The 115343-nt window shown below is 33.4% G+C and carries 105 protein-coding genes, 2 tRNA genes and 1 riboswitch (2 of these 108 cut by a window edge); of the genes, 37 read left to right on the top strand and 70 right to left on the bottom strand.

The features are described 5' to 3' along the window. Window positions 1–188, top strand: the 3' portion of a protein-coding gene (locus B0A67_RS12855) for a S41 family peptidase (protein ID WP_072959050.1). It extends 1285 nt beyond the left edge of the window; only the last 188 of its 1473 coding nucleotides appear in the window; its start codon lies beyond the left edge, outside the window; it ends in the stop codon at window positions 186–188. 75 nt (window positions 189–263) lie between these two features. Here the strand turns inward: B0A67_RS12855 and B0A67_RS12860 are convergent, their stop codons facing one another. From B0A67_RS12860 to B0A67_RS12890, 7 genes are all read right to left on the bottom strand, one after another. Further along, on the bottom strand, window positions 264–1331 hold the full coding sequence (locus B0A67_RS12860; RefSeq protein WP_072959053.1) for a YncE family protein: 1068 nt from the start codon (window positions 1329–1331) through the stop codon (window positions 264–266). Window positions 1332–1336: 5 nt separating this feature from the next. Further along, window positions 1337–3199: a TonB-dependent receptor plug domain-containing protein gene (locus B0A67_RS12865; RefSeq protein ID WP_072959362.1), complete on the bottom strand. Its 1863-nt coding sequence runs from the start codon at window positions 3197–3199 to the stop codon at window positions 1337–1339. A gap of 27 nt (window positions 3200–3226) precedes the next feature. Then, window positions 3227–3440, bottom strand: a riboswitch (cobalamin riboswitch). Between the two features lie 67 nt (window positions 3441–3507). Then, on the bottom strand, window positions 3508–4041 hold the full coding sequence (cobC, locus tag B0A67_RS12870; protein ID WP_072959056.1) for an alpha-ribazole phosphatase: 534 nt from the start codon (window positions 4039–4041) through the stop codon (window positions 3508–3510). Next, window positions 4026–4823 (bottom strand): adenosylcobinamide-GDP ribazoletransferase, encoded by a 798-nt coding sequence (locus B0A67_RS12875; RefSeq protein WP_072959059.1) that lies wholly within the window; start codon window positions 4821–4823, stop codon window positions 4026–4028. The genes cobC and B0A67_RS12875 overlap by 16 nt, the downstream gene beginning before the upstream one ends. A gap of 65 nt (window positions 4824–4888) precedes the next feature. Continuing rightward, window positions 4889–6568, bottom strand: a complete 1680-nt coding sequence (gene cobT / locus B0A67_RS12880) for a nicotinate-nucleotide--dimethylbenzimidazole phosphoribosyltransferase (RefSeq protein ID WP_072959062.1) — start codon at window positions 6566–6568, stop codon at window positions 4889–4891. Between the two features lie 161 nt (window positions 6569–6729). Continuing rightward, window positions 6730–7245 carry a bifunctional adenosylcobinamide kinase/adenosylcobinamide-phosphate guanylyltransferase gene (gene cobU / locus B0A67_RS12885; protein WP_072959065.1) on the bottom strand — a complete coding sequence of 172 codons (516 nt, stop codon included), beginning with the start codon at window positions 7243–7245 and terminating at the stop codon, window positions 6730–6732. A gap of 209 nt (window positions 7246–7454) precedes the next feature. Then, complete coding sequence (locus B0A67_RS12890) at window positions 7455–7817, bottom strand: DUF5522 domain-containing protein (protein WP_072959068.1); 363 nt, start codon at window positions 7815–7817, stop codon at window positions 7455–7457. Between the two features lie 174 nt (window positions 7818–7991). Between B0A67_RS12890 and B0A67_RS12895 the strand changes: the two genes are divergently transcribed. From B0A67_RS12895 to B0A67_RS12905, 3 genes are all read left to right on the top strand, one after another. Further along, window positions 7992–9134 (top strand): ABC transporter substrate-binding protein, encoded by a 1143-nt coding sequence (locus B0A67_RS12895; protein WP_072959071.1) that lies wholly within the window; start codon window positions 7992–7994, stop codon window positions 9132–9134. A gap of 5 nt (window positions 9135–9139) precedes the next feature. Continuing rightward, entirely contained in the window at window positions 9140–10168 is a 1029-nt protein-coding gene (locus B0A67_RS12900; protein WP_394364340.1) for an iron ABC transporter permease, read from the top strand. A 130-nt stretch (window positions 10169–10298) separates the two neighbouring features. After that, window positions 10299–11075, top strand: coding sequence for an ABC transporter ATP-binding protein (locus B0A67_RS12905; protein ID WP_072959078.1), 777 nt, complete (start codon window positions 10299–10301; stop codon window positions 11073–11075). On the opposite strand, the gene B0A67_RS12910 is transcribed toward B0A67_RS12905, so the two are convergent. Genes B0A67_RS12910 through B0A67_RS12920 form a run of 3 tightly spaced genes read right to left on the bottom strand, consistent with a single transcriptional unit; the run spans window position 11072 to window position 12966 of the window. Continuing rightward, entirely contained in the window at window positions 11072–11878 is an 807-nt protein-coding gene (locus B0A67_RS12910) for a hypothetical protein (RefSeq protein WP_072959081.1), read from the bottom strand. The two genes, B0A67_RS12905 and B0A67_RS12910, sit on opposite strands and share 4 nt — an antisense overlap. Before the next feature lies 1 nt (window position 11879). Beyond that, a complete protein-coding gene (locus tag B0A67_RS12915; RefSeq protein ID WP_072959085.1) occupies window positions 11880–12335 on the bottom strand; it encodes a tRNA (cytidine(34)-2'-O)-methyltransferase in 456 nt (151 codons plus the stop codon). 52 nt (window positions 12336–12387) lie between these two features. Continuing rightward, window positions 12388–12966 (bottom strand): pseudouridine synthase, encoded by a 579-nt coding sequence (locus B0A67_RS12920; protein WP_072959088.1) that lies wholly within the window; start codon window positions 12964–12966, stop codon window positions 12388–12390. 141 nt (window positions 12967–13107) lie between these two features. On the opposite strand from B0A67_RS12920, the gene B0A67_RS12925 reads away from it, so the two are divergent. Further along, the gene (locus B0A67_RS12925; RefSeq protein WP_072959091.1) at window positions 13108–13479 is read left to right on the top strand and encodes a hypothetical protein; all 372 of its coding nucleotides are present in this window, start codon (window positions 13108–13110) and stop codon (window positions 13477–13479) included. 161 nt (window positions 13480–13640) lie between these two features. Continuing rightward, entirely contained in the window at window positions 13641–14393 is a 753-nt protein-coding gene (locus tag B0A67_RS12930; protein ID WP_072959092.1) for an SDR family NAD(P)-dependent oxidoreductase, read from the top strand. A 60-nt stretch (window positions 14394–14453) separates the two neighbouring features. Here B0A67_RS12930 and B0A67_RS12935 read toward each other — a convergent pair whose 3' ends face one another. The 5 genes from B0A67_RS12935 to B0A67_RS12955 are packed head-to-tail and all read right to left on the bottom strand — an operon-like array spanning window position 14454 to window position 18715. Beyond that, window positions 14454–14975 carry a MepB family protein gene (locus B0A67_RS12935; RefSeq protein WP_072959094.1) on the bottom strand — a complete coding sequence of 174 codons (522 nt, stop codon included), beginning with the start codon at window positions 14973–14975 and terminating at the stop codon, window positions 14454–14456. A gap of 53 nt (window positions 14976–15028) precedes the next feature. Then, window positions 15029–16828, bottom strand: coding sequence for a hypothetical protein (locus B0A67_RS12940; RefSeq protein ID WP_072959097.1), 1800 nt, complete (start codon window positions 16826–16828; stop codon window positions 15029–15031). Beyond that, the gene (locus tag B0A67_RS12945) at window positions 16825–17376 is read right to left on the bottom strand and encodes an RNA polymerase sigma factor (RefSeq protein WP_072959100.1); all 552 of its coding nucleotides are present in this window, start codon (window positions 17374–17376) and stop codon (window positions 16825–16827) included. Before B0A67_RS12945 ends, B0A67_RS12940 begins: the two co-directional genes overlap by 4 nt. A 52-nt stretch (window positions 17377–17428) precedes the next feature. After that, the gene (locus B0A67_RS12950; RefSeq protein WP_072959103.1) at window positions 17429–17830 is read right to left on the bottom strand and encodes a hypothetical protein; all 402 of its coding nucleotides are present in this window, start codon (window positions 17828–17830) and stop codon (window positions 17429–17431) included. 6 nt (window positions 17831–17836) lie between these two features. Then, window positions 17837–18715 (bottom strand): protease complex subunit PrcB family protein, encoded by an 879-nt coding sequence (locus B0A67_RS12955; RefSeq protein ID WP_072959106.1) that lies wholly within the window; start codon window positions 18713–18715, stop codon window positions 17837–17839. A gap of 207 nt (window positions 18716–18922) precedes the next feature. Here B0A67_RS12955 and rmuC point away from each other — a divergent pair, with 207 nt between their 5' ends. The 4 genes from rmuC to B0A67_RS12975 all read left to right on the top strand — a co-directional run bounded on the left by rmuC (window position 18923) and on the right by B0A67_RS12975 (window position 22151). Continuing rightward, window positions 18923–20296 (top strand): DNA recombination protein RmuC, encoded by a 1374-nt coding sequence (gene rmuC, locus B0A67_RS12960; protein WP_072959109.1) that lies wholly within the window; start codon window positions 18923–18925, stop codon window positions 20294–20296. Between the two features lie 44 nt (window positions 20297–20340). Continuing rightward, entirely contained in the window at window positions 20341–20889 is a 549-nt protein-coding gene (locus B0A67_RS12965) for an acyl-CoA thioesterase (protein ID WP_072959111.1), read from the top strand. A 34-nt stretch (window positions 20890–20923) separates the two neighbouring features. Beyond that, window positions 20924–21319 carry a VOC family protein gene (locus B0A67_RS12970; protein ID WP_072959365.1) on the top strand — a complete coding sequence of 132 codons (396 nt, stop codon included), beginning with the start codon at window positions 20924–20926 and terminating at the stop codon, window positions 21317–21319. A gap of 262 nt (window positions 21320–21581) precedes the next feature. Beyond that, entirely contained in the window at window positions 21582–22151 is a 570-nt protein-coding gene (locus B0A67_RS12975; protein ID WP_072959115.1) for a YceI family protein, read from the top strand. Window positions 22152–22153: 2 nt separating this feature from the next. Here B0A67_RS12975 and B0A67_RS12980 read toward each other — a convergent pair whose 3' ends face one another. After that, complete coding sequence (locus B0A67_RS12980) at window positions 22154–23065, bottom strand: TIGR01777 family oxidoreductase (RefSeq protein WP_072959118.1); 912 nt, start codon at window positions 23063–23065, stop codon at window positions 22154–22156. Window positions 23066–23163: 98 nt separating this feature from the next. Here B0A67_RS12980 and B0A67_RS12985 point away from each other — a divergent pair, with 98 nt between their 5' ends. From B0A67_RS12985 to B0A67_RS13000, 4 genes are read left to right on the top strand one after another with little or no spacing between them, the layout of a single operon-like run. Beyond that, window positions 23164–23826, top strand: a complete 663-nt coding sequence (locus B0A67_RS12985) for a TetR family transcriptional regulator C-terminal domain-containing protein (protein ID WP_072959121.1) — start codon at window positions 23164–23166, stop codon at window positions 23824–23826. Beyond that, window positions 23823–25127, top strand: a complete 1305-nt coding sequence (locus B0A67_RS12990; RefSeq protein WP_072959123.1) for an ABC1 kinase family protein — start codon at window positions 23823–23825, stop codon at window positions 25125–25127. The genes B0A67_RS12985 and B0A67_RS12990 overlap by 4 nt, the downstream gene beginning before the upstream one ends. A gap of 43 nt (window positions 25128–25170) precedes the next feature. Next, window positions 25171–25854 (top strand): SDR family NAD(P)-dependent oxidoreductase, encoded by a 684-nt coding sequence (locus tag B0A67_RS12995; RefSeq protein WP_072959125.1) that lies wholly within the window; start codon window positions 25171–25173, stop codon window positions 25852–25854. Between the two features lie 5 nt (window positions 25855–25859). Continuing rightward, a complete protein-coding gene (locus B0A67_RS13000) occupies window positions 25860–27278 on the top strand; it encodes an SDR family oxidoreductase (protein WP_072959128.1) in 1419 nt (472 codons plus the stop codon). A 477-nt stretch (window positions 27279–27755) separates the two neighbouring features. Here the strand turns inward: B0A67_RS13000 and B0A67_RS13005 are convergent, their stop codons facing one another. From B0A67_RS13005 to B0A67_RS13040, 8 genes are all read right to left on the bottom strand, one after another. Beyond that, entirely contained in the window at window positions 27756–29051 is a 1296-nt protein-coding gene (locus B0A67_RS13005; RefSeq protein WP_072959131.1) for a cryptochrome/photolyase family protein, read from the bottom strand. A 153-nt stretch (window positions 29052–29204) separates the two neighbouring features. After that, entirely contained in the window at window positions 29205–29666 is a 462-nt protein-coding gene (locus tag B0A67_RS13010; RefSeq protein ID WP_072959135.1) for an SRPBCC family protein, read from the bottom strand. A 149-nt stretch (window positions 29667–29815) separates the two neighbouring features. Next, the gene (locus tag B0A67_RS13015) at window positions 29816–30256 is read right to left on the bottom strand and encodes a sterol desaturase family protein (RefSeq protein WP_072959138.1); all 441 of its coding nucleotides are present in this window, start codon (window positions 30254–30256) and stop codon (window positions 29816–29818) included. A 73-nt stretch (window positions 30257–30329) separates the two neighbouring features. Beyond that, entirely contained in the window at window positions 30330–31169 is an 840-nt protein-coding gene (locus B0A67_RS13020; protein ID WP_072959141.1) for a phytoene/squalene synthase family protein, read from the bottom strand. A gap of 3 nt (window positions 31170–31172) precedes the next feature. Continuing rightward, window positions 31173–32639 carry a phytoene desaturase family protein gene (locus B0A67_RS13025; RefSeq protein ID WP_072959143.1) on the bottom strand — a complete coding sequence of 489 codons (1467 nt, stop codon included), beginning with the start codon at window positions 32637–32639 and terminating at the stop codon, window positions 31173–31175. A 38-nt stretch (window positions 32640–32677) separates the two neighbouring features. Then, on the bottom strand, window positions 32678–33577 hold the full coding sequence (locus B0A67_RS13030) for a MerR family transcriptional regulator (protein WP_072959146.1): 900 nt from the start codon (window positions 33575–33577) through the stop codon (window positions 32678–32680). A 74-nt stretch (window positions 33578–33651) separates the two neighbouring features. After that, on the bottom strand, window positions 33652–34611 hold the full coding sequence (locus B0A67_RS13035; protein WP_072959149.1) for an ion channel: 960 nt from the start codon (window positions 34609–34611) through the stop codon (window positions 33652–33654). A 132-nt stretch (window positions 34612–34743) separates the two neighbouring features. Continuing rightward, window positions 34744–35244 (bottom strand): tetratricopeptide repeat protein, encoded by a 501-nt coding sequence (locus B0A67_RS13040; protein WP_242670959.1) that lies wholly within the window; start codon window positions 35242–35244, stop codon window positions 34744–34746. A gap of 263 nt (window positions 35245–35507) precedes the next feature. Between B0A67_RS13040 and B0A67_RS13045 the strand changes: the two genes are divergently transcribed. Next, window positions 35508–36833, top strand: coding sequence for a serine hydrolase domain-containing protein (locus B0A67_RS13045; protein WP_072959155.1), 1326 nt, complete (start codon window positions 35508–35510; stop codon window positions 36831–36833). 129 nt (window positions 36834–36962) lie between these two features. On the opposite strand, the gene B0A67_RS13050 is transcribed toward B0A67_RS13045, so the two are convergent. From B0A67_RS13050 to B0A67_RS13060, 3 genes are all read right to left on the bottom strand, one after another. Next, on the bottom strand, window positions 36963–37913 hold the full coding sequence (locus B0A67_RS13050; protein ID WP_072959158.1) for a DUF4421 family protein: 951 nt from the start codon (window positions 37911–37913) through the stop codon (window positions 36963–36965). Between the two features lie 172 nt (window positions 37914–38085). Further along, window positions 38086–38158, bottom strand: a tRNA-Lys gene (locus B0A67_RS13055). A 38-nt stretch (window positions 38159–38196) separates the two neighbouring features. Then, window positions 38197–38269: transfer RNA gene (locus B0A67_RS13060), tRNA-Lys, on the bottom strand. Between the two features lie 718 nt (window positions 38270–38987). Between B0A67_RS13060 and B0A67_RS13065 the strand changes: the two genes are divergently transcribed. The 3 genes from B0A67_RS13065 (at window position 38988) to B0A67_RS13075 (ending at window position 41830) form a co-directional block, all read left to right on the top strand. Continuing rightward, a complete protein-coding gene (locus tag B0A67_RS13065; protein ID WP_072959161.1) occupies window positions 38988–39419 on the top strand; it encodes a hypothetical protein in 432 nt (143 codons plus the stop codon). 147 nt (window positions 39420–39566) lie between these two features. Continuing rightward, entirely contained in the window at window positions 39567–40328 is a 762-nt protein-coding gene (locus B0A67_RS13070; RefSeq protein WP_072959165.1) for a M12 family metallopeptidase, read from the top strand. A gap of 11 nt (window positions 40329–40339) precedes the next feature. Beyond that, window positions 40340–41830, top strand: coding sequence for a hypothetical protein (locus B0A67_RS13075; protein ID WP_072959168.1), 1491 nt, complete (start codon window positions 40340–40342; stop codon window positions 41828–41830). A gap of 235 nt (window positions 41831–42065) precedes the next feature. On the opposite strand, the gene B0A67_RS13080 is transcribed toward B0A67_RS13075, so the two are convergent. The 6 genes from B0A67_RS13080 to B0A67_RS13105 all read right to left on the bottom strand — a co-directional run bounded on the left by B0A67_RS13080 (window position 42066) and on the right by B0A67_RS13105 (window position 48039). Continuing rightward, complete coding sequence (locus B0A67_RS13080) at window positions 42066–42920, bottom strand: hypothetical protein (protein ID WP_072959170.1); 855 nt, start codon at window positions 42918–42920, stop codon at window positions 42066–42068. Window positions 42921–42961: 41 nt separating this feature from the next. Then, window positions 42962–43351, bottom strand: coding sequence for a hypothetical protein (locus B0A67_RS13085; protein ID WP_072959173.1), 390 nt, complete (start codon window positions 43349–43351; stop codon window positions 42962–42964). A 79-nt stretch (window positions 43352–43430) separates the two neighbouring features. Next, a complete protein-coding gene (locus B0A67_RS13090; RefSeq protein WP_072959175.1) occupies window positions 43431–44093 on the bottom strand; it encodes a hypothetical protein in 663 nt (220 codons plus the stop codon). A 217-nt stretch (window positions 44094–44310) separates the two neighbouring features. Continuing rightward, window positions 44311–47004 (bottom strand): sensor histidine kinase, encoded by a 2694-nt coding sequence (locus B0A67_RS13095; protein WP_089069539.1) that lies wholly within the window; start codon window positions 47002–47004, stop codon window positions 44311–44313. Then, window positions 47001–47306, bottom strand: a complete 306-nt coding sequence (locus B0A67_RS13100) for a two-component regulator propeller domain-containing protein (RefSeq protein WP_089069540.1) — start codon at window positions 47304–47306, stop codon at window positions 47001–47003. Before B0A67_RS13100 ends, B0A67_RS13095 begins: the two co-directional genes overlap by 4 nt. Continuing rightward, window positions 47290–48039, bottom strand: a complete 750-nt coding sequence (locus B0A67_RS13105) for a LytR/AlgR family response regulator transcription factor (RefSeq protein ID WP_072959177.1) — start codon at window positions 48037–48039, stop codon at window positions 47290–47292. Before B0A67_RS13105 ends, B0A67_RS13100 begins: the two co-directional genes overlap by 17 nt. Window positions 48040–48438: 399 nt before the next feature. Here B0A67_RS13105 and B0A67_RS13110 point away from each other — a divergent pair, with 399 nt between their 5' ends. From B0A67_RS13110 to B0A67_RS13140, 7 genes are all read left to right on the top strand, one after another. Then, the gene (locus tag B0A67_RS13110; protein WP_072959180.1) at window positions 48439–48669 is read left to right on the top strand and encodes a hypothetical protein; all 231 of its coding nucleotides are present in this window, start codon (window positions 48439–48441) and stop codon (window positions 48667–48669) included. Window positions 48670–48771: 102 nt separating this feature from the next. Next, on the top strand, window positions 48772–49581 hold the full coding sequence (locus B0A67_RS13115; protein WP_072959183.1) for a hypothetical protein: 810 nt from the start codon (window positions 48772–48774) through the stop codon (window positions 49579–49581). A 141-nt stretch (window positions 49582–49722) separates the two neighbouring features. Continuing rightward, window positions 49723–50292 carry a hypothetical protein gene (locus tag B0A67_RS13120; protein WP_123887389.1) on the top strand — a complete coding sequence of 190 codons (570 nt, stop codon included), beginning with the start codon at window positions 49723–49725 and terminating at the stop codon, window positions 50290–50292. A gap of 140 nt (window positions 50293–50432) precedes the next feature. After that, window positions 50433–51584, top strand: a complete 1152-nt coding sequence (locus B0A67_RS13125; protein WP_072959189.1) for a hypothetical protein — start codon at window positions 50433–50435, stop codon at window positions 51582–51584. A gap of 325 nt (window positions 51585–51909) precedes the next feature. Continuing rightward, window positions 51910–52437 (top strand): hypothetical protein, encoded by a 528-nt coding sequence (locus tag B0A67_RS13130; RefSeq protein WP_072959193.1) that lies wholly within the window; start codon window positions 51910–51912, stop codon window positions 52435–52437. 877 nt (window positions 52438–53314) lie between these two features. Beyond that, on the top strand, window positions 53315–53755 hold the full coding sequence (locus B0A67_RS13135) for a response regulator (protein WP_072959196.1): 441 nt from the start codon (window positions 53315–53317) through the stop codon (window positions 53753–53755). 137 nt (window positions 53756–53892) lie between these two features. Then, the gene (locus B0A67_RS13140; protein WP_207557336.1) at window positions 53893–54399 is read left to right on the top strand and encodes a sigma factor-like helix-turn-helix DNA-binding protein; all 507 of its coding nucleotides are present in this window, start codon (window positions 53893–53895) and stop codon (window positions 54397–54399) included. A 162-nt stretch (window positions 54400–54561) separates the two neighbouring features. Here B0A67_RS13140 and B0A67_RS13145 read toward each other — a convergent pair whose 3' ends face one another. Next, window positions 54562–55191: a hypothetical protein gene (locus B0A67_RS13145; protein ID WP_072959200.1), complete on the bottom strand. Its 630-nt coding sequence runs from the start codon at window positions 55189–55191 to the stop codon at window positions 54562–54564. A gap of 18 nt (window positions 55192–55209) precedes the next feature. Continuing rightward, window positions 55210–55455 carry a hypothetical protein gene (locus tag B0A67_RS13150; protein ID WP_072959203.1) on the bottom strand — a complete coding sequence of 82 codons (246 nt, stop codon included), beginning with the start codon at window positions 55453–55455 and terminating at the stop codon, window positions 55210–55212. A 279-nt stretch (window positions 55456–55734) separates the two neighbouring features. On the opposite strand from B0A67_RS13150, the gene B0A67_RS13155 reads away from it, so the two are divergent. Further along, window positions 55735–56001 (top strand): hypothetical protein, encoded by a 267-nt coding sequence (locus B0A67_RS13155; protein ID WP_072959207.1) that lies wholly within the window; start codon window positions 55735–55737, stop codon window positions 55999–56001. Between the two features lie 553 nt (window positions 56002–56554). Here B0A67_RS13155 and B0A67_RS13160 read toward each other — a convergent pair. The 20 genes from B0A67_RS13160 to B0A67_RS13255 form a co-directional block, all read right to left on the bottom strand. Next, on the bottom strand, window positions 56555–56899 hold the full coding sequence (locus B0A67_RS13160) for a DUF2019 domain-containing protein (protein ID WP_072959210.1): 345 nt from the start codon (window positions 56897–56899) through the stop codon (window positions 56555–56557). 156 nt (window positions 56900–57055) lie between these two features. Further along, window positions 57056–57979, bottom strand: coding sequence for a hypothetical protein (locus B0A67_RS13165; RefSeq protein ID WP_072959213.1), 924 nt, complete (start codon window positions 57977–57979; stop codon window positions 57056–57058). A 102-nt stretch (window positions 57980–58081) separates the two neighbouring features. Continuing rightward, complete coding sequence (locus tag B0A67_RS13170) at window positions 58082–58726, bottom strand: hypothetical protein (protein ID WP_123887392.1); 645 nt, start codon at window positions 58724–58726, stop codon at window positions 58082–58084. A 28-nt stretch (window positions 58727–58754) separates the two neighbouring features. Continuing rightward, a complete protein-coding gene (locus tag B0A67_RS13175) occupies window positions 58755–59225 on the bottom strand; it encodes a hypothetical protein (protein ID WP_072959219.1) in 471 nt (156 codons plus the stop codon). A 130-nt stretch (window positions 59226–59355) separates the two neighbouring features. Beyond that, window positions 59356–59850, bottom strand: a complete 495-nt coding sequence (locus B0A67_RS13180) for a hypothetical protein (protein ID WP_123887394.1) — start codon at window positions 59848–59850, stop codon at window positions 59356–59358. 87 nt (window positions 59851–59937) lie between these two features. Next, complete coding sequence (locus tag B0A67_RS13185; protein WP_072959226.1) at window positions 59938–60714, bottom strand: hypothetical protein; 777 nt, start codon at window positions 60712–60714, stop codon at window positions 59938–59940. Between the two features lie 296 nt (window positions 60715–61010). After that, entirely contained in the window at window positions 61011–61610 is a 600-nt protein-coding gene (locus tag B0A67_RS13190; protein ID WP_072959229.1) for an SMI1/KNR4 family protein, read from the bottom strand. Between the two features lie 437 nt (window positions 61611–62047). After that, complete coding sequence (locus B0A67_RS13195; RefSeq protein ID WP_072959232.1) at window positions 62048–62638, bottom strand: SMI1/KNR4 family protein; 591 nt, start codon at window positions 62636–62638, stop codon at window positions 62048–62050. A 2-nt stretch (window positions 62639–62640) separates the two neighbouring features. Next, a complete protein-coding gene (locus tag B0A67_RS13200; RefSeq protein ID WP_072959234.1) occupies window positions 62641–72366 on the bottom strand; it encodes a SpvB/TcaC N-terminal domain-containing protein in 9726 nt (3241 codons plus the stop codon). Window positions 72367–72407: 41 nt separating this feature from the next. Then, the gene (locus tag B0A67_RS13205; RefSeq protein ID WP_072959237.1) at window positions 72408–74372 is read right to left on the bottom strand and encodes a T9SS type A sorting domain-containing protein; all 1965 of its coding nucleotides are present in this window, start codon (window positions 74370–74372) and stop codon (window positions 72408–72410) included. 31 nt (window positions 74373–74403) lie between these two features. Continuing rightward, on the bottom strand, window positions 74404–75135 hold the full coding sequence (locus B0A67_RS13210) for an outer membrane beta-barrel protein (RefSeq protein WP_072959368.1): 732 nt from the start codon (window positions 75133–75135) through the stop codon (window positions 74404–74406). Between the two features lie 14 nt (window positions 75136–75149). Beyond that, window positions 75150–75848, bottom strand: coding sequence for an outer membrane beta-barrel protein (locus tag B0A67_RS13215; RefSeq protein WP_072959240.1), 699 nt, complete (start codon window positions 75846–75848; stop codon window positions 75150–75152). A 284-nt stretch (window positions 75849–76132) separates the two neighbouring features. Further along, window positions 76133–76936 (bottom strand): PRTRC system ThiF family protein, encoded by an 804-nt coding sequence (locus B0A67_RS13220; RefSeq protein ID WP_072959243.1) that lies wholly within the window; start codon window positions 76934–76936, stop codon window positions 76133–76135. Further along, window positions 76933–77649 (bottom strand): PRTRC system protein B, encoded by a 717-nt coding sequence (locus B0A67_RS13225; protein ID WP_072959246.1) that lies wholly within the window; start codon window positions 77647–77649, stop codon window positions 76933–76935. Before B0A67_RS13225 ends, B0A67_RS13220 begins: the two co-directional genes overlap by 4 nt. Further along, entirely contained in the window at window positions 77646–78737 is a 1092-nt protein-coding gene (locus B0A67_RS13230; RefSeq protein ID WP_072959250.1) for a hypothetical protein, read from the bottom strand. The genes B0A67_RS13225 and B0A67_RS13230 overlap by 4 nt, the downstream gene beginning before the upstream one ends. A gap of 56 nt (window positions 78738–78793) precedes the next feature. Continuing rightward, complete coding sequence (locus B0A67_RS13235; protein ID WP_072959253.1) at window positions 78794–79012, bottom strand: PRTRC system protein C; 219 nt, start codon at window positions 79010–79012, stop codon at window positions 78794–78796. Next, window positions 79006–79545 (bottom strand): prtrc system protein e, encoded by a 540-nt coding sequence (locus B0A67_RS13240; RefSeq protein ID WP_072959256.1) that lies wholly within the window; start codon window positions 79543–79545, stop codon window positions 79006–79008. Before B0A67_RS13240 ends, B0A67_RS13235 begins: the two co-directional genes overlap by 7 nt. A 4-nt stretch (window positions 79546–79549) precedes the next feature. Then, on the bottom strand, window positions 79550–79756 hold the full coding sequence (locus tag B0A67_RS13245) for a hypothetical protein (RefSeq protein WP_084074533.1): 207 nt from the start codon (window positions 79754–79756) through the stop codon (window positions 79550–79552). A 46-nt stretch (window positions 79757–79802) separates the two neighbouring features. Then, the gene (locus B0A67_RS13250) at window positions 79803–80864 is read right to left on the bottom strand and encodes a DUF932 domain-containing protein (protein ID WP_072959259.1); all 1062 of its coding nucleotides are present in this window, start codon (window positions 80862–80864) and stop codon (window positions 79803–79805) included. Between the two features lie 30 nt (window positions 80865–80894). Further along, window positions 80895–81281, bottom strand: a complete 387-nt coding sequence (locus B0A67_RS13255) for a single-stranded DNA-binding protein (RefSeq protein WP_072959263.1) — start codon at window positions 81279–81281, stop codon at window positions 80895–80897. A gap of 476 nt (window positions 81282–81757) precedes the next feature. Here B0A67_RS13255 and B0A67_RS13260 point away from each other — a divergent pair, with 476 nt between their 5' ends. From B0A67_RS13260 to B0A67_RS13285, 6 genes are read left to right on the top strand one after another with little or no spacing between them, the layout of a single operon-like run. Further along, window positions 81758–82879, top strand: a complete 1122-nt coding sequence (locus tag B0A67_RS13260; protein ID WP_072959267.1) for a cysteine desulfurase family protein — start codon at window positions 81758–81760, stop codon at window positions 82877–82879. Window positions 82880–82884: 5 nt separating this feature from the next. Beyond that, window positions 82885–85146 carry a DEAD/DEAH box helicase family protein gene (locus tag B0A67_RS13265; RefSeq protein WP_072959270.1) on the top strand — a complete coding sequence of 754 codons (2262 nt, stop codon included), beginning with the start codon at window positions 82885–82887 and terminating at the stop codon, window positions 85144–85146. 5 nt (window positions 85147–85151) lie between these two features. After that, window positions 85152–85379, top strand: coding sequence for a hypothetical protein (locus B0A67_RS13270; RefSeq protein WP_072959272.1), 228 nt, complete (start codon window positions 85152–85154; stop codon window positions 85377–85379). Window position 85380: 1 nt separating this feature from the next. After that, window positions 85381–87504, top strand: a complete 2124-nt coding sequence (locus B0A67_RS13275) for a hypothetical protein (RefSeq protein WP_072959276.1) — start codon at window positions 85381–85383, stop codon at window positions 87502–87504. Window positions 87505–87508: 4 nt separating this feature from the next. After that, complete coding sequence (locus B0A67_RS13280) at window positions 87509–87979, top strand: hypothetical protein (protein WP_072959280.1); 471 nt, start codon at window positions 87509–87511, stop codon at window positions 87977–87979. Window positions 87980–87996: 17 nt separating this feature from the next. After that, a complete protein-coding gene (locus B0A67_RS13285; RefSeq protein ID WP_072959283.1) occupies window positions 87997–88395 on the top strand; it encodes a hypothetical protein in 399 nt (132 codons plus the stop codon). Window positions 88396–88575: 180 nt separating this feature from the next. Here the strand turns inward: B0A67_RS13285 and B0A67_RS13290 are convergent, their stop codons facing one another. The 10 genes from B0A67_RS13290 to B0A67_RS13335 all read right to left on the bottom strand — a co-directional run bounded on the left by B0A67_RS13290 (window position 88576) and on the right by B0A67_RS13335 (window position 102830). Next, entirely contained in the window at window positions 88576–89313 is a 738-nt protein-coding gene (locus tag B0A67_RS13290) for a hypothetical protein (protein ID WP_072959286.1), read from the bottom strand. Continuing rightward, the gene (locus B0A67_RS13295) at window positions 89294–90421 is read right to left on the bottom strand and encodes a hypothetical protein (protein ID WP_123887398.1); all 1128 of its coding nucleotides are present in this window, start codon (window positions 90419–90421) and stop codon (window positions 89294–89296) included. The genes B0A67_RS13290 and B0A67_RS13295 overlap by 20 nt, the downstream gene beginning before the upstream one ends. Then, the gene (locus tag B0A67_RS13300) at window positions 90414–92636 is read right to left on the bottom strand and encodes a sensor histidine kinase (RefSeq protein ID WP_207557337.1); all 2223 of its coding nucleotides are present in this window, start codon (window positions 92634–92636) and stop codon (window positions 90414–90416) included. The genes B0A67_RS13295 and B0A67_RS13300 overlap by 8 nt, the downstream gene beginning before the upstream one ends. 8 nt (window positions 92637–92644) lie before the next feature. Beyond that, window positions 92645–93772: a phosphoadenosine phosphosulfate reductase family protein gene (locus B0A67_RS13305; protein ID WP_072959295.1), complete on the bottom strand. Its 1128-nt coding sequence runs from the start codon at window positions 93770–93772 to the stop codon at window positions 92645–92647. Then, a complete protein-coding gene (locus B0A67_RS13310; RefSeq protein ID WP_072959299.1) occupies window positions 93769–96999 on the bottom strand; it encodes an ATP-binding protein in 3231 nt (1076 codons plus the stop codon). The genes B0A67_RS13305 and B0A67_RS13310 overlap by 4 nt, the downstream gene beginning before the upstream one ends. Continuing rightward, window positions 96986–97879, bottom strand: a complete 894-nt coding sequence (locus tag B0A67_RS13315) for a DUF4007 family protein (RefSeq protein WP_072959302.1) — start codon at window positions 97877–97879, stop codon at window positions 96986–96988. The genes B0A67_RS13310 and B0A67_RS13315 overlap by 14 nt, the downstream gene beginning before the upstream one ends. A 277-nt stretch (window positions 97880–98156) precedes the next feature. Further along, window positions 98157–99125: a PDDEXK nuclease domain-containing protein gene (locus tag B0A67_RS13320; RefSeq protein ID WP_242670961.1), complete on the bottom strand. Its 969-nt coding sequence runs from the start codon at window positions 99123–99125 to the stop codon at window positions 98157–98159. Between the two features lie 23 nt (window positions 99126–99148). Next, the gene (gene mobC, locus B0A67_RS13325; protein ID WP_072959378.1) at window positions 99149–101131 is read right to left on the bottom strand and encodes a conjugal transfer protein MobC; all 1983 of its coding nucleotides are present in this window, start codon (window positions 101129–101131) and stop codon (window positions 99149–99151) included. A 17-nt stretch (window positions 101132–101148) separates the two neighbouring features. Further along, complete coding sequence (locus B0A67_RS13330; protein ID WP_072959305.1) at window positions 101149–102453, bottom strand: relaxase/mobilization nuclease domain-containing protein; 1305 nt, start codon at window positions 102451–102453, stop codon at window positions 101149–101151. Further along, complete coding sequence (locus tag B0A67_RS13335; RefSeq protein WP_072959381.1) at window positions 102438–102830, bottom strand: plasmid mobilization protein; 393 nt, start codon at window positions 102828–102830, stop codon at window positions 102438–102440. The genes B0A67_RS13330 and B0A67_RS13335 overlap by 16 nt, the downstream gene beginning before the upstream one ends. 630 nt (window positions 102831–103460) lie before the next feature. On the opposite strand from B0A67_RS13335, the gene B0A67_RS13340 reads away from it, so the two are divergent. The 3 genes from B0A67_RS13340 to B0A67_RS13350 all read left to right on the top strand — a co-directional run bounded on the left by B0A67_RS13340 (window position 103461) and on the right by B0A67_RS13350 (window position 106023). After that, window positions 103461–103754, top strand: a complete 294-nt coding sequence (locus B0A67_RS13340; RefSeq protein ID WP_317044085.1) for a hypothetical protein — start codon at window positions 103461–103463, stop codon at window positions 103752–103754. A 412-nt stretch (window positions 103755–104166) separates the two neighbouring features. Further along, on the top strand, window positions 104167–105654 hold the full coding sequence (locus B0A67_RS13345; protein WP_207557338.1) for a MauE/DoxX family redox-associated membrane protein: 1488 nt from the start codon (window positions 104167–104169) through the stop codon (window positions 105652–105654). A 96-nt stretch (window positions 105655–105750) separates the two neighbouring features. Continuing rightward, window positions 105751–106023: a DUF6520 family protein gene (locus B0A67_RS13350; RefSeq protein WP_072959310.1), complete on the top strand. Its 273-nt coding sequence runs from the start codon at window positions 105751–105753 to the stop codon at window positions 106021–106023. 75 nt (window positions 106024–106098) lie between these two features. Here the strand turns inward: B0A67_RS13350 and B0A67_RS13355 are convergent, their stop codons facing one another. The 3 genes from B0A67_RS13355 to B0A67_RS13365 are packed head-to-tail and all read right to left on the bottom strand — an operon-like array spanning window position 106099 to window position 113196. Further along, entirely contained in the window at window positions 106099–108771 is a 2673-nt protein-coding gene (locus B0A67_RS13355; protein WP_084074537.1) for a S9 family peptidase, read from the bottom strand. 11 nt (window positions 108772–108782) lie between these two features. After that, on the bottom strand, window positions 108783–110171 hold the full coding sequence (locus B0A67_RS13360) for a RagB/SusD family nutrient uptake outer membrane protein (RefSeq protein ID WP_072959316.1): 1389 nt from the start codon (window positions 110169–110171) through the stop codon (window positions 108783–108785). Between the two features lie 10 nt (window positions 110172–110181). Beyond that, on the bottom strand, window positions 110182–113196 hold the full coding sequence (locus tag B0A67_RS13365) for a SusC/RagA family TonB-linked outer membrane protein (protein ID WP_072959318.1): 3015 nt from the start codon (window positions 113194–113196) through the stop codon (window positions 110182–110184). 608 nt (window positions 113197–113804) lie between these two features. Here B0A67_RS13365 and B0A67_RS13370 point away from each other — a divergent pair. Together B0A67_RS13370 and B0A67_RS13375 are read left to right on the top strand one after the other, a co-directional pair. Beyond that, window positions 113805–114074, top strand: a complete 270-nt coding sequence (locus tag B0A67_RS13370) for a helix-turn-helix domain-containing protein (protein WP_056250066.1) — start codon at window positions 113805–113807, stop codon at window positions 114072–114074. A 95-nt stretch (window positions 114075–114169) separates the two neighbouring features. Next, window positions 114170–114775: a hypothetical protein gene (locus B0A67_RS13375; RefSeq protein ID WP_072959321.1), complete on the top strand. Its 606-nt coding sequence runs from the start codon at window positions 114170–114172 to the stop codon at window positions 114773–114775. A 69-nt stretch (window positions 114776–114844) separates the two neighbouring features. On the opposite strand, the gene B0A67_RS13380 is transcribed toward B0A67_RS13375, so the two are convergent. Together B0A67_RS13380 and B0A67_RS13385 are read right to left on the bottom strand one after the other, a co-directional pair. Next, window positions 114845–115021 carry a histone H1 gene (locus B0A67_RS13380; RefSeq protein ID WP_056250069.1) on the bottom strand — a complete coding sequence of 59 codons (177 nt, stop codon included), beginning with the start codon at window positions 115019–115021 and terminating at the stop codon, window positions 114845–114847. A 71-nt stretch (window positions 115022–115092) separates the two neighbouring features. Beyond that, window positions 115093–115343, bottom strand: partial view of an AraC family transcriptional regulator gene (locus tag B0A67_RS13385; RefSeq protein ID WP_089069541.1) — the final stretch only. 1417 nt of this gene lie beyond the right edge of the window; only the last 251 of its 1668 coding nucleotides appear in the window; the start codon falls outside the window, past its right edge; it ends in the stop codon at window positions 115093–115095.

Genomic DNA, 115343 nt, shown 5'->3' on the forward strand with positions numbered 1-115343 from the left:
TAGGAGATCCTTCAGAACCATTATTAAGTGTGGCTATTTCTCAAATTACCGGATCAACAGCTAAAAAAGTCCAGTTAGATAAAGGAATAGCTTTAAAGAACTTTACAGACAGTAAAGCAATGACAGGAATAAGAGATCAAATGTATATAGAAAAAGCTCCTGAAGGACTTTTAAGAGCATTAAAATAAAAATAATAAAAAAGGCTTTCAAAAAAATGAAAGCCTTTTTTATGTTCAGGAAGTAAAACTGAATCTGTTCTTAGATTAGTTATTAAAGTAGAAACCGTTTGGTAAAATAGATACTCCAAATTTGTTTAAAACTGTTCCTGTTAAAGAATAAATATAAATACTTCCGTTATCCTGATAGTTTACGGCATCAGCCACATATAATTTACCGTTTTTTGCAGCAAAGCCGTAAAGAGAACTAATCTCTGTTGCTTTAAATGTTTCTACTGTTGGTAAAGCCGTTGCGTTTGTAGCCATAGAATAAATGCTGTTTCCAATCGTATAATATATTTTACTATTGTCAATATCCAAGAAATCAGGATGTGTTAATCCTGGAAAATCAAGAGTTGATGTTACAGCATTAGTACTTAAGTTGACTTTAACGATCTTACCGGTTGTTTCCGGAGCGGCATAACTAGGTCTTCCGTTACATAATATGTATAGAGTTCCGTTATCTTTTACTAATGAACCAGGAACATCACCTACTACAAAGTTTGATGCCACGGTATTATTTGCCGCGTTTATTACAGTAAGAGAATTTCCTTGTCCGCCTCCGCCTTTGTGTGCAACATAAAGTTTACCATTGTTCTCAATTATTTTTTCAGGTCCTTCAACTACTGCAATTGTAGAAGTAACAGTATTTGAAGCAAGGTCGAGCACCGCTACATAATCATCTGTTTTAACAGCGATATCGCCCCAGTTTGTGATATATCCTTTTCCATTAGCGAAAGCAATGAATCTCGGGTTTTTTAAACTTGTTGTAATAGTCGTAATACTTTTAAAAGTATATCTGTTAACGACTTCTATTTTATTAGAACCATTTACAACAATATACGCTACATCACCATTAAAACTAACAGACAGAGGAGTGTCACCAGTAACTTTCCCCGGGTTTACTAACGAGAATACGTTATTTTCGATTTGTAAATCATCTGATAAATAAGAGATGCTTCCATTAGGCGTTTGAAAATTTCCTTCATTAACAACGAATAATCCACCATCATAATCTCCACGTGGCTCTTGTTTGTCATTGTCATCATTGCTGCACGAGACAAAAAATGCCGAGCTTATCGCAATCGTTAAAAACAGTTTATTAAATCTTTTCATGATATTTAAAAATTAAGGTTAATGTATAAAGTGTAATTTGTTCCCGGCATTTGTCTGCTTATGACAGGCTGGTAATTCTCGTTCCAGATATTGAATATTTGAAAACCAATTTTGTAACTGTTCTTTTTGCCAAAGTCATAATCAGCTCCAATATTACCAACGTTATAATCTTTTACTCTCGTAGCAGGATTATTAAAAGGAGTGCTGTAAACATCGCCATTATAGAGATATTGAAAATAGGAGGAAACTTTTTTCCAGTTGTACGAAACAGCTCCTGTTAGTTTGTGATACGGAACATAAATCAATTGCTTATAAACCAATTCACCACTTATTAATTGTTTGCTTTCGGAAACCGTATAGGCATAAGTTCCGTTAAGTGTAAAATTATGGTTGTCTATTTTGGTTCTCCATTCTAAAAGGACTTCAGCGCCATACGCTCTCACCTTTTTTGTGTTTTCAGGTGACCAATTGTCTCCGCCTCCTTGTGATGGCACCCAACGCAATAAGTCTTTGATCGAATTGTAGTAAGCTGTTACGGATAATGAAAAGTTTTTTGTGAAAAACTCATTACCAATCTCAGCCTGATAAGATGTTTCAGGTTTTAAGTCAGGATTACCGCTCCCTTCCCAAAATAAGTCATTATAAGTTGGCATTCTGAAATTTTTTGAAGCATTAAATTTTATGCGGTAAAAATCTGTAAACAAATATCTTGTTCCTAAAGAAAAAAGAAAAGGATTGCCATAATTATCGGTTATTTCCTGACGAATACTACCATTATAATCCCATTTATCGGTTACTAGATGGCTTAATAATAAACTTGCAGAACCAATTTCCCTTTTTACATTATTGATGCTCGAGCCATATCCTTTATTACGATTATAGTCAACGATAGCATTAAGTTTAATTTTGTTATTGACATCAAAGGCCAGATCATATTTTATAATCGAGGTTTCGACTTTTCCATAAGTAAATAACTCTGAATTAATGTCAGAGAAATATTTGTACGATTCACCAATATGTGCCAATTTTACTTTAGAAGTAAAACGATCAGATTTATTTTCCCATTCTAAAAGGTTTCGGGTATTAAAATCGTCGTATTTTGTTTTGGATGCTGTAGGAGTCGTTAAAGAAAAATGACGTTCTGAATCATAAAACTGACTGTATACTTTTATTACATTTCGGGAATCGATTTTATATCCAAAAGTGGTATTCATACTCGTGTTATAGTATTCTCCGTTACTGTTTCTCTGGTCGCTATTTCCGGGATATTTAAAATCATTCTCTGAACTATTTCGCGAAAAACTAACCTGAAGACTATATTTGTCTGATGAAACCATAGTGCGATAATTGGCATTGTAAGTATCATAACTGCCGGCACTGAAAAAAAGATGATTAGAGAAATCTTTTTTAAATTCTAAATCATTGTTGAGATGTATGCTTCCGCCTATGGCACTGCTGCCGTATAAAACACTTCCGCCTCCGGCTTTTACAGCGATTGAATTAAAATCTCTTGTTCCGATGGTGTTGAAATCTGTCTGACCTAAAAATTGTGAATTAATATTGATACCATTCCAGATAACTGCGGTTTGTGCTGCAGTAGTTCCTCTAAAAGAAGGACCGGAGGTCATACCAAGACCATTTTCCTTAAAATAAATAACAGTATTGTAATTTAAAAGAGAGGTTAAAGAAGATTGATTTTTATTGATGATCGAATCATTTAACACCTGAACCGATTGTGAATTGGAGTATTTCTTAAGATTGGTATCAGAAACTATAACTTCTTTCAGTTTATTAATAGAATCAGTTTGCGCCGAAATCATCTGGCACATCAACAATAAACAAATAGCAAAAAGTTTTTTTAAAGTCATAATTTCTACACTCTTTTTCCCGAGAGCTCGATATTGGTTACAAAGGCAGGTCTCCTGGCTTGCGTTTTGTTGTTTACCTTCCCATTCGCCGGAGCGAGCAGTGGTTTTGGAGTTAACAACAAACATTCGTTTAAGAACAAAGCATACAGTTGCGGGTACAGCTCAAGATTTTCTAATTATTACTTGATTCCCTTTTAATGTGTTTAAAAAAATAAACACAACCTTAATTTCGTGCAAAGATAAAGTTAAAATTGTCGATTTTTCAAATTTGTTTATGTTTTAAAAACAAATTCTAATCAAAAAGACACTTATACTTCAATTTTGATGACCTGTCCAAAATCTACTTTATTGTTAAAAGCATCTTTTAGCGGCAATGCACTATAATGGCATAAGATACTTCTGACTACACCGGCATGTGCTACAATAACGATAGGTGTCGTTATTTCTTTTGAGATTTGAGATAAAAAATCAACAACTCTATTGTGGAGTTCCGTAAAGGATTCCCCGTTTTTAGCATTAATAGTTACAAAATCTTCCATCCAGGGATTTAGTTCTTCAGGCGGAATATCATTCCAGTTTTTCAGTTCCCAATCACCAAAATTCATTTCTATTAATCGTGCATCTTTTTCGAATGCAATTACTTTAATGTTTTCCTGAATGTATTCGGACAAAATCAAACAACGTTTCAGGGGACTCGAAAAGACTACAGCTTCTGACGGTAATTGCAAGAGAATATTTTCGAAAACAGCTTCAAAAGGTGCTGCGATATCAACATCTGATTGTCCGTAGCAAACTCCTTTTTTGCAAATTGTTTCAGTGTGGCGAACTAGATAAATTTCCATATCAAAAGAATACTTAAATAATAAACGACTTCACAAACTTGTTGTGTTGCCCCAAGACAATCTCCCGTGTAACCGTCGATCCATTTCTGGAAATAACGGGCTAAAAAATAACGCATTATAAATACCGGAATTAGTGCCAAAAGAAATTGATATTGAAAATAAGACAAAAACAATAACGGAATTAATCCAAAGAAAAATGAGCCCAATATCTCTTTCCAGGTGTGATTTTTAGCGATAGGCTTACTTTTACTGGAAGCGTCATCCCGCGAATATTCATGAGTGAAAATAATCGAAATAGCAGCCAAACGACTCAAGGCATGAGCAGAAACAAATAAAAGAAAAACCTGAAAAAGAACAAGAGAATTATCTGATTTAAAAAGCGAAACAGATTCAGAAAGTAATTTGAATTTTAATAAAAAAAGTAAAACCAAACCAATAGCTCCATAAGCACCAATAGCACTATCTTTCATAATGATCAGAATTTTTTCTTTGGTCCAGCCTCCGCCAAAACCATCACAAACATCTGCAAAACCATCTTCGTGAAAAGCTCCAGTAGTAAGTACAGAAATAATTAAGGCAAAAATTACCGCAGTTTCTACAGAAAGAAAAAGAGAAGAAAGGTAAAAAGCCAGAAAAGAAATGCTGCCCACAATCCAGCCGATCAAAGGAAAATAGCGAGTGGCTTTGTTTAAATAATCAGGATGATGATCAATGTTTTTTGGACACGGAATTCTGGTGTAAAACATTAAAGAGGTAAAAAAAATATGTAGTTCTTTTTTCATTTAAGAAAGTGTGATTATAAATTTAAGATGAATACTCAATACTGAAACTGAAAACTGCAACTTCTCTACTTCCTGCTCACTCCGGCACTTTCAAAACTTGCCATATCATTGAGAAAAACTGCAGCAGATTTCAAAACAGGAAAAGCAATCGCGCATCCTGTTCCTTCGCCCAAACGCAAATCCAGATTTAAAATAGGTTTTGCATCTAAGTAATTTAATAATTTGCCATGCGCTTTTTCAGCAGAGCAATGACAGAAAACAGCGTTATTTTTAATTTCAGGATTAATTTGTGAAGCAATCAAAAAGGCAACACTACAAATAAAACCATCAACTAAAATCAACATTTTGTTTTCGTACGCAGCTAACATTCCACCAGCGATTTGTATAATTTCGAAACCTCCAAAATAAGCGAGTTGTTGTTCTAATTGATCTTCACCGGAATAATTTTCAATCGCAATTTTGAGTAGATTTTGTTTCTGAATCAGTTTCTCCTGTTCGATACCAGTTCCTTTGCCAACACATTCTTCGATAGGTAAACCTGTTACAACACTCATTAAAACCGAAGCTGTAGAAGTATTTCCAATTCCCATTTCGCCAAAACCAATACAGTTAGAACCCGTTTTTGCAATGTTGTCAACAATAGATTTTCCTTTTTCGAAACACAAATGCAATTCCGTTTCGCTCATGGCCGGAATGTGCAAAAAGGACTGCGTTCCTTTAGCAATTTTGGCGTTAATCAAATTAGCATTTGTAGGGAAATCATAATTGACTCCTGCATCGACAATCGATAACTGAATCTCATTTTGATTACAGAAAACATTTATGGCGGCACCGCCTTCGAGAAAATTCGCAACCATTTGTCGGGTAACATCTTGTGGATATGCACTCACGCCATGATTGGCAATTCCGTGATCAGCGGCAAAAACGATGATATTTGGATTTGATATTTGGGGAGTTAAAGTGTTGAAAACCGTTGCGATCTGAAAAGCCAATGTCTCTAAAGTTCCCAGAGCGCCAAGAGGTTTTGTTTTTGAGTCTATTTTTTCCTGCAAAAGCGCACTGAATTCATTTGAGGTTTCGCTTTTAACAGAAGTCTTGATAGGTAAATCAGAGATGTTACATTCCGTAATAATCTTAATTTCTTTACAATCCGGAGCTTCTGATTTTTGTTTCCAGTTCAGCTGTTGCAACATCGGTTGATTGTCGTAATTTGTTGCTGGTTTTCCAATACAGAAATAACCCAATGGCTCAATGTTTTCAGGTAAATCAAGAATCTTTTTAAACTGATAATAATTCAAAATAGAAACCCAACCCATTCCGTATCCTTGTTCTGTAAGCGAAAGCCAGATATTTTGTGCGGCACAAACCGAGCTGAATTTTACGGCTTCATTACTTCCCACAGTTCCAATCGTAAACTGATTCAGAACAGATCGGTCATAGGCAATGATAAGTCCAATTGGAGCTTCTTCAATTGCTTCTAACTTCAATGATTTGTAGCGTTCTTTTTGTTCTGGATTATCTGTAAGTTCTTCCGCTTTTTTGTTATAATCTAAAAAAAGAACCTTTACAGCGGTTTTTACTTCGGGAGACTTAATAATAAAATAACGCGTAGCATCTGTCAATCCAACAGAAGGTGCCCAATGCCCGGCTTGCAAAGCTTTTTCGATCACTTCGTCAGGAACTTCATCAGCAGTAAAATGTCGGGTGTCACGGCGCGATTTTAAAATATCATCTAAGTAGCTCATTTTTAAGTTCCAATTTTTTTAAATTCCAAATTCCAATTCAATATCAATTGCAAAAATCAATATCAAGAAAAATCTGAAAGTTTAAAGGTTTAAGTAAAGATAAAGTATAACGTTGGAATTTGGAATTTAAAAAATTTGGATTTTCTTTTTATTATTGATTTTTAAAATTGCCCTTTTATTTTAACCGGAATTCCGGAAACCATCAAAACCACTTCATCCGCATTAGAGGCTAAAAACTGATTCATCCAGCCCTGCAATTCGGTAAATTTTCTGCCAATAGGAGTTTCAGCGTGAACCCCCATTCCAATTTCGTTGGTTACAATAATAAGAGTTGCATTTTTGTGATTTGCAACCGTAAGAAATTCCTTTTTGGCTTCTTCCAGACTTAAATTCACGTCATAGTCATGATCGGTAAAAAAGTTTGTCAGCCACAGCGTTACACAGTCAATTAGCGCTATTTTGTTGGTAAAATCAATTTCACTTAAATATTTTTCTTTCTCAATATTCGTCCATCTTTCGTCGCGTTCCTGCTGATGGCGGCTGATTCTATTCTGAAAATCAGCATCCCATTTTCTGGCCGTCGCCACATATATTGGTGAATCTGAAAGTTGTAAGGCTAAGGTTTGGGCATAACTGCTTTTTCCTGATCGCTCGCCTCCGGTAATTAAGTAAATCATTTTAATTGTGAATCGTTAGTTGTAAAATGTGAATTGTTAGGGCGTTACCTATGGTAGGGTTATCCGCTTTATTCCCGATTAACAAAAACTACAGCTAAAAAACCTTGTTTCTCTAAATCGGTATATATCGCTTTATCTCTAACGCGAAAGACCAATAGTATAAAAAAATAGTCATAAACTTATCACTAATAATTTATAATTAACAATTTTCAATAAGGGCAATGTCGGCAATCATTTCCGCAGCAAGTTCCCCTTTTTAGATGAAACCATGTTTTAAAAACATATTTGCCATCTTCGATATAATAATCAATTCCTTCAATTAGTTTTTCTTGTTTTGGTAAAGATATTGCTTTATTTTTAAGGGCTTTTTGAGGTGTCATTGTTTCTATATAGGCATCAATTTTGTCTTCGCAAGCTTCTTTGAAGCAAACGGGACAGAGACAATCGTTTCCTTCAGAAAGGTTAAAAATAGGAGGGAAGTCATTACACCAACACTTGCTTTCTACAGACAGATCTCCACAACTAAAAGAAGATTCGCAGCTAGAGCAAACTTTTGTTTTTATGCTATTCATAGGTTAAAGATGGTATTTTTTTTGTTTTTGTAAGAATAAAGGTAAGCATAAAAAATAGAAATTACGTTACCTTTGTCACTATCAAAATGTAAATTATAGAATCGTAATAGTTCCCATTACGACCTAAAAGCGGAGAAGCAAAAATTATTCCTTTAAAAAAAAGACAACCTACAGATGAAACATTTATTGCCTAAATTAATTTTTATTCTGCCTTTTTTTATTCTTGTTGGATGTAAAAAGAATGAAACCACAGAGATTGAAAAAACAGAGATTGCAAAAAACAGTATTGAATATGCTTCCGGACTTTCTATTGTGAAAAACAAAGGATATTCAGTGGTGACAGTTTCAGATCCGTGGCCAAATGCCAATGCAAAATTTACGTATGTCTTAAAAGAAAAAGACGCAAAAGTTCCTGATAGTTTACAAAAATATACCACTATAAAAGTTCCTTTAGAATCTGTTGTTGTGACTTCGACCACTAATATTCCTTTTCTTGAAATGTTAGAAGTCGAAGATAAATTAGTAGGTTTTCCGCATACAGATTATGTTTCATCTGAAAAAACACGAGCTCTGATCGATAAAGGAGCTGTTAAAAATGTGGGAGAAAACGAAAAATTAAATATCGAGCAGTTAATAGAATTGTCTCCGGATTTGATTGTGACTTTTGGTGTTGATAACAATAATGCTGCGTTAGACAATTTGAAAAAAAGTGGACTGAACGTTTTTATCCAGGCAGACTGGATGGAGCAGTCTCCATTAGGAAAAGCAGAATGGATTAAACTTTACGGCGCTTTGTTTGGTAAAGAAGATAAAGCTAAAGAATTGTTTGATAAAATCGTTTTGAGTTACGATCAGGCGAAGAAACTAGTAGCGGATAAACCTGCATCGTCAACTGTTTTATACGGTTCTATGTACGAAGATGTCTGGTATGTAGCCAAAGGAAATAGCTGGGTAGCGCAGTTTATGAAAGATGCGCATGCCAATTATTTATGGGCAGACCTAAAAGGAACGGGAAGCGAAGGTTTATCATTCGAAAAAATTTTGGTGAAAGGAAAAACGGCTAATTTCTGGATTGCTTCCGGTTCGTTTAAAACCTTGGCAGAAGTAGAAAAAGCGAATCCGCATTATAGTCAGTTTGATGCTTTTAAAAACAAAAACGTATATACATTCGAAGGAAAGTATGGAGCGACCGGAGGAACAGTTTACTATGAACTGGCACCAAGCCGACCGGATTTAGTATTAAAAGACTATATCAAGATCTTTCATCCTGAATTATTGCCAAGCTATGAGTTTACTTTTGCCTCTAAATTAAACTAATTGCATTGATTAATAAAAAGCGAAATATAATCCTGTTTTCCGTACTTGGTATTGCACTTTTATTCATGTTTTTTCTGGACATTAGTTTAGGATCCGTTACCATCCCGTTCAAAGAAGTGTATACCAGTTTGATGGGGGGGCAGGCCAGTAAATCGACGTGGGAGTATATTATTATTAATTATCGTTTGCCAAAAGCAATTACTGCGATGTTAGTGGGCGTAGGATTGTCGATAAGTGGTTTGCTCATGCAGACATTATTTAGAAATCCGCTTGCGGGACCAGATGTTTTGGGGCTAAGTTCAGGAGCAATATTGGCCGTTGCAATTGTAATTTTGGGTGCAGGTTTACTGCCGTCGTTCTTAAACACTATTTTAGTATCACCATACGCAATCGTATTGGCTTCTACTTTAGGAAGTGTTTCAGTTTTAATGTTGGTTTTATTAGTTGCACAACGATTGCGAAATACAATGGCAATTCTAATTGTTGGTCTTATGTTTGGTAGTTTTACCAGTGCTATTGTTGGTGTTTTAACCTATTTTAGTTCAGCTGAACAATTACAGAAATTTACGTTTTGGTCCTTAGGAAGTCTCGGGAATCTTTCCTGGACATCTATTGCTGTTTTATCCGTTTGTGTTGGTTTTGGCTTGCTTTTAAGTGCAAGTAGTATAAAGCCTTTAAACGCATTACTTTTAGGGGAGAATTATGCTAAAAGCATGGGAATGAATTACAAAAAAGCGAGACTAATTATCATATTTGCAACAAGTATTCTCGCCGGAAGTGTTACAGCTTTTGCAGGCCCGATAGCTTTTATAGGACTGGCTGTTCCGCACATTGCAAAGCTTACTTTTCAGACCAGTAACCATTCCGTTTTATATTGGAGTACGTTTTTTTATGGCGGTATAATTATGTTGTTTTGTGATATAGCATCGCAATTGCCGGGATTAGAAACCACATTGCCAATCAACGCTATAACGTCTATAATTGGAGCCCCGGTGGTTGTATATTTATTAATGCGAAAAAGAAATTTTCAATAAGATTGTATTGGTCCACAGATTATGTGGATTTAACAGATTTACTCAGATTTTTAAAATCATTTTAATCATTATAAACTGTTGCAGAAAAACTTAGCAACTTAGCATCTCAGAACCGTAGTATCTTTAAAAGATGAAAAATATCCTAAAAACCTCAAACTTAACTATTGGCTACAAGTCCAAGAAAGCAACTGTGGTTATTGCTGAGAATCTGAATTTGAATTTAAGCTCAGGAAAACTCATCTCTTTAATTGGAGCTAACGGAATTGGGAAATCGACTTTGTTGCGGACTATTACCGGCATTCAGCAGCCTTTATCAGGAAACGTTTTGTTGAACAATAAAGATATAAATACCTATAAACCTCTGGATTTAGCACAGAATTTAAGTTTAGTTTTAACCGAAAAACTGCCGCCAAGTAACCTTTCCGTGTTTGAGTTAGTCGCTTTGGGACGTCAGCCTTACACCAATTGGATTGACACATTGACGCCAATTGACATTGAGAAAATTCAGGAAGCCTTGCAACTGACTCAAATCGAACATCTGGCTCATAAAAAACACTATGAAATTAGTGACGGACAATTGCAAAAGGTTTTAATTGCAAGAGCGTTGGCGCAGGACACACCGCTAATTATTCTGGATGAACCCACAACACATCTTGATTTACTGCACAAAGTTTCATTGTTTAAATTGCTGAAAAAGCTAACACAGGAAACCCAAAAGTGTATTTTATTTTCGACTCATGATATCGATTTGGCGATTCAGCTAAGTGACGAAATGATTATTATGACACCGGAATTGATTGTTCAGGATGAACCTTGTAATTTAATTTCAAACGGAAGTTTTGCTACTTTGTTCAAAGATGAACATATTACTTTTGATGCAGAAAAAGGGAAGTTTGTGATTACTTAATTCTGGTTTTCAAAGCGGACTCTGTAAACCTGAAGTAATTTTTCTAATTCTTCAAATTTTATAGTTAAGTCTCCAATGTCAACCATTTCATCATTAAATGCGAGATAATTTGTAGAATTTCTGCCTCCTTTTTGGGTGAACACTCTTTCATCATAGATTTTATTCCACGAAACCATTTTTTCGTTTTTCAATTTTATGCCTTTAGCATTAATTGTGATTTGAGGATTGTTATCTCTTAATTTTTTAATTTGATCGTAGCAAAGATATAAACCCATCACGATAAGGATAGACATATAATAATCTTTCTTGAGAAGAAAATATACGCCAATAGAAATCATACCTATACTTATAACTAATAAAAATACCAGAGATGTTTTAGAATAAAAAATTATTGTTTCTTTGGGTACATTGATGTCGTCTTGATAAATATCTTTTTCAAGGAATTTTTTTTCCAGTGATTTTAGTTTTGTTTTTTGTTCTAAACTTTTGAATTCTGTTTTTTCAAACCAACTGTCATCCTTCCAGATTAATTTTTGCTCAATTGCTTTTCGTTTTAATTCACGAACATTTCGGACATTGCCAAATGCCCAGATTTTCCATTTATTGACAAAATAACTCCAGGTTAGCCAGCCGCATAGAAATCCGGCCACAAATCCTATTAGAATAATCCAGCTGGAAACTATTTCGTAAGTGCTTAAAACAATACTTAAAATGATGATTGCAAAAGTGACAAACATGGGAAGGTAAACAAGTTTTGCCCTTCCTTTTTTTAATGCTTCATTGACTGTTATCTCTTTTAGCATATTATCTCTTCAAACCAATTTGTCTCTTCGCTTCTCCAACAACAAAAGCCACTGAATTGGCTATATTAAAACTGCGGATTAGTTTCGACATCGGAATTGTTAAGTGATTGTCAAAACGAGCTAAAACTTCCTGACTTAAACCCACGCTTTCCTTCCCAAAAACCAGCCAGTCTCCATCCTGAAAATCAGTTTCGAGATATGATTTTTCGGCATGTGAACTCATCAGAAAAACACGCGACTGATCCGGAATCTGACTGATCCATTCTTCAATGTTTTGGTACTCGGTTACATCAAGGTGTACCCAGTAATCCAAACCGGAACGTTTCAGGTTTTTATCATTAATCACAAATCCAAACGGATGAATTAAGTGCAATCTACTCTCTGTGCCTACACACAATCTTCCGATATTTCCGGTGTTATTTGGTATCTCAGGTTCGACAAGAACAACGTTTAGCATTTTTTTTGAGTTATGAATTAAGAGTTATGAATTATGAGTTTTTAATAATTATCTAATTGACATTATCTAATTTAAAATCCGGAACTTCTATAACTTCTCCGGCTTTTAGGTTTTGTAAATATACATTTCCTATTCGAACACGGACCAATCGTAAAGTAGGAAAACCAACTGCGGCGGTCATTTTACGAACCTGTCGAAACTTGCCTTCATTTACGGTTATCGATGCCCACGAAGTTGGACCGTGGCGTTCGTCACGTATTTTTTTTGCTCTGGGACCAAAATCCGGAATTTCAGTAACAATAAAAGCAGAACAGGGTTTTGTTTTGTATTTACCGCCATCGAAACCAATCTCAACTCCTTTTTGCAGTTCTTCAATAGCTTCCGGTGTAATAACGCCATCAACCTGAACATAATATTCCTTATCTACTTTTTTGCTTCTTATCTGTTCGCTTACTTTTCCGTCAGTAGTAAGCAAAAGCAATCCTTCAGAATCTTCATCAAGCCTGCCAATTGCCATTGTGCCTTGCGGAAAATCGTGTAATTCTCCCAGAAGCTTTTTCTTTCTTTTTAATTCATATATAAATTGGCTCAGATAGCCATAAGGTTTAAAAAGAATAAAGTGTTGATGCATGTTTGCTTTTTTGTGGCAAAGATAGTTTTGTTTCAGATGTAATTAAAATATTGGTTGAATAATCCAAAAGCAATGTTAAAGGACTTATTTTTTCGTCTTAGAATTCGTAATATTATAAGACTAACGCTAAAATACAAAATTATGGAAACTAATAATTTAGGGTCAAAAAAGATAAATGGAGTACAAAAAAATACAGATGAATCTAAAGGTAAAAATGTTTCGCACGAGACAGAATCGGATAAATCAAAGCTGAAGAAGGAAGTCGTAACAGATGCCAATGGAAATAAGGAAGTTGTCGACAGAGCAAGGGATGTAAATGAAGAAATAAAAGAAGTTCCTGGTAAAAAGAGTACTGACAGCGCCAATGCAAACCGCGGAGTTTCGACAGATGAAGAAGCTAAAAAAACGGTAGAGAACAAAGACAGAAATTCAGACATAACACCCAATCGTTATCCTAATGCTGATCCTGAAAGTCATGAAGACAGAGGGAATATGAAATTAGATGAGGATTAGCGTTATTCTTTAGATAGTGAATATTTTGTTGGTTTTGGTCATTTTTAGCTGAAATAACATTTGATTGGCAAATGGCGTTAATTATATTCTAAACTCCATTTTTAAAATGGCTGTCCTTCTCGATATTCGTAAATTGTAGTATTAATTTAAAATATATAAAAATGGCACTTTTAGAAAATAAAGTAGCTTTTGTATCCGGTGGAGGTTCAGGAATTGGACGTGCAGTGGCAGAAGCATACGCTCGGGAAGGAGCAAAAGTAGTACTTTCGGATATTAACGTAGAACACGGTGAAGCAACCGTAAAAATGATAAAAGATAAAGGTGGAGAAGCTTTTTTTGTAAAAGGAGATTCGTCAAGTGCAAGTGACAACAAACATATGGTTGAAGTGACGGTTTCGAAATACGGCCGACTGGATATTTCGTGTAACAATGCCGGAATGGGCGGACCGGCGAAGCCAACAGGTGAGTATGAGCCGGAAGCCTGGGATAAGGTAATTGCGTTGAATTTAAGCGGTGTTTTTTATGCCTGCCGTTACCAATTAGAACAAATGGAAAAAAATGGAGGAGGAAGTATTGTAAATATTGCTTCGATTCACGGACAGGTTGCAGCTCCGCTTAGTCCTGCTTATACAGCATCAAAACATGGTGTTGTGGGATTGACTAAAAATATTGCGGCCGAATATGCATTAAAGAATATCCGTTGTAATGCAGTTGGACCGGGATATATTGAAACAGCGTTGCTAAAAGACCATTTAAATAATGATGCTATGAAAGCAATTGCGGCAAAAGCGCCAATGAACCGTTTAGGAACTGCCGAAGAAATTGCAGAGCTGGTAGTATTCCTGAGTTCTGAAAAATCCTCTTTTACAACCGGAAGTTATATCATTGCCGATGGTGGTTATACAGCGATTTAGTGTTTCTTCATATAAATTATAAAAGGCTATCCTGATTATGAGGTAGCCTTTTTTTATGTTTTAAAATAAAATTTTGAATTTATTTAAATCCGGAACAGGAGTAATTTTATAAAAATAATCCAATTGCCAGTGTTGTGTTTTCTGAGCTTGTTTACTCGTTGTTTCGTCCCAAGGCGGATAAACTCTTGTCGCTCTTTTTCCTTCTTTGGTTGCCGTCGAGAAGATTCCTTTTTCTAGTAAAATGCTTTTAGGAAAGATAAATTGTCCAAATAAATCATCCTTGCGAACACTGATAATTACAAAATCTATTGCATCTGAAAAATCAAAAGGTTCAATTATTCCGGTTGCGTTACGTTTCCAAAGTGTTACAAATTGTCCTGTTTTTGTTGGCGTTATTTTTGCCTTTCTGTAGTAGATGTGCTTTCCGTTCAGGTCAAAATGGTAAGCATCATAATCAGCGCTTTCAGCTTCCGGTTGAGGTTGTGAAAGGATAAAACTACAACCGTTATAAACCAGATTATTGGCAACAATTAAATCTTTCGGCAATGATTCCTGGTTGTTCCAGTCGTTTTTGATTGACATTTGATAAAAATTCCTTTTGAGTTATTTTGGTAAAATTACCACAAAAAAACTTTTTAAAAAGAAACATTCAGACCAAAATTCAATCCCCATTGAAACTGATTGAAAGACTGGTTGCTTAATGGATTTACATAATAATTCATTGCAGGTTCAACAAAAATACTTGTCTTTTTATACACCTTGTATTGTATCGTACTGCTCAGCGTAGATCCGTAAACATAATCATTTGCATTGACATTTTCTCCAATTGAACTTCCGTCTAAAGCCACATTGTTAGAAATTAGTTTTCCAACAAAACCACCCGTATTCAAATTGATACTTGCCTTGTTTCTGCTAAAAATAGCATACGAAACTTCTAAAGGCATTTCGAGATATCGTAGGTTTTGATCTAAATTTCCTGTTTGCATATTATTACTTTGGATCCCATTTTGTTTTAGTGCATCCGAAGTGGTATTGGGTACAAATACATAATTGTCATTCGTACTAATATGTGGTGCTGCATCTGCCGTAGCTTTTTGATTGAAGTAATCACTAGAGCTAAAAAAAGCATTGTTTTGAGCATTTAAATACGAAACGTTAGCAACACTCTGACCCAATTCGTTTATTTTTAAACCGGAAGCAACCGCCCATTTTTTGTTGATTTTGTATTTGGTTTTTACTCCGTACGAATTACTTTGTTTAGAATCATTTGCATTCCCAAGAGTCTTGTCATTTTTATAGTTTTCAGAATTGGCTACTCCCGCAAAAACTTCCACAGCCCATTTTTCAGCATTAGAAAGAGGATTTTTCTCTTTCTCTTTTTTGTCTTCCGGAGTTACAATACCTTTCTCTAAATTTTGAAGTTCTGCCAATTGTACAGAATCCTGCTTGCTTAAGACATCATTAAACTTTGAATTACTTTTCTGATTGTTTGCTATTTGTTTCTCAGATAAAAAGTTTGCACTGTTTTCTTTTGCCTTATTTTCCAGAATAGTTTTTTGAGTACTGTTCAAACCTGTAGTGTTTAAAGCAATGTTATGATTGTTTTTTGAAGTTTGCTGTTCTTCAAAAATAGATTTCGAAATTTGATTTTTTGAAGTAGAATTAAATGGATTTACATTACCGGCAGCAAAAGTTTTTTCAGTTAAAATTTTGTCTGAAGCTTTTTTGTCCGCATTTGCTACTTGTTTGTTAGCACCAGTATTGAATCCGTTTGTTTTACCTGTAATAAATGTCTTTTCAGATGAAGTTTTATTTCCTGTTTTCTTCTCAGTATTCACAATTTGAATTGGTGAACCTGAATTGAATTTGTTTTTTTGATCTGAACCAGCTGTTTTTTCAGTTACCGCAACTTGGGCTTTTTCTGTTACAGCCTCATTAATATTTGATTTTGAAGCGTTCGATTTCAGATTTGAAACACCAGAATTATTAGGGTTTTCAGTGTCAGAATGTGCCACTGCCGTTTGATTGTTTTGAACTTTTTGTGTGTTATTAAATTGGTTTCCGTTGTTTTTCAAAGAAGGAACATCTTCAGTTGCAATTGATTGTTTTTTATTCGGTATTGATTCCGGACTCGTTTTATCAGTTGGTATTGTTTTGGTATCTAATTCCTTTTTTTTCTCCTCAAGAACAACACCATTATTTTGTGTAGCACCATCATTTATAGTTTTGATTCCTGAATTCGAAGTAAAATTTAAAACAGAAGGGAGTAGCAGGCCTAATAATAAGCATGCCGCAGCCGACCACCAAAGAATCACTTTTTTCTTCTTTTTAGGTTTGTCTAATTTTTTCTCAATTTCACCCCACAATTCAGGAGGCGGAACACTTGAAAAGTCTTCCATTGATGAAAAAATATCTTCTATATTTTGCTTTTTCATGCTATTTTAAAATTTTTTATGCTCAATATTCTTTTTTGCAATATGTGTTTGGCTCTATTTAAATTTGATTTGGATGTTCCTTCTGAGATCTTTAGTAATACTGCAATTTCCCGGTGTTTCATTTTTTCAAAAACATACAGGTTAAAAACGGTCCTGTATTGATCAGGAAGATCCCGGATATATTCTAATAGTTTGTCTTGCTCTATAGGAGGAACATCTAATTCTTCCTCTTCAACAAAATCAGGATCACCATCAAAGACATCCAAAAAGAAACTTTCTTTCTTCTTCTTATTTAAGGTTTCGATTAGTTTATTAATAAAAATACGTTTTAGCCATCCTTCAAAACTTCCTTCGAATTTGTATTGACTTATTTTCTGAAAAACAATGACAAATGCTTCCTGGAAAACATCCTTTGCATCATCTTCGTTTTTCATATACTTGAGGCATATACCATATAAAACAGGAGAGAACAACTGATAGATTTTCAGTTGTCCCTCTCTGTCATTTTTTATGCACAGCCGAATGTATTTTTCTAAGTCGTCTTTCAAAAAAAGTAGTATTGTTTGGTTTTGCAAAAATAGTTTTTATAAGCTTATAAAACTATCTTTTAAAAATAGTACGGGCTGCGTCCTGGTTATTACTTACAATTGTTAAATTTTGATTATCAAGGCTTTCTATGATGTAAGTCTTGCCCTCAAAAGTAATCAGGTCATGTTCTGACTGATCGAAAAAGCTGATGCCTTTTTCTATTTGATATATACTATTTCTAATCTCTACATTGTTCTTGTAGGTAATCACTCTTCCGTTAGAAGTAAATATTACCTTCTTCGTAAATCCTATGGTTTTAGGAGTTGCCGTATAAGGATTGCTACTTCCTCCAATCGATTTTTGCCAGATCCAGGTGTTCACGATAGAACCGGAATTCATGGTTGTTGACTCCAGTGAATAAGCACTTGAAAAAAGACAGCACATCATAATAAATAATAAGAATTGCTTTTTCATAGTCGATTATTTTTGAGCTGCGATTTTTTCCTGAATTAATTTTTTGAAAGCTTTTATTTCAGCACTCTGATCTGCAGTGTCATTATTGTCAATAAAAATCTTAGTTGATATCCCTGCCTGACGAAGTTCAAAATAAGTACCTCCCTGGTTAGCAGCATCTGGTGTACCATAAGTTTTTGTTTGTCCTTTTAAACTTAAAATTTCTGCAGGAACAGCTTTCAATAACAATGTGTAATCTCCTTTTTTGCTTGTTGCTGTATATTTATATTGATTAAAATCATAACCTCCAGCTACAACATTTAAAAACTTCAAAATGTTAAAATCATTTATTTGATAAAATTTTTGACAATCAGTTCCGCCAGTGCATTGATTGAAATAACTTCCTACTATAATATTGTCAGGATTCTCTACAGTTTTATTAAAAAGAATCGTTTTTGTAGTTTTTGGTATTAAGATAAAATCACTAGGATAGTTTGGTGCTGAACTAATTGGTTCTCCAGGCTGAGGTGATTTTTCGTAATAGTTAACTAAAATTTCGCACTTGTTTTCTACAATGCTAGTTATTTTTATACTATATCCAGTGGTGGTTTTAAGACCGGAGAAAAGACCAATCATGTAGTTTTTGGTAAAATCAATAGTAAGATCACCTGAATTTGGACAAGAGCTTTCGCGCTTTGTAAAAATACTTTTTAATTTCTCTTCAGAAGATATTAAAACATAAGTTGGAACATTAGGAGGCGTATTAACATTGTATGAACACAGAAGTGGAGTGTTTACAAAAGTAGCCTCTTCACTTGGTCCGCAATCTACTCTTATATCGTCGTTATTAAGAGAGCATCCGCTAAATCCAAAAGCTATAAATAAGCTTAACATTAATTTTTTCATGATAAATTTAATTAGGTTATATACTGTAGATGGTCATCTTTTGAAATGGTTGCGTTAAAAAAGAGTTTTTTTTTGTTTTTTTAAACAAGAATAGTTTTCAGAATGTTTATTAAATTTAGAATAAGGGCTAATTAGTGAAATTTCAATTTTAAAAATTAAGTACTACGTATTATTGCTTACTTTTACTTTTCAAAAATAAATGTAGTTATGTTCGATTTTCTTCCCTGCTTATTAGCTTTTGTCATCGCTTTATTTGTGGGTGTGTACTTAGGTAAATTGCTGTTTTCGGCAAGATTTCAATCAGATAAAGTCAGTCTGGAAGAACGTTTGGCAGCTCATCTCAATCAATTGCAATTACAAAAAGAACAATTTGAAAGAGAAAGAAACAATTTCGAAAAACAACTGCAGTTAACTAATTTAGAAAAAGAAAGCATCCGGACAGAAAAAGACAGTCTGGCCATTCAGCTTTCTAAAAAAGAAGTAGATTTTGAAAATTTATGGGAACGTCATAAAGAACAAAAAAACGAAATCACAGAACTTCAGGAAAAATTCACCAAAGAATTTGAAAATTTAGCCAATAAAATTCTCGAGGAAAAGTCTGCAAAATTCACAGAACAGAATAGTGAGAATATGAAAAACATCCTCATGCCCTTACAGGATAAAATTCAGGGTTTCGAGAAAAAGGTAGAGCAGACACACAAAGAAAGCATTGACTATCATGCTGCTTTACGTCAACAAATTATAGGTCTTAGTGAGATGAATGCACAAATGAGTAAAGAAACCCTGAACCTGACAAAAGCTTTAAAAGGCGATAGTAAAATGCAGGGAAATTGGGGAGAACTCGTTCTGGAACGTGTTTTAGAAAAATCAGGCTTAGAAAAAGGGCGTGAATACGAAGTGCAGCAAAGTTTTACGAATAGCGAAGGAAACAGGGTTTTGCCTGATGTGGTCATTAATCTGCCTGATGGTAAAAAAATGATTGTAGATTCTAAAGTTTCCTTAGTCGCGTATGAAAGATGGATCAATGAAGAATCAGAAATCCTGAAAATTGATTTTTTAAAAGAACATGTAAATTCAATCAAAAGACACGTTGAGCAACTCGGAAACAAAAATTATCACGACTTATATCAGATAGAAAGCCCGGATTTTGTATTGCTTTTTATCCCAATTGAGCCCGCTTTTGCAATTGCGCTAAACGAAGATTCAACGCTGTACAATAAAGCCTTCGACCGCAATATTGTCATCGTAACGCCAACAACTTTACTGGCGACATTGCGAACTATCGACAGTATGTGGACCAATCAGAAACAACAGGAGAATGCTTTCGAAATTGCCAGACAAGCTGGGGCATTGTACGATAAATTTGAAGGTTTTGTAACCGATTTAGTTAGAATTGGTAATAAAATTAAAGACACTAAAACAGAATATGAAAGTGCGATGAGCAAACTCGTTGACGGCAGAGGGAATTTGATTTCGAGTGTCGAAAAATTAAAGAAAATGGGAGCTAAGGCAAAAAAGTCACTTCCGGAAAATATTATTGCGAGAGCCTCAATTGAAGATGAAAATCAATTATTGAATTAAGTTACTCTCATATAAAAAATAAACCTATCCCATAAAATAAAAATATGACTGCAGATTTCAGACCCGTTTCCTCATCGAAAATAAGTATTTCAGAATTGATGTTGCCATCACATACAAACTTTAGTGGTAAAATTCACGGAGGTTATATTTTGCAATTGCTGGATCAGATTGCTTTTGCCTGTGCATCAAAATTTTGCGGTAACTATTGTGTAACAGCTTCTGTTGATACCGTGAATTTTTTAAAACCAATAGAAGTTGGTGAATTAGTTACCATGAAAGCTTCTGTGAATTATGTTGGCAGAAGTTCGATGATTGTAGGGATTCGTGTAGAGGCCGAAAATATTCAGACAGGCGCTGTAAAACATTGTAATTCATCTTATTTTACAATGGTTGCCAAAGATAAAGAAGGGAAAAGCGTAAAAGTGCCGGGATTAATTTTATCTAATTTAGATGAAGTGCGCCGTTTTAGAAAATGCATCAAACAAATTGAGTCTAAAAAGGAAGTCGAAGAACACGCGAAAATTACCAATGTAAATTCGATTGAAGATTTAGCAAGTTTAGATCAGTACAATGTATTGCTGGAAATCAGCTAGAATAATTAATTACGTTAAATTAAAATCGAAGAAAATGGTAAAGTTTGGGTATACAATTTTATATGTAGAAAATGTAGAAAAGTCAATTGCGTTTTATGAAAATGTATTTGGTTTTTCAAGAAAGTTTGTAACTCCTGAAAATGATTATGGAGAATTAAGTACGGGGGAAACGACGATTTCGTTTGCTTCAAAAAAACTGGCCGCCCAAAATCTGAAAGAGGGTTTTATCGGAAGTAATTTAGAAGATAAACCTTTTGCAATCGAATTGGGTTTTATTACAGATAATGTAGGCGAACTGGTGCAAAAAGCAACTTCTCTTGGTGCAGTACTGGTAAAAGAGCCAACGCAGAAGCCATGGGGACAAATTGTAGCTTATGTCAGAGATTTAGATGGTTTTTTGATTGAGATTTGTACAGAAGTTCAGGCATAGTGATGTCCTTATATGACAAATCATATTTTATATTTTACATTTTCACAAATCACCTTAAAACGACAAAAAAACATTTCACAAATATTTAGCATAAAGCGAGAACTAAGAGCTGGAAAATTTCGTAACTTTAAGTACAATGATTGGATTACTGTTTTTCACGGAGTATTGCCATTCGATTTTTCCCGCATTTAATTAAGTCCAGTTTTTTCTCTTCTTATAAATAAAAAAATCGATTGACATAATTGTTTAAATATTGACGATTATGAAAAAAATTACTTTATTTATTTTGCTATTTACAGCCTGTTCTGCTATTGCCCAGGATAAATTTTTTACCAATACGGGAACCATTAATTTTGAAGCTTCCGTACCTTTTTTCGAAGAAGTAAAAGCTGTAAACAGACAGGTTGCAATTGTTTTAGAGCCACGAACAAGTACGTTTATTTGTACTGTTATTGTCAAAGATTTTCGTTTTAAATTGGATATGATGCAAGATCATTTCAACGAAAATTATATGGAAAGCCGCCGTTATCCAAAAGCCGTCTTTAAAGGGAAAATCGAAAAATTCGATTTGAAGGATATTAATGAAATCGAAAAAGAATATCAAATTAAAGGAAAGCTTGTATTACGGGGAAAATCAAAAGAAGTAATTGTAAATGCTCTCATCAAAAAAGTGGGAGACGGAATTCAGATTATATCTGATTTCCCAATTGCTGTATCTGATTTCAATATCCGGATTCCGAACGAAATAGCGTCAAAAATTGCAAAAATTGCGAATACAGAATTGATAGGAGTTGTTCATACTACTGATTTAATGTATCTGACACTCAAATAACTTTAATTAAGGCAGCTTGCAAGTGCACGTTCCAGATCTGTAAATTGAAACACAAAGCCGGTTTCCTGTATTTTCTGAGACGAAACCCTTTGTCCTTCTAACACAGCAATACTCATTTCGCCTAAAACAATTTTAAGGATAAATACCGGTGCTTTGGGAAGCCAAATCTTGTATCTAAATAAACGGGCTAATGTTTTAGATAATTTGGCGTTTGTAGTATTGTCCGTAACGCAGGCATTATAAGGACCGTGCATTTCTTCGTTTACAATTGCTTTTAGGTATATTTCGCATAAATCTGCAATATGAACCCACGGAACGTATTGTTTTCCCGTGCCTAATATGGTGCCAAAGCCCAACTTAAAGCTTGGGACAACTTTTTTGAGAAAACCTTCGTCTTTGCCCAAAACGATTCCCGTCCTGACTTTTACAGTTCTAATACCTAACGAATTAATTTTATCGACAGCTTTTTCCCATTCCTGACAAGTGATTCCTAAAAAGTCATTGGCCGGGGGAGTATTTTCTGTACAGATTGTATCATTTGTATAAGCACCATATATTCCAACCGCAGATGCAGAAATAAAAGCATCTAACGTTTTATTGTTTTTTTCTAAAATAGAGAAGATAAGATTAATGGGTTTTGTACGACTTTCGAGAATGTCTTTTTTACGTTTTTCAGTCCATCTTTTTTCTACAATTCCTTCTCCAGCCAGATGAATGATGTAATCTGCTTTTAATATCGCTTCTTCATCAATATAATTACGGTCTAAATTCCATTTGTAGTAGGTGACCGAAGAAGTGTTTTTTCTGTCAGAACGGCTTAAAACAGATACTGAGAAACCATTATCAATAAGTAAATCTGTCAGATGTTTGCCTATAAATCCAGTTCCTCCCGTTAGTAGAATGTTTTTTGCCATGATAGTTTATAATTTATTTAACAGTATATTTTTTGTAAGAATAAGTAAAGATACTTAACCATTGCTTACCTTTAAGGCAAATTAAAAAATTTAATAAGATGGAAGCTAAAAATAAGGCAATCAGCAAAGAAGACATCGTTTCGATATACATGAATGAAGTTTTAGAAAAAGGCGAAAAACCAAAATCGGTTTATCATTTTGCAAAAGAAAATAATTTTACTGAAGCTGAATTTTATCCTTTTTTTGGAACACTAGAAGGTTTGGAAAAAGAAATATTCAGATTGTTTTTTGTGAACACAATTGATTTGCTGCATAAAAACGCGGATTATTTAGAATATGATATGAAAAATAAAATGTTGAGTTTTTATTTCACTTTTTTTGAGATCCTGACAGCCAACAGAAGTTATGTTTTACAATCTTTAAAATTTGATAGAAACCCGCTTAAAAATTTAGTGCAGCTGACGTCGCTTCGCAATAGTTTCAAAGAATATGTTTCTGAAATATTGACAGATGACTATCGACTAGAGCAGGAAAAGCTACAAAAATTTCAGGAAAAAGGAATTCAGGAATCAGCATGGCTGCAATTGATGCTGACGATAAAATTTTGGGTTGATGATTCGTCACCAGCTTTTGAAAAAACAGATATTTTTATCGAAAAATCAGTGAATGCTTCATTTGAGTTAATGAATGTTACGCCATTAAATCATCTTATAGATTTGGGGAAATTTCTTTTTAAAGAAAAAATATACAGTAAACAATGAAAACAATCGACTATATACCAACGTCAAAAATAGAAAGAGCCAGTAAATTGGTGCAAACCGGTGCAAAAATAGGCGTGAACTATGTGAAGCATTATGCTGAAAAAATGGTCAATCCTGATTTGACACGTGATAAACTCAACGAAAATAACGCCGAAGATATTTACGACGGATTAAAAAGCCTGAAAGGAAGTGCACTAAAAGTGGCCCAAATGCTTAGCATGGACAAGAATTTTTTGCCTCAGGCGTATGTCGAGAAATTCTCTTTGTCCCAATTTTCTGTTCCACCGCTTTCTGCTCCATTAGTTTTAAAAACCTTTAAAACCAATTTTGGTAAAACACCTTATGAAATTTTCGACGAATTCAATGCCAATTCAGTAAATGCAGCCAGTATTGGTCAGGTGCATTTAGCAGTGAAAGACGGTAAAAAGTTAGCCGTTAAAATCCAGTATCCCGGCGTTGCCAATAGTATTTCGTCAGATTTAGCTTTGGTAAAACCTATTGCGATCAGAATGTTTAATCTACAGGGAAAAGATTCTGATAAATATTTTAAAGAAGTCGAAGATAAACTCATCGAGGAGACTAATTATTTACTCGAATTAAAACAAAGCGAAGAAGTAGTAGAAGCGTGCAATAAAATTGACAATTTACTTTTTCCAAGATATTATCCTGAGTTTTCGTCAGAGAAAATCATCACCATGGACTGGATGACGGGAATTCATCTTTCTGAATTTACCGCCATCAATACAGACAAAGAAGTGGGCGATAAGCTAGGTCAGGCATTGTGGGATTTTTACATGTACCAAATTCATGTATTGCGAAAAGTACACGCAGATCCGCATCCCGGAAACTTTTTGGTAGACGATCAAAACCATTTGATTGCGCTTGATTTTGGTTGTATGAAAATAATTCCAGAGGAATTTTATGTGCCGTACTTTGAGTTGATCAATAAAAATGTAATTACAGATAAAGCGCTTTTCAATCAAAAATTGTTCGAGTTAGAAATTCTTCGTCCGGATGATACTCCGGCAGAAATTGAGTATTTCACTGAGATGTTCCATGACTTGTTATCGCTTTTTACGAAACCATTCCAAAACGAAACTTTTGATTTTGCCGATGAAACTTTCTTTGACAGTATTGCCAAATTAGGCGAACGTTTCTCAAACGATACCAACCTCAGAAAAATGAACGGAAATCGTGGCTCAAAACATTTTATTTACATGAACAGAACCTTCTTTGGTTTGTATAATCTGATGTTCGATTTAAAGGCGAAGATTGTCGTTTCGAATTATATAAAATATTAGGCGGTAAAAACAGTACTCCGATAATAAAATTTAACTTAAATAAATGAGAAATATTCTAATTATCGGAGGAAGCAAAGGAATCGGAAGTGCTGTTTTATTGCAACAGCTCGAAACCAATCGGGTGTATAATATCAGCAGGAGCGCACCGGAACTTACGCATCCTAATCTTACTCATTTTGGTTTAGATGTATTGCAGGATGTACTTCCTGATCTAGACGAAATAGATTCTTTAGTTTATTGTCCCGGTTCTATTACGCTAAAGCCTATCTCGAATTTAAGTGTTGATGATTTTAGAAAAGATTTCGAAATCAATGTCATTGGTGCTGTAAAAGCGATTCAGAAATATTTGCCTGTTTTAAAAAAAGGTGATGAACCTTCGATCGTTTTATTCAGTACCGTTGCCGTAAAATTAGGAATGCCTTTTCACGCCAGTATTGCAACTGCAAAAGCGGGTGTCGAAGGCTTGACAAAATCACTTGGGGCTGAATTGGCTTCTGTAGTTCGTGTCAATGCCATTGCGCCTACTATTACAGATACTTCACTTTCGGCTTCGATCTTGCGAAACGATCGTATGAAAGAAAACATGATCGATCGCCATCCTATGAAAAGTTATTTAAAACCTCATGAAGTTGCCCAAATGGTTGATTTTCTGATTTCTGAAAAAGCGAATTCTATTTCAGGTCAAATTTTCGAAATGGATTATGGATTAGTGACTTTTAAAATCTAGACACTATGAAAATTCTCCTGACGGGTGCAACAGGTTACATTGGCAAACGTCTTTTGCCTATTTTAGTAGCGCAGGGACATCAGGTAATTTGCTGTGTAAGAGATAAAAACAGGTTTTACATACACACAGATTTTCTGCAAAAAGTACAAGTCATTGAAGTCGATTTTCTAGAAAAAGAAACGCTGACAGCAATTCCTGCCGATATTGATGCCGCTTTTTACCTTATCCATTCCATGTCAGGTTCTAATACCAATTATGATGAGTTAGAAAGTATTTCGGCATCTAATTTTACCGAAAGAATAAATCAGACTCAGGCACAACAAATCCTGTACTTAAGCGGAATTGTAAATGACAAGTCACTCTCTAAACATTTATCGTCCCGCAAAAATGTTGAAAGTATTTTAGCGAAATCAATAGTACCGTTAACCACTTTAAGGGCCGGAATTATAGTGGGATCGGGCAGTGCTTCATTCGAAATTATCCGCGATTTGGTCAATAAACTTCCGGTGATGATTACGCCCAAATGGCTCAATACAAAATGCCAGCCCATTGCGATAAATGATGTTTTAGAGTTTCTCTCCAAATCACTTTTAAATCCAGTTACTTATAATCAGAGTTTTGATATTGGAGGTCCGGATATACTCACCTACAAAGAAATGTTATTGGCTTTCGCTGAAGCAAAAAATCTCAAACGGTACATTTTTACTATTCCCGTCATGACACCTAAATTGTCATCATACTGGTTGTATTTTGTTACCTCAACCTCATATAAACTGGCATCGGCTTTGGTAAGCAGTATGAAAGTCGAGGTTATTTGCAACGATCATCGCATTAATGAGCTTTTGCAAGTGAAGCCCATGACGTATAAACAAGCGCTTTCGAGAGCCTTAATCAAAGTCGAAGAAGATAAAGTGGCTTCAAGCTGGAAAGATTCCCTTGTAAGCGGACGTTTTAACCGCAATATCTCGGCACATTTAAAAGTGCCTAAAAAAGATTGCTACATCGACCGAAGAAAAAAAGAAATCGAAAATCGCGATTATACCATAGATAGAATCTGGTCAATAGGAGGCGAGACAGGCTGGTATTACGGCGATTGGCTCTGGAGTTTACGAGGCTTTATTGATAAGCTTTTTGGTGGCGTAGGTTTGCGCCGTGGCCGAACCAATAAACACGACATTCATTCCGGCGATGCTTTAGATTTTTGGCGCGTTTTATACGCCAATAAACAAGAAGGAAAACTGATCTTATATGCCGAAATGAAACTGCCCGGGGAAGCCTGGCTCGAATTCAAAATCATACACAATACTTTATATCAGGCTGCAACCTTCAAACCCAAAGGTATTTTAGGAAAACTATATTGGTATTCTGTTTTACCTTTCCATGGTTTTATTTTCAACGGAATGCTTAATAAACTCATTAAGTAGTTTTAGGAGCTATTTCCTGCTATCCACTTGTATCTTTTGTTTTTTAAAGAAAAAAACAAAAGGATACCGCTTCTATCAGGGCTAGGGATGCAGTTTTTATTAGAAGTTTCATCGATTAATGTTATAACCGCAATCTTGTCTTCCCCCATTCTTCTTGAAATCTGATTTTCGTTATATCAAAAATCATCGTTGTAAGTCCCAGAGGCACGATATATTATAGAAAATTATTCTTTTTTTAAGAGAACCCCCAGCGAGGTGGTATATTTTATAATCTTGAGGGCAATTATATGTCGCTCCGCTGGAGCTTTAACATGATGATGTGTATCTTTTCTATAAATATATCGTCCCTCTGGGACTTGAATTGTCTTTATATTCTGTTGGTCTAAATATCAGGCGATTTTGTACTTGCATACTCAAACTTCTAACCATCAAATATTTCGAATTTGGTCCCGAAGCTTCGGGATAAAAAAATGTAATTTATTTAATTATCCCAGCCTTATATGTCGCAATCGCGCGATCCCTCGCAAAAGCATGATCTACCATTGGTTCATTATATCCTAAATCAAATTCAGGAATCCATTTACGAATGTAGATTCCTTTTTCGTCGAATTTCTTTAGTTGAATTTCCGGATTAAAAACCCTGAAGTAGGGTGCAGCATCGCAACCTGTTCCTGCTGCCCATTGCCAGTTGCCTACATTTGATGCCAATTCGAAATCCAGTAATTTCTCGGCAAAATACGCTTCGCCCCATTGCCAGTTAATAAGTAAATGTTTGCATAAAAAACTGGCGACAACCATACGAACGCGATTGTGCATGTATCCAGTTTCGTTTAGTTGGCGCATTCCGGCATCGACCATTGGGTAACCTGTTGTTCCGGAACACCAACGCTTAAAATCGTCTTCGTTATTGCGCCACTGAATACCATCGTAAGCCGATTTGAAATTGTGATTCACGCAATTAGGGAAGTTAAAAAGAATCTGGATAAAGAACTCTCTCCAAATTAATTCACTCAAAAAAGTTTGATTTTTTTTATTGGCCCAATGCACGAGTTTACGAATACTAACAGTCCCAAAACGTAAATGTGGTGAAAGATATGACGTACCATCCAAAGCCGGAAAATCTCTTATTTCTTTATAATTACCTATTTGAGTTAAGTTATGAGGCAATACTTTTATGCTGCTTCTTTCAAAACCAATTTGGGATAATTCAGGAAACTTGAAATTGTTTTTAGCAAAGTTAGAAAACAATGGTTTTGTATCATATTCAAAAGCTTGTCCTGAAAGATGGTACTTTTCGAGCCATTTATTTTTATAAGGCGTATAAATTGTATACGGAAGACCATCTGCTTTGGTAATTTCCTTTTCTTCAAAAACGACGTGGTCTTTGAAGGAAAAAGATTCTGCATTATGTTGTTTTAATAATTCCTGAATTGATGCGTCACGTTTTATGGCATACGGCTCATAATCTTTATTAAAGAAGAGTTGCTGAATATCATATTCTTCGACAAGAGATTTCCAAACCTCAAAAGTTTTTCCTTTTTTGATGAGTAGCGAAGAATCAATTGCGTGAAGCTCTTCGTTTATTTTTTGAAGTGAATCGTAGATAAAACTAACCCGCGCATCATTTGCAGGAAGATTGTCTAAAATATCGTCATCAAAAATAAATATCGGAATTACGGGATAATCAGCTTGCAGGGCATTGAATAACCCGATATTGTCATCGAGACGTAAATCACGTCTAAACCAGAAAAAAGCAACTCTTTGTTTTGTCATTATTATATTTCTTTTGCCACAGACTAAAGGATTATAAAGGATTTTGGTTTCACGCAGATTTGCAGATTTATTTTTGATTTTAATTTAGTAAATCTGTGTGCATCTGCTTAAATCTGTGTAGATCTGCGTTAAAAATTAATCTGTGGCGTAAAATTATTTTGAATTGAATAGTTCTTCGATTTTTTTGTGGCGATATTCAAAAATGGATTTCAGTTTATTTCTGACCATTATTGTATTGGCGAGTTGGCCTAAGAAACCAAATGGTAAGGCATAATGTACCACATCCGTCATTTTTGTGCCGTTTTCTGTCCGTTCAAAAAAGTGTTTGTGGTGCCATAATGCATAAGGACCAAAACGCTGTTCGTCTACAAAATATTGATTTTCTGATGAAACGGTTATGATAGTCATCCAGTTGATTTTGATACCTAAAAGCGGTTTTAAAGTATAGGTGATCACTTGTCCGGGATACATGCGTTTTCCGTCGAAATCCTGAATTACGAAACTCATATCATCAGGTGTTATCTTTTGAAGGTTTTGTGGACTTGAAAAAAAGCTCCAGCATTCTTCGATACTGGCGTTTAAATGTTGTACGGTTTCTAGCTTATATACTTTCATAAAATCGATTATTACGGATAGTTTCTGCAGTACGTTTGCGTTAGGGATTATAGTGTAGCTCTTTTTGTGTAAGGCTTTTTCTGCCTGATACAAAAAAGCGGGAACGGAAAGCCCGACCCACTTTTTCTGTGGGTAACGCCCAAATGATACTACATTTTATAATATTTGAAAGGCACAAATAACATCCCAAAGCATTCGCCATGTTCTTTTCCTAAATGTTTGTGGTGTATTTTATGCGCTTTTCGTAAGCCAATCAGGTATTTGTTTTTGGTGTTTTTGAACCACTTAAAACGCTGATGAATTAAAACATCGTGAATTAAAAAATAACAAGCGCCATAAGTCGTAACTCCACAGGCAATGAAAAATAAATAATTGAATCCGCCCTGAACGCCAAAATAAAAAAGAACTATACTTGGAATAGCAAAAATGACGAAGAAAATGTCGTTGCGCTCAAAAGTATCTTCGTATTTGGGTTGATGGTGATCTTCGTGAAAATACCACATAAGTCCGTGCATGATGTACTTGTGCGTAAGCCAGGTCACACATTCCATGAAGAGAAAAACGCCTAAAAAGATCAGGAAAGAAATCATTTTTTATGTTTTGAATTGTTGTAATTATTATTTGTTCTCAATCTTGTAATTGCGAGGAACGAAGCAGTGAAATTTACACCAGTTTTAATTTGTAAGTTACAAAAGACTGCGCTAAAAGCCCGGCTTTAGTATAATTGGAAACTCTGATTCTTGCATTTCCGATTTCGTAATAAGGCGTGTTTTTTAGTTTCTTAAGCAGTTTCTTGTAATACACATATGCCGTGTAAACGCCAAATTGTGCTTCGATAGGTAATTTTACAATTCCCTGATAAGCAATCCTGAAATCTTCTTCGATTTCGTTGATGATCGTGGTTTTGGCATTTTCATCGAAAGAATTTAAATCGACTCCGGGAAAGTAATTTCTGTTTAAAACCAAATTATCATCTTTGAGATCTCTCAGGAAATTCACTTTCTGAAAAGCAGATCCTAATCGCATCGCTTCATTTTTGAGCTGTTCGTATTTTTGGTTGTTTCCTTTTACGAAAACTTTCAGGCACATTAAGCCCACCACATCAGCAGAACCATAAATGTAATCTTCATATTCGGTTTGTGAGTTGTAGGTTGATTTGATGAGGTCTAGTTTCATGCTTTTAAGGAAAGCCTGAACAAGATCGTCTGTGATATTGTATTCTTTTACGGTATGTTGAAATGAGTTAAGAATAGGATTTAAACTAATGCCAGACTCAAAGGCTTTGTAATATTCTTTTTCGAAATCATTAATCAGGTTCTCTTTGTCGTATTCATGAAATGAATCGACAATTTCGTCAGCAAAACGAACGAATCCGTAGATGCTGTAAATTGCTTCACGAATGCTTGGTGAAAGCATTTTTACCGCCAGCGAAAAGGAGGTACTGTAGTTTTGGGTGACCAATTTGCTACATTTGAAAGAAACGGTGTCGAATAGTGATTTCATTTTTTAAGATCTAAAAGATTTTTGAATTAACTCAGCTACTAGTTTTCCTGAAATTAAAGCAGGCGGAACACCTGGGCCAGGAACGGTTAGCTGTCCTGTGAAATATAAATTACGAACTTTTTTACTCTTCAGTTTTGGTCTTAAAAAAGCCGTTTGCAGCAAAGTATTGGCCATTCCGTATGCATTTCCTTTGTATGCATTATAATCGTTTACAAAATCATTCTTGCAAAATGATCTTTTAAAGATAATATTATTTTTAATTTCCTGCTTTGTAAGCTTTTCGAAACGCGTTATTATTTTTTCGAAATATTCTTCTCTGAGTGTTGCGCTGTCGTTGATTCCCGGCGCTAACGGAATAAGAAAAAAACTGCTTTCCATGCCTTCCGGCGCTGCGCTCAAATCTGTTTTTGATGGAAAATTGGCATAAAACAATGGTGCTTCAGGCCATTTTGGTTCATCGTAAATATCTGCTGCATGCTGGTTAAAGTCTACATCAAAAAATAAAGCATGATGCGAAATGTTTTCTATTTTTTTATTAAACCCAACAAAAAATAAAAGTGAAGACGGTGCGAAAACCCTGCTTTCCCAGTATTGCTCAGAATAGGCGCGATGCTCGATATCTAATAAAGTTTCGGTATGATGATAATCGGCGCCGCTTAGTATAATATCCGCCTTTATCGTTTTTCCATTAATTATAATTGCTGTAGCAGTTTTGTTCTCGACTATTATTTTTTCGATAACAGAATTGGTTTCAATGGTCACTCCTAGTTCCAGAGCCATTTTTTCGATTCCGCGAACGACATCGAACATTCCGGTTTTGGGGTGCCAGGTTCCTAAACCAAAATCAGCATAATTCATAAAATTATAGAAAGAAGGCGTTTTGGTGGGTTTTGCTCCTAAAAACAAAACAGGAAATTCCAAAATCTGAATCAGTCTTTCGTTTTTGAATTTCTTATGAATATCAGTACTTACGGTGCTAAAAAACTGATTGAGTTTTAAAGTCGTTTCAACTGTGATTAATTCGAGTGGAGAAACTCCGGGACGATATACCAAATCTTTAATGGCAATGTCATAATTGCTTTTGGCCTGCCTGATGAAAGTTTCCAGTTTTTGACCGCTTCCTTTTTCGATGCTTTCAAAAGTGGTTTTTATTTCCTCGAGATTATCGTAAATGTTGATAAAATCATCCACCCCAAAATAAACCCGATAAGCCGGATTTAATTTTATAAGCTCATAATAGTCTGTTGTTTTTTTATTGAAATCCTGAAAGAAACGCTCAAATACATCAGGCATCCAATACCAGCTTGGCCCCATGTCAAAGGTAAAGCCTTCTTTTTTGAATTGCCTTGCTCTTCCGCCAATCGTATCGTTTTTTTCATAGACAGTTACCTTGTTTCCTTGTTGTGCGAGGTAACATGAAGCGGCTAAAGCAGAGAAGCCTGATCCTATTATTGCTATTGTTTTTTTCATTTGTTTAACAAATATACAAAAACTTTAAACAAAAAAAATTATAGCATGCTAATAGTTTCTTCCATAGAGTCAAAAACTCTTATTTTGTCTGACAGGAGCTTCTGGTCGATATGTTCTGTCATGTTTCCCATAAGCCAAATTTCGTTATTGTTAAGGAGTAATTTTTGCCCCATTGATTTTACATATTGATTGATGACGCTGCGATCCGGCTGAATGGTCATAAAAGAGACAAACGTAATATTTTCAAAATGTCTGGTAAGATCTTCAAGGTTTTCTATGGGCATACTTTCGCCAAGATAGATCGTTTTGTAGCCTTTGGATAAAATCTCATATTGCAGGTACAACAATCCTATTTGATGAATTTCGTTTAAAGGCAGGGAAAGCACAAAGATCCTGTTGGTTTTACTGGGCTTTAATATCTGAAGACTTTCTGTGTAGATTAATATTTTTTGTTTGATCAAATGACTCATGAAATGTTCATTTGCAGGTGTTATGGTTTCAGATTGCCATAATAATCCCAATTCTTTCAATAGAGGAAGAAAGTGGTCTTTGAAAATTTCTTTGAATGATTTTTCAGAGATCAGCCAGTCAAAAGTATTGAAGAATATTTCCTGGTCAAAATTCATCATGGCCATCTTGAAAGAAGTTATGGCGTAATTCTGAGAATTTTTTGACGAAATGATTTCCCGAACTAATTCCGGGATTTTTTCATCAGGATAAGTTGCAATTTTAGAAATCTTATAACCGTATTCGTGTAATAAAGTAATATTTAAAAGCTTCTGTAGACTTTGTAAATTATAGAGCCTGATATTCGTGTCAGTACGCATGGGCTCTAGGATATTGTATCTTTTTTCCCAGATACGAATGGTGTGTGCTTTTATTCCGGATAAGTTTTCGAGATCCTTTATGCTGAAAACAGTCTTAATATTGTTTATCATTATTGGCTATTTGGTAAACAAAAATAGAATAAAATATGAAAAGACCTTGAAAACTTGATGAAAATGATAGATTACTAGAGCTTTACTGATTCGTAATGGTTTAGTTTATCTAAATGAAGAACTGTTTTAGAGCTGTCTTTGCTTCGGTTGTACATGGTCTCGAATTTTGCTCCGTAAATGATTTCACTAAAAGTATAAGAGGTTCTGGCGGCAACGGTATTACTAAACATATTGTCAAAAGTGGTGATGAAAACTAGTATTTCTCCTTGCGTTTTTTTGAAGTCTTCTTCGGAAAAATTAAACAATGGACTGTCTTCTGTAATGGGATGTACTAATGTCCAGCTTAATGAAAGTGCATTGATGTGATCTAACTCGAGTTTTAGGCTGTAAAATTTATTGGTTTGTACACCATTTTCCTCGAAACTCAATCCTAATGTTACTTTTGCATTTGCGTCTGTAAAATTGGTATTCTTAAAAGGCACCAGCCGTATCATTAATCCTTTGTTTTCTCCATATGGCGAAATCAATGCGTTGTCTGCGAATTTTAAATAGGCTATTGGTTTGCTGAATCTTCCAAAGAATAAACCTGTTGCGATGGCAAAACTTAATAAACCAATTAAAGCTTCAGCAGCGGATAAGGCACTTGTTAGAAACCCGGTTGGGCTAATATGGCCGTAACCCACAGTGGTAAAGGTTTGCGCGCTGAAAAAGTAGGCCTGACCAAATTGGGTCAACGCACTCTGCGATTGTTCAATCCCATCAAGATGTTCAATCCCGATAGCGTAATAAACGACTGCAAAAATAAAATTCATAGCAATGTAAAAAGCAAACAAAATCGACATGAATTTCCAATTGGGCATGTCGATCATGGTGTGGTACCAACTAATTCGACGGAACAAATGCATACCTCTTTTTTCTATATTGGGAGTTCCGTCTTTGTTTACAAATCTGCCGCCATAACTGTTTGCGTTAGGTCCGAAACCAGAGTTTTTATCTGTTTGTGCCTTTTGATTTATTTTTTTTAAAAGTGCCATTAAAGTATTGCTTTGAGCAACAAATGTAAGAATAAGTTGTGGATGAAATCAATGCCGTATTTCTAAATAAAAAAGCAATCTGTATATTTTGGTTTTACAGATTGCTTTTGATTAAATCATTTTAAATTTTGCTTATTTACAAAAAGTCGCTTTGTTTTTGATGGCGCTCTGGCTTCCTAATTCGATCGCCTTAGAAAAATCTTTACAGGCATTTTTTTTGTCGCCTAATTTGTTATAAGACAGAGCTCTCAAGTTATAAGCAATATAATCTTTTGGATTTAAAGCAATAGAGGATGTGCAATCGTCAACGGTTTCTTTAAAGTTGTTGAGTTTGTAGTTTGCATTTGCTCTTCCTGTAAAGGCATCTGCGTTCATGGTGTCTAATTCAATTGTTTTGCTAAAATCGGTAAGTGCGCCTTTTAAGTCGTTCAGCTTGAGTTTTGCAACGCCGCGGTTCTGGTAAGCTTCTACGAACTTCGAATTCATGCTGATGGCTTTTGTATAATCGGCAATTGCGCCTTTTGTATTGCCAGCCTCGGCTTTTTTAAGGGCTCTGTCAAAATAGCCGGTTGCAGATTGTGCCCATGTAGAGCAAGTAATCATAATAAATGATAGTAATAATAAATGTTTCATAAACCAATTTGGGATTAGGTTAGTAGGTTAATAATTCTCAAACGAATTTAGTAAACTTTTTTTTGTAAGAGAAGTTCTTTTTCGAAATAGCTATATTTTTTATTTCTTTCAGAACACTATATTTTTAGTATTTGAAAGATATTCGTAATTAAGTCCTTAACTTAGCTAAATTCTTATATTTTTTCAACGAAGTCTTTCAGTTGAAAAAAATCGCCATCCTCAAGTCCGATTTCTGTTACTCATTAAATATAAAGTAAGATAATATGAAACAAGTCTATTTTTATTCCCAATTATTATTTTCCTGTGTAATTTTTATATGGTGTAATAAGGCCGATGCTCAGGAAAAAATGAAGTATTTAGATGCAGCACAAAGTGATCCTGTAAAGATGGGCTGGATGGTGGGGTCTCCGCCACCGGAAGATCGAATTCCTCGTTTCGATGATGGCAGTTTTTTTCAGTTTCCTGCTTTGAGGTGGAGTGTTGCGCACATGCGTCAATTTATGCCAACCGTAAATGTTTCCCGCAGACTCGGAGCTTCAGCTTCATTCGCTACAAATATTAAAAGTAATATTGATAAAGTTCAGTTTGTGCCTCTGGGCGAAACTAAAGCAATTACATGGGAAGAATCACTGCAGAAAGTCTATGCTGATGGTGTGATTGTAATGCATCATGGGAAAATTGTCTATGAAAAATATTTTGGTGCACTAAAAGTTGACGGGCAACATGCGGCAATGTCTGTTACAAAATCTTTTACAGGAACTCTTGGTATCATATTAGCTAAAGAAGGTTTGATAGATACGACAAAAACAGTGTCACATTACATTCCAGAACTTAAGAATTCTGCGTTTGGAGATGCAACAGTAAGACAGGTTATGGACATGACAACGGCTTTGCAATTTAGTGAAGACTATGCGGATCCTAATGCCGAAATATGGAAATTTTCTGCTGCCGGTAATCCCTTGCCAAAACCTAAAGATTATGATGGTCCAAAAACGTATTATGAATATCTCCCAACAATAAAGAAAAATGGCGTTCACGGAGAGAGTTTTGGTTATAAAACGGTTAATTCAGATGTGTTGGGATGGATAATTGCCAGAGTTACCGGAAAAACAATAGCAGAAGTTTTATCTGAAAAAATCTGGAGAAAACTGGGAACAGAACAAGATGCTTATTATTCTGTAGATGCTATCGGTACGCCTTTTGCCGGAGGTTGTCTTAATTTTGGTTTAAGAGATATGGCTCGTTTTGGTCAGTTAATTTTAAATAATGGTAAAGCAGGCAAGGAGCAGATTATTCCTAAGTCAGCCATTGATGATATACGAAAAGGTGGAAGCAAAAAAGCATTTGCAAAAGCGGGTTATACTCTTTTGCAAGGCTGGAGTTATAGGGATATGTGGTGGATCACCAATAACGATCATGGAGCATTTTGTGCGCGCGGCGTTCATGGTCAGGTTATTTACATCGATCCAAAAGCAGATATGGTTATTGTGCGTTTTGCGTCTAATCCCATAGCGGGTAATGGTGCAAATGATCCTTACTCTTTGCCGGCTTATGATGCTGTTGCAAAATTTTTGTTGAGCAGTAAATAAAACTGAAATAGCTTCAATCTATAAACAAAATAAGTCAGCAATGATAAAAGAAGTAATCGAAAAACAGGTTTGGAGGAACTGAGGTTTAGGTTGGGTTAAATTTCTGTTTTAATCAGTGGGTCATTAATTCTAATCTGATTTTGGTTTCTTCTTGTCCCAGAAAGGGTTAGAATCAAACCTCCAGATATAGGCAATCTGAAAATTTCCGGACGACAAACCGACATTGCTATTAGTGCTTTCTGAAAATGAAGAAAAGATCAGATTATTAATGTATGATAGCCCAAGTGACCATTTTTCTTTATTGTATCCTGTTGCGATTCTCGGGAAGAAAGTAGGGTATATTTCTATCTTTTGTTTGCCGAAATCATTTATTCTTTCTGTACCAAAATTAGCGCCCACTGTAGCTGATCCGCTGGCGAACCAACGTTTGTTAATGGCCCACGTATACGCATAACCTCCGCTCACGCCAAACTGAAAGTTGCGCAATGAATTCCTGGTTTTATGTACAAAAGAACTGTCAGAACTTATTTTTGTAAAATAAACTCCGCCTCCAAGCAAAAAACTTCCTGCTGATTTCAATTGCCTTTCGTTCTGGTTAAAAGCAGCTTTATAGGAGAATTTTTTATTATTAAAAACATACTGACCGAATGCACCATATTGCTGAATGGTTAAATCCGGATATAATACTATATTTTTATCATTATCGTCCGCAGTATAAAATCCGTGATACTTTTGAATAAAAAGATCAATTATAAACTTTCGTCCATAATTATGAATCTGAAAATCCAATGACTTGGTTTTTCCTTTCTCTTTGTCTTTCATGAAATTCAGGCCATATCCATAACTCAGATTAATGATCGTATTGTTTACAGAAACTCCAAGTCCTAAATTCATGGGGGCATTAGGCATAAATTGTTTTATTTCTCCATCTACAGCCTGTTCCATCGAAATAAATTTCATTGCAAGATAAGTTCTTATCGAAAGTTCATCCTGAAAAGGTTTGATATAGGTCGTGTCAATTTGCGCTTTGCAAAAATAAGGGAGTAGAAAAATAAGAAAAAGAAAAAAATAGGATCTCATTGTAGTAGTAAACGAAAAGTAATTACTCTTATTATTTCAGGAAGAACCTATTTTGAAAGAGCTGCAGATTGTAAAATAAAATTTTTCCTTTCTCAATAGATTTGAGAATTGATCCGTTCCTCTATAAAGATAAAAATAAAAAAGGTCAAGTAAATAAATACTCGACCTTTCGTGACCCGACTGGGGCTCGAACCCAGGACCCCATCATTAAAAGTGATGTGCTCTACCAACTGAGCTATCGAGTCGTTGCTTTCAAGAATCTTATATTGTAAATCACAATTTGTGACCCGACTGGGGCTCGAACCCAGGACCCCATCATTAAAAGTGATGTGCTCTACCAGCTGAGCTATCGAGTCATATTCGATTCTTGAACGCGGGTGCAAATATAAGGAGTTATTTTTTAAATATCACACCTTATTTGAGTTTAATTTAATGTAAAATTAATGGGTTGAAATAGAGATAGAAACAAAAAAAGATAAAGTGCCTTTTGCATGTTTTTATCTTTTTTGTGATCTTACACATGTAAAATCCGAACTTTTTTATTGACCGATTTGAATGTTTTATTGAAGAGGTATGCTATGTGAAAGAAAAAAATGTCTTGCTTTCAGAGTATATCAAATAATTCCTAATAGAAGAACTAAATTTTATTGTTAGCTTTTATAAAAAGGCAAAGGATTTGCAAATAAAAAAAGCCTGAGAATCTAAATTCTCAGGCTTTTTTATTGTGAACTCCTTGGTACAAAATTCGAACCTTTTACTTGAAGATTTCCAAGTTTTAAGCGAGTTGACAGAGGTTTAATAATGAAAGTATTTGATTGCCCTAGTTTATTAAAAAGTTGCAACTAGGCTAAATGGGACTGTATAAAGCACATCTAATTGTATGAAATACAAAGTCCCTTAAGTTTAAGGCTATCTAGTAAATAAACAAAAAGTTTATCATTTGTTTCAGCAATATTGAAAGCTTAGGCTTAATAATATTGTATTTATATAGGTAAGAACTCGAAAGGTTTCAATATTAAAAATTCACCGTATTGAAAACTAGAATATTAAAATAACAAACTAAAATTTAAAATTATGAAACAGTTGCCTGATTTAGACACATTCGCAAAAATTCTAATAGCCAAAGGCTTTAATGGTTCCTTTCAAACGGCAGTAGCCTATCCGGGAAAGTTAAAAGAAAGCATTACCGAATATATGGAAGCCTGTAACAATGGTAAAGAAAGATATAATAGAGACGGAAACTTTTTACTAACGACTTATCTGCAATGGTCAGGAGATGATAATCCGAGTATTGTATGCGACTTTTGGGTAAGACAAGAGAACGACGGTTTTGATATAAAAAAAATGGAAATTACATGTAAAGACAGATACGGACAACTTTTGAAAAAATCGGAACTAAAAAACCTTTCAATAAGTTCGATTCCAACATTAAAGGAAGCTATTGCCCAGGTTTCTGTATTTTCTCAACAAAAACTTTCTTCTCAAAAAAGAGGATTTAGAATGTAACAACTATAAAATAATTAAAAGTTAACTAGTTTAAAAAGAAAAAGTTAGAATAAGTAATTTTATTTTTGAAATTATAAATCCAGTATAAATACGTGTTTCATATTTTTTAATTTGTTATAAATTAGTACGATTAAAATTACTAATAGCATGGCAAAAAAAAATATTTTTATCTTTTTAGTATTTCTTATAGTAGCAATACTGGTTTATGTGTTCTTCTTTGGGAAAAGAGAAAATAAGTATTTCGTCTGCGGAGTACCACCTTCGCAATTAAGGATCAATCATCCCAATTTTAATCCTAATAAGGGCGTTTTTAATCCTCCGTACAAATGGAGAAAAAGAAAACTTAATGTCAACGTCATTGACATTAACGATTATGATTTAATGGAGAAGACATTAGCTGTCGCTAATTTATGGTCAAAATCTGCTAATATAAAATTCGTTTTAACAACTGATATTTTCGATTCAGATATACGAATTTCCTTTAGAGGTAATAACGGTTATCTTTCAGCTATAGGCAATTCTGCAGAGGACGATATTTATAACGCGAAGCCAACACTTTGGTTAGAAAATCTTGACCACCAGTCAGAAGAGGAATTTAAAAGAGTCGTTTTACATGAATTTGGGCATGCAATAGGTCTGGAGCACGAACTGCAAAATCCAAGATCACCAATTCTGTGGGATTCATCTGCGGTCTATAAGTACTATATGGATGAATATAAATGGGATACTGCAATGGTTGATAATAACGTATTTTATAAATTAAAAGGTATAAAATACACAGAATTTGATAGCAAATCAATTATGATATATGCGGTACCGGCATTCTTAACAAAAAATAATAAAGAAATTCATTGGCCTAAGGAGTTATCTAATAAAGATAAACAAATCATTAGTAAATACTACCCTTAAATTTTTACATTATGAAAAACAAAATAGCCCTTTTATTTATGTTTGTTTGTGTTTTATTTACTCATCAAGTGTTAGCGCAAAATGAAGAGACTATAAAAATTGACTTTTTAAAACCAGGTCAAGAACTTAAAGATAGAAATTTAGAATATAAGACGAAATATATCCTAAAAATTGAAAATATCAATCGAAATTTATATAAGGTTGAAAGTACGATAACTTCTGAAAATGTCAACGCTACCGTGCCTGATATTTTTAAAGGAATAAAACTGCCTGGTTATTTAAATTTAGCAGTACCCAAAATTTCATCTACAACAGGCCCATTAGCCGCATCACCCATTAGCAGAAGTAATTATAAAACAACTATTGAGGGTCATCTAAAGACTATAAATGAATCCAATGCAAACTTTAAAAAGACAGCCGTTTTAAATAATGATTTTATAAATCTATTTAACACTTGTAATACAGAATATAAAATAATTGAGCAAAACTTAATAGATAAGGTAAATACGTACTTGGGATCAAAGGTTACCGATCGAGCTACTCAATCAGATAAAATTAAATCAACACTTGAAAACGTAATTAATTCATCGGAAACAGCAAGAGATCAATTAGATCTTGTAGTTCCAAAATACACTTATGAAATTGACAAAGAAATAAAGAGCAACACTAAAGTTATACTGAAATGGGAAAAAGAGCCAGTAAACAAAAAGGATGCGAAATATGACAGATCCTTAATTGCCTACGAAAAAGCTAAAGATGAAAATGAAAGTTATACTAAATTAAAAGATTCTATTAATGCAGTAATCGTTAAAACCAACGAATCTGTTGCGACGATGATAAAATTTAGAGATGAAAATAAAATTAACGAGTTAGTTAACAATTACAATATTATAAATGAGTCAAATTTTACTTTTACGAGCGAACCGATACTAATGAAGACCGATGAAACGAAATTTGATATAAAAATCACCTCAGACAAGTTATTGCCCTGTAATTCAACTGATAAAGTACATATTTTAGAAACATTGAAAACAAAAGGTGGCTGGAAAATTGATTTCAGTACTGGTATATTTTTTAATGGCGGTAATGATGACTTTATGGGACGGGAATTACAGTATCAACCTATTACTGATTCAACTGTTACTATAAAAAATAAAGATGGCGGGGATCGAATTCTACTTTCTTTAGGAGCACTAATGCATATTTACCGTAGAACTGGTAAATCAGTAAATTATGCACTGAGTCCAGGTTTAAGTACAACCACGGCTTTCGATGGAGTAAATTTTCACTTAGGAGCTTCCGTTTTATTGGGATATAAAAATAGGCTTGTAATTACAGGAGGATTAGTTCTAAGAGAAGCCAAAATTTTAGATAAAAACTATAACTACAATACAGAATATTTGAAAAAAGAGATTCCAGAATCTCCTCCAACAATTAAAGTTTTTCCAAAAGCAGGCTGGTTCTTTAGTTTAACTTATAATTTTTCAGAGTTTAAAAGTTAATAAGTAAAATTAAAACTTGCAGCCCTAGAAAAACATAATGTCTTTTTTTTATTGTTCATGCTAAAACCTAGATTGTTACCCGCCACTGTTAATTCATACTGATATTCAACCGGATCAATCCATAATTTATCAAGTTATAAAAAATTGCAACTAGAACATATCTGTTTAGTTCGTTTAAAATGTTTTTTTCGATTTTATTGACTCTTGGAAAATTGTATATCCTTTTTTTCTTTAATTAATCCTCATCCTGGTTTAATAATTGCAAATAGATGTGGCTGTATTCATCCCATCTATTCCCGTCTTTAAAACCTCTGTCAAATTTAGCAAAGTAATTTATTTTATGTTTGTCAAATTTCACACCGCTGGATATCCCGCCGTCTAATTCTTCATTTGTTAATTTATGTGGTACAGATATGTAAACTTCTACTTCATATTCATCTATTAAATAAGAATTCCAATAATTAGGCCCATATTTACTATCTTCATTATATACTATAAGATCATCTCTAAAAAGTATAATTTCTCTTTCACCCTCTTCAGCTCTTTCCGCGAAAGATTCGATTAATCTTTGATGTGCGTTATATGCTTTATAATCATTGATATCTCTAGGTATTTTACTCATACTGTCCTGTTTTCTTCTTGATTCAGCAATTACAAATTTCCAGTCAGCGATTTTTTTTCGTATTTTAGTATTTGATGCAATCGTCCTGTCTTTGCCAATTGAGCTGCTCAGTATTTTAATTGTGTCTATTTTTGCTTCAACACTTTTGGCGATCTCTGCATATAGTTTCTTTTTCACGCCTTCATTGGTTAAACTATCAATGAGAACCTCCTTAACCGGTGGTTTATCTTTGTTTTTTTCATATTTGGCTGAGGTAGCTAACCACATTCCTCTATCATAAGGCGACATGTTATTTAATTTCATTACTAGTATCCTAGATTCTTCCCTCTTTTTGTGATCTGGAAGTGATTCAAACCATAGAACATAGTTTTTTACTTTAGTCTCATAAGATAACGGTGCCTTTTTTGATTGGCCTTTTAGCGATATTGCAAAAACTAATAATAATCCAAATATTATTTTTTTGATCATAATTCAATTGTCTTTAATTTTTTGATTAACTTTTATTACCATTACACTTTATGGTATTCATACATTGAGCTGCCGTCCTGCAATACATTGGTTATAACTATCCATTTGGTTAAGGTATCAATTGTGACAATCATCTTACCATTTGGACCTGTACCTTTATAAATAGTTTTACCAGTTTCTTTAGTAACTTCATTGACGTTCATTACAATCTTCTCTTCGCCATCTGGAGATGAAGTCGAAATAATAATTTTTCTAGTTTTATCTTTCCATGTTATAATCGAAAAAGATTCAGCTTCTTCAATAATATACTTGGGCATTTTCGTCAATTTCTTTTCAGTGTACATTGACCAAATAGTTTCATATTTTAAGTCCTGAGCATGAACTCCAATTGAAATTGATGACAGTGCAATAAAAATTAGTAGTATTTTCATTTTTAAATTTTACTTTTTATTATTCGTTTAAGGTTCACAAAAGACTAAAAACAAGAAAGTTTCAACCCGGTTTTAATAATTATATTTCTTCATATATAACATATTCTGAATCTTCACCTGCTTTAAAATAATCGATAGCTGCTTTTTTAAAGTGATTCATTGTATAAAAATTAAATCCTCCACCAATGATAGCACCTACACCAAAAGGAATTAACTTTCCTAAAGCAACACCACCTCTTTTAGCACCGTATTTAGTCACAATTGTAGTTCCTACTTTTTGATTAATTTTCTGCAAAACTTTGCCCGAAACATTTTTGTTAAATTGAACAACAGCAATTTTTGCTGCCACTTTAGTACTCATTACTTTAGCAGACTGAATGACTCCACACCAAAGCCCCAATATTCTGATGAATTCAACATTAAATTCTGCATTAATGTCTTTATCATAAATTAAGGCTATTCCGTAACAGCTTGAAGCCATCCATCTTAACATTAAAGCCAAATCTCCGGAAACTGTAGTAATCTCAGCTGCAATCTGCACACCAGTTCCAATACCTGGAATTACACTAGGTAAAGCGCTCGCAATACCCACTGAAGTATATTTTTTGCGGAGTCTGTTTCCAAATAAATCAGCTAGTTCATCTTTTGATTTATTTGGGTTACTCTTTTTTAATTCTGCAATTTCGGTCTTAATTGAATCAAAAGAAGGAGAGACTGCATTAACAATTGTCAATAAATCCATGTTTTGTTTTTTATTTTTATGCTTCTTTTAAACTTTTTGTAATGTAACTAAAAGGCTTATATTGTATTTTTTTCAAAAGTAAAATTTAAAATTACTTTTAATGACTTTGCCAGTGAAAGCATCTTTTCACCTTATGAATCCCCTCTTTTTTACCCATAAACAAATAATGCCCTTACCAGTTTAAGGTAAGGGCACTGTTTTTAATCTCAAAAAAGGATTACACTTTTAAATGGATGGTAACTGTGGTTCCACTTTTTTCTATGTGTTGAACATCAATCTTATTTTCGAATGATCCTTTTAATAACATCAAGCGTTCCTTTGCCAGGTTAATTCCTTTAGAATTATGAGTTTTTATAATTTCTTTATCCCTGCATCCTACACCGTTGTCAATTATTTTACATTCCAAAATATGTTCATTCAATATTGAAAAAGAAATAATTAATTTCGGATTTTTGTGGGTGTAATCAAATGCATGAACAAAAACATTTTCTACAAAAGGCTGCAGCAACATTGTGGGAATTTCATAGAAATAGGGATCAACTTCGGGATCAATTTTAAATTCAAAATGTATTCTATTATCAAATCGCATATTTTCAATAGTTATATACAATTTCAAATATTCGATTTCCTCTTCCAAAGTAATTTTTTGCTGGGAAGAGTTTTCCAATGTTTTTCGCATTAGCCTGGCGAATGCCTGAATATAATTCAATGAATTCTCAACATCATTATTCATAATATAACCTTGTATATTATTCATAGCGTTAAACATAAAGTGTGGATTCATCTGACTCAATAATGCTTCCAGTTTGGTTTCGGCTATTCTTCTTTGTATTATTTCTTTTTCCTTAGCTTTCTTTTTATTATGCAAAAGCCAAAAAGATATAAGGCCAGCGGCCAAGATTGTAACAAGAGTAATAAACCACCAAGTAAACCAAAATGGTGGTGCTATATCAATTTCAAGTACATTAAAGATGCTTGAATTTCCAGCATTCATATCCAGGACTTCAATTTGGAGATTGTAGTTTCCAAATGGCAAATAAGGCAAAAACACAGTAGTTTTATCGCTATAAGGACTCCATCTGTTTTTAGAATTAAGTCGGTATCTAAATTTTAATTTCTTTGGAAAAGCGTGTCCTTTTGGTAAAAAATCAATTAAAAAAGAGTTATGCTTATAATCGCATTTTAATTTCTTTAAGTTGTATTGAAACCAATTTTTATGTGAAGAATCTAAAGGCATATTATTTATTAAAATCTTACTGATCGCAATAGATTTAACCTTAATTTGTTTTTGTAAAAGCTGCTTTAAATTGATTTTATAATATCCTTTATTGGTCCCCAGCCACAACTCATTTTTGAAAATTTTTGAGGTAGTTATGACACAATCTTTCAGTCCTTGTTCCTGATCCAGAAGACGAACTATTCCATTTGTGTAAATATTGATTCCTTTTTCGGTACCAATTAATAGAAAGTCCTTATAAGATTCTAGAAAAAGAATTGTATTGCCGATAAGTTCATTTTTAGAAATCGTTTTTACAACTTTAAATGATTTTGAATCATCAACAATAAATACATTTCCAAATTCTGCTGCCAGAACAATCTGTCCTTTATTATTTACGGTAATATGCTTGAATTTTTTCTCTTTCCAAATTCCGTCAAATAAATACGATTGGAATTTGTCGTTTTTATATACATAAAGTCCATTAAAAACAGATATAAGATAGGTTTTATTATTGTGATTTAGAATCTTGACAATATACTGAGGGGTATTAGATTCGAATTTAGAATAATGATTATTTTTAATTTTATATACATTATCATAAACCCTAGTTCCTGCATAAGTTATGGTTTCAATAAATTTATCATTATAAGCAAAACCTATTTTTAAGCTGTGCTTGGGTATATAATTTAAAATATTTCCCAGAGCATTAATCTCAAAAATTCCGATATTACTTCCTATCCAAAATGAATTCTTGTGACGAATCATTTCATAAAATTCAATTCCCTTTGCCGGAATATCAAAATTCAATCTAAAATCTCTGGATTCAACACTTTGAATAGTTTTATTATTTTTATGCTCTCTTAAAAATTTCATTTCAAAATCTTTAAAAGCAATGAGTGGAATAGTTTTTAAAATTGAATTATTTAAGTTTAAAAAAGTAACTCCTTCATTGTGTAAAATCACCTTTTGATTATCAATACTTTCAAATCCAATTATTTTCTTTTCATCAAATTTATTAAAATCAATCATTTTATTAAGTCTTACTTCATAAATCCCTTTGTCATTTGATCCTACATACAAAACATCTTTAACATTATCATAAACTACATTCAAAAGTACTTTTGAGTCAATGCCATAGAAATCAGATACATCTGTCATTTGATTGTTTTCAATTTTGAATAGTCCACCATCTGTATTATAAACACCCCAGGCTGCTGCAAAAATTGAATTTCTTTTATCTCTGGCAAATTCCCAAACAAATGATTTTCCAAATTTAACTGAAGTTAAATTTCCTTCTTTAATTTTCTCAATGTCGTATTGATCAATAAAACCTTCATTACCACTGTAAAGTATGTTATTAAATAAACCTAAACTATATGAATTTTTATGTAAAACGACAGGTGAAATTTTAGGTATTCTTCCAGATTGATCAATTTTATACAGCCCTTTAAAAATAGAAGTAAAATAAACTTCTTCTTTATATTTGAAAAAGGAAATACATATAAAATCTTCTTCATGAGAAGGAACGTTTGGTGAAGTTAACTGGTTTGTTTTAATATCAATTATAGAAACTCCTTGTTCTGTACCTACATAAATTTTATTTTTAAAAGAAAATACTTTTCGAACTTTATCGGCTAATAAACCATTTTTTGAAGTAAAAACAGTAAATTTTTCTCCATCAAATTTTGTCACCCCCCACCATAACTGGCAAACCACATATTTCCATTAGGATCTTCTGTAATATCCCAGCAGCTATTATGTCCCAGACCATCGGATTGATCAAGATTAGAAAAAGAACCATTTTCCAAACGTGAAACACCATTCTCCGTTCCAATCCATAAAACATTTTTAGAATCTATGAATAAAGCACGAACTGCATTATTTGGGAGCCCCTCTGCGGTAGAATAATTTTTTGAAGGGAAATATTGGGAAAAAACAGAAAAATGTAAAAAATAAAGAAATGAAAAATAAAAGAACTTATTTCGTAATAGCATCTATAAGTTCCTTTTTATTCATAATTCCTTTAGATGAAGGTATCATATCGCCTGTGATCAATTCTAATTGAGAGCTGTTGGCTTTATAACTAATAATATAATTTGCATTAACCACAAAACTTCGATGTACTTTTATGAATGAAAGATTTTGCAAAGACTCAAAGTTTTCTTTTAAAGATTTAGTTGAGTAATAATCTCTTTCAATTGTACTTACAATAGTATTTTCTCCATCTGCCTTACAGTACACAATACTATTAGCTTGTACAATATCAAAACCGTTTTTCGACGGAAAAGCAATTTTATGTTTATCTGTAAATTGATTATTTATATTCTCAATCAATAACTTAAAACGATCAAAACTAAGTTTTTTTAATTTATTAACTTCAAAGCGGGAAATGGAAATAGCAAAATCCTCTCGACTAATTGGTTTCAATAAAAAATCCAATGCACTGCTGCGAATGGCCTGTATAGCATATTTTTGATGGGCTGTTGTAAAAATCACTTCAAATTTAATAGTGTCAAAATAATTGAACAATTCAAAACCATTTTCCGGTTTCATATCAACATCCAAAAAAACGATATCGGGATTGTGTTTTCTAATGGCAGCTACAGCACTTTTGACAGCATTACATTCCTCAACTATTTCAATTCGCTCACTGTGTTCGATACACAATCTTCTTATAACACTTCGAGCGTTGGTTTCATCGTCAACAATAATTACTTTTAATTTCATATGCTATTATTATAAAATTGTGAAAATACTATAAATATTTCAAATGAACATACTAAAAAGGAATACGGTCAATTAACAAAACTAATAGTGAATTTAGGATGTTTCGTTCTTTAACACCTATAATCAAAACTAATTTGCTTTCTTAATTTTAATATGCATAATTTGAACCGATAAACTCAATAAATAGAAGGTGTTAAGCCTATTGTTTTTAAGTTTTAGATCTTCCCGATAACAAAAAAGAAAAGAAAAAATTAAAGAGTCTATTCATTTTCAATAACTATTTTATTAATTTCTGTAAAGACTACAAGACGTAGAGATAATTAGTTATCGTGCATAATTTGGATTGACATTTTTTCTTTGTCTTATTTTTGAAATATTAACTTTATAATTATATAAAAAATGTCAAAAAAAAATCAAATTGCTATCGGTAAAATAATTGCAAAAAAAATTACAGTAAGTTCAACAAAGCAAAAATCAGTAGATAACAGATCGAATCAATTAAATCCTAATAATACTGAATATCTTAAATCCCATTTAAAGAGTAATACAAAAGTAAATGCTAAGAAAAATGATGATTCTGATTGGGATGATGATAATTTTGGCGATGATTGGGAATTTAATCATGATTAATATAAAATAAGTTCAAAAATATTTATTTAGGCTTTTATCATTAAGCTTTAATATAATTTACTAGTTTAGCTAGTAATCCTCTGCTGAGTTACGACCATTTGTATGTTAGATAAATTTTTAGAAAATTATAAGAGATTGTCTTTTGAGAAAGAAGAGGAATTGACTAATAATTTTTTCGTGATGTTTTATGGAGGTGAAAAAGAATTATTATCTCGCTTAGATAAATTAAAAGAACAATCAAATACTGATGAAGAAATTTTTGAAATTTTGAAAATTGAAACTAATTTAGATTTTTGGTTGAAAATAGAAGAAATATTACAATTTAATAATATTACAGAATTAATTAAAGCGACTTCTAGACTACAAGAGAACAGAGATGAGTTAGTTAATTTAATTACTGATTATGAGGGTTTAAAAAAGATGTTTGCGATTCAGAAACCTTTCGCAGAGTATAATTTTGAAACTCTATTTGACATTAATTTTGATGGTAAAAACAGAGAAGAAAGCAAAAATCTGGCAAAAGGAATAATTTATGTAACTAAAGAGACTATTGCTAAAGAATTCGATTGCAATAAGAGAACCTTAACAAAATGGCTTAAAATTTGTTTTGAGGATAGATTTATTAGAAAAGACAGAAAGATTACTATAGAAGAATATATAGAAATTTTTGAAAAGTTCTTTTTAAATGATGATGAATATCTGGACTTGAATAATGATCTAAATAAATATTTAAATAGATTGGAAAAAGGTGTCAATTTCAGCAAAAGTGATTTGGCTAAATTATGTGACTCTGATTTGAAAACTCAAAAAGAGAACCTTAAAAAAATAGCATTTTTCTCATCTATAAATAAATTTCCATATTCCATTTGTAAAAATTTAGCAAGTAGAATGGGATATGAATTGGAGTTTTAGTTTTTTAATATAATTTAATACCAAAATTTTAAATATATAATCTTATTTATGTCCCAAATCCAGCATAATTCTGATGTAATTAGTCCATTACATGTCTTTTATATAAAAGGGAGCAGTAATCTTAAATCACAATCGCAAAAAATGAGAAAGATATTTTCATTACCATTCTTATTCATCTTAATCTCTTGTAATGATGTGAAAATCATCGAATCGAAAGATAATTTTTCTTGTAGACAGGAATTAACTTGTTTTGGAATTAACAATCATTACTCAAAAGCTGACGGAATTGATGGCGGTAATAGATTTGGAGATATTGAAACTTCTAAATACCACGATAAAATACTCAAAAAATATCCAATTGCTAAAAAAGAAAATGTAAAGAATTTAGAAAAAACGAAAACTTTAATCTTAAAAAATAATTCTGAAACTAAAGCTTATAAAGTAACTATTCAAAAAAAAATTAATAACTCTAAAGTTGAATATGAGGATTTTGAATTAGAGCCGACTAAAAGCATCTGTCTTGGTTGTAGTGAAAAATATTTTGTTAAATTAATAAACGGGGGAACAATAGAAAAGCAAGAAAAAATATTGATAGGAAATCCAGTAATTACAAAAACAAAATATAGTTTTCTTAAATACGAAGGTGAAGTTATAAAATCCGAAAGTATTGATTACAAGATTCACAAAACAGAAGTAGTAAAAGAATACTAAAAAAGACTACTTTGCTAGCTAGCGGAATTATCGTTTCACATCAACTTTTCTGCTAAGCAGAAAATTGAAAGGTTACGAACTACAAAGCATCTCAAAGAACCACAACGTTTGCAGCAACCCTAAAAAATAACGAAAAAATAATGAAATTAAATAAATATTGGTTTAACCTCAAAAGAAAAATAGCAGTTATTTTCTTTAAAGATGTTATGTCCTATAATTCTAAAATATACCTTTCCTACTTAAATGAACCTACCAAAGGACTGAGAGAACTCTATGACATTTCCAAACATCGTCTATTAGATGAACTTGAAGAAAACTTAAAAAATGGGATTAAAGATTCTTTAATTTATGATAGTTTGTATAACTTCTATGCGGAAACGCCATTGTATCAATTTATTGCAATGCATTATGAAATGACTAATTGTTATTTAGATGTAATAAAAAATTATGAACTGAACAATGCAAATTTAGTAGACAAGGAAAATCTATATATCCTTAGAACTCTGTTACAAATTTCAGCAAATAATGCTGTTGAAGCAATGGCAAGTTGGGAATTGGCAAATGAAGAAAAGCACAGAAAAACCGGTATTAAGAATTCTATATCTAGTTTGATTAACAAACTACCAGAACAGACAATAATAAGGCCAATAAATATTGCATATTCCAATAATTTATTTATTTCAAATTGTTTTTCAAAATATCCAACACTAATAAATAGCGACCTAAAAAATTTAATATCAACACTAACAGGAACAGATGCAATAAGTTTACTTTCAAGTGGTTTGAGAAATGTTCAAGTCTCTAGTTTAATACAATCACATAATAACTCGTTACAGATTAATAAAATGTTTGCTCAAGAAATTATAAATAGTCTTTGTATATTAAATGAATCAATAATAAAAGACTACAGCCAAGTAACAACAACAATTCCTAGAAGAAAGGATAGACAAATTGGTCGAATGTTGTCACCTCCAACTCTTAGTACTATTAATATAAATGTTTCAACAATTTTAGGAAATTCTATTGGTGGATATACAGCTTTATATGCAACTGAACAACTTCTTGATGACAATCATTTTAATACCCAATTCCCTGTTTTTATAGGCAACTTAATGAATAATACATTAGCTCCAGACACTTTTAAAGCACATATCCTGTTAGGAATACACGCTTTAAGAAATAGAGTATTACACGATTATGACGATACTTTATGTTTTTACACAGATGCAGACTTATTTATAAAAACAATAGGACTTCTATTTGTCGGAGTTAATATCACAAGAGATATATAACTAAAAAAAGGCATCTGCCAACACACTTTTCAAGACATTTGTAAAATTTAGTGGAATTATCGTTTTTTGTGGTTTGTTTGTTTAGCCGAAAAGACTTGTTTTCTTAACTTTCAAAAGTCTAGGAGCGGGAAAACGTTGCCTAATATATGTTTAAATCTTCAAACATATATCGAGCAGAAAATTTTATTACAGCTAACCCAGACAAACTATTCTTGATAATAAAAGAAGACTTTAAGAAGAAAGAAATTATAGTTAATCTAAACGAATATTTAAAGAACCAGTCTGAGTAGAGCTGCAATAAATTTAAAAATAATAAACGATTGCAATGATAAAAATTATTAAAGAAAGTAAAATTAGAATTCAAGAAGAAGAACAAAGAATTCGCACTAAAATAATTGAATATCTAAAAGAATGTGATTATACAAGCCATTCAAATTCTTTTCAAGTTCTTGATATTAAACATCTGCATGAACTTCAAGAAATTTATTATGGCCCAGGATTTTATATTTTAATGACGGATTTAAAATTTGAAAACAATAATTGTTTATTTGAAATTGATGACTTTAAGGCTATCTACCGTGGACATTCATATTTTGTGAAGGACAGAATTATGAGTCATCTATTCAATCTAGATTACAATAAAAATTCTTCTAAACACAAAACGAAATATACCGTTTGCTTAAAAATTGAAGATGGGGTTGAGGGAATAAATATTAATCAACAGCCATATTCTGATTACTCTTGGAAAATAATTGTCCATAAAATGAAAGATAGCTCAAAAATGATTAGAGAACAGGCAGAACTTGCTTTTGACAATATTTATAATCGACCATTAAAAAGTAGAGAAAGATAAAGTTTGTAACATAAGATTTTATATGAATTAATATAAAAATTGAACTTAGAAATAATTAATCATTAAATATTAATGAATTATATATATAAATATTTTTAGTAATACATATTCTGATGGTTTCAATAACATACGGATCGGTACGTTCAAATTAATTACATCGTACATTAATAAACTACTAACTGAGAATATTTATAAAGAAAACGATAAAGTTACAATATAGACTTTTCTCTACGCAAAACATTTTGATTTTCATTCTACTTTGATCAACTTGGTAAGTTCAGTTGTCAATAGAATTTGAAAAGCGACTTATAACTCTAATAGAATAAAAAAGAAGTACAATGACTATAATAAGTAACGATCGCAAAATATAATTTTAAATTTAGCATTTTAAGTACAACTGTGAGATCCTTTTCTGGTTGTTTTTATTTGTATTTTGTCCTCTGATTCTGCAATATAAACATTGGATTACAGCATAAACGTTAGTATATTTGCGCAAAATATAGAAAACTCATATAGTATTTTTGCTTAGGACTCGGTAACTGAAAACTGGTAATTTTTAAAGACCGCGAGACAAATAAGTAAGGACGCTCATGCCATTGGCGTGGGCGCTCGCTTATTCGTGGTCGGGTATACCAGTGCCTCAGTTCCGATAAGTGTAGTGGTCTGCGCCATGTTTTTTTTTATATAACAGCGCGTAATGTTCATTAACGGGGCAAGGACATATTTACAGTTATCGGAAAAGTAATTTTTAAAGCTCTTTTATTTTTACTATGAAGTTTTAATAAAGCTTTTAATCACTACATGTAGGAGGAAAGTCCTATGACAACAAATTATCGGTCGTTATTTTCTATAATTTGTTTAAAATTAAATAAGAACAATGGAAAAAGAGAATCAGATTACGATTGGCTTAGTTGATGACCATGAAGGACTTCGAATATCCCTCCAAAATTTTTTGGAACACCGTAATTTTAAAGTTGTCTTACAGGCTGCTAACGGTCAGTTGGCAATCGACAGTCTGATGATTAACGAAATACTGCCGGACATTTGTATCCTTGATATTAATATGCCTGTTATGGATGGGTATCAGACAGCAAGGGAATTGGCACAAAGGTATCCAGAGATCAAGATATTGGTCTTCAGCAGTCTTGACAACAAGAGAAGTATTGAGGAAATGCTAGGTCTTGGCGTCAGAGGTTATGTACTGAAAGGTTCTGCTCCTGAAAAACTTAAAACAGCTGTAATCAAGCTTTATGAAGGAAGCTATTATTTCAGTGAGAAAATAAGTAAAACTGCTTTAAGCTATTTAGCAGAAAACTGAAATTTACAATAATCCAGAAGTAATACTTGCAAATATAATGTGCTAACTATATATATTTTGCGACGACACTTAATTACAACTTATGAAAGATGTTAACTAATACACTGATAGACCGTACTAATAGATTTTACATTGAAATGTCCAGAAAGGTACTTTCTGAAAAAGAATATGATATACTCCAGAAACTTTTGATAGAAAAAAAGACTCTTAAGGAAGTTGGTGACAATTACGGAATCAATGCCGAGAGCGTCCGTAGACTACACGAAAGGACATTTGAAAAAGTAAAGAGTCTCGCTGAAATGCTTGCTGATATTGACTACTACAAGCTGAAATTAGAGCAGTTAAAAGATGACTTTGAATACGAAACAGGGCGAATTAAAAGAAGAAGAACTAATCCTGAAACTGACCTAAATAAATTGCTGTATGAGAGCCATTTTCCTTTTAGCAAGAGAATGTATAATATAATTGAATCTTTAGGTATTAGTACGATAGGAGAACTTGCAGATATCCCCCTTAAAGATTTTCAGTGTCTCAGGGGATTTAAAGGGAAGTGTAAAAATGAACTGATTGCATTTATTGAGTTTGAACATATTGAACATCTTTTTAAGGGCTTTTATGTTTGGAAAAAAGTACCAATTAAGTAGTTATCACGATTTATAAAAAGCTGTTCGAAACGTAAAATGGAAATAATTTATTTTACGGTAAAATTATTCTTGTTTTGAAATTCTAAGAATCGATTGAAATATTTTTTAAGTATTGTAAAGTTCAAAACTTCTAGAATCTCTGAAGTATTTTAAAATTTGACATTAATTTATCTTTTCTATTATCTGATTGTAATCAATTACAGTTACCCATTCCCCAAATTCCCTGTAAATTTCACCAACTGTAACTAAATATTCTTTTTTATTCTCAATTATAAATTTTTCCAGCTTTTTAAAACCTGATGGATTTTTATTCAATACGTTTCTCCACGTTGCTTTTCCACTCATAAACTTTATGAATGCTATTTTGTCTTCAACAACAAAATATTTAATGCGAGGATCATTTGCCGCTAAAAGACTAACATAATTACCAAAATAACCTCGACGTCTTATACCATTTGCACTTTTTTCATTCCATTTACCAAATTTGAATTCAGCGATTCTCAAATTGGTTTCCATATCAAAACGTTCTTTATGATTTCCAGCACCAAGTGACAAATATTCTACTTTCTCATCTTCATTTAGCCAAACTTCTTTTGCTATCATGATACCCGATGCATGAACTATTTCATCAATTTGTGATGAAGCTTCTTTAATTATTTTGGCTGCCAAATAAATGGTTTCGAAATTAGAAATAGAAATTGTCTTTTCTAATTTTTGTAAACCATTAAGGGTTTCTTTGACACTTTCGTTTTTAAAAATTTTAACGATGTTCATGGCTTCATTAATGTTCATAATCAGTTTTTAATTATCTTACTTCCGTACATTTTTGTTTTTTTCTATAAATTTTTTTTCTTGCTCTTCTTCAATAAAATCTTGCTCTTTCTTTTTTGAAATCACTTGTTTTAGATAGATTTCTCTATTTATTCTAATACGCTCTTTTTCTAGTATGACAGTCTTCTTATAATTATTAATAAAGAAAACTACCAATAATATAAAAGAGATTAAAGTGAAAATGTATATTATCTTTTCACAATTGAGTTTTTTAATTTTTTTCATTCTGAAGGATAATTTGGAAAAATGAAAAAGTTATTAAAATAGTTTCTTTCATTTTTTTGCTAAAGCCGAAAATTGAAAGGTTGCGAACCAGACACCATTTCAAAACACTAAAAATTTGGGCAGTATAAAAAATGATGAAACCATAAAAATATAATTTAATGAAATTTAAAACATCTTCTCAATTCTGATTTTCGCACTTATTAGTTATAAAAATGAAATATAGCTATTTAAATATTAATTTTTTACTTTATAACTTTACAAAAAAATAAAAATAATAAAATGACTAAAACTATAAAACTCCGAGTGAAAAAGGAAATAGACAGAAATAGTGAGTTTAAAGTATTAAAATTAAAAGGTAGTTTAATTACTAAAGGATTTACCGAAATTATTCACATTGAGGATGAAAATGAAAATTTTTATCTTAACTCTTTTTCCACTTCTGCTGAAAACAAAAAAGAAGCAGACGATTTTATTTTAGATTACATATCGGTAAATAATTTAAGTGAGACTATTACTTTGATTAGCACTATAAATAATAACTTCTGATGGCAAAACTTTAAATCAAAAAAATGGAGTGTTAATATTTTCTACGATATTAATATAAAACTGGGGTAAAAAAAACTAATCAAACAAATTAAAACAATTAAAAAAGTTGCGTAGATAGTAAACATAGTACGTTTATAGCTACGATTAATTTTAGCTAATTTTAAATTTAATTTGGCTTGTTCCTGGTCGATTATATCTTGATATCTATCATTCATATTTCAAATATATTAAACTTTCCAAAAATATTATTACGGATTTCCGTAACACACGTTTTATTTATAATAAATTGATTGTATTGTAATTCCTCCATTTTCCCAGTCATTTAAGAAGTTAAGTCTGAATTCCTTGGGTGGAAATAAAAAGATTATTCTCGTGCGACCCACTTCCAGTAAAATCTTCTCATGCTTTTAGTGTTGTAAGTTCAACAGGTGAACCAAATTGTAATGGCGGTCTAGCACATCATCCGGTTGCATTGAACACTCCGTTCTTCCAGTAGTTTCTTGGTTTTCTATCTACAGATTTTTAATAATTCACAGGATATTCCCCTTAAAAGTTATAAATTTAAATTTCCTTTTCGCCATTCACTCAATGTAGTTTCTGCAGTAAGTGAATGTATTCCTGATGTTTTTTCAATACTTTCCAATACTTTTATGGCGTCTTTTTCATTATACGACAATAAGTAACTAGCGGACCATAAGCGAACACCAATTGATTCATGCAACAAAAAATTTTCTAATTTGTTGATTGCATTTTCATCTTTTAAAAAATTTGCAGCTAATACAATTTTAGCATAAAATTTATTTCCTGTTTTATAATCTCCTGTCTCTATTGCTTCCGATTGTTTAATGGAAACTTCTTCAAAAATTGATAGTGCCTTTTCTACGTTTTCTATTTTCATTACTGTTCTAATATTTTCACTAATACATTAAGAACCTTACCTAGTTTTTACTTACAAAAATAAATTTATGGTCTTTATGTTGGCGCCAGAAATGGGACAATACCCATCCGATATTCCTAGTGATAGCATAACGTGGATACACTATATCACGTTTTACTATTCAAATAAATTCATTTTAAGTAAACTATCTATATAATCATTGCTTGTCTTACTTAACATATCAAAATAATAAAATGCGTGTCTTTTTAAGTCCTCCCCAAATTTTTCTGAATTATATAATCTAATCATCCCATTTCCTATAAATTCTTTATCTGTTCCTCGATCAATGACCCATTCCATAGGCGAAACTCGATTAACTGTTTTTATAGCAAAGTAACCTCCAAAATTATACGCTGGTTGATGAAAGTAAGGATGTCCAAATATGCCCAAATTACTTTTTCCTTTTAATTTAAATTTTTCGTTAAGTTTAAATACAATCAAATTAAAAGAGGGTGTCTCCCAATCACCATGCTTCATTTCTTTAATCGTTTTGCTATAATTAACCTCAAAACCTATGAAATAGTCTTTTTGAAAATGCTTGTATCTTATTTGAGTTTTTCCATTCTGTAATATCTTCTCGAAACTTTCGAATTTTGTTTCCAACAAATGATTATAATAATTTATCCAACCTTCTATATTGTAGAATGGATCATTTAAGCATACTTTATAAACATCTTCTTCTTTTACGATTTTATCCTCAAAACAATTAAAATTAGAAATTTCTTTATACAAATTGTTCTCTTCAAACGACCAGAACCTTTCTTTTGATGAATTCTCAATTTCAATTTCGGCCTCCATTAATTTTTCCAGTATTTCAGGCTCTCCATTTGTACCGTCGGTTGGAGTGTAATTATAAGAGAGATTGTTATCATCATAAAAAATATCTAAATAATCTAATCGCTTTAATATATCGTCATTAATATTATTCATATTAATCGGACTTAGAAGAAATGAATATAACGCTCTCTCCAAATAAGTACTTTTGTATTTTTCGATTAGCTTTAAAGTGTCTTCTTTTAAAATATCTATATTGTAATTCATTTTTTTATATCATTCATTCTTTGGGGGAACTTCGGTATTTCTATTCCGATTTAACTATTTTTAAGTATAAATCAGCAACCTTTTTCATCGTAAATTATAAATTTATTTGCATTTTGTTTTCTCAAAAATAGTTTTTAATTGATCCATGACAGATCCGGATTTAAAATCTTCTTTCGAAATTGCATCAATAAGTTTTGGACAATCTGCAAAAGCTTCTCTTGACATTTTTCTAATAAGTGAATCTGTTCCTATTGCGAAACCATTTGATCCTGTTGTAGCATAACCAAATACTAATTCTTCACTATTTTTTTTACCAAAATAATAAGCTGTATTCGCAAAAGTAACTACAGTACTAGTACCTGCTGCATTTCGACGATTACTGCCATCCGAGCCAATCGCACCTATTTTTACATTTTTATCATAAACGATGTAAAACCAAAGTTTTTTCTTGGATCTCGAAAATTTGCCTGTTAGTATATTAGCTGTTGTGGCGTATAGTCGTTCCGCAATATATTTTTTGCTTTCAGAATCTGCATATTCGATTTTTTTGATGTTGACACTTTCAATTTTTTCTTTTTTGGTTTCTTCATCCGTTTTGAAATAGACTTTAGAATCATCACTTTCTACCATTTCAGCAAGTCCTATCTTGGTTGATCCGTCTTCCATGTATAAAACAGCTTTAATGAATTTAGCATGTCCGGTTGTTGCGAATAAAAGTATAGTTATGAGTAATATTGTTTTTTTCATAATTAATTATTTAAAGAATGATTTAGTTTTATAGAGGTATATCCCCAACTTTAATTGTAAAATGCTTATCATCAGATTCTACTAAAGAAACATGAGTTTTGAAATTTCTTTTTGTGATGTTTATTATAGATTCGTGAAAATATTTTATATTAATATTAATCCCATAATATTGAAGTAAGATATATCCTCTTCTATTTACTAAACTATCATTATAAAAATTTAAATATCTAGAATATTCTTTTATATAGTCTTCGGATTTTATTTTTTTACAAGTTCCTGATAGTGCAAAATTAAAAATGTATTTTCCATCCTTAAAACGCATTTGATAAGCACCACAATCTTCTGAAATATGATTTTCTGTTAATATATAAGGGTCAGGTTTTCCAATTTCTTCATCTTTATTTTTACATGATAGGAATAAAAAAAGAAATGAAATAACAACCACATGAATTCTTTGAAGAAAAACTTTCCGGAATGTTTCTTTTGTACGCAATATCATTTAAGACTTTTTTAAATATTAGTTAATCCGATACAAACTCGGATCTATTAGATACTTCTTTATTTTGTTGATTAATAATCAGGGATATAATTGTTGTTTCTAAAATGTTAGTATTACATCCTGAAAAACCTTATTCTTTAAAGAGATACTTATACTGTAGACAATCTTTCTTTAAATATCTTTCTTTATTTGCCTCAAAGTTGGTATAACAATATTTATCACATTTAAAGTCAAACTTAGCGATACCAATTAATTGGTTATTTTTATAAAAAAGTAAAACATCTTGGTAACAATTTAAACATTTATAATTTGGATAATATCTCCCAGGGTTTTGATCTGTAAAAAAGGCATCTATCTTGTCAGAAAAATTATTGTTAATTTCACTTTTTATAAATCCAAATTGAGATAGGTCTTTATAATGAGTTTTAGTTTTTTTTTCTACAAAGTCAGAATAATAAATCTCAAATTTTTCACTATTATCGGGTGGTCCAGGCAACATATAAAAATTACTATGATAGTATACTACTTTATCATAAAACGAATTATTATTCTTTGAACATCCCAAAAAAATAACGTTCAATAATATATAAAGAATCTTGCTTCTGCAGAATAGTTTATTTTTCATTATTTAGATTTCGCTCTACTCTAAGCATATTAACCGTTTTTGGACAAATAGTAAGTATATATCATGAATATAATATGTAATCAATTTTTATCCTGGTAATTTTAAGTTTTGAATTTTTAATCCTTCTCTTTCATCCAAAGAATCAAAGTCTTCCATTTTTTTACAATTGTTTAAATAAATTAATTCTAACTTCTTATTGCAATTTAGAGCTATTACGGATTTCAGATTCCTTCCATAATTAATTTTAATAATTTTAAGGTTTTGCAGCTTTTCTATTCCATCCAAACTTTCAATATTCGTTAAGTTAAGTTCTAAATATTCAATACTCTTTAGTTCTCCTAATAAATCATTTAAAGATTTGCTTTTTGAATTATAATACCAAACAATTAATGATTTTAAACTAGAACTACTATTTACTAGCTTTATTTTTTCATTCCATTTTAGAATAGAAACAGCTTCTAAATTAATAAATTTTAAAAAATCTATATTCCCTTTCGACGTACCATTTATATACAATTCTTTAACTAAATACAGATTAGAAAAATAGACCGCATCAAGTTTTGCATCCATAAAAGACACATTATAAAAATTTAAATGCGCAATTTTATGATTAAAAACAGATATATCTTCTTTTAATGTTCCATCATAGGATATTGTCTCATAAAAAACTTCTAAATGTTTATTAGGATCATATAATTCTGCTAAATAATCGTTAAAACCCTTTGGATCATCTTTCTGTAAATGTATTTCTAAATCACTTTTTTTTCTACTATTTTGTTCTAATTCGTGCTCAATAAATTGATCAGACGTTACTTTTATATAAGTATCTCCCTTAAACCAACATTTGTATATATTAAAATTCATTTTTTTCAAATTATATAATAAATGACAATCAATTTTATGCCTTTATCTTACCAGCAAGATGTTGGCGTCAGCACGGGGACCAATACCCATCCGGTACTTTTCGTGATAGTATCACGTGGATATACTATAGCAGGTTTTTATTATTCAAATAAATTCATTTTAAGTAAACTACTTATATAATCATTGCTTGTTTTGCTTAACATGTCAAAATAATAAAATGCGTGTCTTTTTAAGTCCTCCCCAAATTTTTCTGAGTTATATAATATTGTTGAGATCTCCTGTCATTTCAGGCTTTTTTATGAACTTTTTAAAGAACGAGGAGTTGTATCTATATCTTCTTCAATTTCAACCCCATCATTATCAAATAATTTTATAATTCTTCTAATTTCAAAACGCAGCATAATTTCAAATGAGTCCCATTCCACAAGTGAAATTGCACTATATCTATCACAATAATGGACCTTATTTGTTGATGTATCAATATATAACCTTGAACCATCCCAATTATAACTTCCTATGAAGAAAAAACTTTCTTGAGAGTTATTTGGTCTTTCATAGACATTTGATGTCTTTAAATCGAAAGGTTGACGACTATCTTCTATTGATCTACCTAACTTTTTTCTTATACCAAAAAGTGACAAAGTTGAAACAAACACATTTAAACCATTACTATAATTTAATAAAAAAAACTTGTACACATCTGGTATTTTAATTTTAAATTCTTCTTCAAACTTTACGATATCTTCTAAATTTAACACTGGATATATTTCATTTAACCATGCCAACTCAGCTATATGTGGCGTTCTACCTATTAGTAATGTCCCATTTTCAGATGTTTCTAGTCCTAAATTTTTAAACTTTAAAAGCTCTTTTTTTATTTCTTCAAAATAATTCATACTTACTCTATTTTTCTACTAACTAAATCTCCGGTAGTTTTTTCCTTATATTTACCGTTATTTATATGAAATATTACCATCTGCTCCCTCAGAAAAATAATATGTTCCAGCTTTTGTTTGACTTAATCTAAATTTGTTAAGCACTATATCTGTATCAACATTTTCTTTTGACTGTTGGTGTTATTCCTTTTTCTGCATATTTATCCATTACGGTTGACCACTGTTTCAAATGTTCCGCTGAATTCTTTCCTCTATGTATTATAGGTTCTAACCACTTTAATTTGCTGGATTATGAACATCAATACCTGCCTTTGCAAAAAATTCTGCAAACTTTTTTGCCTTAGGAAAAATATGATGTGCGTCTTGTCCATTTCCTGGCATTTTAGTAAATACTTGCAAATTATGTCTATAAGCACAAGCTGAAAATTTCGATCCGTTTAACTATATGGAGTAGTCTCTATATCTTCGTCTAACTCTACACCGTTATTATCAAACAATAAATACAAACGTTTAAGCTCAGATAAAATCATTCCTTCTAGAGATTCCCACTGAATTTTTGATGTTGCATCCCATCTTTCGCAACAATGTATAAAACCTGTTTCTTTGTCAATATAAAGATGTGAACCATCCCAGTTATATCCTCCTATAAAAAAGAAATTGTCGTTGGAATTATCTGGTCGTTCATAAAGGTTAGGAGTTATAATTGAATAAGGTTGTCTTATTTTTCCGCCCTCTAATCTATTTATTTGTCTTCTTAGTCCATACAAACTAAAAGTTGATGATAAAATATTTAGACCGTTACTAAAATTCATTAAAAACTCACTATACACATCTGGTATTAACATTTTTAATTCTTTTTCTAAAGAAATTAATTCATCTTTTGACAAAACAGGATAAATAATATTTAACCATCCTTCGGGACCATTATGAGGTGCTTTACCAATTAAAATTGCCCCATCTTTGGAGTTCTCAATCCCTAAATTTTTAAACTTTAATAGTTCACTTTTTATTTCTTCAAAATAATTCATACTTACTCTACTTTTCTACTAACTAAATCTCCGGTAGTTTTTTCCTTATATTTACCGTTATTATGCTTTATATAATGCTCTGAATGAGTTAAAAACTCAATATTGTTGGGATCTCCTGCCATGTTAGGATGATCCTTCACATTATTTATATGGTGACCTTTATATCCCTTGACTTTACCAGTTTCTTTTAATTCTTTTAATTCCTTTCTTGTCCAATTTCTTGTGCCTTCAGCACCACTTTCAATTAATGCTTTTTCTTGTTTCCATGCATCCCTAACCGCTTTACTTCTTGCGGCATTCAGTCTTTTTACCTCGTTAGCTACTTTAACTGATGCTCTCTCTACCTTACTAACTTCCTTAATAACTTTAATCGTATTTTTAGCATCTTTCAGTTCAGACATAAGTAATACTGACAAGAATCTATCATTGCCGGATAATTTATTTCCTGCAAAATCATAGCCAATAATTGCTTCGATTAAACCTTTAGCATCTCCTACAACAGGAACGAAATCTATTGACATCGAAGCTTGAGTGCCACTTATTCTCTCCGTTGGAGGGGTCATAAAATAACACTGTTTTCCGTTAGGATCAATCAGCGAAATAGGATTCTGATAACAATAGCCATATCCATTTAAATTTTTGCCATTATAAATTCCTCCATTATGATCACCATCAAAATAAAATTCTTCTTCAAATACAGGATTGTATGTTGCAAGTGGATCCAAACTCAACCAAAGCGAAGTTTTCATATCTAAATATCTAGCCCCGTAATAACTCAGATTCGTCTCCCTGTCCAACTCCTTCCCATTAAACAAATACGGTGAAGAAAAACTAGAACTATGTTCTTCAAACAAAATTTCTCCAAATGCCACGTACTCGATATGCTGGCTTATGCTTCCGTTTTTAGTTGTAATATACGAAGTACTTCCCAAATGATCAGGATGAAAATAAAAAATATCGTTTTCGGGCAACCCAATTCCTGTGAAACCTTCACCTGACTTAACGGTTGTAGGTTCTACAGGAGGACCAAATTGTACCGGTGGTCCCGGAACATCGCCTGGTGCATTAAAAATTGGGTTCCGAGGCCAGCCTTCCGGTGGTTCCTGGTTTTCTTCAACTGGTTTGACTACTTCGCTTGGATATGGGTCTCCTGTAAATTCTGGTGTTGCATAGATACCCTGCTGCGTTGGTGGTCCTGGTGGGACACCCAATGTTTTAACATAATTATCCAATGCTTTTTGCTGTTCAGCGGTAAGCTTACCGTAATTTACTCCTCCGGCAGTCAATTTCAATGGCTGTGCAAATGATCCGTTTCCTAGCTTGCTTACAATTCGTCCTGCCCCTTCAAAATAATGCTTGGTGAATTTTCCTTTGCTTATTATAAAATATGGACTCACATATCCTGTATAATCATCAGTATGTACTATCGTTGCTGCAGTCGCCCCATTAATGGCTACATTTTGAGAGTCGCCTGAACTTTTAATTACGCGTTCACCTCCTGCATCATAGGTAAATTGATGGATTCTTCCGTTGTCGTTAATACCTGACAAACGGTTTTCTTCATCCCATGTCATTTTTCTGAAACTCTTTTCTTCAGTATAACTGGTTGGGTTTCCGTTTCCGTCGTATACGTATTCTCTTGGCTCGGTTTTCCCACTTTCGACAATTTTATTTGGCGCATTTGGATGCAGTTCGTTATCATAATTATAATCCAATACATAGCCTTTCTGCTCATTGTTTACGGTGTGAACTAGATCTTTCTTAGTAATATTATGCATTTTGTTATAGCTCATATTGAGCTCATAACTTGCTTTGGTAAACTCGCCATGATAGGTTGCTTTTGCAGATTTTAACCTGTAAAAATCATCGTATTGGTATTCATGCGAAGCAGTTCCGCCTAACGTATTGTTAACAACTGGTGCGGTGTTTTTGATGTTTAGTACATTACCTACCAAATCATAACCATACGCATTATTCATTACTTGTCTGGTACCGCTTTTTACCTGCAGCTGCTGCAACCTGCGCATTACATCATCATATGTGTAATTGGTTTCGGTATCGTTACCGTATTTTAAATACTTGCGCTGCTCAAATTCATCGTATGATAATTGTTTGATATAATCATAAATATGGCTTTCTTTTTTACCGTGCATGCTTTGCAGGTTTCCTGCGCGGTTATAGGTATACTCAACAACCTCACCATCAGGATAGGTCATTTTCTGGATACGGTTCCAGGTGTCGTATTTGAATTCCGAAATATAGGTCTGTATGTCTGTAGGGGTAATGCGAAGGGTGCGAATTTCTTTTTCAATCTCGCCTAATTTTCCATAGAAAAATTCCTGTCCGCCACTGGCATCCTGTACAAACCACAATCTACCCCGGCGCGATGCTGTTCCATCGGACTTACCATAATTGTATTGTACATTATTTTGTGGATTCTTCGGATACTTTATGCTTTCTAATCGATTATAGTTGTATTCGTATTGGATCGCACCATCGTTTGGTACCGTATTTTTAATGTCCTGCGTAATTCGACTGGTTAAGTTACCTGCCAAATCATATTGTATAGTTGTTGTTCCAGCATCAGGATGTGTAAATTCGGTACGTCGACCTAGCCAATCATAACTGCTTTTAGTTATATGATCCATTGCATCAGTCACTTTTATGGTCTCGCCCAATGCATTGGTCTCAAACTTGGTCAGCAAATCATTTTGCTTACTGGCTAAGTTCTGACCAGTTGCATCTGTATAAATTTCACTTGTTTTATTTAGTGCATCAGTTTGTGTGGTATGCAAAGTCTGTACGCCATCATAATTTTCTAAAGTAAAAGCAATTGTATTAGTGCTTCCGTCAGGCAGCGTTACTTTTACGGCACGACCCACTTCATCATACTCTGTTTTAGTTGGGGTTACGGTTGATACTGTTGTGCTAAACTTGTTATCGACTGTTGTTGTGGTCGTTGGGTAATAACTGGTTGTTGGCCTTCCCAATCCGTCATAAATAATTTTCCCTGATACAATTTGTGCTTCCTTATCGGGACTTCCCGCCTGAGTAAATAAACTGGCTGTTTTTTTGACCTGTAAGACTCTTCCTAACCCATCGGTATAGGTAAAAGTCTCAATGTCTTTATCCAATTCCGGATCGTAATTTTTGGTTTTGGCATACGGTACTTTGGCTTCCGGGAAATATTCGTAAGCAATAGTATAGGCTTGTCCTGACACAATCTCGTAAGGTGCTTTTATCGTTGCAGGGCGTCCTTTAGCATCCAAAGTATAAATAGTGCTTTGATCATTGCGGTCTGTGGTTGTGAGTACCGACTCAAAACGATAATCGTATTCCATTTTATTCTGGTACCCAAAAGCATCTTTTATCTCGGTCAGGAACTGATGATTGTCTGCATCATAAACATACTCCAAAGTCAGGCGCTGTTTTTTATGATTCTCAGGACCTGTTATTTTTTGCAGGTTGCCGTAAGTATCATATTCTATATCAGTAATGGCAATTTTATCCGCAGCAGCGTAATTTTTTATTTGGGTAACTTCGGCTGTCTTGGTGTTGATTGTTGTAGCCCTTTTGCGGCGAAGTCCTTCAGTTGTAGATAATTCTAATTGTTTCGGAATCCCGCCATAATAAGGAGTTGTACTTTCGTAATAGCTTATTTTCGCGGTTACTTTGTCATCAGCAGTTCCATTACCTAAATCGATGTACTGTATAATATTTCCGTTGGCGTCATATTTGTTATAGGTATTGGTTTCCAAATACTCACTACCACCTTCATACATTTTTTGATTGGCGTGTACCAGCCCTATAAAAATACGTTTGTCATCGCACGAAGGTAAATTCAGGTCTGATACCGGAACACTTGCCTGCGTTGCTACATCAACAAAACTATATTCGTTTTCAGACTCCTGACGCATTTTGTTGTTTTTATCCAGTATATAACTATACTTTAACAGATTTTTTCGGAAATAATCCTGATTATAAAACTCCTGCACAGTTGTTGAGAAAACCAAATCATCTGCAGCATCAATTTGTTCCTGAATTACTTTTCCGAATCCATAAAACTCCCTTTCACGGCGATCCTGATACCCGTCTTCGTATCTGAATTTTGCTTTCGAATGATCAATTCCGTCACCTACATGTCCGTCAAAAACATCGATAGACTGCAAGACCCATTTAGCTGAAGGGTTTTCGTAACTTGGTTTCAGTAGCTCATAATCTACAACATAACTGTTTCCTGCTGCATTGGTTACACCTTTTAGTTTATTGGTTCGTTTGATGTTCGAGAGACGAACAACCAAATGATCTTCATCATCAGAAAGCACATAATCCCAATTTCCGTCTCCATCCATGTCATTAAAAGTAGCTTCGGTACGATTGGTACTAAATCCTGTTGAGCCTCCAAGACTAGGGGTAATCCTAATTAGGAAAATAGGAATATCATAACTAAAACCTACATTCATACCATAATTGGTACTGTTGTTTTCGTTCATCCTTGAGAATTTAGGATAAGCAATAGGAGTCATAAAACTATCTCCCATATTGAGTGCCACCATCATCTTCCCACTGGTATACTCCACTTTATCAACCAGTCCGTCTGAGTTAACATCCAACATTAAAGTATTGGAATTATCTGTTCCTTTCCCATAATTGAATCCACCGGTAAAAGATCCTCCTTTATAAGACATGCCACTTGAAGGACTAATTGCCCAGCTTTCTGAAGCTCCAGTTGCAAGCCCTTCAAAATTCCATTTTTCTTCCGGTAAAAATCCGTAACCTGAGTTTAAAGCTACTTCACCTGTTTTCTTGATTCTGTCAGCAAGCCCGTCTCCATTGATATCAATATGCATGTACTGCGATTCATCTTCGTTCTTTCCTAAATTACCAGATAGTGACATGGTTGCAGAGATACCTGTTGCCTCTTTTTCTGACACAATTTCATTTGTAATGCAGCCGTTACTATCTGTAATAGGTATACTTTTTTGAACGGTTTTGGTAAAGGCATGAGAATAACTTCCATCAGAACTAATTCCGTCTGATTTACTCTCTCCATGGCTGTAATTATAAATTTCAGTTGTTTTACTGCTGATACCTCCTGTTGGAGAAGTAAACTGCACTTCTTTTCCACGCACATAATCCGGAAAACGGTCACCGTTAAAATCTGCCATGGTTTGGGTAACGTAACTTTTTCCTTCTCCTTTACTTCCTCCTGGTCCAAGCGGCCCCACTTTTAGTCCGGCTGAATAACTGGTGCTTTCGTTTTCACTTAAGATGTTCAGTGCCATAGTACCACCGCCATCGAGACTTGGGAGACTTGCATCAAAATAAGACACAATATCATCTTCGCCAAGACGGGAAGTTCCCATAAATCGACTGTCTATAAAAGTAGTTTCTTCCAGACCAATCATATTCTTTTTACTATAGGTACTCTGCATGCTTACAAAGTAAACTTTCGCAATATCATAGCCTTGCTGTTCTGTTTCTGATTGGTTGTCCGGATCTAAGTTGGGTTCTGCGTTGTATGTATCGGATGTTTTTAATTGAGAAACCGCTACTAGATCAGAAGCAAAAGTCCCTGTATTATTGATTACAAATCCTCCCCATTCTCTATGTCCTAATCCCAGCTGCAATTCTTCTGTATAAAAATTAGAATAAACAGCATATTTGTTGGTATCTGCTGTCCATAAACCCGGGGTATCATTTTTTACAGTTAAATAAATCGGCATTTGAAAAAGAGCCACACACTGCTGTGTTACCTCATTACTTTCTAAAGCAGGAATACTGATTTCTAAATCAATAGGCTGGTCTTGTATTACTGCAGTAAATAAAGTTGCCGGCTCTATAACACTTAAATCTTCTGTCAAAACAGCATTAACCATTTTGTAGCGTTTTCGGGCTACTAATTGATTGTTTTGTTTTGCAGTAATGATAACAGCACCGTTTAATTTAAATCTGAGATTATTAAATCCCGCCGGAAGCAGATTAAGATCGGTAAGGGCTAAATTAAGGGCTAAAACTCCGTCAATAGCAGAAGATTTCTTTTCTATAAGATAATCTCCTTTTCGTTTTTTATAACGCTGTAAAAACACATCTATTTTTTTATTCTCTGATGATGCAGGTGCTACTGCAGGCATGTTTATCGAAGGATTAAAAGAAATCGTGTTCCAGTTAATATTGGTCTGGCTCTCTAAAACAAAACGAATCTGCGACGTAGTACTGTTATTTACAACTCCAATACTGCTTAGGTCAAAAGAAGCGGCTTCATTTGCATTAAACTGTTTCTGATAAAGCACGGTTTCAACTGCTCCTGCATCCAGATCTTTTCTGAAAATCTTAAGGGTAATATGATCTGATGTAATGGGTTTTACAAAATTCCCAGCAAATGTGATGCTGCCGTTAGAAACCAATAAACCAGAATTTGTACTGCTTAAAAAGTCTTTTTCAGCATCATAATTTTTCAGTGAATATAAGTTGGCATCTACGGCATTATCCGGTATCGGAACCAGACTTCCTGTATTATCATTTATGGTTATATAAGCTATTTTCGGACTCCAGAGAACCTGGTCAAAACTTCCATCCATAAGGGAACTTACCCTGAAAAATAGTTTTTCCCCTTTTGTTACCGTTATTAAATCTTCTTTTGATTTACTGATATAATCATCTGCGGCGATGGCCTGTTTCCATACCAAACCATTTCCTTTCTGGAAAAACAACTGCACACCATCAGCTTTATCTTTTCCGTCATTGGTCAGATATTCTGCTCTTTCTTTTGATAAATCTTTTTGTAATTCATAAGTATGCGATACCTGAATCTGCCCGGTTACAGGCACTTCCCACATACGCACCACGTCATGCAGCGGGTTTTTTACCTGCATTTCTTCAAAAGTCATTGCGGGGGTCGGAAAACTTAAAGTAAGTTTCCCATCACCTGAAACCGGTGAAGGCGTTTCTGCACTTCCTGGCTTAAAAGTAGGTACCCCACTAACTAATCGGTTGTAATATACCTGTCCGTTATTGGCAAAATCTACCAATCCATCCCCATTAAAGTCCATGAAATAACTTTTGGTGTTGCTCTTCGAATATTGTTTATCAAAACCAACATTGGCGCTGACTTTTGAGTATCCTATCGTTAAATCTACTCCCCAGTTGAAAGTCTTGCTGGATGAATTTCCTATAGTATTTAATGATATTTCCTGAATCTCTCCAAACGAATTTGAACCCTGATTAGAAAGGTTTTTTCTGTAATAAACATTATCTCCTTTCCTAAAGACTTTATCTGGTAGCTGATCGCCATCTAAATCTTCTAAAGTAACAATAGTTTCAGATGACCCCCAGCTGTTTCCACCATGGGCACCTACCGTATTTTGCTTGAAATTTCCGGAATCAGTTGACAATCCAACTCCAATCCTGTAATTAATTCCCCCAGATTTACCGTTAGAACTATTACCCAGTGTATGCTTACCCGAAAGATCTATATTCGGTAAAATATTATTCTTTAAATGGTCATCCGGCACAGTCCAATTTTGTTCAGGTCCAAACGGATTATATTTTCCGGAAGCATCACGAACATCATCAAAATAATCCATTGTATTGGTATAGAATAATTTGGATTCTGAGTCATATTCTGAAACCGACTTCAATAAGGTTTTCTTAAAGGCACCTTCTTTGTAATTCAGTTCGTAACTGCGCACCATATCATCTTTGTAGCGAACCTCGATTTTTCGTAATAACTGATTGTTCAATTGTCTGAAACCTAATCGGGCAGAAACCTGAACATCAGGACGGTTTGCTTCACCTAAATCACTATTTTTTACAAAAGTAACATTGTAGTTTCCTTTTTGAGAACCAAAACCGGTGTAATAGACTTTTTTAAGATAGAGTTCCCCGTCTTTCTTATCGTATTCATATTCGACGGTATTTCCTTTTAAATCGACCTGAAGACATAACGCCCAATGTCCGATATTTCCAGATCCATCCTGTAAAATTCCATTCGATGCAAGACCTGAAGCAGTTCCTCCGTAATAACTGGCAACACCGCTTTTATCCCTTACGACCCAATAATAATTTTTAGGAGATGATCCTTTACGGATAATCTGCTGAAAAGCACCTTCGCGTCTTGGGTAAAATTGTTTATCAGTGGTTCTCGAAGTCCAAGCCGCTCTGTGCGAATTCGGAATAAGCTGTTCGCCTGAAATAGAATAAGTTTCAGTTTCATTTGCTGCATCATAACGAGGCGCTCCCCAACGGGTATCAATACTTACTGCAGGAGCCGAAATATCCCAGCCCATACCAGCCCAGCTGTGCCCGCCATCGCTGTCATATTGTAAATTCAGTGAAGGTTGCATGCCGCCTCTTCCGGCAGGTATTACGATTGAAAATCCGGTGCTGGCTGTTCCTCTTACGTTTGCCGAAGGTGGTGCAATAGACTGAATTCCAACCAAAGGACTTGCGGCTTTTAGATCTTTTATACTTGTTGGCGTATAACCGGAAGTTTCAGGAGATTCCGGCATCTTAATAATCCCGGCAATAAAATCAGTAAAGTGAGTCGTTTTCGCTTTAATGATTCCTTGTTTGATGTCCAATGAATCTTTGGTTACTTCCTGCCATAATCTTTTATTTTCATCAAAATAAAATACATTGATATCTTTTTCGGTGTAGCCTTCGGGAATTGTTTTTTTGTCGTATGGTAATGATAATGTTACTGCTTTCTCGAAAATAGTTCCGTGCGGCAATAATCGGAAACCTGCATTTTTTCCGGTAACATTAACCATTGCTGAATTAAGCGGTGCAATGTCTATTTTTCGGAGTCCACTTACTGTAACTGAGATATTACTTTTTAAGGCTCCAGCCGGAAAAACGGCTTGAAAATCTTTGTATGCTAATTTGTTTTCAGTCTCAAAATTAATGGTTTTGAAAATTCTTTCTTTTGCATTTTCTATCGGTCTGAAAGTGTCTACTTGTGTAAAATGCTTTAAATCTAATTTTTCATTAGTGATCAATCCAGTTGAAGTTTCTTTAGTCACAACAATAGAATTTCCGGTCTCTTTGGCATCTAAAACCAATTCAAATTCAGGCTGGCTTACATCAATAGCAATTCCGCAGATACTCAATTTTTTTATCTGAGAAGGAAAATTAGTTCCTTTGATATATAGTTTATTTGCTGATTTCAATAATGTAAAATCAGTCGAAGCAAGTGACGATTTATAAACAATACGAACATTTTTAATTTTATAGGAATTTGAATTTCCTTCTAGAGCGGTAAACAACAAGACGTTATCACCAGCTCTCAAAGACTTTTCAGAAAGCAGTTCTGATTGTTTTGTCCAGTTTTTATTTTGGGATAAAAACTGCCCTCCAATACTTGGCTGATTGTTTAAACTTCTTGAAATCGAAGCCGCCTGATCGTATCCGTATAATTCGTATTCTAAATAAGCGCTTTCTCCATTTTCAGGTAAAGCATCTACTTTAAGATGAAAAACGTTATCATAAGCATCATCCACATCTGAAGCATCGGCAACGCCAATGATTCCCTCCGGAATATCAGCGCTAAATGACTTTGTGTTTTTAGTTTCGTTTTTAACAATACTAATCAAATCTGTTTCTGCAACATCTGATTCTTTTTCAGAAGTACTTTCAGTGAATAAAGAAGCTATTTTGTACGGTCCAAAATTTGCGGCGAACAAAAATGTACCTATTAAAAACACCAGTATTATAATTTTATTTTTCATAAAGCAGGTTAATCGATATGGGGAAATCGTTTATGTTTAAATTATTTCACAATAACTTTAAAAGTTTTTGTACCAAATTCTGAACTAACAGACACCAGATACATTCCCGATGAACTATTGATCGTATCATCATATAAATAAGTTTCTATTTGCGTCAGCTGTTTTTGTTTTACAAGCGCACCTGTAGGAGAATATACTGTTATGGTTGCATTAGTCTTGTGTGGAAATTGCATAGCTACAGAAAAATGACCGTCTGTAGTTGGATTAGGATATAAAATAATTACACTCGAATCGGTAATTTCTTTTCCATCCGTAGCGATGGCAATCTTGGTAGCAGTTTTACATTCCTGACCATTTACCAATCGTAGTTCGTAATTACCCGGCTGATCGACTAGAATTTTAGGGTTATTGTCTATAAAATCGCCTTCATAAAACCATTGATATTCATAATTTCCTACTGGCAAACCTGCACTTGCATCAAGTGTTATGGCATTTCCCCCCGTCAATAAATAATCTGATTTTAAATTTGGAAATGTCCCTTGTTTATCAGCCACAAAAACGGTTTCGGAATATAGATTTCCTTTTGCGTCGCGGACGATATAATCATAAGTTCCGGAGGAAAGCTGTAATCCTGTAGTACTTTTTGCAGCCTGATTCCATTGTTTTACAACCACATCGCTTCCGTCTTTTTTAACGGTAACGGTAAAAGGAGCTTCGCCACCTTCAATACTATAATTTAACTGCCCGGACCCTGATACGCCACAAGTGGCTTCCGTTATCCAGACTCTGCTGAACATTTCAGGTGCAACTTTTAGTGTAAATTTGGTTTTACCTGATTTTTGTTTGTCCCAGTTAAAATCGTTTAGAACTAATTTTTCTGTACTTGACGTGCTTGCCAAACGAATATATTCCGAATCTTTTTCATCGTAAGTTCCTTTTCCTGAATAATCAAGTAACAACCAGTAATAGGTATCTTTTGGTAAAGTGCCTTTTATAAAAGCAGGGTTAAAAGCCCAGTCAAGACTAAGATCTGCTGGATTTGTAAAATCCAATTGCCATTGTCTTGCAATACCGATTGGTTCTCCCTGTTCCTGTTTTTTGACTAAGAGATTTTTTCCGTTATCACTCCAAAAAGCAAAGTAGTTATTGGGTATTGTACCCGATTTACTTTTAAGTTCTATTGTCAAAAGCCCTTCTTCGATCATGTTGCTGCTCTTTAGCTGCAGCAAACCGCTTGCATCGTCTCTTCCAACTCCGGTTATAGATGAATCAAAATTCTTATGATGGTCGATATCCCATATAGTTTCTCCCTGACTGTTGAGGTAGTTTTTACTCTCAAATTGTGAGAGCGAAATACCATATTTAATTCCGAGGTAACTGGCTACTTTTTGGGTTTCTTTACCAGATAATACCCTGTTGTACACCAGAATTTCGCTAATGTTTCCTTTAAACTCTTCGGGTGGTAATTTCTCATGTTTAGACTTTTGCCCAATCGTTAATGACGATAACTTTGCAACACTATCCGTTACATTCTGTTGAAAAAAATGAATGTTAGCTTTATGAGGTTTTATTTTTTCCTGATAGGATTGATAGGAGTACTTTTTTAGATCCACCAAACGCTTATTGGTCGCAACTGAAAGTGTTTTTTGAGGATCGTTTATCGTCCATAAAAATTGCTCTTTCAAACTGTCTTTTACTTTGTAAACCATAAATAAGGTCTGACGTCTTTTACTTTCTATGCCCAAAGGCAGAATCAGGGAATCCTGAGCCGTATCAAATACAATACTTGGGTTAAAATTAAAAGCAGCTCCAGACTGTTTTTTTTGGGATATTTTCCCTTCCTTTTTAGTAAGGCTTTCCCAGTAATAGGCATCTGCGTTGTTTCGGGTTTTAATCCAAAAAGATGGGTCTTCGACTGCTCCGGGCACTACCTTTTGCTGTGAAAAAACCAGGTTACTTGCCGATAAACTTATAAAAACCAATGATGAAAAAATCTTTCTATACATAATTCTCTATGTTTTAAAATGAAATCGACTCCTAGAAATTGGCCAGATCATCAAAGTCAAATGAGTAACCAATAATTAATGAAATACTATTGATTTTGTTTTTATTTTCGCTGTAACGATGCCCGTTTTCTTCCGTTGTTAAAGCATCTGTAAGACCTAAAGTATAGCGGGCTCCTACAGAAAGATTCGAATTAAATTCATAACCCAAAGAGAATATTCCAGAGAAATAATTTTTACCGGTAAGGGATTCTTTCAGTACTTTTTGCACATTGGCATCCGGTTCAAAATAAGTGCCTGAATCAGCAAATATCTCCTGGGCATTAGAAGTGTATTTTATATTATCGCTCGCAATATTAAAACTAACGTATGGTCCAAAACCCACATACAGCCCTTCAACAGGATAGTATTTAAATTGTGCACCGACATTGATATAACTGTATCCAAAAGTCATTTTGTACTTTAATCCTTTGATATCTTCATAATTCAAATCTGTACTTTGTCCCGAATAGGATATTTCGGTCTGAATACTTACTTTGGCATAAGGATATTTCCAGTTTATAAAAACACCGCCTGTTCCTCCAAATTTGCCTTCTTCTTTTAAAGTATATCCTTCATAAATTCCTTTTGGAACTATAACATCCGGAAGATTTGACATTTTTGAATAAATACCACCACCGAAAAGGCCATAGGTAATTTCTCTGTCACCTTGTGCAAATAGGGATTTTGTGCTCACTAATAGTAGTAGCAAAATAATTTTTTTCATGTTTTTTATTAAAATTACCATTGATGAAAACTGTAGCCTAAAGAAAAACTAAATACTCCGCTTTTGTTTTGATTTTCGATAAACTGAAAAGAAGATGCATTACTTTTTACCACATCTTTTACCCCTAAATAATAGCGTAAATCGAAGTGAATACTTTCGTGCAATTCGTAACCCAATGCAAAGCACAATGAGAAATCGTCTGCGCCGTCAAGACCATCCTGATAGAACTGTCTGGTGGCAACATCGTACATTCCGCCAGCTTCGTTAGATTTATAAGTAATATTGTTAGGAGATAAACTGATGCCGTAGAAAGCACCAAATCCTAAATTTAAACCTTCGTAGGGATATACTTTATATAAAGCTCCAATCTGCAAATAGGAATAATTTAATCCTAATTCAAATTCCTTGCCTGTAGTATCGTGGTAATTGACAGTTTGAGAAGACTGTCTGAATAAAAGTTCCGGTTGAATGGCAACACGGGTATCGTAAAGTTTACAGTTTAAAAAGAAACCACCTTCGATTCCGTAGCCACCTTTACTTTCCATAACACTATTATCAAAAGTGTTATCTCTTCCTTTAATACTTTCGGGTAAATTACTGATTTTAGAATAAATCCCTCCGAGTTTTAATCCGTAGGTGATATTAGTCTCATTTTGTGCATGAGCAGCGTTACAAAAAGAACAAAATATTAATAAGTGTAATAGTACTTTCATTCACAAAAATTTTTGCGAATATATGTATTAATTTCTGATTTTTATCTTTAAAAAATCGACAAAAGGTAATTTAAACCGCTGATACGAAACTAACATCTATCTAAAGCCTATAGACGTGTTTGTCGATTAATAAAGATGTCTGAAAATAAAAATAATAAACACACAAACATCATTAGCTATATTGCGATTGCGTAATGAGCAATATAGCTAATGAGATGTTGTTCCGTTTTAAAGCGCCCCGCAATTGCCCGACCAGAGGAAGCCCAATTGCGGGGCGGCGGGCATCAGCCCACCATTATGGGTTCTGATTTAAAACTTCCCAAATTCAGAAAAAATCCCCTTTGGGCGGTCATGCCTTCACGGAACAGCTTCCATAAAAGCGATGCTCCCATACTGGCAAGTGTGGCATTTATAAACAAGTCCTGTTTTTCAAGTGCCTCGGCAAGGGAACAGCTCGGCTCACTCGTATCGCTCTGCGCTTGCAGTAATTCCTTAAATTCATCGGTTACCATTGGAAGATTCGGTACAGTCGTGTATAGTTTTGAATCAGGCTGTGGGATTTCGCTGATTGTCGAAAGTATTGCCTGTCCCGTATTTTGAGCGTTGCCAAGGTCAAGCCAATAGAGGGATTTGGTACGCTCAAAATCGCTGTTCTCATTACAATTTAGCAGGAAATCTGCAATATCAAAACGTGCCCTTGCGGTATCCACACAGCTGATATAAAGGTTTGCCCTGCCACGATTGGGAAGGGATTTCAGATTAGCTGTTGAGAATTGCTCGGTTACGGCTTTCCAGGAAGTTCCGAAAAAACGATTGGTACGATTAATAAGTGCAACGGCTTTGGGAAGTCCTAGCTCAGCCTCTGCAAAAAGCTGTCGTCCCTGATTGGCATTATTGACTACATCATCATCAAATAAATTGACCTGCAATCCAGCGTGACCCAAAGCGATAAGGCTGTGGTTCATTCTTGCGAGTTCTGTCAGCATCCTGCTTCCTGTTCCTCCTGCGCCGATGAGGTTTACCGTTATCGGATTGGTTGGGTTTATCAGGTAATTGGCTGTATAATGCATGGGGTTGAGTGAGTTCATGATAGTAGATTTCTAATTGTTAAACCATTTTTAAGCAAGGATTTCAGAGGGAAACATTTTCTTGTATTTACAAGGTTCTGCCACAATTGGACTATGTTAGTCTTAACTGGACTTTTCTCTATAATCAAGTGGCTGAAATAACTGTTAAAAAAGTACTGTTCCCACGATTGCATGAAATTTTCCAAATGACAATCTGCCTTTATATCAACTTTTACAGTACCCATGCAGACTTTGCCATCGCTGTATAAATTAAAAAACGGTGCATGATACAGGGCAGTCTGTTCGTTTATTTCCACTTCGGTGTCTATTGCATAAATGTAAAGGGTATTTTTGGAAGCTTTCCATAATAGGGGTGGTACGAAGGCTTTGCCGTTTTCAATGCCTAAACCCTCCGCGAAAAATAAATCGACTTTTTGTGCAGGTGTGTACCAAATGGCAAAACCACTTTGCTCCGGATTTAGATACAGCACCTTTTTGGGAAGCAGTCCCGATGGTTTTAAGAATTTACGTGTAAGTTCTTCCGAAGTGTCTAAGGCACCTGCAAGCTGTGTGCTTTCCCTGAGGCTTAAAGGATGGGCGTTAATGGGACAGCCTTTTTTATCCATATCATAGGCTTCCAAATAAATGGATTTTTCAGCAGTGTCTTTCTGATAGACCACAAAGGCTTTTACAGGATTGTATAATGTTCCAATTGTTTGGGTTATATCTTTCATGGCATATTATTTAGAAGGGTGCATAAATCATTTAAAAGAGGAAACAGCCTGCACTCGAAATCGAGCGCTTTATGTGTTAACTCATTTTGAGAATCATAGATTTGCAGGAGTGTCGGCTCTTCTATTTCGGAGCACTCGTTAAATTCATCATTGATTACCCGCTGTATATTTTTATACAGTATTCCATCGGTGTCTGCTATAAAAGAAATGTACTGCTCCGCTCTTATAATTCCTTCTTCACTTTCAAACACCTCATTGGACGTATTTCTGAAAATAGTATCGCTTGGATATCGTCGTAATAGTTCAAATGCTTGTTTGCCAACGTTTAGACAGTCCTTTTCAAAAGGGCTACTTGGTTTATAGTTGTCTACACGTTTTTTAAAGCAGTTCAAATGATAGGGATTGTATATTTTACGCAGCATTATTTCCCCATAATAAACAGCCTTGTTCAATTCTGAAACCATGCTGTTACCTCCTTCGGACTCTTCATCCTGTAAATCTTCTAAAATCCATTCTTCCATACATTCATAGTGATAATACAGATAACTGCTGTCTTCCCTGTAATACGGAATCCCTGCGATATGGTAGAGATAAGCAAAAACAGACAGCAGTAATTCTGCGGTTTGTTTGTGTTTGCTGTTTTTTAATAGTTTGTACAGGGGTAGTACAGGAATATAATACAATGTATTGTCCGTGTTATAGCAATGTTGGGTTGCCAGTTTTACCGTACCATCATCATCCTGTATTATTTTGAGTTCAATATCCTGTACCGATTGACTAAACTGTTTCTGAATGTCTGCGTATACCAAGAGTATATTATACGGATAGAATTTGTTTGTCACCTCAATTGTTTCAAAACTGTACAGCTTTGTCAGGATAGCAAGAGAATTAAAAAAATCATTTTCCACCTGCAATTGGTCGGGTAACTTTTTGCCTTTTTGGAACAATGGCAGAAAGTAATGTCTTAGAAAACCATCGGCAGGAGTTCGAGTGGAGCGGAACTGTTCGGGTTCTTTTTTACTTCCTGGGCATTGAGAAGCCTGTTTGTGTTTTCTGCGAATTGCCCTAACTGTCTGTATAGTCTGCATAGCTTTTTGTTTTTAGGCAGTTTAATACTGCCTGTTCTACTTTTCGTTTTCATGGTTTATCCTTTTGTGCCGATTTGTGATACAAATTTGTACTGCACCGCATCGTCGTTTATACTTGGTCCTTCTATCGATGCCGTGGTTAAAATCGGATAGGTCTGCGCATAAAAGTTCAATACCGCTTCTGGACTGAATGAGGGCGATGGGTCTGCAAGGCAAATCTCCTGCTCTTTATCCCTGAAGATAAAGATGCGCTCTAGGGTTGTGGCTACTAACATGGTGCTGAAGTATTAGGGTCATTGAAAAGGTCAACAGGGAACTTATCTGAAAGTTCCGCTTTGCGGGATTGAATGATGTCCTTATATTCAGGATACAGGTCAGCCTGTGGCACTTTCATCCATGCTTCCTTAAATTTACCTGCTGTTTCGAGTTCGTCTGCTTTTTTCATGGCTGATTCGTACTGTTTCTGCAATTCGGTTTTTTCCTTATCCCTTTTCAGAACGTTGTCTTTTTCCATTTGGGAACTCACTTTTGCCTGTTCTTTTTCTTTAAGGAAGTGCTCCATATTGGCAAAAAGCTGTGCGGTATCTTGTACAGGCTCTCTAATTGCCCGAAAAAATCCGCTGTCAAGTTCCTCTGCTGTACCCTTTAGTAAAATAGGCGGTACTTTTTTACGGGCATCATCGCCAATGGTATCGTTAAAAAACAATACAGATACAATGAGTTTGTCTGCCTCTTCTTTGGCTATGTTTATTTTCCAATTCCCTGCTACTTGCAAGGCATGGATTGATTTAAAAAAATTGGTTTCCATCGCTTTACTCCTTAGTTTGTTCTACATCTAAATCACTAATTGCTATTAATTTTTCGTATAGGTCTTGCCAATAGGCTTGCCGTTTTTCATCAAACTTTTCAAAGAGTTTGTCGCTGTGGGCAAAATTTCTGAAATAATCTGCCTGCTTTATCGCTAGGGTTAAATTGGTAACCTCAAAGTTTTCTCCGTTTTTATCTTTTATTTGTATCATGATCTCAGGATTTAAAAGGACAGGCAGAAACTGCCTGTCCCATTAGCTAATTAAGAATTAAGGCATCCGAACCTTTAGTGGCAAAATCCAAACAAAGATTAAAAGCGGATTGGGTACGAATCTGCCCTGTGCCACCCATCAAAAGGGAGGTTAATTTGGCTTCATTGTCTTTGTAATTTCTCACATTCTGAAAATAGCCTGTAATCGAATTGTATGCCCCAAAGACAGTTCCTTTGGTGGTGTCCATCAGTTGTGTCGGGTTGCTCATGGCATATTCAAATGCATTATCCACCATATTTGTAAAGCAAGTGGAAAGTTCCTCTTCCTTACCATCTTGTATGGTTTTCAGCACTTCCTTATTGGGAACAAGAGCAGACTGTATTAGTTTTTTTACTTCATTGTCCGTGATTCGGATTTTTGTCCAATGGTTAAAAATATTCTCCATTTGTTCCGATAGCATATCGGATATCCCCATTACTTTATGTGCCTGTTCCAAACGTTGTTTAGCATTCGATGTATGACGAATACGCACGGTATTGGTCTTGTTATTCATAGCGGCATTAAGGGTATTGTTACATACGATACGTATGGGCGTGAATGCTGCGGTTATGCTTCCGCTTCCGTCGTGCGAGGTGGTTAAGAACAAGTATTTCTCTATCAAATCATCATTGCCAACCCTTATATAATCAGGCAGTTTAGCTGTTATAAAGATGCGTTCCCCTTTTCCGAGTGCTCCTGCGGTTTCGTAGAGAATACCGTCACCGCCAACGATGCTGTCAAAAAAAGAAAAAGCATCCCTGTTTTGTACGATTTGATAGTCTTTTCCGACCACACCCAGTACGGCATCGTTATCGTTTCGTACCGTGCTGTAGTAATTTGGTACTTCTATTTTATTGTGAATAATTTCATTATCGAAAATAATTTCTGCTGAACTGGGCGTAAAAAGCGTGCGTTTTTCTACTTCATAATCCAAACCAGCGTGCTTAATTGCCTCGGCGCTTGTCGGGTAATCGGTAATAATCTGCCCTAAATTGTGCCATGCTTTTTCCTTAGTACTGAAAAAACTATGTTTTCCTGACTTCTCGTTATAATTTATATTGTGTGCCATGATGTTAAATTTTAAGTGATTACGCTATTATTAAAAAGGTACTTCTGCTGTTTTTTTTGCTTTCTTTTCCTTTACTGCTGAATTAGCTGTATTAATTTCTGCTTTCTTAGCAAAAACCAAAATTTTAATATTGTTGGTGTGAAACGTCAGAGTGCCCACCGCTACACCTTCGCTGTTATTGTATACACTCATACCAATACGCCCAAACAGCTGTACGAGTGTTCCTTTTTTTAGCCACTGTGCTGTTTTGGCATTTAACCAATAGGAGCAATCGATATAGGTTGTTACTTCCTTTACTTCGGTACTGCCCTTAGGTTTGTAATTGTCATTGATGGCAATACTGAAATTGACCACTTGTTTGTCATTGTTCGCTTGCTGAACTGATGCATCTGCTGTTAATCGTCCTGTGATTTCCATAATTTTAATTTTAAGGATTACTATTATTTACTTTCTCTAATCCTGCTCCCACAAAAATTGTTTTCAAAACGAAAAAACGGGAAAAAAGAAAGCAAGATGTAAGTGGCTTAAGGATGTGCACGTGCTATAAGTCCCGAAGGGTGGCAAGGGAAGCGCAGCCATTATGCGCACGGGGCATGCTTAAGTCACTATCTTAGCTGCCCTTTTAGTCCGTTTCGAGTGAAAGCTTTAAGTTAACTTCTTAATGGACTTTTATTGAAATACAAATTACGATGTGAAAGAATGTCTTTGAAGTTAGTAACGAATATCATATTATTAACTATGATTATATTCGTTTTATTTTTATAATTAATTTGTTAAAGAATTCAGTAAACAATGTTCTAATTCTATATCTATCTATTATATTTTTCGCCTTTACGGTTTTCCATATTTTCTTTCCGTTGCTTTTTCGTATTATTGTATATAAAAAGCTATTAATGTTAGTTAACTATTTTGATAACGCCAGTACAACCAAAATTGATTCAAGGGTTCTTGAAGCAATGTCTCCATATTTAACTGATTTTTTCGGCAATGCCTCTAGCAATCATGAGTTTGGAAAAAAAATTAAAAATTCAATAGAAAACGCAAGAACCAAAGTTGCACGATTGATAAACTCACACGATGATGAAATAATATTTACATCGGGATCTACAGAATCTATAAATTTAGCTTTGAAAGGCTATGTGGAATCTAATTTTGATAAAGGAAATCATATCATAACTGTGAAGACAGAACATAAAGCTGTTCTTTCAACCTGTGAGTATTTAGAAACAAAAGGATTAGAAGTTTCTTATTTGGATGTAGATCACCGAGGATTAATTTCTATTGATGATTTTAATAAGGCTATTAGAAAGGATACATTTTTAATTTGCATAATGTATGTTAATAATGAAACGGGAGTTATTCAGCCCATTAGTGAAATAGGTTCAATCGCTAAAGAAAATAATATTAGATTTTTCTGTGATGGTACACAAGCCGTAGGTAAAATAATCGTTGATGTTGAAAAAGATAATATTGATATGTTATGTCTTAGTGGGCATAAATTAAATGGACCTAAGGGAGTTGGAGTCTTATATAAAAGAAGAGGAATAGAATTAACTCCTTTGTTACACGGCGGAGGACAAGAAAATGGTTTAAGAGGAGGAACATATAATACTCCTTTTATAGTAGGGCTAGGAAAAGCATGTGAAATCGCTTGTAATGAATTAAAAGCTAATTCTTTGATTCTTGAACTTACGAGTAAATATTTAAGAGAAGAGTTAGGAAAAATAAAAGGATTAATTATAATTGGAAATGGCGAGAATAAGATTTCCAATATTATTGATGTTTTAATACCTGATTTAAATTCGGATATATTTATTTCCAAGGCTTCAAATTTCGCATTAAGTAATGGTTCAGCATGTACGTCACAAATTATTGAAAGTTCCCATGTATTAAAAGCAATGGCATTCACAGATGCAGAATGCAGTAATTGCATCAGGATATCAATTGACAAATCAACAACAGAAGACCAAATAAAAAAACTAATTGAAGCGATCAAACGCGAAATAAATATTTAAATAGGATGTTAAAAGATGTTTTTTGGGCAGAGGATCGAGACTACAAAACAGGTAGTGAAGATGAACCTTTACAGTTTTATCTTGATGCCCTAATGAACAGTAACTCTTTCGATTTATTACTTGGATATTTTAGTTCGGCAGCTATAAATTTACTATCTCTAGGGTTCGCTAGTTTTATATATTCGGGAGGAAAAATGAGGGCCGTAATTAATAACGTACTTTCTGAAAATGATAAGAATGCTATTGAAGCAGGACAAAAAAAAGATACTTTCACTACAGTGTACAATTTTCATAATATAAGAGAATTAAAGGAATCTCTCGATGAATATGGTAAACACTTTTTTGAATGTTTTGCTTGGCTAATAGCAAACGATAGAATTGAAATTAAAATTATAAAGCCAAAAAACGGAAAAGGGATCGCGCACTATAAATCAGGAGTATTTAAAGATGGTGTAAGTGCAATCAGCTACAAATCATCTTGCAATTTTACTTATTATGGATTTGTAGAAAATTTAGAAGAGCTAGAATGTAGATTATCATGGGATGAAAATCAATCTAGAAGATCAGTTGAAAAACAAATCAAAGACTTCGATAAAATATTTGAAGGAAATTCTGAAAACATTGATTACATGGATATCAAAGATATAGTGGCAGCAATAAAAAATGAATTTGGAGATAAAGATATTCAGGAATTATTGGTACATGAAAAAGAACTTCTGGATAAAAAAAAAATATTATTTAATAACTCAAAAGTTCAAAAATCAGTTGAGCTTGCGATTGAAAAACTGAACGAGTTCGAGATTTTTGAAAAGGCACCTAAATTTCCCTATTTGGAAGGTGCTAGAGCCTACCAAATGGAAGCCTATCAGAAATGGGTGGAAAATGATAGAAAAGGTTTATTTGCAATGGCAACAGGAACAGGAAAGACTATAACTTCGCTTAATTGTATTTTAGAAGACTATAAATTAAATAACTTTTATAAGTTTATCGTTTTAGTTCCTACAATATCTTTAGTAACTCAATGGGAAAAAGAAGTTACAACTAAATTTAATTTTGAAGAGGTTACAATATGTTCGAGTTTGAATAATAATTGGGAAGATTCAATTAGAAGTTACGGTAGAAATATTAGGTTAGATAACGATTGTAATTTCTGTATCTTGTTAACCTACGCAACCTTCAGAGGCAAAAGATTTCAAAATTTGTTTAACGATTTGTTTAAGAATGAATTTAAAAACATAACGCTGATTGCAGATGAGGCACATACATTTGGGTCCCCAAACTTATTAAAAGTTTTACCTAATAGTATTAAAAAAAGAATTGGTCTCTCAGCGACACCGGAAAGACAATACGATGAAATAGGGGAATTAGAATTGTGTAATTTTTTTAATTCTTTTCCTCCAAAATACACATTTGATTACAATATGCGTAAAGCTATAGATGATAAAGTGCTTTGTAAATATTATTATTATCCGGTAATAGTTGAATTAGAAACGGAAGAACTAAATGCCTACCGTGATATAACTAAAGAACTTATTAGATTTTTAGACCCAAAAACAGGTAAATACAAGGATGATCCCTATGTTAATATGTTGCTTATAAAAAGAAAAAATATTATTCACAAAGCTGGTAAAAAAACTAATTGTCTAATCAATATAATAGATGAAATTGGTAAGGAAAATTTTAGATATGCTTTTATTTACGTTCCAGAAGGTTATGAAAATGATTATAGTGAAACTGATCTAGATCACAATAATGAGGATGATGATTCCATAATTGACCAATATACAAATATGTTATATGAGAAATATAATTTCAAATTAAAAAAATTTACTGGCGAAACTAAACATAGAGAAGAAATTTTAAGTCAATTCAGTAAGGGGAAACTAGATGCCTTATTAGCCATGAAATGTTTAGATGAAGGGGTAGATATCCCCCAAACCCAATATGCTATTTTTTGCTCAAGTACTGGTAACCCCAGACAATATATTCAAAGAAGGGGAAGGGTATTAAGATATCATGGAGAAAAGCAGTATGCTTATATTTACGATATGATTGTAAAGCCTGTCCTTGATGTAACTGATACAGATCCTAGTCAAATTAAACTTGAAAAAAACATATTGATAAGCGAACTAAAAAGATTAGTTAATTTTGCTGTTCTAGCTGAAAATAAATTAAATTGTCTAAAAAAGCTAGAAGATTTATGCTACAGTTTAGATATTGATATTTACGATCTAGCAAATATTGAAGAAGAGAAATATAATTTATAAGATATATGAAAAGTTTAAATGATAATTTAAGAGAGGAATTTGGTGAGATATTGAAAACGCCAGAAATCACAAACATAATAATAGCAAAGAAGTTAGATGATCTAGTTATTTCTAATGCTTTTGAAAAACTGTTAGATAATAAGTATGGAGCAGATGACTCCTCGGCGATTGAAAAAGGAAGAGCTGAATTCGAGACCTTCATTATAAACACTTTAAAAACTAAAAACCATTAATATGATAATTGATAAAGTTATAATAAATAATTTTTATTGTTTTTTAGGTGAAAATATATTAGAATTCTCAAAGGGGCTCAATATTATTTCAGCAGTTAATTCAGGGGGGAAATCTCAATTGTTTAATGCTTTTTATTGGACTTTTTTTGACAAAATTTATGCTGATGTAGATAATAACTCCACAAAAAAAGCATGGAAGGATGGATCACGTCAAATTATATGCCCTGACTTTATTAAAGAAAAGAGTATTGAAAATGATAAAATAGAATGTTCTATCGAAGTTTATTTAACTAATGAATATCATTTGAATGACGAACCTACGGGAGAATTGATAGAATACGTTTTTACAAAGAAGGTTACGTATCAAAAGATAAATGACTCCTTAATAATATTTTCTAAACCTGATCTAACAGTAAGTTTCGTTAAAGATGGTGAAACAGAATTTATTCCTCAATATAATCAAAGTTGGTTTTTAGAAAGAATATTCCCTACAAGCATAAGAAAATTTATGTGGTACCAAGGAGAAACTATGGATGAACTTTATGATTTTAGTAATCCAACTACATTAAAGAATGCAATAAATGAGATTTCGTACTTTCCTATGTATGATAATATGGAAAAAATTGTGAAAGCTTCTTTAAAAAGTATTGGAAAAAAAGTTTTGAAAGATTTAGAGTTGCAAAAAAAGTTAACTGTAGGTCAACAGACTCTTATTAATGAAATTAGTTATAAAACTAATAGTATCGAAATCAAAAGTGAGAATGTAACAAAACTCAAAAATGAAATCAGTGAACTTCAAGATAATATCGCAGAAGAAGAATTTAAGCTTAAAGGGTATGATAAATATCGTGATATAAAGGATGAATTAAATAAGCTTGAAGCTGAACTAAGCATAACTAAATCTAGGATTGAAGATTCAAACACTTACATAAAGGAGACATTAATTAATAAATGGATGTTAAATGGATGTGAGGACCTAATAAAGGCCTCTGAAAAGAACCTTAATATCATTAACGAAGAAATTAAGCAATTCCAAAAAACCACTAATCCTGTTCCAATTTCTTTACCTGGTCCGGAATACGTTGAAAAAATGATTTCTGATAAAATTTGTTACATATGTGAGCGGCCAGTTTTAGATGACACACCTGAATATGAAGCTTTGGTAAAGAGGTTAAATGATTTTCAGGATAATTCAAATCATAAAGTACTTCAAGACAACTACACAGAACTAAATAGAGCCAGAAGGAGGCTAGTTGGCGAATTACCAGATATAAATAGTGAAATTAAAGAAAAAAATAAAGCGATTGATTTGTTGATTAAAAATAGAACAAGACTTACTAAAAAAATTGCGTCTGTTTACACGGAGTCTGGGCATGATAAGGAATTAGACATTACCGTTGGTGCTTCAACTGCAAGTCAAATACTATCAAAAATACAAACTTTAAGGAATGCTAAAGATCGGAAATCTGAAAATTTACGGTCAGTTATATCTGATTTAGCTATTTTGGAAGATAGTCTAAAAAAGGATTTAACTGAGAAAGAAAAGGCTTTGGTTAATATTGATACTAATTCGGTCGAAAGTATTGCTGAAGATTATATTAAAATGTTTGAAATCAGTATTGTACAATTAAGTTCAATAGCCTATAAAAAGCTGATTAGAGAAATACAATCCGAAAGTAATAGATTATACTCTTTGTATCTTGGAGGTAAGACTCAGGGTGAAATAGAAATATCTAATGGAATTAGAATCATTGATAAAGGAACAAAAAAAACATTATCAGATTTAAATACTGCTGAAATAATGGCTCAAAAACTTGCTGTAGCAAATGCTTTTCTTTCGCTAAGTGAAAGAAAAATGAAAAGAGCTTATCCAATTGTTGCAGATGCACCTACTTCTGATTTAGATCATATTAATACTTATAACTTAACTTTAAATATTGGTAATTCCTTTGATCAAATGATTATAATGTCAAAAGATTATGCTTTGCTAGATAATTCAGAAAGAGATAAATTAATTGAAGAGGCTAAAATTGTGAAATATTATGAATTTATCAATCAAATTATCGATGATACTGGTCTTGACTCTAGAGCAAATAAAAAGACTTTTATAAAAATTATAAAGTAATAAAATGAGAGAGAAATTAATTATAGAATTAAATAGACGAAAGGTTCATTACGGAGATAATGTATTAAAGGTTAGAGATCTTTTTAGTCGAAAGCAAGAAAGTATTTCTAAGTTAGATGATAAGTTTTTCTCTAAATATTGGCAAGTGTATGCTTGGTCAGCTATTATTGGATTTGTCAATAATAAAAGAGAGGTCGGTGCTTCACTTCCTAATCAAACATCGTTTGAATTTCAAATGATTTCAAATGGTTCTGAAACTATTGCGAACGGATTAATGCTAATGGCAATTGGTAAAATAGAGGCGGAAACTGTTGACGAAATTTTAAACGCTCGTAAAATACTTACCATTATTAGTGAATACGCGGAGGGTGGCGCGAAACATGTCTTAGAGTTAAGACAGACACCCGGTTTTGAGCACAAGTTTAACTATACAGATGATTATTTCTTTGAAATTGTTGATAGAAAAAAAGATTAAACACACATTTAATATTTATGGAATCAAAAGAATTTATTGATGGTCTAAAGAGAGACAAGGCTAGAGGCAATCTAGCACCTCATCAAGTTATACTGTTAATTGCATTTTTAAATCTTCACGAGGTTAGTAATAGGTCGAAAATTTATGATATTTCACGTCTGATCGAAGAATTTAAAAAGGTATGGATAAATCATCAATTTAAATTTGAAACGAAAAATAATAATATTGGTTTGCCCTTACGGGCTTTGGTAAATGCAGGGTATATAGAAATTGAAGTAATTAGTCCAATAAAGGACTATAGGAATAAACAGGAACTTAAATCAAAAATCACAAAATTAGTAATTAGTAATATATTGGATGAATTATTTCATAACGAAAATCTTATGGAGGAATTAAGTAGCCGAATAGTGAAATAAGTATTATTTACTCTTGTTAAAAAAAACAATAATCATTTAAATTTTCTTTTAATTCCTGATATCAGAACAATTAGTTGAAGCTAGTGTAAGTTCTTCTAGAACACTTTCATTTTAATATTTATCACTTTTCAAAATTTCTTAAATTTAGGGGAAATCGGATAACAATAAACTTTTATTGAGTTATTTCATATAGGGTACTATTTTATTATAAGTGAACTCAACAGGACAATTAAAATTCGCATAACTATCTCGCCACTTGTTATTAATTGATGTATAGTAAGGTCTCCACAAACGATATTGAGCTCTTTCAATAATTTCTTGGTATTCGGAATTATCCAAAATGTTTTGAATTTTGTCTCTGCTATAATAATTTTGTAATATAAAATCAATACCTAGAATAAAGTCTAAGGGAGGATGCGGAATTCGAGGGGTCGACAAAACTAGAATTCCTTTAAAAACATCCCCCTTTGCCTCAAGATTATTCCCTCCAAATGTAAAATGATAATTTGGATGTACGAAATTATCTGATGTATCATAACAGTGCCTATCTAAGTGTAGTGATGAAAATATATCTTCACAATTCTCATCCAATCCTTCTAAATCTATGTTAAAAACTAGCTTATCCAAAGGATTGATTATCTCTTCGTGATTTATATACTTACCGGATATTTCCAAATTCAGAATGATTTCAAATGAATCCATGTTCGTAGGTACACTACCTGAGTATTTTTCAGTTATTGTATTAAATGTTAAATTGATACATTCGTACTCCCAATTGAGTCCATCTGAATTATAAATTCGAATTGAGGCGTCATAAATTGGCTTACAATCTTTTATCAAGTTAGCACTTTGTAAAATTTGTGCTAAGTTGTTTAAGTCACTACTTAAAATTTGCTTACTATCTTGAAGGTCTTTCATTTGGAAATTTTCTTTTTAGCATTTCGAGTTTTATCTTTTCACTTTCAATTATATCTTTCCAAATTTCCTTATTCGTAGGTTGTAAAGCCTCTTCAAAACATATGTATTCTTTATCTTGCCAGGGATAAATTTTTTCCTGGCCAATCACTAGCAATCCATCGATATTATCGATATAGGTGCCAGTTCCCTTGCAGAATGTCCAAAATTTCGAACTTTTTGCTTTTCCATCTTTTTTTGACGCCTTTAAATCTAGATTAAATCTCTTATTTAATATTTCGACCCTTTCTTGAGCATCTAAAGATCTTAGTGTTCTGTTTTCAGAAATTTCATTCCATAATTTTTCCAATTTGCTCATCCACCATCTTTCCCAACCACTTGAAAATATTCCTTCATATTTTATCTTAATCAATATTTTATCTTTCAAAGTTGCAACATGTTCTTCTGCTGATGCGTCAAGATCGATTCCTAAACGAGAAAAAAGTAGATTTTCGCAAATTAAAATCCCATTTTTTTGTAATATTTCTTTAATGAAAAAATTTGATATGGAATGCAATGGCTTTGTTCTTACTTGATATTCCATTTCGGAAATAAATCTCACATCTTCATTATCTGTTTCTGAATTTAATATTGAGTTTACATCTTTAGATCCAGATAGAAATTTGTATGCTTCAGCAATAGCAATTAATTTACGCGTGTAAGTTTTAAATGCGTCACTTCCGCTTAATGACTCCTTGCTAATTATAAGGTCGAAAAGATCTTTATTTGTTTCATCAAAATATTTATCTAAATTTTTATTTGCTGAAAGAAGAAAGATTGGAATTTCGCTCATCTCTTTTGATTTTGAAAGATTCCTTAATTCTTGTGCAAGAGTTGAACCTTTGTAATAAGAGATAGTTCCGGATTCAGGGTTTTTCTTCTCCTCCAAATTTAGATCTAGTAAAAGTCCATCATATTTTCTGAATTCTTCGGATAAAAATTTTATCCTTTCATTTTCCCAATTTCCTGTTGGATTTCTAAACTCAATCGATAACTTCTCGTCAGACAAGCCTACAATCAGACCATCTGCTTCATCTCGTGTATTATCGTCGATATATAAAAAATTATTCATAGCCAAAATTATTTTTTTGATATTTTGTTGCGATAGGAATTTCAATTCTTAAACAAGTATTATAACTATCTTCTGGATCAATTACCTTTATGTTTCCATTATAGTTCATTACAATATCTTTAACAATTTTTAAACCCAGACCGTTCCCAGTTAGTCTGTCATCATTAATGTTTTTATCAATGTGTTTTAAGGAGGTAAAAAACGCATTGAAGACTCTCTCTTTATTCTCTTCGGGAATTCCATCTCCATTGTCATGAAATTCTAAATATACCCTTTCGTCTTCTTTTCCGATAATTATTTTTATTTTACCTGTGACATTTTCTCTTTTAATAGCTTTCTTAGAGTTCGAATATAGATTAAAAAGAATTGAATTCCATTCCGAAACATGCATTGGTACAGTAATTAAATCATAGTCATAGCTTTCTGAGAATACTTCAAAACCAGTATTGCCAGTTTCAAAAGCAATAGTTTTTTTAAATTCGTTTACTACATCATTTAAATCGATTGGTTTTATTTCCCTGCTTGTGTTTTCTGATACTGTTGTATTGAAATAAGATGTATACGCAGTGAAATTGTCGAATGTTTTTTTTAGTCTAATTATCAAATCAGCATTATCAGGTGTTATACTTTCGATTTCAAGTAGTTTTTTTATGTAACCATTTATAGAGGGTGTATATTGTATTATTTCATGTGTAAATTCACCAATTGTCAAACCTAAAGAAGCAAGAATTCTTAACATACTCAGTTCTTCTAGCACTAACGAGTATTTATTTTTTATGGAATTAATTTTTTCTTTAAAGTCGTTTGTTTTACTATCTTTTTCAAATTCGAAAGCCAAAATCTCTAAATCATCTAATTCATTTTTTAATGCATTTATTGGATCTACAGTAATATGAATATGATCTTCTTTATCAACTGAAGGCTGTCGTGAATCAAGAAACATTTGATCTGTACGAATGAGGCTAATTTTTTCCGCTATCCTTAATCGTGCATTATCTAGAGCTTTTGAGAGAAAAGTCACTAACTCGTCGAAAGCAAAATTATTCAACAAGCCTTCTCTGCTTGCAGTTTCTTGGAACAATTCTCCCTCCTTATCTAGGATTTCAACAAAACCAAAAAGATTATTATTGCCAAAAGGAATATTGGTTACACCTGATGACCCTGAATATCTTATGTCCAATCCTAACCAATCATCTTTAGCTTCACCGTAAGGAAGCACTCTAAAACCATTTCTATACAATCTTACACCTGAACTCTCTCTAGCTTGTTTTTGGATGTTTGAAAGTTCTAATTTTGTTATGTTAGTATAATAATCACTTCTATTATAAATAAAATAATATACTTTGAAATGTACATTTTTTATAAAACTAAAATTCTCTTGAGTTTTATTTTTATTTATTTTTATTTCGATATCATGCAATCCAAGTCGATTGCTTTTCACTGCCATAAAACCAACACCTTCACTGTCAATATGTCCCTCTATTGTGGCTAAGTTTTTTTCGAAAAGCATTTTGCTTGGACTAGCAATTTCTTTCTTTGCAATTGAATTTTCGAGATAAAAAACAAGATCGAAGGAATTATCTAATTGATTCGCGATGTTTAAAATTTTACTATTCTCTGATAAATAGTCTGGTTGGAATAGATCTGAAACATAGCGGTATATTCTTTTTATTGCTGTTTCACTCCAGATTTCTCTAAGACCTTCAATTATGAGCATAGTGCCTTCTAATTTCTCCTTCGAAATATATTCGATTTTATTAGTTATGGATGTAAGCTCAATGTCACTTTTATAAGATGCCCAGTCAAAAGTTACTTTAATTGCTTCATCGGAAAGTTTTGTCTGACTAATAATTATTAATTTATTGCCAAGACCCTGCGTCGCAAAGCGGCCGATGCCTTTTCTTCCTGCTTTATTTCTTTTAAATTTTAATGAATTAGGATTATGTATTTTGTCGGTCGACGAAATTGTCATAAAACCTTTTCTTAGTTCGTCAATATTCATTCCCAAACCATTATCAGAAATGATTAGAGTTCCTCCTATATTCTCAGTATTAACAAAAGTTATTTCAACCTTTGTAGCATCAGCATCGTATGAGTTTTTAATTAATTCTGAAACAGCTGTTTCTGATCGTCCGACTAGCTCTTTTCCTAATCTATCTATTAAGCCAGCGTCAACTGAAAAAGATATATTGTTTATCTGTTCGTTTTCTTCCATTTTATAAATTATATAAAACAACTTGCACAACCTTCACCTTCAGCTTGCAAGATTTCGTCTTGCCAGCTTGTAGTGGTTTTTGCGTTAGTTTTGTTTTTATGCATTCGTAAATAGTGTTCTTTTTTTATCGCGTTTACACGTTCTGGTTTTTTTAATTCTTGCAAGGGTTCAATAGTCCAGGTGTAACCTTCTTTCTCATATTCAATAGCTTTATCATAAAGTATTGGATGTTGTTCTAACAACCAGACCCATTCTATTTTTTGTTGAAAGAAACAAAAGAAACATCCGGAACGACTTCTTGAGTAAGTTCCTTTTTTCAAGTCTCCATTTATTTCAACCTCATATTCAAGTGGTAAATAATATGCGGGTATTCCAACTCCTGAATCATCTAAAATTTTAAAAACATCATCTATACCTAGCACTTCATCATTTTCTATCAATGAGAAGCTCTCTAATTTTCCCACAGGATAGTCTGTAGTTTTTAAAAATTCATAAACTACTTTATTAAAAAGCTTTACATCAGTATCTAGTAGTGCATTTACTTTTTGTTTTTGTGTAAAACGCATAGAAATAGGCTGCTCCACATATTGTAAAATCATTTCTAATTTTCCTTTTGGGGCTAATAATTCATAATTACTTTTTACAAAATCGATATTTGAATTAGCTAGAAATTTTTTAATTACATCTTCGCTCCAAATATTTTTTCTAAAGGGAAAAATTGATTGAATATTCTCTTTTTTGGAAATATAACCTTCTCTGTTTTCATCACCACGAATGCCAACATAGGAGATAGTTGGCGTTGTGCCTATCTCATTTTCAAAAGGTTCTAATTTCATTTTCCCAGTACACCAGCGTGCTGTAGCAGATGGTAAATAACCGCCATACATAGCTAAAAAATGATCAAAAGGATTTTTTTCAGGAGAGTTTAGCTCATCAATAGATTTATAAAGCCTTATGTTCTTGCCTAGTACTGAATTTAATTTATTTATTAAATCATATGTTTCATTTAATTCTTTTCCAGTGTCACAAGTGTAATATTCAACATTTACATCAGGATGTTTTCGGCTCATGTAAATAGCTAAAGCAGCACTGTCTTTTCCTCCTGAAATTCCTAATACATGTTTTATCTCACTCATAATGCTAAATCTTGATTAAGTTCAGTAGATAATAGTTCCATCAGTAATTGCTTACGTTTATGAATGTCTAATGTAATTAATTTTTCTTTTAATTGGACTCTTACAGCTTCAAATTCTTTATTGTATTCATTTGAAAATATAATTTTATCATCAAGTATTCTTCCGGATGATCCGATCATTTGAATTGAAACCATCTTTTTGTTTTCACTAGATTTAAATTCATGGAGTTCAGATGCTTTAATTAATCCAAGTAAAAAATGTTCTAAATTTGTAACTAATAAAACATCTTCCTCATCAATCATTCTATCAATTGATTTCCCTAATGCAGCATCTGCAACTGATTTTAGCCAGGAAGCTCTATCATCTAGTGGTGAAATTAATCGTTTGTAAAAAATTGACTGTTCAGTTCCTAGCAAACTCAAATTAATATTGTTTAATCTATTTTGAATTTCTGTTTTGTAATTTTCGAAATCTACACTTTCACAATAGAAAGATTGAATTATTTTTTCTTCAATTCTGTCTAATAAAGAATTATAAGCTGAACGTATTTCACGTATGGCATCTTGAATATGGTAAGTGAATGACTTTAATACTTCCTCGTCATCACTCACAGAAATCGAATGAAAACCTAAAGCATTAGGAAAATGATTAAACAAAGCATCCTCAGGATCTTTTGCATTTTTAATAGCTTCCCTTAAATTTATGGCCTTTGGAGAAAGTCTCCTCGTATTTATCGTGTATTCATTTAAACCTCTGTAGAATCGAAGGAAATTTCCGAAAATTGATAGAAATGTACTTTTTGTACCTAATTCAATATCTCCCACTTGCACTAGTTCTTTATAGCTTTCTAAAAGATTTACTTTTAATCCAGAAACATCATAACTTTTGATAGAATAATTAGCTGGAGATTTGTGGACTAAATCTAAAACATCGTCCGTTAAGTAAGGAACAAATCCATTGCTTTCATGAAATAACGCAAATTCTTCTTTATTAACTATTAAGAATAATGGCACCCAAAATTCTGTAAATCCTTTTTTTAATTTAAAAGGAGTTTTACTCAAGATTTCATACAACTCTCCTAAGTTTCTTTTCGACGAATTAGCAGATTTAATAAATGAATTACATTCTTCCCACAAAGGGATAAAAGTATTATCAGTAGGTGGGGAAAAAACAAAGTAATTTAATTCCTGATTAAATGAATGCATTCCTGTATCTTTTACTAAAGTAATATATATAGATTTTTCAGGAGGGAATTTATCATTTGGAAAACCAAGATTCTCTTCACTTTCCTTATTTAAAAGATTTCGAATAAAAGATTTTCTTGCAGTACTTATCTGAAGACTTAAGAATTCTTTATTTACTAGTTCATTTTTGTAATATGGTGCTCTATCAAACTCTAAGTCACATATTCTAGATAATGTTTCATTTAGAGCCTTTTTTGATCTTATATCTTCAATTCTACCATCATAAAACCAAATGTTTTGATCATTAGAAATGAATAAATTATCTAATACTAATTTTTCTAATTGTTGTTTATGAAATTCTAATTCTTTTGCTAATAATTTGCCAGCATTGATATCTTCTCTATGTTTTGAAATTAAAAAAATTAATTTGTTTATTGTAAAAATTTCATTGTGTATTTGTTTAGAATTTTTATATACAACAAAAAGATTACTACCAGAATTGATTGATGAAACTTTAATTTCTTTTTCCTTGAGATTTACATCAAAAATTAAATTAATATAGCCATCAAGAGCTCCTTCAGCTCTAGTAATTGAATTTAAATTTGTTAAGATTCGATATTCGAAAAAACGTGGGGTACCTTTTTCATAAGAGTTCTTTTTAACCAAGATTACCGGAAAATTAACCAAATCGGTTATAGCATCATTGATCGAAAAATCATGGTTTATTTCCTTTGAAGCATCAGCTAATTCTTGTTCAATATCTAAATCTGTACCTTCTAAAAAATTTAGTTTATTACTATGATTATAAAACCTAATAATCCCTGATTTATCCAGTTTTTCTATAGCTTTTTCAATATCTGTTTCATCAAGTTCACTTGTATGATGAATATACTTTGATATAAAATTTTTATCCAATAAGCTACCAGCCTTAGTGAAAATATTAGCTAAGCAAATAGTTTTGATTATTTTAGCTGTTAAATCGTAGTTTATGTGCTGAATTAATTCAGCGCGCTCTAGTGCTCTAAAACAAGTTTGCCATTGTAAACGGTGAGGATTATTTGAACTGTAAATCTCACCCCCCAAAGTGTTGACTAAATAGTCAAAAACATTAGAGATGGAATAAAATTTTCCTTTAAATGAATTAATAGAATATTTGCTTGTATCGTTTAAAAATGTAAACAGTGATCTTTCGTTTTGCCCATAGCGTTGTAAGGAATTGACCAAAATGTTTGCAGATAGCCAATCTAGAGGATATAGTGATTTCGCTAGTTCGGTTGAACTTATTTCGTTAAAACTAACAAGGTTAGCTTTCTTAATTGCTTTGTTTAATAGTTTAAAACTATCTTCATTTTTTTTAGGCAATTCAAAACCTTGTAGCTTATTTGATGCAAAAAACAAAAGTTGTTCAACGGGTTCATTAAAAAATAATTCTACAAAACGCCCTTTAATTTTCTCCCATTCTTGTTTTTCGGATAAGGCAAGTGAAGCAGAATAGGAAATAAAACTTTGATGCAAAGAGATGATAAAAAATACATTTTTTTCATCATCATTCACCCATTCTGAAATTTGTTGTAGTAAATAGAGATCATTTACATGATTATTTTTGCCAATAAATTCAAGGAATTTACCAAACTCATCGATAATCAAAACTAAGCCCTTATTTTTTTTTGCAGAATTAATTCTTCTGTTCTCTAGTTCTTCGATTATTTCATCTGATGATCCTTCTTTTAGTTTTAATGTTTTTAATAAAGAAGCTCTTAAAGAAAAGTTATCTCCAACTAATTTTATAAAATCATATGAGTTTACTTTTGAATTTATATTATTTCTAAAATAGATTTTTTCTTGCAGTAAGTTTTTTTCTAATGCCCAAAGAAATGTTGATTTACCGGTACCATAATTTCCGATTAGGGTAAATGATTTATTGCTTTTTCCTTCACTAGTAAGAACACGATCATAGATTTGAATCGCATTCGGGGTAACAATATAATTTAAGTCTTTTGACTCGTCTCTTAATATGTTAGTAGATATATTATTGTATTTCATAATACGATTCTAATAAATTTGTCTTATAATCTTTTGCTATGCCTTTTATTTGAATTTGTCTTATTCCCGCATCATTTTTATATACGAATTCTGGATATGTTGAACAAAGCTGTTCTATCAAATTATCTAATCCATCATTTGAAAGGCAGAAATAAGAGCCGATTGTATTTCTTAACTCGTCATAGCTAATATCTTTTCGATCATCAAGATAATCTAAAAGACAATACGCAAAAATGGTAATTGGCAGATTGTTTCTGACCTCTTTGTTTATTTTATATACTATTTCACCATTACCGTTTCTAGAATTTAGCTGGGATATCAAATTTAATTCTAGTAAAGGCGAATTAAAATCATCTTCAATAGTCTTTAACGATTTTTTTGGTGTGGCATAAGATTTTACAAAAACTTTAAAATCAGATGTTAAGGTGTTTGTGCTTACTTCTCTTTCGTTATTATCTCGAATTTTCTTTTCGATGAATTGAATAATTTGCCTTTCAGAAAAATCTAAAGTAACTTTGTCGTTGAAATATTCGGAGAAAACTAAGTTGAAAATACTCGCATAGTTTGATTTACAAATTTTATATTGCAAAAGCCATAATGTACCCTCATCTTCTAAATAAGGATCGTATGCATCATCATTATTTAAAAACAGCTTGTTTGATATTTCTGAAATTTCATGCCTGTCATTTATCAATCCAAATGCCTTAAGCCAATGTTGAATTGATTGAACCATATTTTTACCAACACCTAATCGTGAGATTGCAATTTCAGGTCTGTTTAAAACTGTATATCCTTCATTATCAATTAGTTTTATGCCTTTTGACAGCCACTGTTGTCTACAATGAAAGGTGTCATGACCTGAAAATTTTAAAGTATTCATAATAAAAAAATTAGTACTGCAAGTTACTAAATTTACTATGGATGAATTCATCCATAGCATAAAACTTATGAAAATAACACTTTCTATAATGTAAACAATTGATTGACAGGTGTTTGTGTTGTTATTATGTGTTACCGTATTCGTTTTTTCGTTGGTAAAAATATTTTGAATTAATTGATTAAAATTATGTGATATCTTGTCTAACAACTAAGTTTAACAAAATGAACGATGTATTTCTAAAATTAAGTATGGGTTTAATAAATTAAGTTTATTACTATTAAACTAATAATTCTTGCATTTTTTGCTGAAGTAATAGTTTGTCCGGAAGCTGGATTTTATATTCAGCTACCATGGTAGAAGAAAGACTTCTATTGAGTGCATACTCAACTACCTTGCTATCTTTATCAGTGCATAACAATATTCCAATACTTGGATTTTCATTAGGTTTTTTTACATCACGATCTAGTGCTTCGAGATAAAAATTTAACTGGCCTAAATGTTCCGGTTTAAATTTATCTGCTTTTAATTCAAAAGCAACTAGACACTGTAATCCTCTATGGTAAAATAAAAGGTCAATATAAAAATCGCTATTTCCAACCTGCAATTTATATTCCTGATCAATAAAGATAAAATCTTTCCCTAATTCCAAAATAAAATTCTTCATTTGCTTAATCAATCCCTGCTGCAATTCATTTTCACTGTAGGATTCAGAAAGATTTAAAAAATCAAAAATATAACTGTCTTTGAAGGTATTATTAATTTCAGAATGTATTTCTCGCACCACTGGTGCGAGTTTTGAATTTCCAATCATAGTTCTTTCAAAAAGACTGGATGAAATCTGACGCTCTAGTTCTCGTTTACTATAGTTTTCTCTTTTTGAAAAGCTTAGATAAAACTCTCGTTCTTCTACTGTTTTACATCTAGAAAAGATAATCAGATTATTGGACCAGTTTATTTCTCGCACCAGTGGTGCGAGTTTTGGTGTATCTTTGTAGATTTCATAAAACTGCCTCATACGCCAAAGATTTGCATCCGAAAATCCCTTTAAGTCAGGCTCCATTCTTAGCAAAAAATCAGCTAGTTCTTTTACTACTGATTTTCCCCATTCTGCTGTTTCTAGGCGATTGTAAATGTACTGTCCAATATTCCAGTACAGATTTATCATTTCAGTATTAACTGCTGTAATTGCTTTTGATCTGGAATGTTTTATTAATTGGATTATATCAGTAAACTGCTCTTGTATCATCGTTTCTATATTTAATTTATTATTTACTTCTTAATTACTAAATGGCTCAATTCAATATCATTTAATAGTCTTTCTTTTTCAGCATAAATAATATCCTTTATGTCCTTTTTTATCTGCAGATAATTGCGCTGTACCATCGAATTATCGACTTTTCGAATGACAGGAATATCGACGTAATCATCCTGTTCTTTTTTCAATGCTTCATGGTCATTTACTATTTCAGAATGAAATGTTTTGAGTTCAATTTTACAATCAGGATCATCCGCTACCATACCCACGAATTCACCAGAACTAAGTCCGGAAATTTTGGATGGAGGCACTGCCGATTCCAATTGTTTGGACCGGCTTATAGAAGTATCTCCGCTATTAATTGAAAGGCTTTCCCTGTCCTGCATAATTTTTCCAAAACGCTCTGACAATTGTTTGGCAGTATCACCTGTAACTTGTCCGCTTACTACGTTTCCAACAATATTCATAATCACGTCTGCCTGTTCTCGTCCATAGTCTTTACGCAGCTGGCTAAAATCCTGAATACCCAAACAAGTTGCTACTTTATTGCTCCTAGCTGTGGCAATCAAACTGTCCATATTGTTTAGATAAATAGTTGGAAATTCATCAAATATCAGACTGCTTTTTTGTTTCTTTTTTTGATTCACTTGCTTTACCAATCGGTTAACATACAGTGATAATACAGCTCCATATATTTGGATTTTCTGCGGATTATTTCCCATGCAGACGATCTTGGGATCGTCCGGATTATTGATGTCTAGTGTGAAGTCACTACCCGATAAAACATAATACAATTGTGGAGAGGAAAGCCGTGCCATGGCAATTTTTGCAGAAGCAATTTGCCCCTCTAATTGGTCCATAACATTATTTAGGTAGGCATTCACAAAGGGATTAATAAGTACTTCTATTTCTTTTTCGGTTCTGAGCAGGGTAAAGAGACTGTCGTAATCTTCCTGCATGAGTTCAATTACATGGGGAAGCGTACAGAATTCGCCGTCTTTGTATTTTCGTAAATACCATATTATGGCGGAAAGAAAATTAATCGGTGATTCTACAAAAAAATCACCCTGTCTTTTGATCCATTCCCTGTTGAGTCCCAGCAAAATAGTACGCGCAGATTCTGAAGCATCCGTGATGTCACTCATGCCAGACGGTTCTAAAGGATTACACCGATTGGTCCGGGTCAAATCGTCAAAATTGATGACATAAAACTGAGGTAATTTCGGATAGTGATGTTTGTATTTAAGCCAGGTATTATAGACAATTCTGGTCAGGTCATCAAACTTGAAATCATAGACAAACATGGTGAATTGTTTACGTATGTGCTGGGTAATGACATGGCGTATGACGAAATAAGATTTCCCGGATCCGGGCGTACCAGAAACCAAGAGTCCCCGAAAAGGATTGATAATGTTTATCCAACTGTCCCTTATCTTATCCTTTAAGTGATATCGAGCTGGCAGATTAATAGAATATTCATTTTCCAAGAGCCTTTCTTCCTGAGGAAAAGTTTCATTTTCTTTATTAAAAACATCTTTATTGTTGAGCCTATTTTTTATAATACGTGACAATAGTGTACCGCCGGAAAGCATTAGAAGAAAGCCACTGGAAGTTATAGTCATATAGGCAATTGCTGCCAGAATGAGTTCAATTTTCAGGTAAAGCGAAAGACCACTTATAAAGTAAGTAAGAATACCCGTAATGATGTAAGCCAAAGCTGTTTTGTAATTCAGCTTTTCGTCTTTACGACCTTTGGCACCAATTAAGGAAATAATCAAAAATCCAAGTGCAAAGAGTTTAGATTTATGAAAATTACTGAATAATCCGGTATGGTAAATATTACCCATAATTTTATCACTAAACCCACTGACCAGCTGCCACTGCTGAAAGGCAGCGTAGCAGTAATAATAAAAATGGATTACTAATATAATAATACTGATGAGTCTTGTCATATCCAAGATCTTCCTAAGCGCCTGTTCGTTTTCTCCTGTCTGCATAGCCATGATGTCAAGTTTTATCGATTATTAGACTGTCCTTTTCGTTTTTTCTTTTTATTTCTCAGCTCATACGGAAGATAATTAGCCGTTTGTTCTGATTGAATGAGCATCTCTGCTAATTGCCCCATTATAGTGCTGGATCCTACATATTTGTTATCCCTAAAATCATCACCAAACAGCGTTGCAACTATTTCCGACTTTGGTGCTTCAAATATGATATCTTGTAATTTTTCACTAACCAAATTTGTCATTTTTTGATCGGCTGGATTAATGGATGTACAGCGTTCCTGTATCGCTTTAGCACTGTATTGTTTACCGAGTGTACTGCCGTTAAAAACACATTTTGTGGTGTGGTCAACGTAGGTGATTCCATAAAGTAAGCCTTCTGCGTTTTTTCTAAAAACAGTATTGATTCCCTCTTTTTGCAGTAGTTGAACTAGTTCTGTGAGCGATATTTGCGATTTGAAAAATGCCATATCGATAGCGTTTTTTACCCTTCTTATGTCTGACATTTGATTAGCCGTATTGGATGTGAATTTTTGTTCTAAAAACTTCAGGGTTGGTTTATAGTAAAAGTCACTGGCCTTTATAGGTACTCCAATAGATTTACCTTCATCATCCAGTATTCTATACACTAATCCTTTAGCTTTGAATATTCTTGAATTTTCATTGCCTCGGTCCGCCAAAACATTATATTGTTTGAGTACTGCATTGAGTTCTGCCAGACTTGCATATCTATAAGACGTAAGTACCTGAGACAATACATTTGAAATTGCTTTTTTGGATTGGATTCTACCGTATTTAACTTTACCATTTGAAATAGGTTGAAGTTCCTTATTCTGATCTTTTCTACGTCCCTCAGCTACGACAAGTCTAAAGGATTTTTCGATTTCTTTTCTTGCCGTTTCAGATTGATTTCGACCAATATTATGCATGTCAATTCTACTTCCGTCTGCTTTTACTTTTATGGAGGTTATGTGAATGTGCGGATGTCCGGAATCGTGATGCTGGTATACCAAATAGGGCTGTTCTCCAAAACCAATTTTTTCCATATATGAATTAGCAATGCTCATCAGTTTATCTTTTGAATAGTTTTCTGAGGGATCAAAGTTTAGCGATATATGTACGCTGTTTCGCTTTACATTGTCATTCAAAGCCACTTGTTTTAGAAACCGATTTAGTTTCATAGTATCACTCATTTTATCCACATCCATAGGATAATTTCCTTCGCCGATACATTCTGCTACTCCTTGTTTTACTTTGTTTTCGTTGTAGTTAAAAATACTGTGTATCGAATGCCCCGTTTTTATGATCGCAACCATCTTACTGAAATTTGCTGGATGTATTTCTTGATTTCTTCAACCTTCTCCAAGAGGTTTTTTTTATCCAATTCAGCGCTAATAATCCATACTTTAAATTCCGGAATCTGATTCAGTGTATGCAGTTTTTTAACTGCCTGGTTAAAGTTGTTTCCAATAGCACCTAATTCCCCTCGAAGCCGTATAATTTCCAGCATAAATTCGTCAAGGGATTCATTACGAAATTTAGTTGTAACAGGTTTGTCAAATAAGTGTCTGCGAATGTAGTCACTTAGCTTTCGGGAAGTACTGGCTTTCCATTTGCGCTCAATTTTTACATACTCTTCGGGTGTAAACCGTAACCCGACTATGCGTGTTCTGTTTGAATTTTCTTTTTCCATCATCTCTCTTTTTCATTATTATCAAACTCTTTTTTTTCCTTTTAGCCTCACTGCTCACGAGTTCCGAGTGTAGAGCAGCCAGATCGGTTGTTTAACAACCGGACATCTGGCCGATTGCAGGAACGTGGCAATCTTCCTGATACTTTAAACATTCTTTAGACATTCTAGCATTCCTAAGATTTTTAAAATTCAAAATATCCAATTATTACTTCTTTTGGACAATTTGAATTGTTAACTGTATTGCTTCTGGAACTCAATACACTATTTAGACAGTCATTAAAATTTTAGTTTTTTTATAAAATCTATTTCATTTTTAGAACTCAAAGAAAGTGCACACTGCATATAATTTGAAACTACTGTAACGGGCTAGCTGTAATGGCAATTTATCCTCTCAATTTTAGATTTAAAAACGTGCTCTTTCAAACCAATAAACCAATTTTAAAACAACAAAATCCTGACTGTTTTAAGGAAGGTTTTTGATTGTTCCTTTTAACCTTTCCTGTTATTTCAGATACAAAATTAAGTAAGCGAAATGGATTTTACCTATGATGGACATATTATGTCCATGACATTTTAGGACTAGCTTTATACCTTTGTATAAATAAATTATTAATTAAAAATGTGAAGATTATGACAACAAATGATGTGGCGAAGGTTTTTGATACTGTGCTTAGTATCCCTAGCATGAATGATGTAGTGAAGATTGATTTTAAAATTTCACGAAAAAATGTATTGTTATTAAACCATGTTATTCAACGTGGTTTAGCAGCTAAAGGAGATGATAAACCATCTATACTCTTAACAAGTGTTTCAGAAGAAAATCTACAGGATTTAAAACTGTTTGGAGAGGAATGTCTTTTAAAAGCAGGGCTTATAGAACTTAGTGAAAAGCTCAACACATTAGATGAGACAGGTAAGTCATAAAAGATTAAAAAAAAACAAGAAAATATAAGAGGTTCAAATAAACAATTAGTGTTTATTTGAACCTTTTTTTTATTATCCAATTTATTTTATCATTGTTTTTTTTAAAACTTTAACTAAAATATCGGATTTTGACAAATTGATGTCGGATTTTGATAACGTACTATAAAACAAGCTGTTGTAATTTTGTTTTCGCCCCAACTCCAAACAATTGAATCACAGTTAAAATGCTTTTCATTTTTTAGGATTTAAGGGGATTTAAATTATGCTGTTAAAATTTATTAGTGAATTACAGCAAAATTTAAAACTAGAATAAAAATTTCCATATTAATGATACCGATTTAGTATTCACTAATGGTATCAGCTTAAATCTATAGAAAATATGAAACTGAATGTAAAAATTAAGAGTGTAATTTTGGACGCAATATGTCTACTGTATATACTTCTATATGTGTATGCAGCAGTTAGCAAATTACTCGACTATGAGAACTTCCAAGTGCAACTTGGACAATCTCCTCTTTTAAGCGCTTTTGCGTCCTGGATTTCATGGATAGTACCACTGAGTGAATTATTGATTGTTGTGCTACTGGTTGTTAAAAGATTTAGAAACTGGGGACTACTTGCTTCAGTAAGTATGATGACCATGTTTACAGCATATATTTTTATTGTACTGCATTACAGTTCTTTTGTCCCTTGTTCTTGTGGTGGTATATTGGAGAAAATGAACTGGGATGTACATCTGATTTTCAATATTGTTTTTGTGCTGTTAGGATTGTTGGCTCTTCTGTTGGAACATCATATACGTATAGAAAATGAATCCTTTACAAAACCGGCTGTGGGGATAAAAACAACTATAGTTTCAGTTGCACTGAGCATCATAACAGTTGTTGTTTTGTTTTTATCATCGGAACAAATTATGCAACATGAAAATCCATTTATCAGAAGGTATCCACAGCATCCTATCATGCTGCAAAAAACAGTAAATCTGAAATTCAATTCCTATTATTTTGCCGGAAGCAGAGATAATCAGGTATATCTTGGGAACTACACAGATCCACTGCATATTATTGCATTTGATTCTGCCTTACAGGTGAAAAAGACATTTAAAATCTCTTTTAGCCCAAAAGATATAGCATTTAAAAGGATTAAAATTTTAGTTAGAGGATCTTACTTTTATTTGATGGATGGAACCGTTCCCTGCATTTTTTGGGGAAGGACCAATAATTGGAAAGTGATCGGCGAAATAAAAGGCCTTCATTATTTTACAATAGCTGAGCCTGTGGATAGTACTTCTGTACTATTCAGGTCTAATAATGGCAAGAATGCTGCTCATATTTTAAGTATTTTTAAAGCCGAAAGGTCACCAAAAATTAGCTATAACGATACACTTTTGCAGACACAAATCGACGGTGTATTCGATACTGATGGTATGCTTGTCTACAATGAGAAAATGAAACGAATGATTTATCTCTATTATTACAGAAATGAATTTATTGTTGCAGATGAAAATTTAAAGCTATTATACCGGGGTCATACTATAGATACAATATCACATGCTCAGATTAAGGTAGCGTATCTCAAAAATAATACAGAGAGAAGAATGGCAACACCGCCGATGACCGTAAATGCAAATCTTGCTGTAAATTCAAATCTACTTTTTATAAACTCCAAAATTCAAGGACGTTTTGAAGATCTGAAATTATGGAAACAGGCTGCGATAATTGATGTATATGACCTAAAGAAAAAAGCTTATTTACTGAGTTTTGCAATCTACAATGTTGAGGATAAAAAACTGCAATCCTTTATCGTTACTGATACTCATTTGTATGCTTTGATGAGTGATGAGCTGTCTGTTTATAAACTTAGAGATATACTAAAAAAAGAAATAAAAATGCTGGAATGAAAAAGCAGCATCAAAATACATTGGCCGATGTCAGGAAGCCAGATCGAACACCTGTAGAAAAAAGTAGATCGTGTTTTTAATTTAATATTTATTATTATGAAAACTTTTTTTAAAAATGTAATGCCGGCAGCAGTTATTGCGCTGGGAATTACCGGAGCATTTGCCACTATGTCCATGCAAAGTACTGAAAAAAACCTTGCACCAAAAATTGGATATACTCTCAATGCTCAAGGCGCTTGTAACATTCCGGTAAATTGTGATACCAGTGGATCACAAACCTGTCGTCTTAATGGGGCAACAGGACCGCAGGCATTTGGTAAAAATGCCCAAGGGAACTGTAATGAAGTATTGTTTCGACCAGCAAACTAACGGTTTGAGGTTTCGATAAACGGCAATGCAGTTCCAAAGCGGAACTGCATTGCTTTTTTTAGTTTATTTTAAAATTTATTTCACGCCTTCGGTTATCCATTCTGCCGACAAATCATCTTTGAGATAGTAGGCAAACCACTGTTGAATCCGACTGGTCATATCTTTTTGATTGGCTGGTTTTGAAATGCCATGTCCTTCGTCCGGATATAAGAGCATGATGCATTTTTTACCCAAAGAACGAAGTGCAAAATAAAATTCCATAGTCTGATGAGGATCAACATTATAATCTTCTTTTCCCGACCATAATAAGAGTGGTGTATTCACTTTATTGGCATACGTAATTGGGGAATTACGCCGATAGGTTTCAGGGTCTTCAAACGGACTCTGACTTATTTTCCATTGTCCACTGGCAAAGCGATACATATTAGGATAAGAGAAGTTTTTGGCAAGGGTAAAATAAAAACTATTTAGATCGGTACTACCGGCACTTGCAATAGCTGAGGCAAAAAGATTTGTTTGCGTAATTATAAACGAAGTCTCATACGCTCCGAAAGAATGTCCCATAAGTCCGATTTTATCTGGTTTTATAATTTCTTTAGCGAGGACTTTTTTGACTGCTGCCAAAACGCAATCCAAGGCTGAATAACCCAGAGTATCATACTCCACAATGATATCCGGAAGAAGAACAAAGTAGCCTTGAGTGGTCCATACAGTATCATTATCTTCATCCTCCATCTGTGATGTAGGATTTATATATTTATGATGCTGATCATATTGCCTCTGGTATACATGCACTATCATCGGATATTTTTTTTTGGGATCATAATGCGCAGGGTAACGTAGTACCCCTTTCATTTTTACGCCTTTAGAATTTTCATATTCGATGAGTTCTGATGTTCCCCAATAATATCTTTTTTGCTGTGGATTACTTTGAAAAAAAGAGACTGGATTCAAATTTTTCTTTTTAATTATCAGCTGTGGAGAAAGGTCAAATTTTTGTTCCCTGTAAAACAAATTTTGTTTGTTAGAATTATAGGTTAATTGGTCAATATGTCGATCATCATAGATAATTGACTTTTCACGTGACTTCTTATTCCACTTAAAATAACCCGTTTTTCCATCGTCTCCCTGACCGTGAAGAAACAATTCTTTTTCGATATCAATGTTGTCTACTTTTAGCGCATCATAAACAAAAAGATAAGGTTGCCTGTCGGGGCTGCTAACCAGTCTGTATCTTATTTTTAATTCGCGTCCCTGTGTTAACCTCCTGAAAGAAGTTCCATTGGGTTTAATAGCCCACAGGTCGAACTCGTCATATAGCAGAATTTCTTTATCATCCATACTCCAGCCTGCATTTGAGTTTTTGGCGGAGATGGAATACTGTAAATCTTCTGCTGTAAATTTAGATTTTATTCCCGCTGTAATATTTTGATGTGTATCAGCTGCAATATTATATACCCACCAGTTGCCGTCTTTAAAATAAGAAAAATAGTTTCCTTTAGGCGATGGTATTAGTTCTAAAAAATGAGCAGAATGTTTTTTCAAAAACAGCTTTTTTTCAAGTGTTTTCAGATTCAGAATATAAATATCACTTGGACCGGGTTTTATTATAAACTGAGGTTCATAATCCTTTGGATTAAATAATAAGGCATATTGTTGATCACCGGAAAGCATCAGCTTAGGCAGGTCATTTGTTGTTAATTGATTGGCAATATTAGAAAAAGGAAACCAAAGTGCAACCCTTGGAACTGTTGAGAGTGAACCTCCCTTTTCCCTTTCGGCATACAACGATTTGTCATTTGCGTTCCATATTTCAACATCTGGAGTGTTTTTTTCCTCCAATAATGGACTATTTATTTTTGTGGTAAAAAACACTTTCTGCATATCATCAGAAACGGTCAGTTTAAATGTAAAGTCTGCAGGTATAAAGGTATTCTTCGGTAAGTTTAATTGTAGCACCGGATCGAGCTTATATAATTTTTCATTTTCGAGTATATAATAAAACAAGAAGGTCTCAGTTATTAAATTTGATTGTGTTGCAAAAGCAACAGCACTTCCATCTTTATGCCATGTAAAGCCAAAACTTTTATCTTCGTGATTGTTCAGAATCAACTTTTCCTGCTCCGTTTTTTTTAGATCCAGCAGGATAACGGAATGTTTATCGTTCAATGCTCTTCCATAAACCAGATGCTGCTTGTCAGGACTTAAAGAAAAACTGGTAATGTCAGCTATTTCCCTAACGACTTTGCCATCTGGAGTTTGAAGGATGAGTTTCTTTTTATCCTGTGGAAGGTTGATTGTTACGATGATAAGATCTGCAAGGGATGAATAATCAAACTCATGAGCTGATTTTATATACTGTTTTTTCCCTGTGTGTAGTTCTGTAATTTGTAATCCCTCTTCATTCTTACATACAAAAGTGTTGTTTTTAGTGAATAAAGAATGCTGAACTGTCACAAACGAAAATGTCTTAAGGCTTACTGTATTACGAACAAATAGTGTATCAATATTATTCTGGTAAGTCATGGTATAACTGGCCCACTTCTGGTCAGGAGATATTTTTTCCAGACTCAGGGCACCCCATAATTGATAGTCTGCTGCAGTAAGATCTTTTTTTTGCACCACCTGTCCCCTTAAAGGACAGGCTACTAATGGCAAAATAAAAAATAAAAAAAAGTGTAAACGCGTATTTAGCAATAAAGAAGCACTTACAGGACTGAAACATTTTTGAGTAGCGTACTTCATCATCTTAAACGATTTTAATATCCCTGGTTTTGAGGACGAAGATTCGGATTTGAACTTAGTTCACTCTGAGGGAGAGGGAATAAACTATCAGACGCATTCCATCCCGGCTTACTGCCTGAAAGCACCACATCTATTTGATTGAAGCGTTTCAGATCGAAAAAACGATGTCCATACTCGGTAAAGAATTCCCATCGTCTCTCCTTTAATACAGCATCCAAGATTTCTTCTTTAGTGATTGCCGAAGTATCATCAAGACCAGCTCGATGTCTGATTTTGTTTAAGTCTTCTTTGGCACCAATAAGATCACCTTGCTGTGCTCGTGCTTCGGCTCTGATAAGATATTGTTCGGCAAGCCTGAAAACAATCGAATATTCTTTAGAGATCGAAGTAAAGTTTTGCTCTTTATACTTGTAGGCATGGTACCATGTTGAGGTGTCGTCATTGACCGCTTTAATCCAATTGGAATATCGCAGGTCAGATGCTGAAAAGGAATTTACAAGATTATCATTTAGAGCTACAAGTGCAGGTGGACCAGATAAGAATATAAAGGTTGATGCTTCCTGTGTATTTTGTCCTGCTTCTGCTGATTGCAGCTGCCAGATGGTCTCACTTGAATCTACTAAAAAGGTTTGGTCTATATTTTCCAAAGCAAACAAATCGGTCTGGTTAAGAACTGCCGAGGCTTCATTGGCGGCCTCAGGATAAGATTTAGTGTAGAGGTAAACTCTGGCTAAAAAGGCATGGGCAACATATTTGTCAGCGCGGATTCTTCCCATTTCGCTGTAATTATTTTGCAATAAAGCAATAGCACTTTCCAGATCATTTATAATATTCTGATATACCTGATTGACAGGCATTCTGCTCACTGTACTGTTTTTTTTATAATCGGTCACTGTGATGTAGGGAATGTTTCCAAAGAGATTGACCAGATAAAAATGCTGTAGTGCGCGAATAAAAAGAGCTTCTCCTTTAAGTTGTTTTTTATTTTGGTCTGAAAGCTTAGTGCTCGCTTCTATACCTTCCATTAAAGAATTGGCAGCATAAATCTGATTGTAGGAGTCGTTCCAGTACTGCGCAATATCTGAATTCTCAGCTAAAAGGCTATTGTTATAAAAGTTCAAACTTGGATTTGAAGGTGTACCATAAGGAATTATCTCGTCTGTGTAGTTACCAAGCTGATTTGACAGCCCTCTGTTGTTGCCGGTTAGTAAGCCCTTATCCCTGATTTTTGCGTATATGTCCGTAAGGGCTGCATCAGCAGTAGCATAATCATCAAACACGGTTACAGTGGTAAGTTGTGATTTGGGAAGATCTACCTCTACAAAAGAATCGCAGGAATTCATAAAAAAGGACAATATTCCTAACCACAACATTTGCTTTTCTATATGATAAAATGTTTTCATAAAGTATGTTTTAAAATGTTAATTGAACACCTGCAGTTGTCACTTTAAGAGGCGGTAAGTATCCGGACGAGGTAAATTCAGGATCGCCGTCTTTGTATTTGGTAAAAGTCAAAAGATTCTGAGCCTGCAGCATAATTTTACATTGCACTGTGTTTGAGCGCATGGGTAACAGATAGGAAAGCGAGATGTTTTTAAGTCTTATAAATGAAGCGTCCGTTATTGAGGCGTCACTTCTGTCGTATAAATAATCTGCTGTTACAGCCTCACTATTATTACCCGTTGTATACAATTGATAAGTAGGAATGTCTCCGACCTCTTGCCAGCGATCTATTTTAGAAACAGGCTGATTGGACATCTGTCCTGCAAATCCCATTGGATTTACTCTATTTTTTTGTTTGACGAACTGAAATAAGAAGTCAAGGTTCCAATTCTTATAGCGAAGCTGATTTTGCATACCGCCGTAATACTTTGGATTAAGATCGACAGCTTTCTGTCTGTCTTCAGGAAAAGTAATTTTACCGTCTTTATTAATGTCTTCAAATTCATAGAGACCAGTCTGGGAATTAACCCCTTTATACTCGTAGACAAGCTCAATGTTTAGGGGCTTATCAAGGCGATATTTCTGGCTGTAGGGAGAACTTTCTAATCCCGGAAAACTAAGCAGTTTGTTCTTGGCAAAGGTTAGGTTGAAGCTGGTTGTCCAGCTAAAATTTACATTACTGAAGTTATTGGTTCTAAGTGTCAGTTCCAAACCGCTGTTTTGAACTTCGGCATTTAAATTTGACTGAAGAACGGTAAAACCAGTTGTTCCGGGCAGTGGGACTCCCACGAGCTGATTAGATGATTTGTTCTGATACCATGAAGCTGTTGTAAATATTTTATCGTGAAAAAAACCTAATTCAAGCGCGGCTTCTAGTTTTTTGTTGGTTTCCCAACCAAAATCAGCATTGTAAAGCCGGGTTGGCTCAAGGCCGACATTTCCTCCATAATTTATCCCTGTAGTAGTATAGGTATTTAAGAACTGATAATCGCCAATCTGGTCACTACCGGTTGTTCCGTAACTGGATCTTAGTTTTCCAAAACTGATCCATGAGCTGTTTTTTAGAAAATTCTCATTTGAGAAGAGCCATGCCACTCCTACGGCACCGAAAGCAGCAAATTGATTGCCTGGTCCAAAACGGCTTGACCCATCACGCCTGCCTGTAAGGTTGATGATGTAACGTTTGTCGAAACTATAGTTAATACGTCCGAAAAAGGCCTGATACTTATATATGGTTTCATCATTTAGCAGTACATTAATGTACTTAGCAGATGCCAGATTATAAATCAGACTGTTGGAACTATATCCTGTACCTGACTGAAACAACCGGGTGGTAGTTTGATTTTGAAAAGTTGATCCTGCAAGCAGGTCCAGTTTTCCTAAACCTAATTCTTTTGTCCAACTTATCTGTGGTTCTATGATCCAGGAAGAGCGGTCTGTATTGTTTAGATAAAGTGATGAATTAGCACTGCTGATATTGTAGGCAGGATTATATACAGACGATGGAGCTGTACGGGTTTCCACAGTGCTTAAATCAGTATATCCAAAATTGCTTTTAATCAAGAGACCTGAAGATATTTCATATGATAATACGGAATTGGCAATAAGGTCATTTGTTTTAGATTCAAATTCAGCATTAAGGTTCCGAAGCGGATTGTCCCAAGTGCCGTTTTCCCAGTTTAGTTCACCATTAGAATCATAAAGGGTAGGTGCATTAGGAGGGAGTGAGCGGGCATCATAGGTAAAATCAAAGGCGGGCTGATCATTGTTTTGACTGTTATATCCAGCTGAGAACGTAACCCTGAATTTATTATCTTCTGAGCGGTGGTTTAAATTGAATTGTGAACCGCCTTTTTTATAGATAAAATTACCCGGAAATACGCTGGACTGCGTATGATAATTACCGCTGATCAGGAACTGTGTTTTTTCAGATCCCCCTGAAATAGCAGCCTGCAGATCTGTGATGCTGGCTGTACCACCGATAAGTTCCTTTTGCCAATCGGTATATCTGTTTTGATCCCATGTTCCATTTACATCATAATCCCATGAATTGTAGGGAATGCCGTCATTTTTAAAAGCTTCTCTTCGCATGGCTAGATACTGCTCGGTATTCATGAGTTTCATGAATTTTGTTACAGTTCCGGCACCCGTGGAGGCAGTTACTGTAAAAGTTGTTTTTCCTGCTTTTCCTTTTTTAGTTGTGATAAGCACCACACCGTTAGCACCTCTTGAACCATATATAGCTGTGGCATCTGCATCTTTGAGTATTTCAATACTTTCGATAGTATCAGGATTTATACTGTTTAAAGGGCTTGTAGGTGTTGGGTAAATAGTAGAGGTCTGATTGTATCCAATTGTTTCAGAAGCATACGGGACGCCATCTATAAGATAAAGTGGTGCATTGCCATCAAGTCGAATACTGTTTTGTCCCCTGATTTTAATATCGAAATTACCTCCGGGAACTCCTGTATTTTGTGTAATATTCACACCTGCCATACGACCCTGCATCGTGGCAAGTACATTAGTTACGGGCTGTGTTTCGATATCCTTTGAAGTAATTCTTGCTATACTTCCCGTGCGTTCGCTCTCTTTAACGGAATAATATCCTGCATTAATTTTTACTTCCTGAAGGGAAGTGGCATCTTCCTTCATTTGTACATTAATCACTAAGCGCCCTGCAACTGGAATTTCAATTGTTTTGAAACCAATGTAAGTGAAAATAAGAATATCGTGTGGTGACACTGTTATTGTAAATTTACCATCAAAGTCAGTAGCCACAGCTTTTTTCTGGTTTTTTACTGAAATACTGACTCCCGGAAGAGGAAGGGTGCCATCAGTTACAATACCGTGGACTTGTGTTTGTTGTTGTGAAACGGAAAAGAACAAGGTGTTCCTTGCTAAGGCTGGCGTGCAAAAAAGATAGAACCCGAAAATAAACGGATACCAAAGTCCCGCCAACCCTTTATTTAATGAAAAAGTTTTCATAATTTTGGGGTTAGTTAATTTGAAACGAAAGTTTTATTAATTCAGCTCTCTAAACTTGTTGATCGCGGGTTAGAGAGCTTTTTTTAGCTTAGATAAAGCCATGTAATCTTGCTTTTTTTTTAAACCTATAAAACCTTGCAGTTGACTAATTCATAATAAAAATTGAGACAGTGCAGGCAGTAAAAAAAATAGCAGTAATTTTTTTTAATTCATAAGTCATGCAGGTTTGGTTAGGTAATAGCTAAATGCGAGACTTTGAAAAATGGAGAAGCAGTGCTGTGAATGTAAGGGGAGAATTTTGCCAAGGAAATAAAAAATGGCGCAGTAACTCAGCTTATTGCACTAGAGGTACTGGAAATACCGAGCAACAATAAGTGAGCCCACGCCATGGTCGTGAGCATCTTAACTTATCATCTCGTTGCAAAATTTCCAGTTTTCTAGTGCGAGATTCAAAGCGAATGCTTCAAATATTTTTATATGAAGAATCGCAAATATACATCTTATTGATGTATACGTTAGGCAAATATATAAAATTATTTAAAAACATGGTCGAATTCGACCATGTTTTTTTTCTTAAAAAAATTCAATTTGCTTGAAAATTACTCATTATGGATAATAAGAACATTAATTTAGAATTTCGAAACAAAATTGGAGATAAAATAAAACTTATCAGAAATGGTGAGTCATATGCAAAGATTGCTTCACGTTGTAATTTAGACGCTACTAAAATTAGCAAAATTGAAAAAGGTCGTGTCGATTTTAGAATTAATACCATATTTGAAATTGCAAAAGGTCTCAGAGTCCATCCAAAGGAGTTGTTAGATATAGAATTTAACTTTGATGCTTACTATAAAGAGATCGATCACACTTATAAATAATCTTTGTCCAATAGCAGTTTTGAATTATAACTTTTAGATTCAAAACTATTAGGAACAGGCTAAGAAATTCGCCTAAAAAATAATAATAAAATGATATGGATTTAATACATGGCAATATTATAACAACAATGTTAACAATATTTGGAACCGTAATTGTTGCTATACTAGGAAAGCAGTCATTAGCAGATGTATTCGACTTTTTTCAGAGAAGAAAGTTGAAGAATTTATTAAATGACTTAGAGACATATTCTGTAATGGATAAATTTGATGATGATTTTAAAACCAAATTTGTTACTCCTTATTTGAAAGAGTTATACTTTTTTTCTTTAACTGGAATTGATGCAAATGAAGAATCAATACCTAAATATATTGATTTTAAAAATAGGTTGAATTACACATGGACAAAAATCAAGAAAGCAAAACAACATTTTGATCTAAATAGTTCAGAAATAAAGATAAATTTAAGTATATATGAAAGAATTTGTGCTAACATTGCTATAGTATGTTTTATAATTCTACTTTTAGGTGGAACTATTTTGTTTACATATCTAAATCAATTTAAAACCCAAGGTATAAGAGATATTCTTATAATATTATCATCATTAATAATTCCAGCTGTCATTGGAATTTTATTAATTAGGGCTGTAGGTTCGATATTGATTGCAAAACAAATGGAAAATAGATTAAATAAAATCAACTAAAACTTATTTCTTGCTAAGCACATAAACCTCACTTAAATTATCTAAGTGAGGTTATTAGTTTAAAGGCTATTATTTCTTTGACTCCTCAATAGAAACTTTTCTAAACTCTTTCAATAATTTTTCTAATTCCAAAGTTGATTTACGAGCTCTAGCTCCAGCTGCTTTTACTCCTTTTTCAATTAGAGATTCTGATTCTGTCTTAAATGTTTCGATTTCTGCGTGGATTTTAGCTACTAAATCTTTCATGATATATTTTATTAAATGAGGGAGCAAAAATAGAAGTTTACCTTTTAGATGTAAAGAAAAAAATGTTAAAACTATTCTTTTCTAAGTTCTTTCATAAAATATGATGTTGGCATTCCGGTTCTGGAAAAAAAAGCTTTTGTAAAACGTTCTTTACTACTAAAACCTGCTTCTTCTGATAGCGCTTTATTTGTATAATTCTGAAATTTCTTTTCCTCTTTCATTAATTTTATCAAATAGTCTATCCTTAGATCATTGATATACTTTACAAATTTCTTACCTCTGTAATGTAATATTATTTTTGAAAGATATTTTATATTTGAAT

Source organism: Flavobacterium aquidurense, assembly GCF_002217195.1.
GTDB classification, from domain to species: domain Bacteria; phylum Bacteroidota; class Bacteroidia; order Flavobacteriales; family Flavobacteriaceae; genus Flavobacterium; species Flavobacterium frigidimaris.

Excerpts from the sequence above, each read along its gene's own strand:
- B0A67_RS12860 (WP_072959053.1), bottom strand. The coding sequence starts at position 1,331 with ATGAAAAGATTTAATAAACTGTTTTTAACGATTGCGATAAGCTCGGCA.
- B0A67_RS12865 (WP_072959362.1), bottom strand. The coding sequence starts at position 3,199 with ATGACTTTAAAAAAACTTTTTGCTATTTGTTTATTGTTGATGTGCCAG.
- cobC (WP_072959056.1), bottom strand. The coding sequence starts at position 4,041 with ATGGAAATTTATCTAGTTCGCCACACTGAAACAATTTGCAAAAAAGGA.
- B0A67_RS12875 (WP_072959059.1), bottom strand. The coding sequence starts at position 4,823 with ATGAAAAAAGAACTACATATTTTTTTTACCTCTTTAATGTTTTACACC.
- cobT (WP_072959062.1), bottom strand. The coding sequence starts at position 6,568 with ATGAGCTACTTAGATGATATTTTAAAATCGCGCCGTGACACCCGACAT.
- cobU (WP_072959065.1), bottom strand. The coding sequence starts at position 7,245 with ATGATTTACTTAATTACCGGAGGCGAGCGATCAGGAAAAAGCAGTTAT.
- B0A67_RS12890 (WP_072959068.1), bottom strand. The coding sequence starts at position 7,817 with ATGAATAGCATAAAAACAAAAGTTTGCTCTAGCTGCGAATCTTCTTTT.
- B0A67_RS12895 (WP_072959071.1), top strand. The coding sequence starts at position 7,992 with ATGAAACATTTATTGCCTAAATTAATTTTTATTCTGCCTTTTTTTATT.
- B0A67_RS12905 (WP_072959078.1), top strand. The coding sequence starts at position 10,299 with ATGAAAAATATCCTAAAAACCTCAAACTTAACTATTGGCTACAAGTCC.
- B0A67_RS12910 (WP_072959081.1), bottom strand. The coding sequence starts at position 11,878 with ATGCTAAAAGAGATAACAGTCAATGAAGCATTAAAAAAAGGAAGGGCA.
- B0A67_RS12915 (WP_072959085.1), bottom strand. The coding sequence starts at position 12,335 with ATGCTAAACGTTGTTCTTGTCGAACCTGAGATACCAAATAACACCGGA.
- B0A67_RS12920 (WP_072959088.1), bottom strand. The coding sequence starts at position 12,966 with ATGCATCAACACTTTATTCTTTTTAAACCTTATGGCTATCTGAGCCAA.
- B0A67_RS12925 (WP_072959091.1), top strand. The coding sequence starts at position 13,108 with ATGGAAACTAATAATTTAGGGTCAAAAAAGATAAATGGAGTACAAAAA.
- B0A67_RS12930 (WP_072959092.1), top strand. The coding sequence starts at position 13,641 with ATGGCACTTTTAGAAAATAAAGTAGCTTTTGTATCCGGTGGAGGTTCA.
- B0A67_RS12935 (WP_072959094.1), bottom strand. The coding sequence starts at position 14,975 with ATGTCAATCAAAAACGACTGGAACAACCAGGAATCATTGCCGAAAGAT.
- B0A67_RS12940 (WP_072959097.1), bottom strand. The coding sequence starts at position 16,828 with ATGAAAAAGCAAAATATAGAAGATATTTTTTCATCAATGGAAGACTTT.
- B0A67_RS12950 (WP_072959103.1), bottom strand. The coding sequence starts at position 17,830 with ATGAAAAAGCAATTCTTATTATTTATTATGATGTGCTGTCTTTTTTCA.
- B0A67_RS12955 (WP_072959106.1), bottom strand. The coding sequence starts at position 18,715 with ATGAAAAAATTAATGTTAAGCTTATTTATAGCTTTTGGATTTAGCGGA.
- rmuC (WP_072959109.1), top strand. The coding sequence starts at position 18,923 with ATGTTCGATTTTCTTCCCTGCTTATTAGCTTTTGTCATCGCTTTATTT.
- B0A67_RS12965 (WP_072959111.1), top strand. The coding sequence starts at position 20,341 with ATGACTGCAGATTTCAGACCCGTTTCCTCATCGAAAATAAGTATTTCA.
- B0A67_RS12970 (WP_072959365.1), top strand. The coding sequence starts at position 20,924 with ATGGTAAAGTTTGGGTATACAATTTTATATGTAGAAAATGTAGAAAAG.
- B0A67_RS12975 (WP_072959115.1), top strand. The coding sequence starts at position 21,582 with ATGAAAAAAATTACTTTATTTATTTTGCTATTTACAGCCTGTTCTGCT.
- B0A67_RS12980 (WP_072959118.1), bottom strand. The coding sequence starts at position 23,065 with ATGGCAAAAAACATTCTACTAACGGGAGGAACTGGATTTATAGGCAAA.
- B0A67_RS12985 (WP_072959121.1), top strand. The coding sequence starts at position 23,164 with ATGGAAGCTAAAAATAAGGCAATCAGCAAAGAAGACATCGTTTCGATA.
- B0A67_RS12990 (WP_072959123.1), top strand. The coding sequence starts at position 23,823 with ATGAAAACAATCGACTATATACCAACGTCAAAAATAGAAAGAGCCAGT.
- B0A67_RS12995 (WP_072959125.1), top strand. The coding sequence starts at position 25,171 with ATGAGAAATATTCTAATTATCGGAGGAAGCAAAGGAATCGGAAGTGCT.
- B0A67_RS13000 (WP_072959128.1), top strand. The coding sequence starts at position 25,860 with ATGAAAATTCTCCTGACGGGTGCAACAGGTTACATTGGCAAACGTCTT.
- B0A67_RS13005 (WP_072959131.1), bottom strand. The coding sequence starts at position 29,051 with ATGACAAAACAAAGAGTTGCTTTTTTCTGGTTTAGACGTGATTTACGT.
- B0A67_RS13010 (WP_072959135.1), bottom strand. The coding sequence starts at position 29,666 with ATGAAAGTATATAAGCTAGAAACCGTACAACATTTAAACGCCAGTATC.
- B0A67_RS13015 (WP_072959138.1), bottom strand. The coding sequence starts at position 30,256 with ATGATTTCTTTCCTGATCTTTTTAGGCGTTTTTCTCTTCATGGAATGT.
- B0A67_RS13020 (WP_072959141.1), bottom strand. The coding sequence starts at position 31,169 with ATGAAATCACTATTCGACACCGTTTCTTTCAAATGTAGCAAATTGGTC.
- B0A67_RS13025 (WP_072959143.1), bottom strand. The coding sequence starts at position 32,639 with ATGAAAAAAACAATAGCAATAATAGGATCAGGCTTCTCTGCTTTAGCC.
- B0A67_RS13030 (WP_072959146.1), bottom strand. The coding sequence starts at position 33,577 with ATGATAAACAATATTAAGACTGTTTTCAGCATAAAGGATCTCGAAAAC.
- B0A67_RS13035 (WP_072959149.1), bottom strand. The coding sequence starts at position 34,611 with ATGGCACTTTTAAAAAAAATAAATCAAAAGGCACAAACAGATAAAAAC.
- B0A67_RS13040 (WP_242670959.1), bottom strand. The coding sequence starts at position 35,244 with ATGAAACATTTATTATTACTATCATTTATTATGATTACTTGCTCTACA.
- B0A67_RS13045 (WP_072959155.1), top strand. The coding sequence starts at position 35,508 with ATGAAACAAGTCTATTTTTATTCCCAATTATTATTTTCCTGTGTAATT.
- B0A67_RS13050 (WP_072959158.1), bottom strand. The coding sequence starts at position 37,913 with ATGAGATCCTATTTTTTTCTTTTTCTTATTTTTCTACTCCCTTATTTT.
- B0A67_RS13065 (WP_072959161.1), top strand. The coding sequence starts at position 38,988 with ATGAAACAGTTGCCTGATTTAGACACATTCGCAAAAATTCTAATAGCC.
- B0A67_RS13070 (WP_072959165.1), top strand. The coding sequence starts at position 39,567 with ATGGCAAAAAAAAATATTTTTATCTTTTTAGTATTTCTTATAGTAGCA.
- B0A67_RS13075 (WP_072959168.1), top strand. The coding sequence starts at position 40,340 with ATGAAAAACAAAATAGCCCTTTTATTTATGTTTGTTTGTGTTTTATTT.
- B0A67_RS13080 (WP_072959170.1), bottom strand. The coding sequence starts at position 42,920 with ATGATCAAAAAAATAATATTTGGATTATTATTAGTTTTTGCAATATCG.
- B0A67_RS13085 (WP_072959173.1), bottom strand. The coding sequence starts at position 43,351 with ATGAAAATACTACTAATTTTTATTGCACTGTCATCAATTTCAATTGGA.
- B0A67_RS13090 (WP_072959175.1), bottom strand. The coding sequence starts at position 44,093 with ATGGATTTATTGACAATTGTTAATGCAGTCTCTCCTTCTTTTGATTCA.
- B0A67_RS13100 (WP_089069540.1), bottom strand. The coding sequence starts at position 47,306 with ATGCTATTACGAAATAAGTTCTTTTATTTTTCATTTCTTTATTTTTTA.
- B0A67_RS13105 (WP_072959177.1), bottom strand. The coding sequence starts at position 48,039 with ATGAAATTAAAAGTAATTATTGTTGACGATGAAACCAACGCTCGAAGT.
- B0A67_RS13110 (WP_072959180.1), top strand. The coding sequence starts at position 48,439 with ATGTCAAAAAAAAATCAAATTGCTATCGGTAAAATAATTGCAAAAAAA.
- B0A67_RS13115 (WP_072959183.1), top strand. The coding sequence starts at position 48,772 with ATGTTAGATAAATTTTTAGAAAATTATAAGAGATTGTCTTTTGAGAAA.
- B0A67_RS13120 (WP_123887389.1), top strand. The coding sequence starts at position 49,723 with ATGAGAAAGATATTTTCATTACCATTCTTATTCATCTTAATCTCTTGT.
- B0A67_RS13125 (WP_072959189.1), top strand. The coding sequence starts at position 50,433 with ATGAAATTAAATAAATATTGGTTTAACCTCAAAAGAAAAATAGCAGTT.
- B0A67_RS13130 (WP_072959193.1), top strand. The coding sequence starts at position 51,910 with ATGATAAAAATTATTAAAGAAAGTAAAATTAGAATTCAAGAAGAAGAA.
- B0A67_RS13135 (WP_072959196.1), top strand. The coding sequence starts at position 53,315 with ATGGAAAAAGAGAATCAGATTACGATTGGCTTAGTTGATGACCATGAA.
- B0A67_RS13140 (WP_207557336.1), top strand. The coding sequence starts at position 53,893 with ATGTCCAGAAAGGTACTTTCTGAAAAAGAATATGATATACTCCAGAAA.
- B0A67_RS13145 (WP_072959200.1), bottom strand. The coding sequence starts at position 55,191 with ATGAACATTAATGAAGCCATGAACATCGTTAAAATTTTTAAAAACGAA.
- B0A67_RS13150 (WP_072959203.1), bottom strand. The coding sequence starts at position 55,455 with ATGAAAAAAATTAAAAAACTCAATTGTGAAAAGATAATATACATTTTC.
- B0A67_RS13155 (WP_072959207.1), top strand. The coding sequence starts at position 55,735 with ATGACTAAAACTATAAAACTCCGAGTGAAAAAGGAAATAGACAGAAAT.
- B0A67_RS13160 (WP_072959210.1), bottom strand. The coding sequence starts at position 56,899 with ATGAAAATAGAAAACGTAGAAAAGGCACTATCAATTTTTGAAGAAGTT.
- B0A67_RS13165 (WP_072959213.1), bottom strand. The coding sequence starts at position 57,979 with ATGAATTACAATATAGATATTTTAAAAGAAGACACTTTAAAGCTAATC.
- B0A67_RS13170 (WP_123887392.1), bottom strand. The coding sequence starts at position 58,726 with ATGAAAAAAACAATATTACTCATAACTATACTTTTATTCGCAACAACC.
- B0A67_RS13175 (WP_072959219.1), bottom strand. The coding sequence starts at position 59,225 with ATGATATTGCGTACAAAAGAAACATTCCGGAAAGTTTTTCTTCAAAGA.
- B0A67_RS13180 (WP_123887394.1), bottom strand. The coding sequence starts at position 59,850 with ATGAAAAATAAACTATTCTGCAGAAGCAAGATTCTTTATATATTATTG.
- B0A67_RS13185 (WP_072959226.1), bottom strand. The coding sequence starts at position 60,714 with ATGAATTTTAATATATACAAATGTTGGTTTAAGGGAGATACTTATATA.
- B0A67_RS13190 (WP_072959229.1), bottom strand. The coding sequence starts at position 61,610 with ATGAATTATTTTGAAGAAATAAAAAAAGAGCTTTTAAAGTTTAAAAAT.
- B0A67_RS13195 (WP_072959232.1), bottom strand. The coding sequence starts at position 62,638 with ATGAATTATTTTGAAGAAATAAAAAGTGAACTATTAAAGTTTAAAAAT.
- B0A67_RS13200 (WP_072959234.1), bottom strand. The coding sequence starts at position 72,366 with ATGAAAAATAAAATTATAATACTGGTGTTTTTAATAGGTACATTTTTG.
- B0A67_RS13205 (WP_072959237.1), bottom strand. The coding sequence starts at position 74,372 with ATGTATAGAAAGATTTTTTCATCATTGGTTTTTATAAGTTTATCGGCA.
- B0A67_RS13210 (WP_072959368.1), bottom strand. The coding sequence starts at position 75,135 with ATGAAAAAAATTATTTTGCTACTACTATTAGTGAGCACAAAATCCCTA.
- B0A67_RS13215 (WP_072959240.1), bottom strand. The coding sequence starts at position 75,848 with ATGAAAGTACTATTACACTTATTAATATTTTGTTCTTTTTGTAACGCT.
- B0A67_RS13220 (WP_072959243.1), bottom strand. The coding sequence starts at position 76,936 with ATGAACTCACTCAACCCCATGCATTATACAGCCAATTACCTGATAAAC.
- B0A67_RS13225 (WP_072959246.1), bottom strand. The coding sequence starts at position 77,649 with ATGAAAGATATAACCCAAACAATTGGAACATTATACAATCCTGTAAAA.
- B0A67_RS13230 (WP_072959250.1), bottom strand. The coding sequence starts at position 78,737 with ATGCAGACTATACAGACAGTTAGGGCAATTCGCAGAAAACACAAACAG.
- B0A67_RS13235 (WP_072959253.1), bottom strand. The coding sequence starts at position 79,012 with ATGTTAGTAGCCACAACCCTAGAGCGCATCTTTATCTTCAGGGATAAA.
- B0A67_RS13240 (WP_072959256.1), bottom strand. The coding sequence starts at position 79,545 with ATGGAAACCAATTTTTTTAAATCAATCCATGCCTTGCAAGTAGCAGGG.
- B0A67_RS13245 (WP_084074533.1), bottom strand. The coding sequence starts at position 79,756 with ATGATACAAATAAAAGATAAAAACGGAGAAAACTTTGAGGTTACCAAT.
- B0A67_RS13250 (WP_072959259.1), bottom strand. The coding sequence starts at position 80,864 with ATGGCACACAATATAAATTATAACGAGAAGTCAGGAAAACATAGTTTT.
- B0A67_RS13255 (WP_072959263.1), bottom strand. The coding sequence starts at position 81,281 with ATGGAAATCACAGGACGATTAACAGCAGATGCATCAGTTCAGCAAGCG.
- B0A67_RS13260 (WP_072959267.1), top strand. The coding sequence starts at position 81,758 with ATGTTAGTTAACTATTTTGATAACGCCAGTACAACCAAAATTGATTCA.
- B0A67_RS13265 (WP_072959270.1), top strand. The coding sequence starts at position 82,885 with ATGTTAAAAGATGTTTTTTGGGCAGAGGATCGAGACTACAAAACAGGT.
- B0A67_RS13270 (WP_072959272.1), top strand. The coding sequence starts at position 85,152 with ATGAAAAGTTTAAATGATAATTTAAGAGAGGAATTTGGTGAGATATTG.
- B0A67_RS13275 (WP_072959276.1), top strand. The coding sequence starts at position 85,381 with ATGATAATTGATAAAGTTATAATAAATAATTTTTATTGTTTTTTAGGT.
- B0A67_RS13280 (WP_072959280.1), top strand. The coding sequence starts at position 87,509 with ATGAGAGAGAAATTAATTATAGAATTAAATAGACGAAAGGTTCATTAC.
- B0A67_RS13285 (WP_072959283.1), top strand. The coding sequence starts at position 87,997 with ATGGAATCAAAAGAATTTATTGATGGTCTAAAGAGAGACAAGGCTAGA.
- B0A67_RS13290 (WP_072959286.1), bottom strand. The coding sequence starts at position 89,313 with ATGAAAGACCTTCAAGATAGTAAGCAAATTTTAAGTAGTGACTTAAAC.
- B0A67_RS13295 (WP_123887398.1), bottom strand. The coding sequence starts at position 90,421 with ATGAATAATTTTTTATATATCGACGATAATACACGAGATGAAGCAGAT.
- B0A67_RS13300 (WP_207557337.1), bottom strand. The coding sequence starts at position 92,636 with ATGGAAGAAAACGAACAGATAAACAATATATCTTTTTCAGTTGACGCT.
- B0A67_RS13305 (WP_072959295.1), bottom strand. The coding sequence starts at position 93,772 with ATGAGTGAGATAAAACATGTATTAGGAATTTCAGGAGGAAAAGACAGT.
- B0A67_RS13310 (WP_072959299.1), bottom strand. The coding sequence starts at position 96,999 with ATGAAATACAATAATATATCTACTAACATATTAAGAGACGAGTCAAAA.
- B0A67_RS13315 (WP_072959302.1), bottom strand. The coding sequence starts at position 97,879 with ATGAATACTTTAAAATTTTCAGGTCATGACACCTTTCATTGTAGACAA.
- B0A67_RS13320 (WP_242670961.1), bottom strand. The coding sequence starts at position 99,125 with ATGATACAAGAGCAGTTTACTGATATAATCCAATTAATAAAACATTCC.
- mobC (WP_072959378.1), bottom strand. The coding sequence starts at position 101,131 with ATGCAGACAGGAGAAAACGAACAGGCGCTTAGGAAGATCTTGGATATG.
- B0A67_RS13330 (WP_072959305.1), bottom strand. The coding sequence starts at position 102,453 with ATGGTTGCGATCATAAAAACGGGGCATTCGATACACAGTATTTTTAAC.
- B0A67_RS13335 (WP_072959381.1), bottom strand. The coding sequence starts at position 102,830 with ATGGAAAAAGAAAATTCAAACAGAACACGCATAGTCGGGTTACGGTTT.
- B0A67_RS13340 (WP_317044085.1), top strand. The coding sequence starts at position 103,461 with ATGACAACAAATGATGTGGCGAAGGTTTTTGATACTGTGCTTAGTATC.
- B0A67_RS13350 (WP_072959310.1), top strand. The coding sequence starts at position 105,751 with ATGAAAACTTTTTTTAAAAATGTAATGCCGGCAGCAGTTATTGCGCTG.
- B0A67_RS13355 (WP_084074537.1), bottom strand. The coding sequence starts at position 108,771 with ATGATGAAGTACGCTACTCAAAAATGTTTCAGTCCTGTAAGTGCTTCT.
- B0A67_RS13360 (WP_072959316.1), bottom strand. The coding sequence starts at position 110,171 with ATGAAAACATTTTATCATATAGAAAAGCAAATGTTGTGGTTAGGAATA.
- B0A67_RS13365 (WP_072959318.1), bottom strand. The coding sequence starts at position 113,196 with ATGAAAACTTTTTCATTAAATAAAGGGTTGGCGGGACTTTGGTATCCG.
- B0A67_RS13370 (WP_056250066.1), top strand. The coding sequence starts at position 113,805 with ATGGATAATAAGAACATTAATTTAGAATTTCGAAACAAAATTGGAGAT.
- B0A67_RS13375 (WP_072959321.1), top strand. The coding sequence starts at position 114,170 with ATGGATTTAATACATGGCAATATTATAACAACAATGTTAACAATATTT.
- B0A67_RS13380 (WP_056250069.1), bottom strand. The coding sequence starts at position 115,021 with ATGAAAGATTTAGTAGCTAAAATCCACGCAGAAATCGAAACATTTAAG.